This window comes from Mycobacterium neumannii (assembly GCF_002245615.1).
Classification (GTDB): Bacteria; Actinomycetota; Actinomycetes; order Mycobacteriales; family Mycobacteriaceae; genus Mycobacterium; species Mycobacterium neumannii_A.
The window spans coordinates 1-112613 of sequence record NZ_NKCO01000008.1 but is presented as its reverse complement, the minus strand read 5'-3'; the positions used below and the strand labels follow the sequence as shown (position 1 = coordinate 112613).

At 67.3% G+C, this 112613-nt stretch carries 117 protein-coding genes, 3 pseudogenes and 1 riboswitch (1 of these 121 running past the window's edge); of the genes and pseudogenes, 54 read left to right on the top strand and 66 right to left on the bottom strand.

Annotated elements, in window-relative coordinates:
* The 9 genes from CEX88_RS11985 to gcvP all read left to right on the top strand — a co-directional run.
* On the top strand, positions 1-460 hold the 3' portion of the coding sequence (locus tag CEX88_RS11985; RefSeq protein WP_066843958.1) for a DUF881 domain-containing protein. The gene continues 458 nt to the left of window position 1, outside the view; only the last 460 of its 918 coding nucleotides appear in the window; its start codon lies off the left edge, out of view; it ends in the stop codon at positions 458-460.
* A 21-nt stretch (positions 461-481) separates the two neighbouring features.
* Positions 482-814: a small basic family protein gene (locus tag CEX88_RS11980; RefSeq protein ID WP_066843955.1), complete on the top strand. Its 333-nt coding sequence runs from the start codon at positions 482-484 to the stop codon at positions 812-814.
* Between the two features lie 15 nt (positions 815-829).
* Complete coding sequence (locus CEX88_RS11975) at positions 830-1681, top strand: DUF881 domain-containing protein (protein WP_066843952.1); 852 nt, start codon at positions 830-832, stop codon at positions 1679-1681.
* Positions 1682-1728: 47 nt separating this feature from the next.
* Positions 1729-2124 (top strand): glycine cleavage system protein GcvH, encoded by a 396-nt coding sequence (gene gcvH, locus CEX88_RS11970; RefSeq protein ID WP_064393703.1) that lies wholly within the window; start codon positions 1729-1731, stop codon positions 2122-2124.
* A 132-nt stretch (positions 2125-2256) separates the two neighbouring features.
* A complete protein-coding gene (gene garA / locus CEX88_RS11965; protein ID WP_064393704.1) occupies positions 2257-2736 on the top strand; it encodes a glycogen accumulation regulator GarA in 480 nt (159 codons plus the stop codon).
* Positions 2737-2767: 31 nt separating this feature from the next.
* Positions 2768-3517, top strand: coding sequence for a transcriptional regulator FtsR (gene ftsR / locus CEX88_RS11960; protein WP_066843949.1), 750 nt, complete (start codon positions 2768-2770; stop codon positions 3515-3517).
* 60 nt (positions 3518-3577) lie between these two features.
* On the top strand, positions 3578-4072 hold the full coding sequence (locus tag CEX88_RS11955; protein ID WP_059098552.1) for a bifunctional nuclease family protein: 495 nt from the start codon (positions 3578-3580) through the stop codon (positions 4070-4072).
* Positions 4073-4296: 224 nt separating this feature from the next.
* Positions 4297-4932, top strand: coding sequence for a MerR family transcriptional regulator (locus CEX88_RS11950; protein ID WP_064418507.1), 636 nt, complete (start codon positions 4297-4299; stop codon positions 4930-4932).
* Between the two features lie 66 nt (positions 4933-4998).
* Positions 4999-5097: riboswitch (glycine riboswitch) on the top strand.
* 181 nt (positions 5098-5278) lie between these two features.
* A complete protein-coding gene (gene gcvP / locus CEX88_RS11945; protein WP_094293649.1) occupies positions 5279-8125 on the top strand; it encodes an aminomethyl-transferring glycine dehydrogenase in 2847 nt (948 codons plus the stop codon).
* Positions 8126-8241: 116 nt separating this feature from the next.
* On the opposite strand, the gene CEX88_RS11940 is transcribed toward gcvP, so the two are convergent.
* The 9 genes from CEX88_RS11940 to CEX88_RS11900 form a co-directional block, all read right to left on the bottom strand.
* The gene (locus CEX88_RS11940; protein WP_094293648.1) at positions 8242-10290 is read right to left on the bottom strand and encodes a substrate-binding domain-containing protein; all 2049 of its coding nucleotides are present in this window, start codon (positions 10288-10290) and stop codon (positions 8242-8244) included.
* A gap of 37 nt (positions 10291-10327) precedes the next feature.
* Positions 10328-12568, bottom strand: a complete 2241-nt coding sequence (locus tag CEX88_RS11935; protein ID WP_066844180.1) for a malate synthase G — start codon at positions 12566-12568, stop codon at positions 10328-10330.
* A gap of 65 nt (positions 12569-12633) precedes the next feature.
* Positions 12634-13527, bottom strand: a complete 894-nt coding sequence (locus CEX88_RS11930) for a 3-methyladenine DNA glycosylase (protein WP_094293647.1) — start codon at positions 13525-13527, stop codon at positions 12634-12636.
* The gene (locus CEX88_RS11925; RefSeq protein WP_068201754.1) at positions 13520-14572 is read right to left on the bottom strand and encodes a hemolysin family protein; all 1053 of its coding nucleotides are present in this window, start codon (positions 14570-14572) and stop codon (positions 13520-13522) included. Before CEX88_RS11925 ends, CEX88_RS11930 begins: the two co-directional genes overlap by 8 nt.
* Positions 14565-15935: a hemolysin family protein gene (locus CEX88_RS11920; RefSeq protein ID WP_094293646.1), complete on the bottom strand. Its 1371-nt coding sequence runs from the start codon at positions 15933-15935 to the stop codon at positions 14565-14567. The genes CEX88_RS11925 and CEX88_RS11920 overlap by 8 nt, the downstream gene beginning before the upstream one ends.
* Positions 15936-16131: 196 nt before the next feature.
* Positions 16132-17568 carry a GuaB1 family IMP dehydrogenase-related protein gene (locus CEX88_RS11915; RefSeq protein ID WP_094293645.1) on the bottom strand — a complete coding sequence of 479 codons (1437 nt, stop codon included), beginning with the start codon at positions 17566-17568 and terminating at the stop codon, positions 16132-16134.
* A 52-nt stretch (positions 17569-17620) separates the two neighbouring features.
* Complete coding sequence (gene gndA / locus CEX88_RS11910) at positions 17621-19087, bottom strand: NADP-dependent phosphogluconate dehydrogenase (protein ID WP_094293644.1); 1467 nt, start codon at positions 19085-19087, stop codon at positions 17621-17623.
* A gap of 55 nt (positions 19088-19142) precedes the next feature.
* Complete coding sequence (locus CEX88_RS11905) at positions 19143-20084, bottom strand: M56 family metallopeptidase (RefSeq protein ID WP_094293643.1); 942 nt, start codon at positions 20082-20084, stop codon at positions 19143-19145.
* Between the two features lie 14 nt (positions 20085-20098).
* On the bottom strand, positions 20099-20515 hold the full coding sequence (locus CEX88_RS11900; RefSeq protein WP_066843927.1) for a BlaI/MecI/CopY family transcriptional regulator: 417 nt from the start codon (positions 20513-20515) through the stop codon (positions 20099-20101).
* Between the two features lie 219 nt (positions 20516-20734).
* On the opposite strand from CEX88_RS11900, the gene CEX88_RS11895 reads away from it, so the two are divergent.
* Positions 20735-21511: an iron reductase gene (locus CEX88_RS11895; RefSeq protein WP_094293642.1), complete on the top strand. Its 777-nt coding sequence runs from the start codon at positions 20735-20737 to the stop codon at positions 21509-21511.
* Positions 21512-21666: 155 nt separating this feature from the next.
* Here CEX88_RS11895 and CEX88_RS11890 read toward each other — a convergent pair whose 3' ends face one another.
* Entirely contained in the window at positions 21667-22059 is a 393-nt protein-coding gene (locus CEX88_RS11890; RefSeq protein ID WP_066843923.1) for a rhodanese-like domain-containing protein, read from the bottom strand.
* A 63-nt stretch (positions 22060-22122) separates the two neighbouring features.
* Between CEX88_RS11890 and CEX88_RS11885 the strand changes: the two genes are divergently transcribed.
* The 7 genes from CEX88_RS11885 to CEX88_RS11855 are packed head-to-tail and all read left to right on the top strand — an operon-like array spanning position 22123 to position 26942.
* Positions 22123-22527: a PaaI family thioesterase gene (locus CEX88_RS11885; protein WP_066843921.1), complete on the top strand. Its 405-nt coding sequence runs from the start codon at positions 22123-22125 to the stop codon at positions 22525-22527.
* Between the two features lie 50 nt (positions 22528-22577).
* A complete protein-coding gene (locus tag CEX88_RS11880) occupies positions 22578-22880 on the top strand; it encodes an urease subunit gamma (RefSeq protein ID WP_064393718.1) in 303 nt (100 codons plus the stop codon).
* Between the two features lie 8 nt (positions 22881-22888).
* Positions 22889-23218, top strand: coding sequence for an urease subunit beta (locus tag CEX88_RS11875; RefSeq protein ID WP_202931471.1), 330 nt, complete (start codon positions 22889-22891; stop codon positions 23216-23218).
* A 28-nt stretch (positions 23219-23246) separates the two neighbouring features.
* Positions 23247-24980: an urease subunit alpha gene (locus CEX88_RS11870; RefSeq protein ID WP_094293640.1), complete on the top strand. Its 1734-nt coding sequence runs from the start codon at positions 23247-23249 to the stop codon at positions 24978-24980.
* A 5-nt stretch (positions 24981-24985) separates the two neighbouring features.
* A complete protein-coding gene (locus CEX88_RS11865; protein ID WP_068201734.1) occupies positions 24986-25621 on the top strand; it encodes an urease accessory protein UreF in 636 nt (211 codons plus the stop codon).
* Positions 25622-25641: 20 nt separating this feature from the next.
* Positions 25642-26316 carry an urease accessory protein UreG gene (gene ureG / locus CEX88_RS11860; protein ID WP_094293639.1) on the top strand — a complete coding sequence of 225 codons (675 nt, stop codon included), beginning with the start codon at positions 25642-25644 and terminating at the stop codon, positions 26314-26316.
* A complete protein-coding gene (locus CEX88_RS11855; protein ID WP_094293638.1) occupies positions 26316-26942 on the top strand; it encodes an urease accessory protein UreD in 627 nt (208 codons plus the stop codon). Before ureG ends, CEX88_RS11855 begins: the two co-directional genes overlap by 1 nt.
* On the opposite strand, the gene CEX88_RS11850 is transcribed toward CEX88_RS11855, so the two are convergent.
* The 3 genes from CEX88_RS11850 to CEX88_RS11840 form a co-directional block, all read right to left on the bottom strand.
* Positions 26939-28312: an NAD(P)/FAD-dependent oxidoreductase gene (locus tag CEX88_RS11850; RefSeq protein ID WP_094293637.1), complete on the bottom strand. Its 1374-nt coding sequence runs from the start codon at positions 28310-28312 to the stop codon at positions 26939-26941. The genes CEX88_RS11855 and CEX88_RS11850 overlap by 4 nt on opposite strands.
* A gap of 112 nt (positions 28313-28424) precedes the next feature.
* Positions 28425-29354, bottom strand: a complete 930-nt coding sequence (locus CEX88_RS11845) for an LLM class F420-dependent oxidoreductase (protein ID WP_094293636.1) — start codon at positions 29352-29354, stop codon at positions 28425-28427.
* Between the two features lie 66 nt (positions 29355-29420).
* The gene (locus CEX88_RS11840) at positions 29421-30092 is read right to left on the bottom strand and encodes an SDR family oxidoreductase (RefSeq protein ID WP_066843899.1); all 672 of its coding nucleotides are present in this window, start codon (positions 30090-30092) and stop codon (positions 29421-29423) included.
* 138 nt (positions 30093-30230) lie between these two features.
* Here CEX88_RS11840 and CEX88_RS11835 point away from each other — a divergent pair, with 138 nt between their 5' ends.
* The 3 genes from CEX88_RS11835 to CEX88_RS11825 all read left to right on the top strand — a co-directional run bounded on the left by CEX88_RS11835 (position 30231) and on the right by CEX88_RS11825 (position 33390).
* On the top strand, positions 30231-31034 hold the full coding sequence (locus CEX88_RS11835) for an ABC transporter permease (protein ID WP_238382054.1): 804 nt from the start codon (positions 30231-30233) through the stop codon (positions 31032-31034).
* Positions 31031-32083, top strand: a complete 1053-nt coding sequence (locus CEX88_RS26600) for a sulfate/molybdate ABC transporter ATP-binding protein (protein WP_202931466.1) — start codon at positions 31031-31033, stop codon at positions 32081-32083. Before CEX88_RS11835 ends, CEX88_RS26600 begins: the two co-directional genes overlap by 4 nt.
* A 209-nt stretch (positions 32084-32292) precedes the next feature.
* Positions 32293-33390: an APA family fibronectin-binding glycoprotein gene (locus CEX88_RS11825; RefSeq protein WP_094293633.1), complete on the top strand. Its 1098-nt coding sequence runs from the start codon at positions 32293-32295 to the stop codon at positions 33388-33390.
* A 74-nt stretch (positions 33391-33464) separates the two neighbouring features.
* On the opposite strand, the gene CEX88_RS11820 is transcribed toward CEX88_RS11825, so the two are convergent.
* Positions 33465-33710 (bottom strand): CDGP domain-containing protein, encoded by a 246-nt coding sequence (locus CEX88_RS11820; RefSeq protein ID WP_064394143.1) that lies wholly within the window; start codon positions 33708-33710, stop codon positions 33465-33467.
* Positions 33711-33982: 272 nt separating this feature from the next.
* Between CEX88_RS11820 and CEX88_RS11815 the strand changes: the two genes are divergently transcribed.
* Positions 33983-34999, top strand: a complete 1017-nt coding sequence (locus CEX88_RS11815) for a zinc-binding alcohol dehydrogenase family protein (protein ID WP_094293701.1) — start codon at positions 33983-33985, stop codon at positions 34997-34999.
* Here the strand turns inward: CEX88_RS11815 and CEX88_RS11810 are convergent.
* Positions 34996-35382: a hypothetical protein gene (locus CEX88_RS11810; RefSeq protein ID WP_238382053.1), complete on the bottom strand. Its 387-nt coding sequence runs from the start codon at positions 35380-35382 to the stop codon at positions 34996-34998. The two genes, CEX88_RS11815 and CEX88_RS11810, sit on opposite strands and share 4 nt — an antisense overlap.
* Before the next feature lie 194 nt (positions 35383-35576).
* Between CEX88_RS11810 and CEX88_RS11805 the strand changes: the two genes are divergently transcribed.
* Positions 35577-36155, top strand: a complete 579-nt coding sequence (locus CEX88_RS11805) for a CGNR zinc finger domain-containing protein (protein WP_094293631.1) — start codon at positions 35577-35579, stop codon at positions 36153-36155.
* 2 nt (positions 36156-36157) lie between these two features.
* Here CEX88_RS11805 and CEX88_RS11800 read toward each other — a convergent pair whose 3' ends face one another.
* Both CEX88_RS11800 and CEX88_RS11795 read right to left on the bottom strand, forming a co-directional pair.
* Positions 36158-36919, bottom strand: coding sequence for a CPBP family intramembrane glutamic endopeptidase (locus CEX88_RS11800; protein WP_094293630.1), 762 nt, complete (start codon positions 36917-36919; stop codon positions 36158-36160).
* A gap of 11 nt (positions 36920-36930) precedes the next feature.
* Positions 36931-39348, bottom strand: coding sequence for a phosphoketolase family protein (locus tag CEX88_RS11795; protein WP_094293629.1), 2418 nt, complete (start codon positions 39346-39348; stop codon positions 36931-36933).
* Positions 39349-39432: 84 nt separating this feature from the next.
* On the opposite strand from CEX88_RS11795, the gene CEX88_RS11790 reads away from it, so the two are divergent.
* Genes CEX88_RS11790 through CEX88_RS11780 form a run of 3 tightly spaced genes read left to right on the top strand, consistent with a single transcriptional unit; the run spans position 39433 to position 44080 of the window.
* Entirely contained in the window at positions 39433-40308 is an 876-nt protein-coding gene (locus tag CEX88_RS11790) for a TIGR03619 family F420-dependent LLM class oxidoreductase (protein ID WP_202931465.1), read from the top strand.
* Positions 40305-42611 carry a CaiB/BaiF CoA-transferase family protein gene (locus tag CEX88_RS11785; RefSeq protein ID WP_094293627.1) on the top strand — a complete coding sequence of 769 codons (2307 nt, stop codon included), beginning with the start codon at positions 40305-40307 and terminating at the stop codon, positions 42609-42611. Before CEX88_RS11790 ends, CEX88_RS11785 begins: the two co-directional genes overlap by 4 nt.
* Positions 42611-44080 (top strand): acetyl-CoA acetyltransferase, encoded by a 1470-nt coding sequence (locus CEX88_RS11780; protein WP_094293626.1) that lies wholly within the window; start codon positions 42611-42613, stop codon positions 44078-44080. The genes CEX88_RS11785 and CEX88_RS11780 overlap by 1 nt, the downstream gene beginning before the upstream one ends.
* A gap of 23 nt (positions 44081-44103) precedes the next feature.
* Here the strand turns inward: CEX88_RS11780 and CEX88_RS11775 are convergent, their stop codons facing one another.
* The 8 genes from CEX88_RS11775 to CEX88_RS11740 all read right to left on the bottom strand — a co-directional run bounded on the left by CEX88_RS11775 (position 44104) and on the right by CEX88_RS11740 (position 52308).
* The gene (locus CEX88_RS11775; RefSeq protein ID WP_094293625.1) at positions 44104-44901 is read right to left on the bottom strand and encodes an SDR family NAD(P)-dependent oxidoreductase; all 798 of its coding nucleotides are present in this window, start codon (positions 44899-44901) and stop codon (positions 44104-44106) included.
* Between the two features lie 21 nt (positions 44902-44922).
* Entirely contained in the window at positions 44923-45492 is a 570-nt protein-coding gene (locus CEX88_RS11770) for a hypothetical protein (RefSeq protein ID WP_238382052.1), read from the bottom strand.
* Positions 45493-45565: 73 nt separating this feature from the next.
* Positions 45566-46294 carry a DUF72 domain-containing protein gene (locus tag CEX88_RS11765; RefSeq protein WP_094293623.1) on the bottom strand — a complete coding sequence of 243 codons (729 nt, stop codon included), beginning with the start codon at positions 46292-46294 and terminating at the stop codon, positions 45566-45568.
* 4 nt (positions 46295-46298) lie between these two features.
* Positions 46299-46991, bottom strand: coding sequence for an HhH-GDP family DNA glycosylase (locus tag CEX88_RS11760; protein ID WP_202931464.1), 693 nt, complete (start codon positions 46989-46991; stop codon positions 46299-46301).
* The gene (locus CEX88_RS11755) at positions 46927-47298 is read right to left on the bottom strand and encodes a TfoX/Sxy family protein (RefSeq protein ID WP_094293621.1); all 372 of its coding nucleotides are present in this window, start codon (positions 47296-47298) and stop codon (positions 46927-46929) included. Before CEX88_RS11755 ends, CEX88_RS11760 begins: the two co-directional genes overlap by 65 nt.
* A gap of 65 nt (positions 47299-47363) precedes the next feature.
* The gene (gene lon / locus CEX88_RS11750; protein ID WP_094293620.1) at positions 47364-49685 is read right to left on the bottom strand and encodes an endopeptidase La; all 2322 of its coding nucleotides are present in this window, start codon (positions 49683-49685) and stop codon (positions 47364-47366) included.
* Positions 49686-49853: 168 nt separating this feature from the next.
* Complete coding sequence (locus tag CEX88_RS11745; RefSeq protein ID WP_066843850.1) at positions 49854-50858, bottom strand: esterase family protein; 1005 nt, start codon at positions 50856-50858, stop codon at positions 49854-49856.
* A gap of 193 nt (positions 50859-51051) precedes the next feature.
* Positions 51052-52308: an alpha-hydroxy acid oxidase gene (locus CEX88_RS11740; RefSeq protein ID WP_094293700.1), complete on the bottom strand. Its 1257-nt coding sequence runs from the start codon at positions 52306-52308 to the stop codon at positions 51052-51054.
* A 76-nt stretch (positions 52309-52384) separates the two neighbouring features.
* Here CEX88_RS11740 and CEX88_RS11735 point away from each other — a divergent pair, with 76 nt between their 5' ends.
* Entirely contained in the window at positions 52385-52846 is a 462-nt protein-coding gene (locus tag CEX88_RS11735) for a DUF1810 domain-containing protein (protein ID WP_094293619.1), read from the top strand.
* Here the strand turns inward: CEX88_RS11735 and CEX88_RS11730 are convergent.
* The 3 genes from CEX88_RS11730 to CEX88_RS11720 are packed head-to-tail and all read right to left on the bottom strand — an operon-like array spanning position 52830 to position 56310.
* Positions 52830-54134 carry an alpha-amylase family protein gene (locus CEX88_RS11730; RefSeq protein ID WP_094293618.1) on the bottom strand — a complete coding sequence of 435 codons (1305 nt, stop codon included), beginning with the start codon at positions 54132-54134 and terminating at the stop codon, positions 52830-52832. The two genes, CEX88_RS11735 and CEX88_RS11730, sit on opposite strands and share 17 nt — an antisense overlap.
* Entirely contained in the window at positions 54131-54610 is a 480-nt protein-coding gene (locus CEX88_RS11725; protein ID WP_094293617.1) for a nucleoside deaminase, read from the bottom strand. The genes CEX88_RS11730 and CEX88_RS11725 overlap by 4 nt, the downstream gene beginning before the upstream one ends.
* A gap of 17 nt (positions 54611-54627) precedes the next feature.
* Entirely contained in the window at positions 54628-56310 is a 1683-nt protein-coding gene (locus CEX88_RS11720; RefSeq protein ID WP_094293616.1) for a tetratricopeptide repeat protein, read from the bottom strand.
* A 107-nt stretch (positions 56311-56417) separates the two neighbouring features.
* Here CEX88_RS11720 and CEX88_RS11715 point away from each other — a divergent pair, with 107 nt between their 5' ends.
* Complete coding sequence (locus CEX88_RS11715) at positions 56418-57044, top strand: PaaI family thioesterase (RefSeq protein ID WP_094293615.1); 627 nt, start codon at positions 56418-56420, stop codon at positions 57042-57044.
* On the opposite strand, the gene CEX88_RS11710 is transcribed toward CEX88_RS11715, so the two are convergent.
* On the bottom strand, positions 57016-58962 hold the full coding sequence (locus CEX88_RS11710; RefSeq protein WP_094293614.1) for an FUSC family protein: 1947 nt from the start codon (positions 58960-58962) through the stop codon (positions 57016-57018). The two genes, CEX88_RS11715 and CEX88_RS11710, sit on opposite strands and share 29 nt — an antisense overlap.
* Positions 58963-59387: 425 nt before the next feature.
* On the opposite strand from CEX88_RS11710, the gene CEX88_RS11705 reads away from it, so the two are divergent.
* The 6 genes from CEX88_RS11705 to CEX88_RS11680 are packed head-to-tail and all read left to right on the top strand — an operon-like array spanning position 59388 to position 63269.
* A complete protein-coding gene (locus tag CEX88_RS11705; RefSeq protein WP_094293613.1) occupies positions 59388-60224 on the top strand; it encodes an SH3-like domain-containing protein in 837 nt (278 codons plus the stop codon).
* On the top strand, positions 60221-60928 hold the full coding sequence (gene scnC / locus CEX88_RS11700; RefSeq protein WP_094293612.1) for a thiocyanate hydrolase subunit gamma: 708 nt from the start codon (positions 60221-60223) through the stop codon (positions 60926-60928). Before CEX88_RS11705 ends, scnC begins: the two co-directional genes overlap by 4 nt.
* Positions 60925-61293 carry a thiocyanate hydrolase gene (locus CEX88_RS11695; RefSeq protein WP_094293611.1) on the top strand — a complete coding sequence of 123 codons (369 nt, stop codon included), beginning with the start codon at positions 60925-60927 and terminating at the stop codon, positions 61291-61293. The genes scnC and CEX88_RS11695 overlap by 4 nt, the downstream gene beginning before the upstream one ends.
* Before the next feature lie 26 nt (positions 61294-61319).
* Positions 61320-62045 (top strand): EthD domain-containing protein, encoded by a 726-nt coding sequence (locus CEX88_RS11690; RefSeq protein ID WP_066843830.1) that lies wholly within the window; start codon positions 61320-61322, stop codon positions 62043-62045.
* Entirely contained in the window at positions 62042-62485 is a 444-nt protein-coding gene (locus CEX88_RS11685) for a TIGR03618 family F420-dependent PPOX class oxidoreductase (RefSeq protein ID WP_094293610.1), read from the top strand. The genes CEX88_RS11690 and CEX88_RS11685 overlap by 4 nt, the downstream gene beginning before the upstream one ends.
* Before the next feature lie 16 nt (positions 62486-62501).
* Positions 62502-63269 carry an enoyl-CoA hydratase/isomerase family protein gene (locus CEX88_RS11680; protein ID WP_094293609.1) on the top strand — a complete coding sequence of 256 codons (768 nt, stop codon included), beginning with the start codon at positions 62502-62504 and terminating at the stop codon, positions 63267-63269.
* 7 nt (positions 63270-63276) lie between these two features.
* On the opposite strand, the gene CEX88_RS11675 is transcribed toward CEX88_RS11680, so the two are convergent.
* Positions 63277-63474, bottom strand: a complete 198-nt coding sequence (locus CEX88_RS11675; protein ID WP_064393752.1) for a (2Fe-2S)-binding protein — start codon at positions 63472-63474, stop codon at positions 63277-63279.
* A gap of 8 nt (positions 63475-63482) precedes the next feature.
* A complete protein-coding gene (locus CEX88_RS11670; RefSeq protein WP_066843816.1) occupies positions 63483-64115 on the bottom strand; it encodes a fatty-acid--CoA ligase in 633 nt (210 codons plus the stop codon).
* Positions 64116-64356: 241 nt separating this feature from the next.
* Here CEX88_RS11670 and bfr point away from each other — a divergent pair, with 241 nt between their 5' ends.
* From bfr to CEX88_RS11655, 3 genes are all read left to right on the top strand, one after another.
* Positions 64357-64842 carry a bacterioferritin gene (gene bfr, locus CEX88_RS11665; RefSeq protein ID WP_064418619.1) on the top strand — a complete coding sequence of 162 codons (486 nt, stop codon included), beginning with the start codon at positions 64357-64359 and terminating at the stop codon, positions 64840-64842.
* A 203-nt stretch (positions 64843-65045) separates the two neighbouring features.
* A complete protein-coding gene (locus tag CEX88_RS11660) occupies positions 65046-67097 on the top strand; it encodes an MDR family MFS transporter (RefSeq protein ID WP_094293608.1) in 2052 nt (683 codons plus the stop codon).
* Positions 67098-67158: 61 nt separating this feature from the next.
* Entirely contained in the window at positions 67159-67641 is a 483-nt protein-coding gene (locus CEX88_RS11655; RefSeq protein ID WP_094293607.1) for a carboxymuconolactone decarboxylase family protein, read from the top strand.
* A 42-nt stretch (positions 67642-67683) separates the two neighbouring features.
* Here the strand turns inward: CEX88_RS11655 and CEX88_RS11650 are convergent, their stop codons facing one another.
* Positions 67684-68100, bottom strand: a complete 417-nt coding sequence (locus CEX88_RS11650; RefSeq protein ID WP_202931463.1) for a nuclear transport factor 2 family protein — start codon at positions 68098-68100, stop codon at positions 67684-67686.
* A 16-nt stretch (positions 68101-68116) separates the two neighbouring features.
* The gene (locus CEX88_RS11645; RefSeq protein WP_094293605.1) at positions 68117-69937 is read right to left on the bottom strand and encodes an N-acyl-D-amino-acid deacylase family protein; all 1821 of its coding nucleotides are present in this window, start codon (positions 69935-69937) and stop codon (positions 68117-68119) included.
* Between the two features lie 126 nt (positions 69938-70063).
* On the opposite strand from CEX88_RS11645, the gene CEX88_RS11640 reads away from it, so the two are divergent.
* From CEX88_RS11640 to CEX88_RS11625, 4 genes are all read left to right on the top strand, one after another.
* On the top strand, positions 70064-70975 hold the full coding sequence (locus tag CEX88_RS11640; protein WP_094293604.1) for a dienelactone hydrolase family protein: 912 nt from the start codon (positions 70064-70066) through the stop codon (positions 70973-70975).
* A gap of 449 nt (positions 70976-71424) precedes the next feature.
* Positions 71425-71823, top strand: coding sequence for a hypothetical protein (locus tag CEX88_RS11635; protein ID WP_064394150.1), 399 nt, complete (start codon positions 71425-71427; stop codon positions 71821-71823).
* A gap of 254 nt (positions 71824-72077) precedes the next feature.
* Positions 72078-72536, top strand: coding sequence for a hypothetical protein (locus CEX88_RS11630; RefSeq protein WP_094293603.1), 459 nt, complete (start codon positions 72078-72080; stop codon positions 72534-72536).
* Positions 72533-73231 (top strand): HAD family hydrolase, encoded by a 699-nt coding sequence (locus CEX88_RS11625; RefSeq protein ID WP_066843789.1) that lies wholly within the window; start codon positions 72533-72535, stop codon positions 73229-73231. Before CEX88_RS11630 ends, CEX88_RS11625 begins: the two co-directional genes overlap by 4 nt.
* Before the next feature lie 13 nt (positions 73232-73244).
* On the opposite strand, the gene CEX88_RS11620 is transcribed toward CEX88_RS11625, so the two are convergent.
* The 4 genes from CEX88_RS11620 to CEX88_RS11600 all read right to left on the bottom strand — a co-directional run bounded on the left by CEX88_RS11620 (position 73245) and on the right by CEX88_RS11600 (position 77030).
* Positions 73245-74345 (bottom strand): Rv2629 family ribosome hibernation factor, encoded by a 1101-nt coding sequence (locus CEX88_RS11620; protein ID WP_094293602.1) that lies wholly within the window; start codon positions 74343-74345, stop codon positions 73245-73247.
* 95 nt (positions 74346-74440) lie between these two features.
* Positions 74441-75715 (bottom strand): cytochrome P450, encoded by a 1275-nt coding sequence (locus tag CEX88_RS11615; protein WP_094293699.1) that lies wholly within the window; start codon positions 75713-75715, stop codon positions 74441-74443.
* Positions 75716-75813: 98 nt separating this feature from the next.
* Positions 75814-76317 carry a Cif family virulence factor gene (locus CEX88_RS11610; RefSeq protein ID WP_066843785.1) on the bottom strand — a complete coding sequence of 168 codons (504 nt, stop codon included), beginning with the start codon at positions 76315-76317 and terminating at the stop codon, positions 75814-75816.
* 248 nt (positions 76318-76565) lie between these two features.
* The gene (locus CEX88_RS11600; RefSeq protein ID WP_066843783.1) at positions 76566-77030 is read right to left on the bottom strand and encodes an SRPBCC family protein; all 465 of its coding nucleotides are present in this window, start codon (positions 77028-77030) and stop codon (positions 76566-76568) included.
* A gap of 94 nt (positions 77031-77124) precedes the next feature.
* Between CEX88_RS11600 and CEX88_RS11595 the strand changes: the two genes are divergently transcribed.
* Complete coding sequence (locus CEX88_RS11595; protein WP_094293698.1) at positions 77125-78006, top strand: TIGR03854 family LLM class F420-dependent oxidoreductase; 882 nt, start codon at positions 77125-77127, stop codon at positions 78004-78006.
* Between the two features lie 3 nt (positions 78007-78009).
* Here CEX88_RS11595 and CEX88_RS26050 read toward each other — a convergent pair whose 3' ends face one another.
* From CEX88_RS26050 to CEX88_RS11585, 3 genes are all read right to left on the bottom strand, one after another.
* Positions 78010-78150 carry a hypothetical protein gene (locus CEX88_RS26050; protein ID WP_202931462.1) on the bottom strand — a complete coding sequence of 47 codons (141 nt, stop codon included), beginning with the start codon at positions 78148-78150 and terminating at the stop codon, positions 78010-78012.
* Between the two features lie 51 nt (positions 78151-78201).
* Positions 78202-78546, bottom strand: coding sequence for a hypothetical protein (locus CEX88_RS11590; protein ID WP_066843780.1), 345 nt, complete (start codon positions 78544-78546; stop codon positions 78202-78204).
* A gap of 67 nt (positions 78547-78613) precedes the next feature.
* On the bottom strand, positions 78614-78823 hold the full coding sequence (locus CEX88_RS11585; RefSeq protein ID WP_066843777.1) for a hypothetical protein: 210 nt from the start codon (positions 78821-78823) through the stop codon (positions 78614-78616).
* Between the two features lie 198 nt (positions 78824-79021).
* Between CEX88_RS11585 and CEX88_RS11580 the strand changes: the two genes are divergently transcribed.
* A complete protein-coding gene (locus tag CEX88_RS11580) occupies positions 79022-79909 on the top strand; it encodes a cyclopropane mycolic acid synthase family methyltransferase (protein WP_094293601.1) in 888 nt (295 codons plus the stop codon).
* On the opposite strand, the gene CEX88_RS11575 is transcribed toward CEX88_RS11580, so the two are convergent.
* From CEX88_RS11575 to CEX88_RS11560, 3 genes are all read right to left on the bottom strand, one after another.
* Complete coding sequence (locus CEX88_RS11575) at positions 79906-80085, bottom strand: hypothetical protein (protein WP_231744846.1); 180 nt, start codon at positions 80083-80085, stop codon at positions 79906-79908. The genes CEX88_RS11580 and CEX88_RS11575 overlap by 4 nt on opposite strands.
* Before the next feature lie 56 nt (positions 80086-80141).
* Positions 80142-81977, bottom strand: coding sequence for an MFS transporter (locus tag CEX88_RS11570; protein WP_066843770.1), 1836 nt, complete (start codon positions 81975-81977; stop codon positions 80142-80144).
* A 215-nt stretch (positions 81978-82192) separates the two neighbouring features.
* A complete protein-coding gene (locus CEX88_RS11560) occupies positions 82193-82570 on the bottom strand; it encodes a thiol-disulfide oxidoreductase DCC family protein (RefSeq protein ID WP_094293599.1) in 378 nt (125 codons plus the stop codon).
* A 44-nt stretch (positions 82571-82614) separates the two neighbouring features.
* On the opposite strand from CEX88_RS11560, the gene CEX88_RS11555 reads away from it, so the two are divergent.
* Positions 82615-83565, top strand: coding sequence for a threonine ammonia-lyase (locus tag CEX88_RS11555; RefSeq protein WP_094293598.1), 951 nt, complete (start codon positions 82615-82617; stop codon positions 83563-83565).
* A 19-nt stretch (positions 83566-83584) separates the two neighbouring features.
* Here CEX88_RS11555 and CEX88_RS11550 read toward each other — a convergent pair whose 3' ends face one another.
* Positions 83585-85051, bottom strand: a complete 1467-nt coding sequence (locus tag CEX88_RS11550; RefSeq protein ID WP_066843761.1) for a peptide MFS transporter — start codon at positions 85049-85051, stop codon at positions 83585-83587.
* Positions 85052-85272: 221 nt separating this feature from the next.
* Between CEX88_RS11550 and CEX88_RS11545 the strand changes: the two genes are divergently transcribed.
* The gene (locus CEX88_RS11545) at positions 85273-86631 is read left to right on the top strand and encodes a DUF7159 family protein (RefSeq protein ID WP_202931461.1); all 1359 of its coding nucleotides are present in this window, start codon (positions 85273-85275) and stop codon (positions 86629-86631) included.
* Between the two features lie 326 nt (positions 86632-86957).
* Positions 86958-87689 carry a L,D-transpeptidase gene (locus CEX88_RS11540; protein WP_064418635.1) on the top strand — a complete coding sequence of 244 codons (732 nt, stop codon included), beginning with the start codon at positions 86958-86960 and terminating at the stop codon, positions 87687-87689.
* On the opposite strand, the gene CEX88_RS11535 is transcribed toward CEX88_RS11540, so the two are convergent.
* The 6 genes and pseudogenes from CEX88_RS11535 to CEX88_RS11510 form a co-directional block, all read right to left on the bottom strand.
* Positions 87686-88375 (bottom strand): sterol desaturase family protein, encoded by a 690-nt coding sequence (locus CEX88_RS11535; protein ID WP_094293597.1) that lies wholly within the window; start codon positions 88373-88375, stop codon positions 87686-87688. The genes CEX88_RS11540 and CEX88_RS11535 overlap by 4 nt on opposite strands.
* A complete protein-coding gene (locus tag CEX88_RS11530) occupies positions 88372-89094 on the bottom strand; it encodes a FadR/GntR family transcriptional regulator (protein ID WP_066843749.1) in 723 nt (240 codons plus the stop codon). The genes CEX88_RS11535 and CEX88_RS11530 overlap by 4 nt, the downstream gene beginning before the upstream one ends.
* Before the next feature lie 52 nt (positions 89095-89146).
* The gene (locus CEX88_RS11525; protein ID WP_064418638.1) at positions 89147-89518 is read right to left on the bottom strand and encodes a nuclear transport factor 2 family protein; all 372 of its coding nucleotides are present in this window, start codon (positions 89516-89518) and stop codon (positions 89147-89149) included.
* 11 nt (positions 89519-89529) lie between these two features.
* Positions 89530-89949, bottom strand: a complete 420-nt coding sequence (locus tag CEX88_RS11520; protein ID WP_064418639.1) for a lipoprotein LpqH — start codon at positions 89947-89949, stop codon at positions 89530-89532.
* A 75-nt stretch (positions 89950-90024) separates the two neighbouring features.
* Positions 90025-90141: pseudogene (locus CEX88_RS11515) on the bottom strand (peroxidase-related enzyme); the annotation flags it as partial.
* Between the two features lie 8 nt (positions 90142-90149).
* Positions 90150-90926 carry a helix-turn-helix transcriptional regulator gene (locus CEX88_RS11510; RefSeq protein ID WP_094293596.1) on the bottom strand — a complete coding sequence of 259 codons (777 nt, stop codon included), beginning with the start codon at positions 90924-90926 and terminating at the stop codon, positions 90150-90152.
* A gap of 148 nt (positions 90927-91074) precedes the next feature.
* On the opposite strand from CEX88_RS11510, the gene CEX88_RS11505 reads away from it, so the two are divergent.
* Complete coding sequence (locus CEX88_RS11505) at positions 91075-91326, top strand: hypothetical protein (protein ID WP_420799213.1); 252 nt, start codon at positions 91075-91077, stop codon at positions 91324-91326.
* A 203-nt stretch (positions 91327-91529) separates the two neighbouring features.
* Here CEX88_RS11505 and CEX88_RS26045 read toward each other — a convergent pair whose 3' ends face one another.
* Complete coding sequence (locus tag CEX88_RS26045) at positions 91530-91751, bottom strand: hypothetical protein (RefSeq protein ID WP_202931472.1); 222 nt, start codon at positions 91749-91751, stop codon at positions 91530-91532.
* Between the two features lie 3 nt (positions 91752-91754).
* Here CEX88_RS26045 and CEX88_RS11500 point away from each other — a divergent pair.
* Positions 91755-92107 (top strand): annotated as a pseudogene (locus CEX88_RS11500) (integrase core domain-containing protein); the annotation flags it as partial.
* 644 nt (positions 92108-92751) lie between these two features.
* Here CEX88_RS11500 and CEX88_RS26595 read toward each other — a convergent pair.
* The 3 genes and pseudogenes from CEX88_RS26595 to CEX88_RS11485 all read right to left on the bottom strand — a co-directional run.
* Positions 92752-92862 (bottom strand): annotated as a pseudogene (locus tag CEX88_RS26595) (zinc finger domain-containing protein); the annotation flags it as partial.
* A 422-nt stretch (positions 92863-93284) separates the two neighbouring features.
* On the bottom strand, positions 93285-95618 hold the full coding sequence (locus CEX88_RS11490) for a beta strand repeat-containing protein (protein WP_126315861.1): 2334 nt from the start codon (positions 95616-95618) through the stop codon (positions 93285-93287).
* 809 nt (positions 95619-96427) lie between these two features.
* Positions 96428-97717 (bottom strand): cytochrome P450, encoded by a 1290-nt coding sequence (locus tag CEX88_RS11485; RefSeq protein ID WP_094293593.1) that lies wholly within the window; start codon positions 97715-97717, stop codon positions 96428-96430.
* A gap of 249 nt (positions 97718-97966) precedes the next feature.
* Here CEX88_RS11485 and CEX88_RS11480 point away from each other — a divergent pair, with 249 nt between their 5' ends.
* Positions 97967-98548 (top strand): hypothetical protein, encoded by a 582-nt coding sequence (locus tag CEX88_RS11480; protein WP_238382051.1) that lies wholly within the window; start codon positions 97967-97969, stop codon positions 98546-98548.
* Here the strand turns inward: CEX88_RS11480 and CEX88_RS11475 are convergent.
* Together CEX88_RS11475 and CEX88_RS11470 are read right to left on the bottom strand one after the other, a co-directional pair.
* Positions 98458-99024 (bottom strand): hypothetical protein, encoded by a 567-nt coding sequence (locus tag CEX88_RS11475; protein WP_202931460.1) that lies wholly within the window; start codon positions 99022-99024, stop codon positions 98458-98460. The genes CEX88_RS11480 and CEX88_RS11475 overlap by 91 nt on opposite strands.
* Complete coding sequence (locus CEX88_RS11470; RefSeq protein ID WP_094293592.1) at positions 99021-99638, bottom strand: DUF2867 domain-containing protein; 618 nt, start codon at positions 99636-99638, stop codon at positions 99021-99023. The genes CEX88_RS11475 and CEX88_RS11470 overlap by 4 nt, the downstream gene beginning before the upstream one ends.
* A 57-nt stretch (positions 99639-99695) precedes the next feature.
* On the opposite strand from CEX88_RS11470, the gene CEX88_RS11465 reads away from it, so the two are divergent.
* A complete protein-coding gene (locus CEX88_RS11465; RefSeq protein ID WP_094293591.1) occupies positions 99696-100247 on the top strand; it encodes a TetR/AcrR family transcriptional regulator in 552 nt (183 codons plus the stop codon).
* Positions 100248-100292: 45 nt separating this feature from the next.
* Here CEX88_RS11465 and CEX88_RS11460 read toward each other — a convergent pair whose 3' ends face one another.
* The 4 genes from CEX88_RS11460 to CEX88_RS11445 form a co-directional block, all read right to left on the bottom strand.
* Positions 100293-101426: a nitronate monooxygenase gene (locus CEX88_RS11460; RefSeq protein ID WP_094293590.1), complete on the bottom strand. Its 1134-nt coding sequence runs from the start codon at positions 101424-101426 to the stop codon at positions 100293-100295.
* A gap of 44 nt (positions 101427-101470) precedes the next feature.
* A complete protein-coding gene (locus CEX88_RS11455) occupies positions 101471-101827 on the bottom strand; it encodes a VOC family protein (protein WP_231987752.1) in 357 nt (118 codons plus the stop codon).
* Positions 101828-101909: 82 nt separating this feature from the next.
* The gene (locus CEX88_RS11450; protein WP_066843720.1) at positions 101910-102686 is read right to left on the bottom strand and encodes an HAD family hydrolase; all 777 of its coding nucleotides are present in this window, start codon (positions 102684-102686) and stop codon (positions 101910-101912) included.
* 12 nt (positions 102687-102698) lie between these two features.
* Complete coding sequence (locus tag CEX88_RS11445; RefSeq protein WP_094293589.1) at positions 102699-103775, bottom strand: NAD(P)H-dependent amine dehydrogenase family protein; 1077 nt, start codon at positions 103773-103775, stop codon at positions 102699-102701.
* A 77-nt stretch (positions 103776-103852) separates the two neighbouring features.
* On the opposite strand from CEX88_RS11445, the gene CEX88_RS11440 reads away from it, so the two are divergent.
* Positions 103853-104587 (top strand): glucose 1-dehydrogenase, encoded by a 735-nt coding sequence (locus CEX88_RS11440; protein ID WP_094293588.1) that lies wholly within the window; start codon positions 103853-103855, stop codon positions 104585-104587.
* Between the two features lie 233 nt (positions 104588-104820).
* Here CEX88_RS11440 and CEX88_RS11435 read toward each other — a convergent pair whose 3' ends face one another.
* A complete protein-coding gene (locus CEX88_RS11435; RefSeq protein WP_068199741.1) occupies positions 104821-105207 on the bottom strand; it encodes a PaaI family thioesterase in 387 nt (128 codons plus the stop codon).
* Positions 105208-105265: 58 nt separating this feature from the next.
* Here CEX88_RS11435 and CEX88_RS11430 point away from each other — a divergent pair, with 58 nt between their 5' ends.
* Together CEX88_RS11430 and CEX88_RS11425 are read left to right on the top strand one after the other, a co-directional pair.
* Positions 105266-106525 carry a competence/damage-inducible protein A gene (locus CEX88_RS11430; protein WP_094293695.1) on the top strand — a complete coding sequence of 420 codons (1260 nt, stop codon included), beginning with the start codon at positions 105266-105268 and terminating at the stop codon, positions 106523-106525.
* A 78-nt stretch (positions 106526-106603) separates the two neighbouring features.
* Positions 106604-106825 carry a hypothetical protein gene (locus CEX88_RS11425; RefSeq protein WP_064393793.1) on the top strand — a complete coding sequence of 74 codons (222 nt, stop codon included), beginning with the start codon at positions 106604-106606 and terminating at the stop codon, positions 106823-106825.
* Between the two features lie 9 nt (positions 106826-106834).
* Here CEX88_RS11425 and CEX88_RS11420 read toward each other — a convergent pair whose 3' ends face one another.
* The 4 genes from CEX88_RS11420 to CEX88_RS11405 are packed head-to-tail and all read right to left on the bottom strand — an operon-like array spanning position 106835 to position 109338.
* Entirely contained in the window at positions 106835-107758 is a 924-nt protein-coding gene (locus tag CEX88_RS11420) for an alpha/beta fold hydrolase (RefSeq protein WP_094293587.1), read from the bottom strand.
* A 38-nt stretch (positions 107759-107796) separates the two neighbouring features.
* The gene (locus CEX88_RS11415) at positions 107797-108645 is read right to left on the bottom strand and encodes a hypothetical protein (protein ID WP_066843707.1); all 849 of its coding nucleotides are present in this window, start codon (positions 108643-108645) and stop codon (positions 107797-107799) included.
* Between the two features lie 34 nt (positions 108646-108679).
* Positions 108680-108919 carry a hypothetical protein gene (locus CEX88_RS11410; RefSeq protein WP_068199745.1) on the bottom strand — a complete coding sequence of 80 codons (240 nt, stop codon included), beginning with the start codon at positions 108917-108919 and terminating at the stop codon, positions 108680-108682.
* A 41-nt stretch (positions 108920-108960) separates the two neighbouring features.
* Entirely contained in the window at positions 108961-109338 is a 378-nt protein-coding gene (locus tag CEX88_RS11405; protein ID WP_202931459.1) for a hypothetical protein, read from the bottom strand.
* Positions 109339-109435: 97 nt separating this feature from the next.
* On the opposite strand from CEX88_RS11405, the gene CEX88_RS11400 reads away from it, so the two are divergent.
* Together CEX88_RS11400 and CEX88_RS11395 are read left to right on the top strand one after the other, a co-directional pair.
* The gene (locus CEX88_RS11400; RefSeq protein ID WP_094293694.1) at positions 109436-111067 is read left to right on the top strand and encodes a fatty acid--CoA ligase; all 1632 of its coding nucleotides are present in this window, start codon (positions 109436-109438) and stop codon (positions 111065-111067) included.
* Between the two features lie 96 nt (positions 111068-111163).
* Positions 111164-111673 (top strand): hypothetical protein, encoded by a 510-nt coding sequence (locus CEX88_RS11395; protein ID WP_082962187.1) that lies wholly within the window; start codon positions 111164-111166, stop codon positions 111671-111673.
* An 11-nt stretch (positions 111674-111684) separates the two neighbouring features.
* Here the strand turns inward: CEX88_RS11395 and yaaA are convergent, their stop codons facing one another.
* Positions 111685-112431: a peroxide stress protein YaaA gene (gene yaaA, locus CEX88_RS11390; RefSeq protein WP_066843701.1), complete on the bottom strand. Its 747-nt coding sequence runs from the start codon at positions 112429-112431 to the stop codon at positions 111685-111687.
* Positions 112432-112613: the final 182 nt, after the last annotated feature.

Here is a 112613-nt window from a genome sequence, read left to right as displayed (position 1 = left end):
CGCCGCGGCCACGCCCGTGATCGGGCCCGGGCTGACGATCACCGTCACCGACCCGGGCGCGTCGTCGGCCAACCTGAGCGACGTGTCCAAAGAACGGGTCCCGGGCAGTAGGCAGGTGATTCTCGACCGCGACCTGCAACTGGTCGTCAACTCGTTGTGGGTCAGCGGCGCCGAAGCGCTGTCGGTCGGCGGTGTGCGGATCGGCCCCAATGTCACTATCCGACAGGCGGGCGGCGGCATCCTGGTCGACAATCAACCGATCAACAGCCCTTATGTCGTCCTCGCGATCGGACCGCCGCACGCGATGCAGGAGGTGTTCGATCGCAGCCCGGGCCTGCAGCGGCTGCGGCTGCTGGAGGCCTCCTACGGTGTCGGGGTGAGCGTGAGCACCGGCGACGGGCTGCAGCTGCCCGCAGGCTCGGTCCGAGAATTGAACTTCGCCAAGCAGATTGGGCAATGACACGAACATGGAGTCAGACACATGATCGGAATCGCCGCACTGATCGTGGGCGTGGTGCTCGGCCTGGTGTTTCGCCCCGACGTGCCCGAGTTCGTCCAGCCCTACCTGCCGATCGCGGTCGTCGCCGCGCTCGACGCAGTCTTCGGCGGCCTGCGCGCGTACCTGGAGCGCATCTTCGACTCGAAGGTGTTCGTGGTGTCGTTCGTGTTCAACGTGTTGGTCGCCGCGCTGATCGTCTACCTCGGCGACCAGTTGGGGGTCGGCACGCAGTTGTCGACGGCGATCATCGTCGTGCTCGGAATCCGGATCTTCGGCAACGCAGCCGCTTTGCGCCGCAGGTTGTTCGGCGCGTGATGACGAGGAGTGCCCATGAATGAGCACACACCGCAGCATTCCCTACCCGATGACAACGACGACCGTCGCGCCGGCGGCGGCCGCCACGAACTGCCACCCGACGAGCCGTCTCAGGACATCGGCGATCTGCGCGCGGGCGGAATCGCCGGGGTGATGCGGAGGGGCCGCTCCCAGGTGGTGTTCGGGGCGCTGGCCGTGGTGCTGTGCGTACTGCTCGGTGTGGCGATCGTGACCCAGGTTCGACAGAACGAGTCCGGTGACTCGCTCGAGACCGCCCGGCCCGCTGACCTGTTGGTGCTGCTCGACTCGCTGCAACAGCGGGAGGCTGCGCTGAACACCGAGGTGAACGATCTGCAGCGCACCCTGGCGCAATTGCAGGCCTCCGGCAGCAGCGACCAGGCCGCCATCGAGAACGCCCAGGCCCGGCTCGCCGCGCTGTCCATCCTGATCGGCACCGTGCCCGCGACCGGCCCCGGTGTGACGTTGACCATCACCGACACCGCGCCCGGGGTGCCCGCCGAAACGCTGCTCGACGTGATCAACGAACTGCGCAACGCCGGCGCCGAGGCAATGGAGATCCGCGGAGGGGGAGCCGACGCGCAGACCGCGGTGCGCGTCGGCGTCGACACCTGGGTCGTCGGCAACCCGGGCGCCCTGGTGATCGACGACGTCACCATGAGCCCCCCGTATTCGGTTCTGGCCATTGGCGATCCGCCCACCCTGGCCGCGGCCATGACCATTCCCGGCGGCGCCATGGACAGCGTCGAACGGGTCGGCGGCAGCATGGCTGTGCAGCAGTCCGACCGCGTCGACGTGACCGCCTTGCGACAACCGAAACAGCGCCAATACGCTCAGCCAGTCAAATAAGGGTCAGTTGCCAACCCGGGCCGAACCGCTGAACAACGAGGAGCGCCGTGAGCGAAATCCCAGCCGACCTGCACTACACCGAAGAACACGAGTGGGTGTTGCGCACCGGCGACGACACCGTGCGCGTCGGTATCACTGATTACGCCCAGTCGGCACTCGGTGACGTGGTGTTCGTCCAGCTGCCCGACGTCGGTGCCGAGGTGACTGCCGGCGAGTCGTTCGGCGAGGTGGAGTCCACCAAGTCGGTGTCGGACCTCTACGCCCCCGTCACCGCGAAAGTCGTTGCGGTCAACGGTGATCTCGAGGGAAGTCCGCAGCTCGTTAACTCCGATCCCTATGGGGAGGGTTGGCTGGTCGAGCTGCAGGCCGACCCCGCCGCCCTGGAGCAGGGGCTGGGCACACTGCTGGACGCCGACGGCTACCGCAGCACAGTGAGCGAGTGACGGGTTGTTAGGGTTTTGCAGACCGGACGCCAACTAGGGCGGATCCGGCGGTGGTGGGCACAATCGCGCTCGCCGCGCGGTACGGTCGACATCAGACGCGGTATCGCCACAGCAGCCAGTTAGGAGCAGCGGGTGACGGAAAACGACCAGAACTCTGGGACCGACCAGACGTCTGACGAAGTCACCGTGGAGACGACGTCCGTCTTCCGCGCCGACTTCCTCAACGAACTGGACGCCCCGGCCACGGCTGGCACCGAGGGCGCCGTTTCGGGCGTCGAAGGTCTGCCCGCCGGATCGGCGCTGCTGGTCGTCAAGCGCGGGCCGAACGCGGGATCGCGGTTCCTGCTCGACCAGCCCACCACGTCGGCCGGTCGGCATCCCGACAGCGACATCTTCCTCGACGACGTCACGGTGAGCCGCAGACATGCCGAGTTCCGCCTCGAAAGCGGTGAGTTCCAGGTGGTCGACGTCGGCAGCCTCAACGGCACCTACGTCAACCGCGAACCGGTGGACTCGGCGGTGCTGGCCAACGGCGACGAGGTGCAGATCGGGAAGTTCCGCCTGGTGTTCCTCACCGGCCCGAAGAACGACGACAGCGGTCAGGCCGGCTAGTGGTCGACCAACGCATGCGCGAAGAGTAACCATGGGCGCACCCGACACTCCCGCGCTCACTGGGATGTCGATCGGAGCGGTCCTCGATCTGCTACGACCGGACTTCCCGGACGTGACCATTTCCAAGATCCGATTCCTGGAGGCCGAAGGCCTGGTCACCCCCGAGCGCACCGCGTCGGGTTACCGGCGGTTCACTGCGTACGACTGCGCACGTCTGCGGTTCATCCTCACCGCCCAGCGCGACCAGTACCTGCCGCTGAAGGTGATCAAGGCACAGCTCGACGCACAGCCCAACGGCGAGCTGCCCCAGAACGGATCGGCATACGGCGTACCGCGTTTGGTTCCGGTGTCCTCAGACGGCACAGACGGCGCCGACGCTCCCGGTGGTGCGGCGGCGGTGGCCCCGACGCAGGTGCGCCTGTCGCGGGAGGATCTGCTGGCCCGCTCGGGCGTCGGAGAAGAACTGCTGGGCGCGCTCGTCAAGGCCGGCATCATCACGCCCGGACGAGGCGGATTCTTCGACGAGCATTCCGTGGTGATCGCCCAGTGCGCCCGCGCTCTGGAGGACTACGGCGTCGAGCCCCGGCACCTGCGGGCGTTCCGGTCGGCGGCCGATCGGCAGTCCGATCTGATCGCCCAGATCGCGGGGCCGATCGTCAAGGCCAACAAGGCAGGCGCCCGCGACCGGGCCGACGACCTGGCACGTGAAGTGGCGGCCTTGGCGATCACATTGCACACATCGTTGATCAAGTCGGCTGTGCGCGACGTACTGGATCGCTGAGGATTAGACTCGAAGCGATGGCTATGAAGCTCGCTTCTTCGGTGCGGAGGGCAGACACAGATGGGTGAGGTTCGTGTGGTCGGCATTCGCGTGGAGCAGCCGCAGAACCAGCCGGTCCTGCTGCTGAGGGAGTCCAACGGCGACCGGTATCTGCCCATCTGGATCGGCCAGTCGGAGGCCGCCGCGATCGCGCTCGAACAGCAGGGCGTCGAGCCGGCCCGGCCGCTGACACACGATCTGATTCGAGATGTCATTGCCGCGCTTGGTCATTCGCTCAAAGAGGTGCGCATCGTCGACCTGCAGGAGGGCACCTTCTACGCCGACCTGATCTTCGACCGCGACATCAAGGTCTCGGCGCGTCCGTCGGATTCCGTGGCGATCGCGCTGCGGGTCGGGGTGCCAATCTACGTCGAGGAAGCGGTGCTGGCGGAGGCCGGGCTGATCATTCCCGACGAGAACGACGACGAAGCGGCGGGCGCGGTGCGCGAGGACGAGGTCGAGAAGTTCAAGGAGTTCCTCGACAGCGTCTCACCGGACGACTTCAAGGCCACCTAGAGGCGGCCGACGTCCTGCGGGTTTGTCACGGAAACGTCTCGTCGCTTCGACACGCGGCGCAGGGTTTCCCCATCGGCGAATCGGGCAGCCATACTTTGGGGGCCGGACCACTGATGGGCAGTCCGCGGACGGCGAGAAGCGTATGCTCGACACACTCGGGCTTGGCAGATGTGTGCCCCACGCAGGTCACAGAGGCGGGTTCGATCGGCGAGAGGAATCTGGAAGTGGGAGACACGCCACGTCAGGAGCAGCTGGACCTCACCGCTGCCAGCGGCCCCGCGGATTCGGAACTGACCACCACCCCGGAGCCGGCCGGAGAACCCGTCCAGGCCGGGCTGTTCCCCGACAACTCCGTTCCCGACGAGCTCGTCGGCTACCGCGGCCCCAGCGCCTGCCAGATCGCCGGCATCACCTACCGCCAGCTCGACTACTGGGCTCGGACGTCGCTGGTCGTACCGTCCATCCGCAGCGCGGCAGGCTCGGGCAGCCAGCGGCTGTACTCGTTCAAGGACATCCTGGTCCTCAAGATCGTCAAACGCCTGCTCGATACCGGTATCTCGCTGCACAACATCCGCGTCGCCGTCGACCACCTGCGCCAGCGCGGGGTTCGCGATCTGGCCAACATCACGCTGTTCTCCGACGGCACCACGGTCTACGAGTGCACGTCGGCCGAAGAGGTCGTCGACCTGCTGCAGGGCGGCCAAGGCGTGTTCGGCATCGCGGTTTCGGGTGCGATGCGGGAGTTGACCGGCGCTATCGCCGATTTCCCCGGTGAGCGCGCCGACGGCGGCGAGTCGATCGCGGCGCCCGAGGACGAGTTGGCCTCGCGGCGTAAGCACCGCGACCGCAAGATCGGCTGAGATTCCGGGCCACGCACCCGCACGCTGTCGAGGTCAGCGCCTCTGACGGTAAACTCGTCAGCGCATCGCGCTTGTGCGGGAGAGTTTCGTGGCGGCCAGTCACGGACGCCGAAGGAGCAACACCTCTCCGTCAACCTCTCAGGCACCCAGGACCGCAGGAGACCCCGATGCCTCTGGAAAGCGGTGAGCTCCGGTCGGGTCCGCCCGGCCGCCCTCGCCCGCCCATGGGGAAAGGCGCTTCTCGCACCGTCGTGATCGCCGAATCTCTCAGGCGCCCGCAGCGGGTCGACGACAGAGGGGGAGGAACCCAGCGGTCCTCTGCCTGCACGCGTCTGGAGTAGCCCGAGTGTTCGATCACCATCAGCCCGATTTCGCCGACCGCCACATCGGACCGGATGCCGACGCCGTCGCCAGCATGCTCGAGACGATCGGAGTCTCCTCGCTCGACGAACTAGCCGAGAAGGCGCTGCCGTCGGGCATCCTCGACGCGCTGTCGGCCGACGATTTGGCCCCGGGGCTCGACCGGCTGCCCGCGGCCGCCTCCGAGGACGAGGCGCTGACCGAACTGCGCGCGCTCGCCGACGTGAACACCGTGGCCGTGTCGATGATCGGCCAGGGCTACTACGACACGCTGACCCCGCCGGTGTTGCGCCGCAACATCCTTGAAAACCCCGCCTGGTACACCGCCTACACCCCGTATCAGCCGGAGATCAGCCAGGGCCGCCTCGAGGCGCTGCTCAACTTCCAGACCATGGTGACCGATCTGACCGGGCTCGAGGTCGCCAACGCGTCCATGCTCGACGAGGGCACGGCGGCCGCCGAGGCGATGACGCTGATGCACCGCGCAGTGCGCGGGCCGTCGAACCGGCTGGCCGTCGACGCCGACCTGTTCCGCCAGAGCGCCGCGGTGCTGGCCACCCGCGCCGAACCGCTCGGCATCGAGATCGTCACCGCCGATCTGACCCAGGGACTGCCAGACGGCGACTTCTTCGGCGTCATCGCTCAACTGCCGGGAGCCAGTGGCGCCGTCGTGAACTGGAGCGAGCTCGTCGCCCAAGCCCATGACCGCGACGCTTTGGTCGCGATCGGTGCGGACCTGCTGGCGTTGACGCTGCTCACCCCGCCCGGTGAGATCGGCGCCGATGTCGCGTTCGGAAGCACCCAGAGATTCGGTGTGCCAATGGGTTTCGGTGGACCCCATGCGGGATATCTGGCCGTGCACGCCAAGCACGCGCGCCAGCTGCCGGGCCGCCTTGTCGGGGTGTCGCTCGATGCCGACGGCGCGCCGGCGTACCGGTTGGCGTTGCAGACCCGCGAACAGCACATCCGCCGCGACAAGGCCACCAGCAACATCTGCACCGCGCAGGTGCTGCTGGCGGTGATGGCCGCGATGTACGTCAGCTACCACGGCGCCGACGGCCTGACCGGGATCGCCCGCCGGGTGTACCAGCGGGCGCGTGCGGTGGCGGCCGGGTTGACGGCAGCCGGGGTCGAGGTCGTGCACCGCGAGTTCTTCGACACCGTTCTGGCCAAGGTGCCCGGCCGGGCAGCGGCGGTGCGCGAGGCCGCCAAGACACGCGGCATCAACGTCTGGCTGGTCGACGACGACCACGTCTCGGTGTCCAGTGACGAGGCGACCACCGCTGCGCATGTCGAGGCGGTGCTGTCGGCCTTCTCGGCGACGCCGGTCGATTCGGAGTTCGACGGCCCCGGCATCGCGACACGCACCTCGGAGTTCCTCACCCATCCGGCGTTCACGCGGTACCGCACCGAAACCGAGATGATGCGCTACCTGCGGTCGCTGGCCGACAAGGACATCGCCTTGGACCGCAGCATGATTCCGCTCGGATCGTGCACGATGAAGCTCAACGCGGCCGCCGAGATGGAGCCGATCACCTGGCCGGAGTTCGCGCGCCAGCATCCGTTCGCACCCGCATCCGACACCCCGGGGCTGCGGAAGCTGATCGCCGACCTGGAGCAGTGGCTGATCGACATCACCGGATACGACGCGGTGTCGCTGCAGCCCAACGCGGGCTCGCAGGGCGAGTACGCCGGCCTGCTGGCGATCCAGGCGTATCACGCCGAGCGCGGTGAGCCCGACCGGAACGTCTGCCTCATCCCGTCGAGCGCGCACGGCACCAATGCGGCCTCGGCGGCGCTGGCGGGCATGCGTGTCGTGGTGGTGGCGTGCCGACCCAACGGCGACGTCGACCTCGACGACCTGCGCGCGAAGGTGAGCGAGCACGCGGATCGACTGTCGGCGTTGATGATCACCTACCCGTCGACGCACGGGGTGTACGAGCACGACATCGCCGACATCTGCGCGGCGGTCCACGACGCGGGCGGTCAAGTGTACGTCGACGGTGCCAACCTCAACGCGCTCGTCGGCCTGGCCCGGCCCGGCCGGTTCGGCGGCGACGTGAGCCACCTCAACCTGCACAAGACGTTCTGCATCCCGCACGGCGGCGGCGGCCCCGGTGTGGGCCCGGTCGCGGTGCGCGCGCACCTGGCGCGGTACCTGCCCGGCCATCCGCTCGCCGAGGAGCTACCGGACACCTACACGGTGTCGGCGGCGCCGTACGGGTCGGCGTCGATCCTGCCGATCAGTTGGGCCTACATCCGGATGATGGGCCCAGGCGGGTTGCGCGCCGCCTCGCTGACCGCCATCGCGTCGGCCAACTACATCGCGCGCCGCCTCGACGAGTACTATCCGGTGCTCTACACCGGCGAGAACCGCATGGTCGCCCACGAGTGCATCCTCGACCTGCGCACCATCACCAAGCAGACCGGCGTGACCGTCGACGATGTGGCAAAGCGGTTGGCGGACTACGGTTTCCACGCACCCACTATGAGTTTCCCGGTGGCGGGCACGCTGATGGTCGAGCCCACCGAGAGCGAAAGCCTCGCCGAGGTCGACGCGTTCTGCGAGGCGATGATCGCGATTCGCGCTGAGATCGACAAGGTCGGCGACGGCACCTGGCCCGCCGAGGACAACCCGCTGCGCAACGCACCGCACACCGCGGAGTCCCTGCTGATCGACGATTGGAAGCACGCCTACACCCGCGAGGAGGCGGCCTATCCGCTGAGCAAGAACTACCGCCCGAAGGTGTGGCCGCCGGTGCGTCGCATCGACGGTGCGTACGGCGACCGCAACCTGGTCTGCTCGTGCCCGCCCGTCGAGGCCTTCGCGTAACCACCCAACTGCCCGCCGAACGTGGGTTACCCGCACGCCCAACGCGAGAAAAGTGTGCCGGTAACCCACGTTCGGCGACTAGGGGCGCGGCGTGTGAGCCGGGTGTTCGCCGGCCGCTAACCGAGGAAGTTCGCGATCGCCGCCGTCAGTTCAGGGGAGTCGGAGCTGGCGAGGTTCTGGTAGCTGCCGCCGCTAATCTCGGCAACGGCCTCCCAGGTCGCGCGATCGGAGTCCGACCCGAAGTCGATGACGTTGACCGCCACCGGCTTGGCATCGTCGAATGCGCCGCGGATATACTGCTGCAACCCTTCTCCGTTGAGGGTCTGGTCGGTGTGCGGCCCGGTGGTGATCACCAGGACCGAATTCTCCTGTCCTTCGCGGAAGTTCGCCATCGCTTCGGTGTAGACCAGCCGCAGTGTGGTGAACGAGACCGCACCCCCTCCGGAGGCGGACTGTTCGTCCAGTGCTGACGTCAACGCCGCCGAGCGGGGCTGGCCGTCGACTTGGTCGCTCAGCGGTCCGGTGCTCACCTCCGAACGGCCCGCGGTTCCGTCGAACGTCCACAGGCCCACCGCCGACGAGGCCGGCAACGCCTGCAACCGGGCGTTCAGCGCGGCAACGACGTTCTGCAGCCGAGACCGTCCGCCTTCGTCGGTGGGCATCGACTGGTCGAGCATGATCGTCACCGCCGGGTTGGCCGCCGGGGCGGTCAGCGCGTTGGCCAGTTGCGCGCGTATCTGGTCGTCGCCCACCGACATTGGAGCAGGCACCGGCCCGAAGTCCACGACGTCGCTGTCGGGCAGCGTTCCGCCTTCGGTGCGGAAACCGGCCTTGGCCAACTCCGCGAGCTGTTCGGGTTTGCGCATGAACCGGGCGAATTCGCTGGCAGCGCTCTTCTGTTCCTGCGACAGCCAATCGCCCGACACCAACACGGCCGGGTAATCGGCCACCGCCGCGGGACCGGGCGGCAGCCATCCCGAGACCACGCCGGCGGCATTGGGCAGACCGGCGCTGCGCCGATACAGCTGCTGTTCGGTGATGGCGACGGCGTGCACGGGAGCCGCCGCCGGATCGGATGCCTTGACCAGCGCGTCGAACGCCGTCGAGGTCTTCTTGTCCGGCAGCTGCGGCTGACCCGCCACGACGGTGTTCACCGCGCGTATGCCCTCACTGGCCGGCGCACCGGCGGGCACCGACGCGGCCGCGATCGCCTCCGCGGCGAGATACGACGCATCGCTGTCGCCGCTCAGTGGCAGCACCAGCCGCAGCGCGCCCCAGCCGGCCAGATTCAGCCCGTCCAATGACGACGGATTGCTCTGTAATGCCGGAATGGTCGACCAGTTCTGTTGCGCCAGAGCGTTCTTCAACTCCGGCCGAACGGCCAGCACCACCGGCGACGTGGCCAGTGACCGGCTGTCGATGATCGCCTGCGCGCCCGACGAGGCCTCGAGCCGCGCCGCCGACACCGAGCTGCCCGGCACCCACAGCGCGGGACGATCGCCCAACTCTTGAGGCCACGCCTCGGTGAAACCGTTGACCACCTGGTCGGATCCGGCCGGTTTGACGCCGACCTTCACGCATTTGTCGGCCACCGGGGCGGCGGTCTCGTTGTACCGGTTGGCCAGCGACTGGATCGGCTCGGCGATGTTCGGGTCGACCACCACCGCGACGGACAGCTCACCGTCGACGCACCGCGCGGCGGCCTGATCGGTGCGGTCGGACAAGGCGTCACCGAAGAATCGCCACAGGATGACCGCGCCGACGAGCACCACGACCGCGACCAGGGCGGCGATGACGCCGACGCTGACACCACGCCTGCCCGGGGTGACCGCGCGATGGCTACCGGTCCACTCACCGCCCTCCCACTCACCGCTGTGCGCCGGGCCCGAGCGCGGCGGGACTCCCGGCGGGGGAGCCGATGCGCCGGTCTCGGGCTCCGAATAGTCGCGTTCGAAATCCGAGTAACCGGGGTCTTCCGGACCATCCGCATAATCGGGACGGTCGACGTCGCCGTACTCGGAGCCGTAGCCTGCGTCATAGCCTCCGGGTCCCGGTTCCGGGCGGTCGCCGAGATAGCCGAAGCGTTCGGTCTCCGACTCGTCGTGACGGTCGCCGAAATCCCCGCCTGCCGAATCTTCGGGATCCGGTTTACTGTGCCTGCCCACTTCCGCCCTCTACTTGCGACGCCGACCGGTCACCGGATCACGCACCGCCGTGTTCGGCCTTGTACTCGCGGCGGCGGCGATGCAGGATCGGCTCGGTGTAGCCGTTGGGTTGTTCGGCGCCCGAGAGGATCAATTCCTGCGCGGCCTGAAATGCGATGTTGTGGTCCGGATCCGTTGCCATCGGCTTGAATTCGGGATCCTGCTCATTCTGCTTGTCGACGATTGCGGCCATCCGCTTGAGGCTGGCCACCACATCGTCGGGCGTGATGACGCCGTGGCGCAGCCAGTTCGCCAGCAGCTGACTCGAAATGCGCAGCGTCGCACGGTCTTCCATCAGCGCGACGTTGTGGATGTCGGGCACCTTGGAGCAGCCGACACCCGCGTCGATCCAGCGCACCACGTATCCGAGGATGGACTGGCAGTTGTTGTCGACCTCTTCGCGGATCTCCTCGGGCGCCCACGCGAGCTCCTTGGCCAGCGGCACGGCCAGCAGTTGCTCGACGCTGGTGCGCTTCTCGCCTTCCAGCTCCTTGTGCACCGCGTAGACGTCGACCTCGTGGTAGTGCATGGCATGCAGCGTGGCCGCGGTCGGCGACGGCACCCACGCGGTGGTGGCGCCGGCCTTGGGCTGGCCGACCTTCTGCTCGACCATGTCGGCCATCAGGTCGGTCATCGCCCACATGCCCTTGCCGATCTGGGCCTTGCCGGAGAAACCGGTCGCCAGCCCGATGTCGACGTTCTGGTCCTCGTAGGCCTGGATCCACTGGGTGCTCTTCATCGCGCCCTTGCGGATCATCGGGCCGGCTTCCATCGAGGTGTGGATCTCGTCGCCGGTGCGGTCGAGGAAGCCGGTGTTGATGAACACCACCCGGTCGGCGGCGGCCTTGATGCAGGCCTTCAGGTTGACGGTGGTGCGGCGCTCCTCATCCATGATGCCGACCTTGAGGGTGTTGGCGGGCAACCCGAGCACATCCTCGACGCGGCCGAACAACTCAACGGTGTAGGCCACCTCGTCGGGGCCGTGCATCTTGGGCTTGACGATGTACACCGAGCCGGTGCGGCTGTTGACCAGCGGGCCGTTGCCGTCCCCGGACTTCAGGCCGTGGATCGCGACGAGGCTGGTGAACAGCGCGTCCTGGATGCCTTCGAAGACCTCGACCTCTTGGCCGTCGCCGTCCGTCCGCACGATCGCGTCGTTGGTCATCAGGTGTCCGACGTTGCGCACGAACAACAGGCTGCGTCCGGGCAGCGTCAGCTCGCCCTCGCCGTCCGGGGTGGTGTAGGTGCGGTCCTCGTTGAGCTTGCGGGTGAAGGTCTTACCGCCCTTGCTCACCTCTTCGGTGAGGTCACCGCGGTTGAGGCCCAGCCAGTTCCGGTACCCGAGCACCTTGTCCTCGGCGTCGACGGCGGCGACCGAATCCTCGAAGTCCATGATCGTGGTGACCGCGGATTCCAGGACGACGTCCTTGATGCCCGCGGCATCGGTCGAACCGATGGGCGATTCCGGGTCGACGAGAATCTCGACGTGTAATCCGTTGTTGCGCAACAGCACCGACCACTGCGGCGAGCCGAGGTCTCCGGTGTAGCCGACGAACTGCTCGGGTGCCGCGAGCCCGACCGACGAGCGCTCGCGCGAGGAGTCAGCAGCCGAAGCGTTGTCGTCGCCCAGGTCGACGAGCAGCTGGCCGTCGTCGATGCGCAGACCGGTGGCCTCGCTCCAGTTGCCGGAGGCCAGCGGCGCAGCGCCGTCGAGGAATCGGCGGGCGTAGGCGATGACCTTGTCGCCGCGAACCTTGTTGTAGCTGGAACCCTTGTCGGCGCCGTCGTCCTCGGAGATCACGTCGGTGCCGTAGAGGGCGTCATAGAGCGAGCCCCAGCGGGCGTTCGCGGCGTTCAGCGCGAAGCGGGCGTTGAGGATGGGCACCACCAGCTGAGGTCCGGCGGTCGTGGTGATCTCGTCGTCGACGCCCGCGGTGGTGATCGTGAAGTCGTCGGGCTCGGGGAGCAGGTAGCCGATCTCGGTGAGGAACGCCTTGTACGCGTCATGGTCGAGCGGCTCGATGACCCGCTGCCGGTGCCACTTGTCGATGCGGGCCTGCAGATCGTCGCGTCTGGCCAGCAGTTCTTCGTTCTTGGGCGTCAGATCGGCGACGACCTTGTCCACGCCGGACCAGAAGGTGTCGGGGTCGATGTCGGTGCCGGGCAACGCCTCGTTGTTGACGAAGTCGTACAGCACCCGGGCCACGCGCAGGTTTCCCACCGTCACGCGATCGGTCATCATTCCTCCTCGAACTGTCGTCCCAGCTTACCCAGCGGTAATACGGCTTATCCTCAACCGGCTGGTCAGCCGTCCCGGGCTGCTGCGGTCAGAAGCCGTTCGCACCGATCGGCGAGGTCGTCCCGCAGCGGGGCCGCCCGCTCCGCGATGGTTTGCTGGATCCGCACGTATTTGGCTCGACCGGCCGGTGTCTCGATCGCGATCGGCTCGAATCCGTATTCGCGGAGATCATAGGGGCTGGCCCGCATGTCGAGTTCGCGGGCTTCGGCGGCCAGCTCGAGGCAGTCCATCACGAACTCCGAGTTGATAAGCGGGCCGAGCTTGAACGACCACTTGTACAAATCCATCGCGGCGTGCAGACAGCCAGGTTGTTCGGTGGCAACCTGACTCTGCCGGGTCAGCTGTTCGGCGTTGCGTCCGGCGGCCGGTTCGGTGAAGAAGCGGAACGCGTCGAAGTGACTGCAGCGCAAAGGCATCGACTCGACGACCGCGTCGGTGCCCGCCGCGCCGAGCCGTAACGGCACCCGGTCGTGGCGCACCGTCGACGACCGGTAGACCATCGCCCACTCGTGCAACCCGAAACAATTCAGCCGGGCCGGGCGCGCCGCCGTCGAACGCAACAGCCGGACGACGAACCGCACGGTGTCGATCCGCGCCACCAGGTACTCCGGGCTCACGACCACCCCGGAGTGGTCACTCGCGTACCCCGTCCGGCTCAGGAAGCGCTGTGCGCCGCCGGCCAAAGCGAGACCGAAGCCGGGGTGCCACATTCGCAACTTGGCGGGCCGCAAGCTGTAATAGGTGAACAGGAAGTCCCAGACCGGGTGCTTCTCGCCGCGACGGGCGCGACGACGGTGCGGTGCGCAGAACGCGTCGGCCCGGCGCTGATGGGCCCGCTCTCGGGTGCTCCAGTCCGACTCGTCGAGCACGGAAGCGCCGCGCACGGCGACGTCAGACACGATGGGTCCCGTCGCGCACGGTGCCCACCAAGTCCTCGACGAGGTCCTCGAGCGCGACCATCGCCTCCACGCTGCCGTCGGGTGCGGTCACCAGCGCCAGGTGGCTGTTGGTGCGCCGCAGCCGCGACAACGCCTCGGGCAACGGCAGCGACGACGGAACCACCGGCAGCGGGCGCACCATGGACAGGTCCAGCACGGCATCGGGGTCGTTGACGAAGGCCAGCACGTCCTTGATGTGCAGGTATCCCAGGTAGGTGCCGGAGGCGTCGGTGATCGGGAAGCGCGAGTAACCGGTCTCGGCCAGCGCCTCTTCGACGGCGCCGACGGTTGGCCCCGCCCCCTCGCGCGCCACCGACACCGTCCGAATGTCGCGCAGCGGGAACGCGACGTCCTTGACCGCGCGATCGCGAATCTGCAGGGCGCGGGTGAGCCTGCTGTGTTCCTCGGGGTCGAGCAGCCCCTCGGACAGCGATTCGGCGATCATCTCCGACAGTTCGACCGTGGACACCGTGACGTCGAGTTCGTCCTTGGGCTCCACCCCGAACACTCGCAGGGTCACGTTGGCACACCAGTTGTAGAACGCGATCAAGGGACGTGCCATGCGGATCCACACCAGGTAGGTAGGTATCAGCAGCATGGCCGCCGACTCCGGGCCGGCGATCGCGATGTTCTTCGGCACCATCTCACCGAGCAGCACGTGCAGGACGACCACGATGGCCAGTGCGACGACGAAGGACACCGAGTGCAGCACCGCGTCGGGCACACCCACGGCGTCGAACGGCTTCTCCAGCAGATGCGCGACGGCGGGTTCGCCGACGCGACCGAGCAGGATCGAACAAATCGTGATACCCAGCTGAGCGCCCGCGAGCATCAGCGACAGGTGTTCACCGGCGCGGATCACGGTGACGGCGCTCTTCTTGCCCTGTTCGGCCAGCGCCTCGAGCCGATCGCGCCGCGCGGAGATCAAGGCGAACTCCGAGGCGACGAAGAACGCGTTGACGGCCAGCAGCAGCACCGTCAGCAGCACACCGAAGAGGTCACCCATCGGTGCTTCTCCCGTCGGCCTCGCCGGTGCGGCCCAGTTCGGTGAGTTCGAGCAGGTCGATTCGGCGGCCGTCCATGCGCAGCACGGTGGCCAGCCAGCGATTCGGACTCTCGAGCGGACCGTCCGGGTCGAACGCCTCGAGCTCGACCGACTCACCTTCGTCGGGGATGTGCCCGAGCTTCTCGAGAACCAGGCCGCCGATCGTCTCGTAGTCGCCCTCGGGGGCGCGGAACGCCGTGGCGCTTGCGACCTCGTCGATGCGCAGCAGGCCCGATATCTGCCAGCCGCGGCCCGCGGGCACCACATCGGGGGCCTCGTCGTCGTGCTCGTCGCGGACGTCGCCGACGATCTCCTCGATCAGGTCCTCCACGGTGACCATGCCCGCGGTGCCGCCGTATTCGTCGACCACCAGCGCGGTCTGGAGGCCGTTGGCGCGGATCTGGGTCATCACTGTGTCGCCGTCCAGAGTCGATGGCACCTTGGCGACCGGCAGCGCCAGCGACGCCAGCCGGGTGGTCGCGCGTTCGTCGATCGGCACCTCGAACACCTGCTTGACGTGCGCGATCCCGATCGTCTCGTCGAGGTCTCCGCGGATGATCGGGAAGCGCGAGTATCCCGTCCTGATCGCGGCGGTGACCAGCTCGGCGACCGTCGCGTCGGCGTCGAGGGCCTCGATCTTCTGCCGGGGGGTCATGAGCTCCTCGGCGGAGCGATCGCCGAACCGCAGCGACCGGTCGACCAGCACCGCGGTGACGGGATCCAGTGCGCCGCTGCGGGCCGAACTGCGCACCAGCGACACCAGTTCCTGTGGGGAGCGCGCCGAGCGCAGCTCCTCGGCCGGTTCGATGCCGAGGCGACGCAGGATCATGTTGGCCGTGCCGTTGGTCAGCCGGATCAGCGGGGTGAACAGCGCCGAGAACAGCAGTTGCGGTCCGGCGGACCAGCGCGCCGTCGGCACGGGCCGGGCGACCGCGAGGTTCTTCGGCACCAGCTCGCCGAACACCATCGAGATCGAGGTGGCGATCGCGATGGCCAGCACCAGCGCCAATCCGCCGGTGTAGGCCGGGGGTATGCCGATCGCGTCCAGGCCGGGGTGGATCAACCGCGCGACGACGGGTTCGGCCAGGTAACCGGTCGCCAGCGTGGTGATCGAGATGCCCACCTGGGCGCCGGACAGCTGGAACGACAGCGTGCGGTGCGCCCGCTGGACCATCTTGTCGCGCCGGTGGCCGCTGCGTGCGTTGGCGTCCACGGTGATGCGCTCGAGCGCGGTCAGCGAGAACTCGGCGGCGACGAACACCGCGGTGCCCGCCGTCAGCAGCACGATCGCCAGCAGAGACAGCACCGTCGAAGCGACGCTCATCGGGGTGCCCTCGCGCAGATGCCGGACCTGTTGCCCGGCCGTCTAGAGGAAGGCTCGGCGTCGGGAGGCTCGGGCCGCTCGGCCCGGTTGGCCCCCTCTGCAACCCGGGCCTCGACGGGTGCCTGCGGCACGGGATCCCTTTCGCGTAGAGGACTGAAGGAAACCCATGGTAACGGGTGATCTTGCGGGGGAGGGATCACCAACCCGTGGGCAGTGGATGCCCCTCGGCGAAGCCGGCCGCCGACTGCACGCCGAGCACCACCTTTTCGTGCAGTTCGCCCAAATTCGCCGCGCCGACGTAGGTGCAGGTGCTGCGCACCCCGGACGTGATGTGGTCGAGCAGGTCCTCGACGCCTCCGCGGGACGGATCCAGGCCCATCCTCGACGTCGAAATGCCCTCCTCGAACAGCGCCTTGCGGGCTCGGTCGAACGACCCGTCACCGGCGGTGCGGGCGGCCACCGCGCGTTTGGACGCCATTCCGTAGCTCTCCTTGAAGGGCTGATTGTCGCGGTCGCGCATCAGGTCGCCGGGGGACTCGTAGGTGCCCGCGAACCACGAGCCGATCATCACGTTGGATGCGCCCGCAGCCAATGCCAGTGCGACATCACGCGGGTGCCGGATACCGCCGTCGGCCCACACGTGCGCGCCCAATTGCCGTGCCGCAGCAGCACATTCAACGACCGCGGAGAACTGGGGTCGCCCGACGCCGGTCATCATGCGCGTGGTGCACATCGCGCCCGGTCCGACACCGACCTTCACGATCGATGCGCCCGCGCTGAGCAGGTCCCTGGTGCCCTCGGCGGAGACCACGTTGCCCGCGGCCAGCGGCAGCCCGAGGTCCAACGACGAGACCGCCTTGATCGCATCGAGCATCTTGACCTGGTGTCCGTGGGCGGTGTCGATCACCAGCAGGTCCACCCCGACCTCGGCCAGGCTGCGCGCCTTTGCGCCGACATCGCCGTTGATCCCGGCCGCCGCAGCGATCCGCAGGCGGCCGCTGTCGTCGACCGCGGGTGTGTAGATCCCCGCCCGGACCGCACCGGTACGCGTCAGCACGCCTGCCAGCGTCCCGTCGCTCTCGGTGAGCACCGCCACGTCGACCGGGGCGTGCTCGAGCAGGTCGAACACCTTGCGCGGCTCGGTGCCCACCGGCGCGGTGACGAAGTCGGAGACCGCGACGTCGCGCACGCGGGTGAACCGGTCGACGCCCTCGCAGTTCGCCTCGGTGACCAGGCCGATCGGCCTGCCCTCGAAGGCGACGACCGCGACGCCGTGGGCACGTTTGTGGATCAGCGCGGTCGCATCGGACACCGAGTCATCGGGGGAGAGCACCACCGGAGTGTCGACGACGAGGTCGCGGCTCTTGACGAAGTCGACGGTCTCTTTCACCGCGGAGATCGGCAAGTCCTGCGGCAGCACGACGATGCCGCCGCGACGGGCCACCGTCTCGGCCATCCGCCGGCCGGCGACGGCGGTCATGTTCGCCACAACGACCGGGATCGTGGTGCCCGAGCCGTCGGCGGTCGACAGGTCGACGTCCATCCGGGATTGGACATCCGAGCGTCCGGGGACGATGAAGACGTCGTTGTAGGTCAGGTCGTATGCGGGCCGGTGGCCCTCCAGAAATCGCATGTCGGTCCAAGTCTAGTGGCCCGACGACGCCCGGTTCCCTGCCGAGAGAACGCTAGGCCTCGACCTCGCTGAGGTCCCCGCTCCACAGCGTGTGGAACCGCTTGGCGGGGTCGGTGTCGATGCGGCCGTAGGTGTGCGCGCCGAAATAGTCCCGCAGGCCCTGCGTGAGGGCAGCGGGCAGGCGCTCCTGGCGCAATCCGTCGTAGTAGGACAGTGCCGAGGAGAAACCGGGGATCGGGATGCCCAGTTCGGTGGCGGTGATGACGACGCGGCGCCAGCTGTCGATCGCCGCCTCGATCGCGCTGCGGAAGTACGGCGCGACGATCAGCGTCGGCAGGTCGGGGTTCTCGTCGAAGGCCTCTTTGATCCGGTTGAGGAACTTGGCCCGGATGATGCAGCCGCCGCGCCAGATGGTGGCCATGTCGCCGAGGGTGATGCCCCAGTCGTATTCGGCGCTGCCGGCCTGGATCTGGTTGAAGCCCTGCGCGTAGGCGATGATCTTCGACGCGTACAGGGCTTGGCGGATGTCCTCGACGAACTTCTCGGCGTCACTGGGCTTTTCACCGAGGTCACCGGAGGCCAGGCCGGTGGTGGCCTTGCGCTGGGTCACCGATCCCGACAAAGCGCGCGCGAACACGGCCTCGGCGATACCGGTCACTGGGACGCCGAGGTCGAGTGCTGATTTCACCGTCCAACGTCCGGTGCCCTTCTGCTCGGCCTCGTCGAGGATGACGTCGACGAGCGGCTTACCGGTCTTGGCGTCGGTCTGGCGCAACACCTTGGCGGTGATCTCGACCAGAAAGCTGTCCAGGTCGCCGGAATTCCATTCGTCGAAGACGTCGGCGATCTCGCCGGCCGACTTGCCCAGCCCGTCGCGCAGCAGTTGGTAGGCCTCGCCGATCAGCTGCATGTCGGAGTACTCGATGCCGTTGTGCACCATCTTCACGAAGTGGCCCGCACCGTCAGGCCCGATATGGGTGCAGCAGGGGACACCGTCGACATGCGCCGAGATCTCCTCGAGCAGCGGACCCAGCGATTTGTAGGACTCGGCCGGGCCGCCGGGCATGATCGACGGCCCGTTCAGCGCACCCTCCTCGCCGCCGGAGATGCCGGCGCCGACGAAGTGCAGCCCGCGCTCGCGCATCGCCTTCTCGCGGCGGATCGTGTCGGTATAGAGGGCGTTACCACCGTCGATGATGATGTCGCCTTCCTCCATCGCATCGGCGAGTTCGTTGATCACCGCGTCGGTGGGGCCCCCGGCCTTGACCATGATCAGCACCCGTCGCGGCTTTTCCAGAGTGTCGAGGAATTCGGCGATGGTCTCGCTGCGCACGAACTTGCCTTCCGACCCGTGCTGGTCGAGCAGCGCGTCGGTCTTGGCGATCGAGCGGTTGTGCAGCGCGACGGTGTACCCGTGCCGGGCGAAGTTGCGCGCGATGTTGGATCCCATGACGGCAAGCCCGGTCACCCCGATCTGAGCGGTACCGGTGGTCGCGGAAGCGGATACGTCAGAGCTCATGCGGGCAGCCTTTCGTTGTTTTGTTGTGTGAACGCCTCGTTCGCGCCGCTTGCCCCTAAGCGGTGAACAGCCGCTGCAGTTCGGTCAGCCACGGAAGCACCACCGCGAAGGTGGGCACCACGAGCACCGCGGCCGCGGTCGTGTACGCGCCTGCGGCCAGCACCCGGCTGTTGGGCCGGCCTCCGAGCCGACGTACCCGTAGCAGGGTGGTGGGTCCGCCCGCCGCCAGCGCACCTGACGGCGTACGACCGGCCGCGCACGCGACGAGCGCGCGGGCCAGGGGAGTGGGACCGGCCTTGCGCACCGCCGCGTCGTCGGCCAGCATCTCGACCAGAAGTCGGACCGCGTCCAGCGCGCTTCCGCTGCGGACGAAGCGCGGGAACGCCGCGTTCACCGCGGTGAACATCTCCAGCACGAGATCGTGCCGGGCGCGCAGGTGCGCGCGTTCGTGGCTGAGGATCGCCGAGATCTCGTTGTCCGCCAACGTCGTCAGCGTGCCCTCGCTGACCACGACGCGGCTGCGCACGCCCGGCAGGCAGTACGCCAGCGGCTGGTCCACGTTCAGGATGCGCAACCCGTCACCGGCGTGGGCGTGGGCCCACTTCTGCGACTTGCCCACGAGGTCGACGACCATCCGGTGGTGGGCGCGACGGCGCCGCGTCGCGATGGCCACCTGCAACACCGCCACGATCAGCCGCGCACCGATCACCAGTGTCAGCGCGAAGACCACGACGTAGGCGATCCACACCGGCCAGCCCATGACGGCGATCTCGCTGATGATGGTGGCGGTCGGCCGACCGTCGGGACCCGGCGCGAAAAGCCTGCTCGCAATGGCGATTCCGGCCGAGAAGGCCGACAGGACGGCGGCCAGCGCGATCGCCTGCCACAACACAATGGCCGCTCGCGGTGCGCGGAACGGCCACGACGCGCGCGCCAGGACGGCGGGCACCGGTCCCGACAGGACCAGCGCCAGGACGGTGAAGGCCAGCGCGGACACGCCGTCAGTCTCTCTCAGCCGGTGCCCGAATTACCAGCGGGCGGCGAAACGCGAACCTTGCTCTCCAGTTCGGTCAGTGCGCGACGCAACGCCGCGGCTTCGTCGGCGCCGACGCGCTCGACAAAATGCACCAGCGCGGCTTCCCGGCTGCCCGAGTCGGCGGCCTGGTCGAGCGCGTCGACCATCAGGCCCGCGACGAGTTCATCGCGGCCGTGGGTTGGTGCGTATCGGTGGGCGCGGTCATCGCGGTGCTGCACGACGAGGTTCTTCTTCGCCAGCCGCTGCAGCACGGTCATGATCGTGGTGTACGCCAAGTCGCGTTGGGCGGCGAGCGCCTCGTGAACTTGGCGCACGGTTTGGGGTTCGCGAGAGGACCACAAGTGATCCATCACCGCGCGTTCCAGTTCCCCCAGACGCGTCAACTTCGCCATGGTCCGTTCATCTCCTAGAGGCTATTGATCCAGCGTACTACGTCTTACTACGGTGCGTCGTATTTCGCCTGGTGGACAAGGGCCCACCGTCGCCCGGCTCGAACCTCCGCCCGTGGTCACCGCCCATCCGAAGGGTGGTGTGAAAGCAGTCACAGGGTCTGGTCGTCGTGACGCGCGTAGCTATAGTAAGCCTTACCTAACTTGAATACGGGAGGACCTATGACGGTATTGGTCGACGATCCACTCATTGCGAGCATGGCGATCCACAGGACGTTGCCGCTGCATGAGTCGAGTCGACGACTCCGTGAGCTCTATCCCGAGTGTCCGCGGGTCTACGGCGTCGCGGTGATGCGGGACCTGTCCCGGCGACGGTGGTGGCCGCTGGCCGACGCGCTGAGCACCGACCGCCTGCAAACGATGTTCGATCTGGCCGCCGAGGAGACCGACAGCCGCGCCGCGGTGGCACACCAGTTGGCGGCCACCCTCGCCCACGTGGTCGTCGGGCGCGTCGTGCCGCTGGTCGTACTCGAAGGCCGCGCATGGGACACCGGCCTGGAGAACCTGTGGGTGCACGTGGATTCCGAAGGTGCGATCGATTGGGTCGGCGTCGTCGACCCGACGCTGCGGGCCCTTCCCGACGATCCGTACTTCGACCACAGGTCCAACCGCGCCGGAAACTCGACGCGCGACGGCATCGTGGCCCTGCCCAGCGAGGCGGCGTTGACGACATGGGTCGCGCACCGCAGCCACCGCGCGCTGGCGCCGCTGTTCGCCAAGCTGGTCGAGATCAGCGGGGGAGCGATGTCGGTCGCCTCGATGTGGCACGTCGTGGGCGGGGCGGTCGTCAGCGCCGCCACGCAGGTGCCGCTGCTCGCCGGCTCCAGCGAGTGGACGAGCATGCGGCGCGGGCAGGCCGTGCTCGACGCGCTCGTCGGCTTCGGACTTCCGGTCCGGGGCACCTCACGACCAATCACGGGGAAAGTCTTGCTTAATTAGGCAAGCCTTGCCTATGCTTTGAACAGAGATCGACACGAACCACCGGACCGCGCCGGAGTCCTGAGGGCTGCAGAGACCCCCGGTCCACACGGAGGACGAGCCCCGCACCATTGGTGCGGGGCTCGTCCGCATGTGCACCCCGAATACCGTGTGCGTCAGGCGTTTTCGCCGCCAGCCTTTTCGACGGCGCCACCGCTGTCGGCCCAGTCGCCGAACGCACCGAGGTTGTACACGTCCTGATAACCGAGCTCTTTGAGCGCCTGCCCCGAGAGCGCCGAGCGCCCACCGGAGGCGCAGTACACGATCACGGGCTTGTCCTTGGCGAAGTTCTGGTCGTGATACGGCGACTCGGGATCGGCACGGAACTCGAGCATGCCCCGGGGAACGTGCACGGCGCCGGCCACCTTGCCGCTCTTCTCCAGTTCGGGGGCGTCGCGGACGTCGACGACCAACGCACCCTTGTCGATCATTTCCTTCGCCTCGGCGTGGGAGATCTTGGGCACCACAGCGTTGGCGGCTTCAACGAGGTCTTTCGCGGTCTTGGCCATGGCTGACCCTAACTCCGCGCACCCGGCGCGGTCATGGTGTTCGACAGCGTGTAGACACGATCCGTGACTTCCGACCTGCCTTCCGACCTGGGTAAGGGCTTCGACACCGAACTCGGCCTGACCTATCTCGAACTCGGTCCCGACGGCGGCCGCGCACAGCTGACAGTCACGGACAAGCTGCTTCAGCCCTACGGCATCGTGCACGGCGGCGTGTACTGCTCGATCGTCGAGAGCCTGGCGAGCGTGTCGGCCGCGGTCTGGCTCGCCGACAACGGCGGCGGCAACGTCGTCGGTGTCAACAACAACACCGACTTCTTGCGGGCCATCTCCTCGGGAACCGTCACCGCGGTGTCCACCCCGATCCACCGCGGCCGGCGTCAGCAGCTGTGGCAGATCACCATCACCGCCGACGACGACAAGCTCGTCGCGCGCGGACAGGTGCGGCTGCAGAACATGCCGGCGGCGTAAGACATCGCGTGCGCTGCTGATCGCCGCGCTCCGTGGCAATATCGCCCACTATGCGTTTATCCCCGCATGAGCAGGACCGCCTGCTGATCTCCTACGCGGCCGAGCTCGCCCGGCGCCGACAGGGTCGTGGCCTGAAGCTCAACCACCCCGAAGCGGTCGCGCTGATCACCGACCATCTCCTCGAAGGCGCCCGCGACGGCCGCACGGTGGCCGAGCTGATGGCCAGCGGCCGCGAGGTTCTGCGCCGCGACGACGTCATGGAGGGCGTGCCCGAGATGCTCGAGGACGTCCAGGTCGAGGCGACGTTCCCCGACGGCACCAAGCTCGTCACCGTCCACCACCCGATCCCATGACCGAACCGATGGTGCCCGGCGAAATCCTGTACGGGGACGGCGACATCGAGATCAACGCGGGCGCCGAGCGGCTCGCGATGGAGATCGTCAACACCGGAGACCGGCCGGTGCAGGTCGGCAGCCACGTCCACCTGCCGCAGGCCAATGCCGCGCTGTCCTTCGACCGCGCAGCCGCGCACGGCCACCGGCTCGACATCCCCGCGGGGACCGCAGTGCGGTTCGAACCCGGTGTCGCCCAGACCGTCTCGCTCGTCGCGCTCGGAGGCTCGCGCGAGGTGCACGGGCTGAACCTGGACCCGCCCGGTCGGCTGCACCCGCCCGGCCGTCTGAACCGATGAGCACGTCCGCCGAGAGCAGAGGAGCCCGATGACCCGGTTGTCACGCGCCAGGTACGGCGCCCTCTTCGGGCCGACCACCGGCGACCGGATCCGACTGGCCGACACCGACCTGTTCATCGAGATCACCGAGGACCGCAGCGGCGGGCCCGAACTCGCCGGAAACGAGGCCGTCTTCGGCGGGGGCAAGGTGCTGCGCGAATCCATGGGGCAGGGACGCGCAACACGTGCCGAGGGGGCTCCCGACACCGTCATCACCGGAGTGGTGATCCTCGATTACTGGGGGATCATCAAGGCGGACATCGGCATTCGTGACGGCCGCATCACCGCGATCGGCAAGGCCGGCAACCCCGACATCATGTCGGGCGTCCATCCCGACCTCGTGGTCGGGCCGTCGACGGAGATCATCGGGGGCAACGGCCGCATCGTCACCGCGGGCGGCATCGACTGCCATGTGCACCTGATCTGCCCGCAGACGATGGCCGAAGCGCTCGGCGGTGGCATCACCACCATGATCGGGGGCGGAACCGGCCCGGCGGAAGGCAGCAAGGCCACCACGGTCACCCCCGGGGCATGGCATCTGGCCCGCATGCTCGAGTCGCTGGACTCCTGGCCGATGAACATCGCGCTGCTCGGCAAGGGCAACACGGTCAGCGCCGAGGCCATGTGGGAGCAGTTACGCGGCGGCGCAGCGGGATTCAAACTTCACGAGGACTGGGGTAGCACCCCAGCCGCGATCGACGCCTGCCTGACCGTTGCCGACGCGTCGGGCGTACAGGTCGCACTGCATTCGGACACCCTCAACGAGGCCGGCTTCGTGGAGGACACCGTCGGCGCGATCGCGGGCCGGTCGATCCACGCCTACCACACCGAGGGAGCAGGTGGCGGACACGCTCCCGACATCATCACCGTCGCCGCGCAACCGCACGTGCTGCCCAGCTCGACCAATCCGACGCGCCCGCACACGGTCAACACGCTCGACGAGCACCTCGACATGTTGATGGTGTGCCACCACCTCAACCCCAGCGTCCCCGAGGATCTCGCGTTCGCCGAGAGCCGCATCCGGCCGTCGACCATCGCCGCCGAGGACCTGCTGCACGACATCGGTGCGATCTCGATGATCGGCAGCGACGCCCAGGCGATGGGCCGCATCGGCGAGGTGGTCATCCGCACCTGGCAGACCGCCCACGTCATGAAACGCAGGCGCGGTGCGCTGGACGGTGACGGCTCGGGGGCGAGGGAAGCCGACAACCACCGCGCGCGACGCTATGTCGCCAAGTACACGATCTGCCCGGCGATCGCGCACGGCCTCGACGCCGAGATCGGATCGATCGAGGTGGGCAAGCTCGCCGATCTCGTGCTGTGGGAGCCCGCGTTCTTCGGTGTGCGCCCGCACGCGGTGCTCAAGGGCGGCATGATCGCCTGGGCCGCAATGGGAGACGCCAACGCGTCGATCCCGACACCGCAACCGGTGCTGCCGCGCCCGATGTTCGGTGCGGCGCCGTCGGCCGCCGCCGCCACGTCGGTGCACTTCGTCTCGCAGCAGGCCGTCGACGACGGACTGGGCGACCGGATCGACGTGAAACGGCGCCTCGTGCCGGTCAAAGACGTCCGCGGCGTCGGCAAGGCCGATATGCCGCTCAACGACGCGCTGCCACGCATCGAGGTCGATCCCGACACCTTCACGGTCCGCATCGACGGAGATGTCTGGCAGGAACAACCGGCGGCCGAACTGCCGATGGCACAACGGTATTTCCTCTTCTGAAGCTGATGACGAACCTGACCACGCTTCTCGCACTGGCCGATTCGCGGTTGCCAACCGGCGGGCACGTGCACTCCGGCGGCATCGAGGAAGCGATCACCAGCGGGCTGGTGGCCGACGTGACCACGCTGCGGGCATACCTGCGACGACGCATCCGCACCCAGGGCCTGGTGACCGCCTCGCTGGCCGCGGCCGTGCACACGGGAACACTCGCGCCCGCGCAGGCCGACCACGAAACCGACGCCCGCACACCGGCGCCCGCCGCCCGCCAGGCATCGCGCGCACAGGGTCGCGGCCTCGTGCGGCTGGCCCGCCGGGTGTGGCCCGACGACGACTGGGACGCGCTCGACGCCACCCCACACCTGTCGGTCGCGGCGGGATGGGCCGGACGCGCGGCGGGGCTGAGCGCTGAGCAGACCGCCCTCTCGATGGTCTACACCACGATGACCGGTTCGGCGACCGCCGCGCAGCGCCTGCTCGCGCTCGACCCCGCCGACGTCGCCGCGCTCACGTTCGAGCTGTCGGCGCTCTGTGACCAGACCGCGGCCACCGCGGCAAAGGAACTGGCCGACCTGTCCGATCCGTTGCTCGACGTGCTGGCCCAGCGCCACAGCAGGCGTGAGCGCCCCCTCTTCGTCTCGTAGTCCGCCCCGAAAGGATCGTCATGCCACCGCATTTCACCGACGGCGAGCCACACCACCATCTCGAGCGACCCAAGCGCACGCGCCGACCGGGGGAGCCGTTGCGTATCGGCGTCGGCGGTCCGGTGGGTTCGGGGAAGACCGCACTGGTCGCGGCGTTGTGCCGACAGCTGCGCGACGTGGTGTCACTGGCCGTACTGACCAACGACATCTACACCACCGAAGACGCGGACTTCCTGCGACGCCACGCCGTGCTGCCCGACGAACGGATCGCCGCGGTGCAGACCGGCGGCTGCCCGCACACCGCGATCCGCGACGACATCACCGCCAACCTCGACGCGATCGACGACCTCATCGCCGCAAACGACCGGCTGGACCTCATTCTCGTCGAGTCCGGCGGGGACAATCTGACGGCGACGTTCTCGTCGGGGCTGGTCGACGTGCAGATCTTCGTCGTCGATGTCGCAGGCGGCGACAAGGTTCCCCGTAAGGGCGGTCCCGGCGTGACTTACTCAGACCTGATGGTGATCAACAAAACCGACCTCGCCCCGCTGGTCGGAGCCGACCTCGACGTGATGCGGCGCGACGCGGCGGCCGTGCGCGGTGAGCGCCCGTTCGTGATGATCTCGCTCACCGAGGACCCCACGGCCGCCGCGGTGCTGGACTGGGTGCGCGCCCAACTCCGGGTGCCCGTCTAGTGCGGTCCGAGGTGCTGATCGTCGCACGGCGGGACCGCCGGCCGCGTATCGAGTGCGTGGGCGGTCTCGCCGCCCGGCTCACCGGGCCCGACACCGTCCATCTGGTGTCGGCGGCGGCGACCCCGCTGGGTGGCGACGTCCTCCACTTCCGCGTCGTCGTCGAACCGGACGCTCGGCTGCGGATACGCACCGCCGCCGCGACGGTGGCCCTCCCAGGGGCGAAAACCCTTGATTCTCACGCGATCTGGGAGCTCGACGTCGACGGAGAGCTGGACCTCGACCCCGAACCCACGATCGTGGCAGCCGACTCACGTCACCACACCTCGGTCCGCCTGGATGTCGGCGTACATGGACGTGTCAGGCTCCGCGAGCGGGTGCAGATCGGCAGATTCGATGAGCATTACGGGTTCTGGTCAGGGTCGCTGCACGCCGACGTCGACGGCACTGCACTGTTGCGGCATCGCATCGAGTTGGGCAGGGGTTCGGTCACCGACGACGAGATCGGCGCACCGATGGCCGCGATCAGTGAACTGAGCTACCCGGACGCCGACGTCGACGCGGCGGGTGAACCGCTGGCGCTTGCCGCGGGCGGCTGCCTGGCGACCTGGCAGGGCGCGCGGCTCTAGCCTGCGACCTTCTCGGTGTCGCGCACGCCCGCGGCGATCTCCTGAAGCTCCTCTATCCGGGTGCGGGCGTAGGCCTGCTGCTCGGTGATCGTCAGGTTGCCGCGCTGCGTCGACAGGAACGTCACGGTCCACGACACCAGCGTGGTGAGCTTGCGGCGGAAGCCGACCAGATACACCAGGTGCAGCACCAACCAGGCCAGCCAGGCGATGAAGCCGCCGAACTCCAGCGGGCCGATCTTGGCCACGGCGGAGAACCGCGACACCGTGGCCATCGAACCCTTGTCGAAGTACTGGAACGGTTCGCGCTGTGTGGGATCGGCGCCCTTGAGCTCGGCCCGGATCGCGTTGGCGGCATACCGTCCGCCCTGAATGGCGCCCTGCGCCTGCCCGGGCACGCCCTCGACATGGGCCATATCGCCGACCACGAACACGTTCGGATGGCCGGGCAGCGTCAGGTCAGGGTTCACGAGCACGCGCCCGGCCCGGTCGACCTCACCTTCGGACTGCTCTGCGAGGTCCCGGCCCAGCGGGCTGGCCTGCACACCGGCCGACCACACCTTCGTCGCGGACTCGATACGCCGGATCGTGCCGTCGGAGTCCTTGACGGTGATGCCGTTGCGGTCGACGTCGGTGACCATGGCGCCGAGCTGGATGTCCACGCCCATCTTCTCGAGCCGGTCCTGCGCCTTCTTGCCCAGCTTCTCGCCCATCGGGGGCAGGACGGCGGGTGCGGCGTCGAGCAGGATCACCCGTGCGGTGGTCGAATCGATATGGCGGAACGCACCTTTGAGGGTGTGGTCGGCCAGTTCGGCGATCTGTCCGGCCATCTCGACGCCGGTCGGACCCGCGCCCACCACGGTGAACGTCAGCAGCTTCTCGCGTCGCGCCGGGTCACTGGACCGCTCCGCCTGCTCGAACGCGCTGAGAATGCGCGCCCGCAGCTCCAACGCATCGTCGATGGACTTCATGCCCGGCGCCCACTCCGCGAAATGGTCGTTTCCGAAGTAGGACTGGCCGGCCCCTGCGGCGACGATGAGCGAGTCGTACGGGGTCACGTAGGTGTGGCCCAGCAACTCGGAGGTGACCGTCTGGTTGGCCAGGTCGATGTGGGTGACATCGCCGAGGACCACCTGGCAGTTCTTCTGCTTGCGCAGGATCATCCGCGTCGGCGGCGCGATCTCGCCGGACGGGATGATGCCGGTCGCCACCTGGTACAGCAGCGGCTGGAACAGGTGGTGGGTGGTCTTGGCGATCAGCTTGACATCGACGTCGGCTCTCTTGAGCCTCTTGGCAGCGGTCAGCCCGCCGAACCCTGACCCGATGATGACGACCTTGTGCCGATCAGATGCAGTGGCTCCGGGATGGCTCATATTGGGCTCCTCGACGGTGCTTCCACGTGCAGTTCACTACCCGTAACGGTAGTCGCCTGAACACCCGATCAGTGAACGGGTTCGTTGTGTTATATCCCACCCGGCGCCCGGATCACCCGCCAAGCAGCGGCCGGAGGGCTTCGCCGACCGCGGTGACCCGGCCGGGGTGGTACCCGTCGAGGCTCGTCACGGGGCTCAAGATCACCCCGTCGACACCGGCGTCGAGGACCTTGGTCTTGATCTGCTCGGCGATCTGATCGGCACTGCCGAACACCGCTTGCTGTTTGTAGTCGTCGGGGATGATGTCGCCGGTGACGTTCTCGTCGATGATCGCGACGACGAGCATGCTGGTTTCCAGCGTCGCGGGGTCGCGGCCGATCTCCTCGCAGCGCTCCTTGACCACCTGCACCTTGCGCGGCAGCTCGTCGAAGCCGGCGATGATGTTGAGGTGGTCGAAGTGCCGGGCCGCCAGCGGAATCGTCTTCTTCTCGCCGCTGCCGCCGATCATCAGCGGGATGTGGTCCCGGAACCGCGGTTCGGCCATCGCGTCTTTGGCGCGGTAGTACTTGCCGTCGAACGTCGGGCGCTCGCCGCGCAGCATCGGGAGGATGATCTCCAACGCCTCGCCGAGCTTGTTGAAGCGGTCGGTGAAGGTGCCGAACTCGTAGCCGAGGCTGTCGTGTTCGAGCTCGTACCAGCCGGTGCCGATGCCAAGGATGGCGCGTCCCTGGCTCATCACATCCAGCGTGGTGATCGCCTTGGCCAGCAGCGTCGGGTTGCGGTAGGTGTTGCCGGTCACCAGGGTGCCGAGCGGGACCCGCTCGGTGGCCGTGGCCAGACCGCCCAGCGCGGTGTACGCCTCGAGCATGGGCTGGTCCGGCGTGCCGAGCCCGGGCAGTTGATAGAAGTGGTCCATCACGAAGACCGAGTCGAAACCGGCGGCCTCGGCCTCCTGCGCCTGTGCGATGACAGTGGGGAAGATTTCGGCGACGCCCGTGCCGTACGAGAAGTTCGGGATCTGGAGTCCGAGTCTGATGGTCATGAGAGCACGAAACCACACCTAAGCGGAGCGGTCATCCCGTTTAGCTCCATGCGAACAGCGGAATAGTCAGCCGAAGTTTGCGAGCGCGCCCTTGCTGACGTGCAGCACCTGGCCGGTGATGTGCCGCGCCGCCGGTGTGGTGAGGAAAAGGGCGAGGCGCGCGATCTCGTCGGCGACCGGCGGCGGCGTCCGCGACAGGCCTTCGTAGCCGGGCTCGGCGTTCCGTCCCGAGGCCACCGCGTTGACGGTGATGCCTCGAGTGCCGAAGTGCTCGGCCTGACCAGCGGTCCAGTCCGCGAGCGCGGCCTTGATCGCCGCGTCCGCGCTGCCGACGGCCGGGTTTTCGGCGACCACGTTGACGATCGAACCGCCCGAGCGCAGATGGTCACCGAGGATCTGCACCGTCAGCACCGCGGAGACGACGGTCGAGTCAAGTGCCGCACGCCATGCCCGAGCCAGGTCCGACAGCGAATAGGTGCGCGGATCGCCGCCGTCCCACCCGGGGGCGGGCACGTTGACGATCGTGTCGAGGTGATGCGGGAACTGCTGTCGCGCCGCTTCCAGGCTGTCGGGATCGGTGTTGTCGAGCACGATGGCGTCGACATCGAGTTCCTTCGCGGCGACCTCGAGTTCGTCGCGGCGGGCGCCCACGATCACAACGCGGTGACCGGCGTCGCGGAAACCTTCGGCGATCGTGCGGCCCAGATCGGTGTCACCTGCGGTGACGAGCACCTCCATCGCGAAGACCTCCCTGTCATGTTCGACGCTGCACGCAGCGATCCTCCGAAATGTTACTGGACAGTAGCTACAGCACGAAACCGGCGCGCAGGCGCGAGTCCCATAGGGTTTGGCCTGTGGAGTGCGAGGCGGGACGGGTTGAGTAACCCGGCTGGTCTGCCGCGCTGGCTGTATCTGCCCGCCGCGGTCGGCGCGCTGTTCGTCGCGCTGCCGCTCGTGGCGATCGCGGCCAGGGTGGACTGGCCGAACATCGTGCAGCTGATCAGCAGCGAGTCCTCCGTCAACGCCCTGTTGCTGAGCCTGCGCACGGCGACCGCCAGCACGTTGCTGTGCCTGCTGGTCGGCGTTCCGATGGCGCTGGTCCTCGCGCGCAGCGACAGTCGACTCGTCCGAACCGCACGACCCCTCATCCTGCTTCCGCTCGTGCTGCCTCCGGTGGTCGGCGGGATCGCGTTGCTGTACGCATTCGGCCGGCTCGGACTGCTCGGCCAGTATCTGGAGGCCGCGGATGTCCAAATCGCATTCACGACGACGGCGGTCGTGCTCGCGCAGACGTTCGTGTCGCTGCCCTTCCTGGTCATCGCGCTCGAAGGGGCCGTCCGTACGGCCGGAACCGGGTACGAAACCGTGGCCGCCACGCTGGGCGCCCGTCCGTCCCGGGTGTGGTGGCGCGTCACGCTTCCGCTGCTGACGCCCGGCCTGGTCTCGGGCGCGGTGCTGGCGTTCGCCCGGTCCCTCGGCGAGTTCGGCGCGACGCTCACGTTCGCCGGCTCCCGCGAGGGCGTCACCCGGACGCTGCCGCTGGAGATCTATCTGCAGCGGGAGAGTGACCCCGATGCCGCGGTGGCGTTGTCGCTGCTGCTCGTGGTGGTGGCAGCCGTGGTGGTGCTGGGGTTGGGGAGTCGACGGCTGCGCGGTGACAGTGCGTGGAGCGCGGCGTGACCGGTGTCAGCGTGCGTGCGGTCGTCGAGCAGCGCGGCGTCGATGTCGCGTTCGACGTCGACGGCGGTGAGGTGCTGGCCGTGCTGGGCCCCAACGGCGCGGGCAAGTCGACGATTTTGCACGTCGTCGCGGGGCTGGTCCGGCCCGATGACGGTGTCGTACGGGTGGGCCGGCGCGTGCTCACCGATACCGCATCGGGTGTCCATGTGGCGACCCACGACCGCCGCGTCGGACTTCTGATGCAGGATCCGCTGCTGTTTCCGCATCTCGACGTGGCCGCCAACGTCGCCTTTCCGCCCGGCAGCACGCGCCCCGAGCATTGGCTCGCCCACGTCGACGCGATCGAACTGGCCGACCGCAGGCCGCGTCAGCTGTCCGGGGGACAGGCGCAACGGGTCGCACTGGCGCGCGCATTGGCGGCCGAACCCGACGTGCTGCTGCTCGACGAGCCGTTGGCCGGGCTCGACGTCGCGGCCGCCGCTGCGATGCGCAAGGTGCTGCGCGACGTGCTCACACGCGACGGGCGGTCCGCGGTGTTGGTGACCCACGATGTGCTCGACGTGGTCGCCCTCGCCGATCGGGTGCTGGTGCTCGAATCCGGCAGCATCGTCGAAAGAGGCTCTGCCGCAACGGTACTGGCGACTCCGCGGAGCGATTTCGGTGCCCGGCTGGCCGGGGTCAACCTGGTTCGCGGGATGGCGGACGGCCACGGCGTCCTGACCACCCGGTGGGGCGCGGCCTGGTACGGCAGCCCGGCGTCGGATATCGCGACCGCAGGACCGGCGGTCGCCCTGTTTCATCCCGCGGCGGTCGCGGTGTACCGCGACCGGCCGCGCGGCAGCCCGCGTAACACCGTCGAAGTCATCATCGCCGAACTCGACGGTCGCGGCCCCGCGATCCGGGTGCGGGCCGAGGAGCAGCCTGACGGCAGCCCGGGGCTCGCCGCTGACATCACCGCCGAGTCCGCGACCGAACTGAGGCTTGCCCCTGGCGAGCGCGTGTTCTTCGCGGTGAAGGCGCAGGAGGTCACGCTGCATCCCGCCCAGTAACGGGAACCGGAGCAGGCGCGAAGAACAAGCGAGTCACCGGTCATCGACTGCGGTCGGCCACCCCGCGCCACGCGCGGGTACTGTGCTGCGTCAGCAAATCATGGCGCTACTGCTATCAGTGCTTATCGTCTTCTCAGCTATGTCTTATTTATCCTCATTTTGAGCAATTCACACTTGCGTCACGGCGGTAACACGGTAGTTTCTTTCCCATGGATCAGCCGGACGCGATTTCAGCCCCGCGCAGGGGGCTCTCGAGGACATTGGCGGTCGCGGCGGTGACCGGGGCAACTGCCATAGCGCTCGCGCTCCCGACGGTGGCCCAGGCGCAGCCCGAGCCCACGCCAGCGCCGCCCCCACCGCCGCCGACGGGGAACACCTTCCTGCAAGGGCCTCCGCCGCCTCCGGCACCAGGGGCGCCCGCACCCCCTCCGGCACCAGGGGCACCCGCGCCCGGCGCGCCACCTCCCGCACCCGGCGTACCGCCGCCACCTCCGGCGCCGGGGGCACCTGCACCGGCACCCGGTGCTCCGGCACCCGCACCCGCCGATCCGAACGCGCCGCCCCCGGCGCCCGGCGATCCGGGCCGCGTCGACTCGGCCGCGGGTGGCCTCAGCTATGTCGTGCCCGCCGGATGGAAAGTGGCGGATTCGACGCAGCTTTCCTACGGCCAGGTGTTGCTGACCAAGGACGCCCCCGAAGGCGCCGAGCCGCCCAACGACACCAGCATTTTGCTCGGCCGGCTCGACCTGAAGCTCTTCGCGGGCGCCGAGACGGACAACACGAAGGCTGCGCAGCGGTTGGCCTCCGACATGGGCGAGTTCTTCATGCCGTTCCCCGGCACCCGGGTCAACCAGGAGACCGTCGAGCTCAATGCCGATGGCATGCCGGGCGTCGCGTCGTACTACGAGGTGAAGTTCACCGACACGAACAAGCCGAACGGACAGATCTGGGCCGGCGTGGTGGGCAACCCGGTCGAACCGGGTACGCCGCGCGGTCAGCGCACCCCCGAGCGGTGGTTCGTGGTCTGGCTCGGGACCGCGAACAACCCTGTGCCGAAGGAAGAAGCGGTGACGCTGGCCAATTCGATCCGGCCGTACACCCCACCCGCGGCGCCTGAGGCCCCGCCCGCCGATCCGAACGCACCGGCGCCACCGCCGGCCGATCCCAACGCGCCGCCTCCGCCGCCCGCGGATCCCAACGCGCCGCCTCCGCCGGCCGATCCCAACGCGCCTGCCCCGCGGCCCGCGGTCGGCGTGCCGGTTCCGGTCGCGCCGGAGAACGCGCCCGGGATGACGCCACCGGCCTGACGTAGCGCGAAAGCTTCCTCCACGGCATCAAGCCGTGGAGGAAGCTTTTGAGTTCTCCTGCGCTAGTGCGATTGTCAGGGGCCGACCCGCGGCGGGTTGGCGTTCGAGACGTTCACGATGAAGCAATTCGTGCCGCCGAATCCCATGGCGCCCGCGGTCTGACACCGCTCGAAGTTGCCGTCGGCGCCGACCGGTCCGTCACAGATCGTGCCGCCGCCCCACGGCGTCCAGCCACCCTGGCATCCGGCATTGGCCGGAGCGGCCAAGGCGATGCCGCTGGCCGCCAGCGCTCCAACCGCCAGTGCAACAAGTGTTTTCATCTCTTCCACCCTCTCCTTCGCGGTACCGGGCTTCGCGCCCGGTACTGAGCCTTCGCCGTAGCCGTACGGCGGTTCGTCGTTATCTACAGGTTATGCCGTTGTTATCACCGAGGAATCAGGATTTCCCCTACAAGTGTTCGGGCCGGCGTACAGGGATGACCTGCCGCACACCAGATCTGTCCGGTTCGCCGCCGCCGTCGTTAGCGTTGTTCGCTGACAGTGAAGACGCCCGAGGGTGGTGCCCGGGGCCGCCGCGGGGCGACCATGTGGTGATGAGCGTCTCAACCATGACCGCCTGGCAGATTCGACGGCCGGGACCGATGGCCACCCGGCCCATGGAACGCGTGCGAATCGAGGTTCCCCGCCCGGGACCCGGCGAGCTTGCGGTGGCGGTCCGCGCATGTGGCGTGTGCCGCACCGATCTTCACGTCGCCGAAGGCGATCTGCCCGTGCGCCGGCCCCGGGTCGTGCCGGGCCACGAGGTGGTCGGCGAGGTCGTCGAGGTGGGGGAGAGCGCGGGCGCGGAGTTCTCCGTCGGCGACCGCGTCGGCATCGCGTGGCTGCGACATACGTGTGGGCGATGCCCGTACTGCCTCAGAGGCGACGAGAACCTGTGCCCACAATCGCGTTACACGGGTTGGGATGCCGACGGTGGGTACGCCGAGTTCGCCACGGTGCCAGCGGCATACGCGCATCCGCTACCAGCGGGCTACTCCGACACCGAGCTGGCGCCGCTGTTGTGCGCCGGGATCATCGGCTATCGGGCACTGCTGCGCGCGGACCTCCCACCAGGTGGCCGGTTGGGCATATACGGATTCGGCGGTAGCGCGCACCTGACCACCCAGGTGGCCGTCGCGCAGGGCGCCGAAGTTCACGTGATGACGCGCGGGGAAGCCGCGCGCGAGCTGGCCCTGAGTCTGGGGGCGGCGTCGGCTCAAGGCGCCGACGAGCGTCCGCCCGTCGGCCTCGATGCTGCGATCCTGTTCGCGCCCGTCGGTGAGCTCGTCCCACCGGGACTCGAAGCACTCGATCGTGGTGGCACGCTTGCGATCGCGGGTATTCACCTCTCCGACATCCCGACGTTGAACTACCAGCGTCACCTCTTCCAAGAGCGTCAGGTCAGATCGGTCACCGCCAACACTCGCGGCGACGCACGGGCCTTTCTGACTTTCGCCGGTGAACACCACATCAAGGTGACCAGCCCGCCATACCCGCTCGACCGGGCCGACGCCGCGCTGAGCGATCTGGCCTCCGGCCGGGTCTCCGGGGCCGCGGTGTTGGTCGTTTAGAGCTCGGCCATCGCGGCGCGGAGCCGGCCCACGAGATCCCCACGGCCGTACCGGTAAACGGGACCGGTCCCGTCGGCCAGCAGGATACGTAGCCGCGCCATGCCCCGCGCTCCGACCATCCGAGGAGAGTGCAGCCGCAGCGTTACCTCGTCGATCACGTCCTCCGCGGTGGCGATGTTCGGTACGTGCAACGGCACCCGCGAAGACATCAGCGGGCCGTGCCCGCGGGCATCCCGGACGATCCGTCGCAGTGCCCTGGCCACCGCCTCGCGCTCGGCGGTCGACGTCAGCCGGGCGCAGTGCGCGGCGTACGCGCCGCTGTCGGGTGCGACGCCGCCGACGGCCGCCATCCGGTCGAACTTGCTGGCCCTCAGCCGCGCCACCACCCACGCGCGTAGAGAGGGGGCAGCCGCCCCGCTCGCTGCCGCCGCAAACGGCGACACAAGGGTTGGTGGATTCGGATTGTCCGACATATCGATCCTCGTTAGCGACGGATGTGTGACCACTGACAACTGTATAACGGTCATGCATGACCGGTCAAATTGAATTAGCAGTCACGCAAAGCTAGGCTTGGCATATGACTCGCATGCGGTGGCTGGGGGACCAGGAGACGAAACCGGCACCGCCGCGTCTCGCCCTGGTTCAGAGCCTGGTCAACACGGCGGAGTTGCCGTCCGGCCCCGACCGTTTGGCCGATCCGGACGACGCGCGGCCGTGGCTGCAGAACAAGGGATTGCTGGATCCCGGTGACGGCATCGACGAGGGCGACCTCGATCTGCTGCGTGGTTTGCGCGAGGCCCTGCGCGCGATGCTGGTCCACAACGCCGGTGGTCCGCCGCCGACTGCGGCGGCGTTGGCGCCGCTGCGGGCCGCGGCCGGTGGCGCCGCACGGGCCGAGGTCGAAGACTCGGGGCGGATACGGCTTTCGGCGGTGGGCACCTCGCTGCACGACCGCCTCACCGAACTGCTACTGGCGATCCACGATGCGCAGCGCGACGGCTCCTGGTCGCTGTTGAAGGCATGTGCCAACGAGGAGTGCCAGTGGGCCTTCTACGACCGCTCGCGTAACCACCGTGGCACCTGGTGCAGCATGGCGACTTGCGGTAACAAGCTCAAGAACCGTGAGTTCCGCGCCCGCAAGCGCGCCTCGCACTGACGTCAGCTCAGATGCCACACGAACGCGGCCGCCAGCGCGCCGAGTCCGTTCAGCGACCAGTGCAGCGCGATCGGCGCGATCAGGCTGCCGCTGCGGCGCCGCAACCAGGTGAAGACGAAGCCCGCGATGCCGGTGGCGACCACCGCCAGCGTCACGCCTGCAACGGTGCCCATCACCCCTCCGCCGAAGATCCGGGTGAAGCCGACGTTGCTACTGGTCAGGCCCAGCGAGGTGGCGATGTGCCAGAGTCCGAACAACAGCGAACCGGCCGCGGCGACACCACGCCAGCCCCAGGCGCGGTCGAGCGCTCCGTGCAGCACGCCGCGGAACGCCAGTTCCTCGGGGATCACGGTCTGCAGGGGGATGATGACCATCGACGCAATGAGCGCGCCCGAGATCGTGGCGTAGTTGTTGTTCATGAACATCGGCCGCGTCCACGGCAGCAGCGCACCGATCGCGATGACCGACAACACCATCGCGACGGCGCCCAGCGCGTAGCCGGTTCCGGACTTCAAGTGTTCGCGGCTCAGGCCGAGTTCGGCCCACCCGAGGCCGCGGGAGCGGACCAGCGCCACCAGAAGCAGCGCCGCCGCAGGCACCGTCGCCACGCTGGCCCACGGCGTGGTGAAGTGCGCGATCAGGTTCGTCAGCGCCAACACCACCACGACCACTGCGATGTCGACGTAGGTGCGGAAGTGGTGCAGCGCGGAGAGCTGTTCGACCAGCGGATGCGGGCGCTCGGCGAGGGCGGCTTGGTCGGACACGAAAATCCAGTCTAGCGGTCGTGTTCGCTGAGGGTGTCCTGCGACAGCGACGGCGCTTGGTAATCCGGGTCCCACGTCCACCCCGAGATCGCCGGATCGTCCTCGCCGTGTTCCCGGGTGTAGCGCCGGGCCGCCAAGCGCGCGTCGGCCATCTCCTGGCGCAGCCCGGCCACGCTGCTGCCCAGATAGGCGACGCGGTCGATCACGTCCATGACCAGATGGAACCGGTCGAGGTCGTTGAGCATCACCATGTCGAACGGGGTCGTCGTGGTGCCGCGTTCCTTGAAGCCGCGCACATGCAACTGGGCATGGTTGGCGTGCCGGTAGGTCAGTCGGTGAATCAGCCAGGGATAGCCGTGATAGGCGAAGATGATCGGCTTGTCCTTGGTGAAGATCGAGTCGAATTCGCGATCGGACAGGCCGTGCGGGTGCTCGGACTCCGGTTGCAGCCGCATGATGTCGACGACGTTGACCACCCGCACCTTGAGCTCGGGCAGCCGCCGACGCAGGATGTCGGCGGCCGCCACCGTTTCCAGGGTCGGGATGTCTCCGGCGCATGCGAGCACCACGTCGGGCTCCCCGGTCGTGTTGCTCGCCCACTCCCAGATCCCCAGACCGCGCGTGCAGTGCGCGATCGCCGAATCCATGTCCAGGTAGTTCAGCGCCGGTTGCTTTCCGGCGACGATCACGTTGACGTAGTGGCGGCTGCGCAGGCAGTGGTCGGCCACCGACAGCAAGGTGTTGGCATCGGGCGGCAGGTACACCCGCACGACCTCGGGGCGCTTGTTGGCGACGTGGTCGATGAAGCCGGGATCCTGGTGCGACGCGCCGTTGTGGTCCTGGCGCCAGACATGCGATGTCAGAAGGTAATTCAGCGATGCGATCGGCGCCCGCCAGGGCATCTCCCGACTGCTGTTGAGCCACTTGGCGTGCTGGTTGAGCATGGAGTCGATGATGTGGATGAACGCCTCGTAGCAGTTGAACAGCCCGTGTCTGCCCGTCAGCAGATATCCCTCGAGCCAGCCCTGGCAGAGGTGTTCGGACAGCACCTCCATCACCCGGCCCTCCGAACCGAGGTTCTCGTCGTCGGGGGTGACCTCGGCCAGCCACGCCTTGTCGGTCACCTCGAGGGTCGCCGACAGCCGGTTGGACGCGGTCTCGTCGGGTCCCATCAACCGGAATCGGTCGGCGTTACGCGCGATGACGTCACGAAGAAACGTCCCGAGCACCCGGGTCGCCTCGGTCGATTCGGAGGCGGGGTCGTCAACTGGCACCGCGTAATCGGTGAAGCGCGGCAGGTCCAGATCCTTGAGCAGGAACCCGCCATTGGCGTGCGGGTTGGCGCTCATCCGCCGCTGTCCGCGCGGGGCGAACGCGCGTAACTCGGGCAGTAGCGCGCCGTCCTCGTCGAACAGTTCTTCGGGCCGATAGCTGCGCATCCACTCCTCGAGCTGGGCGCGGTGTTCGGGGTTGGTGTGGGTGCCCGACAACGGAACCTGATGGGACCGCCACGTGCCCTCGACCTTCTTTCCGTCGACCTTCTGCGGGCCCGTCCAGCCCTTCGGTGTCCTCAACACGAGCATCGGCCACAGCGGCCGGCCCCGTTCGCCGTCGAGGCGAGCGGCGCGCTGGATCGCGGCGATCTGGTCGAAGGCCTCGTCGAGCGCCGTCGCCAGCTGCTGATGCACGTTGGCCGGATCGTCACCGGCCACGGTGATGGGCCGGTAGCCATAGCCGAACATCAGCGACTCGAGTTCCTCCTGCGGAATGCGCGCGAGGACGGTGGGGTTGGCGATCTTGTAGCTGTTGAGGTGCAGGATGGGCAGGACCGCACCGTCGGTGACCGGGTTGAGGAATTTGTTCGAATGCCAACTGGTCGCCAGCGGGCCGGTCTCGGCTTCGCCGTCACCGATGACACAGGCGACCACCAGGTCGGGGTTGTCGAACGCCGCGCCGTAGGCGTGCACCAGCGCGTAGCCCAACTCCCCGCCTTCGTGGATGGACCCGGGGGTCTCCGCGGCGACGTGGCTGGGGATGCCACCGGGGAAAGAGAACTGGCGGAACAGCTTTCGCATTCCCTCGGTGTCTTCGGAGATACCCGAGTACACCTCGCTGTAGGTGCCCTCGAGATACGCGTTGGCCACCAAGCCGGGACCGCCGTGTCCCGGGCCGGTGATGTAGATGACGTTAACGTCGCGGTCGCAGATGACGCGGTTCAGGTGCGCGTAGACGAGATTGAGGCCCGGTGTTGTGCCCCAGTGGCCGAGCAACCGGGGCTTGACGTGCTCGGGCGCCAGCGGCTCGCGCAGCAGTGGATTGTCCAGAAGATAGATCTGGCCGACGGACAGATAGTTGGCGGCGCGCCAGTAGGCGTCGATCAGGTCGAGTTCATCGGCGGACAGCGTGGGGGACAGGGCCTCGGCAGTCATCTGACTCATCATCATCGAAACGGGTGAACGGGTGTGCCACTCCTGTACCCGATGCGCGTGAAGCTACCCATTAGCCTGTCTGGCGTGTTGGGATTCGCAGTGCCGCAGTTCGGGGCGTCGGCCCGAGCGGACCTCGCGCGCTACGCGGCCAGCGCCGAAAGCCTCGGTGCGGACAGCCTCTGGGTGGGCGACCGCTTGTTGACCGCGGTGCACCCCAGTGTCGGCTACGCAGGTCAAGACACCATTCCCGAACAGTTCCGCGCCGGCCTGGACCCGTTCATCACGTTGGCGGTGGTGGCCGCCGCCACGTCGCGCGTCCGGTTGGGTAGCAGCGTGTTCGTCGCACCGTGGTACCCGCCGGTGCAGCTGTGCCGCCAGCTGACCGCCATCGATGTGGTCAGCGGAGGCAGGCTCGTTCCCGGTTTCGGGATCGGGTGGTCGCCGGAGGAGTTCCTCGCCGCCGGCGCCCCGTTCCGCGCCCGCGGCGCCCAACTGGACGAGGTGCTCGATGCCATCGAGCAGCTGTGGACGACGAATCCGGTGGAACACGAAGGCAAGCGGTGGTCGATCCCGTTGTCGTGGGTGGACCTCAAACCGGTCCAGCAACCTCGTCCGCCGATCTATCTCGGCGGGTTCACTCCGGCGAGCCTGCGGCGCATCGGGACGCGCGGCGACGGGTGGCTCCCCGCCGTGCTGGTGCCCGGAGGTGTCATGCCCGAGTTCCTTGCGACGCAGCGCCGCACCATCGACGACGCCGCCCGCGAGGCCGGCCGGGATCCGTCGGCCATACACACCTGTGTGCGCATCAACGTCGCCGGCGGCACACCGATCGATGCGGTCGCCGAGGCGGTGCGGACGCTGGCCGACGCCGGTTATCCGGACGTCTTCGTCGACCTGATGTACGTCGCCACCGACACCGACGACCACCTGCGGTGGGTCGAAAGTCTCCTGGCGGCATGAGCGAACCACTGCTGGCATCCGTGCGGGTGCTCGACCTCGGCGGCGCCGAATCCGACGGAGTGAGCCGGCTCTACGCCGACCTCGGAGCCGATGTCCTGAAGATCGAGCCGCCCGGTGGGCGGTCCGACCGGCAGGCGCTCCCGGCGGTGGCCGGAGCGAGTATTCCGTTCCGCTTGCACAACGCGAACAAGCGGTGCGCGGTTCTGGACCCCGCCAGCCCCGACGGCCGCGGGGCACTGCGGGATTTGGCGGGCACCGCCGATATCGTCGTCGACGGCGGAAGACCCGGCGGGGCAGTCCAATTCGGAACATCGTGCGCCGCCCTGGCTCAACAGTTCGGCCACCTCGTCGTGTTATCGGTCACGGACTTCGGCGCCGACGGGCCGTATGCCTCGTGGCGGGCCACCGACCCCGTGTTGTACGCGTTGTCGACGGCACTGTCGCGTACCGGGCCGACGGCCGGCACCCCGGTGCTTCCCCCGGTCGGACTGGCATCGGGAACCGCTGCGACACAGGCGGCATGGGCAGCGCTGGCCGCCTACTACCACCGGTTACGGACTGGGACAGGCGATTACATCGACTTCTCCCGGTTCGAGGCGGTGCTCCAGTCGCTGGATCCGCCGTTCGGATCAGAAGGTCAGGCGGCCGTCGGCGTCAAGAAGACCACCGAAATCTGGCGCGGCAGACCACGCAACCAGAACATCTATCCGATCTTCGCTTGCAAGGACGGACATGTACGGATCTGCCTGCTGTCCCCGCGCCAGTGGCAGGGCATGCGCGCCTGGCTGGGTGAACCCGAACAGTTCGCCGACCCCAAGTTCGACACGATCGCGGCGCGGTATGGGGCATCTCGCGAACTCAACGCCTTGATCGGCGATTTCGTCGCAAACCAGACCATGGAGGCTCTGGTCACCGAGGGACAAGAGCGGGGCGTTCCCATCGCGGCCGTGCTCACCCCCACGGAGACACTGGCCTCCGAGCACTTCCGCGCGGTCGGTGCGCTGACCACCGCCGAGTTCGCCCCGGGCGCCGATGTCGTCGCCCCGGTGGGACCGTTCGTCGTCGACGGCCATCATCGCGGCCTGAGGTGGTTGGCCCCCGCTCCCGGCGCTGACGAACCCGCCTGGGCCACACCGTCATCGGTGACAGCATCGCAGGGTACGGTCGCGCCGCAGCGTCCTTTCGAGGGGATGCGCATCCTCGACCTCGGCGTCATCGTCGCCGGGGGCGAGCTGGGCAGGTTGTTCGCCGACCTCGGCGCCGAGGTGGTCAAGATCGAGAGCGCCGCCTATCCCGACGGGCTGCGCCAGGCCCCGCCCGGTCAGGTGATGAGCAGGTCCTGGGCGCTGACCCACCGCAACGAGCAGAGCCTGGGGCTCGACCTGCGTACGCCCGCGGGCGCCGACCTGTTTGCTCGCCTGGTCACAGGCGCCGACGCCGTGTTCGCCAACTTCAAGCCGGGAACGCTTGCATCGCTGGGGTTCTCCTATGACCGTCTGCGGGAGCTGAATCCGCGCATCGTGCTCGGGGAGAGCAGCGCCTTCGGCGTGGCCGGTCCGTGGAGCTCGCGCATGGGGTACGGGCCGCTGGTGCGGGCCACCACCGGGGTCACCGCGTTGTGGGCGTCTGCCGACGGCGGCTTCTACGATGCGACGACGATCTTCCCGGACCACGTGTCGGCGCGGCTCACCGCGATCGCCGCACTGGCCGCGCTGATCCGGCGCGAGCGAACCGGACAGCCCGCACACGTACACGTCTCGCAGGCCGAGGCCGCGGTCAGCCAACTGGCAACCCGCTACGTCACCGAGTCCGCGGGTGCGGCAGGCCTGCCCGTCGTCGACGACACAGCGGCGCACGGTGTGTACCCGTGCGCCGGTGACGACGAGTGGTGCGTGATCTCGCTGCGCTGCGAGATCGACCACGCCGCACTGGGATCGGTCACCGGCGGCGTCGACACCGCGGAATGGACCCGCACCCGCGACAAGACCGTGGTGGCGCGCACTTTGCAGGACGCCGGGATCGCCGCCGCGCCGATGAACCGTGCCGTCGATGTGCCTGCCGACCCGCAGGTGCGGCACCGAAAGCTGTACTCCGACATGGAGCATCCGCTTTTCGACGCGCCCATACTCACCGAAACGGGGCCGGCGCCGTACACGAACATCCCTCCCGCCCTGCTGAGGCCCGCGCCCATGCCGGGGGAGCAGACCCGTGAGATCTGCCGGCAGATCCTCGACATCCCCGCCGAGGAGACCGATCGGCTCATCGCCGACGGCACGCTCTTCGCATACCGAGAAAGGCCGTGATGGAAGCCAGGACGCCGGTGTTGGTCGGCTACGGACAAGTCAACCAGCGCGACGAGAACCCCGACGTGTCGCCGATCGACCTGATGGTCGCGGCCGCACGCCAAGCAGCGGACCCCAGGGTCCTTGAGGCAGCCGACTCGGTTCGGGTGGTCAATCTCCTTTCGTGGCGGTACCGCGATCCCGGATTGCTTCTCGCGCAACGCCTCCACGCCGACAACGCCGCGACCCGCTATACAGGGGTCGGCGGTAATACGCCGCAGTCGCTGGTCAACGAGGCGTGCCGAGACATCCAGAACGGTCGGGCCGAGGTGGTTCTGATCGCGGGCGGTGAAGCCTGGCGCACCCGAAGCCGGCTGCGCGCCAAGGGCGTGCGGCCGGACTGGCCGCGCCAGGACGAGTCCGTCCCGATGGCCGAGGGCGCCGACGAAGGGGTCCCGATGGCCGGGCCCGCCGAAATCAAGATCAGCCTGGACCGGCCTGCCTATGTCTACCCGATGTTCGAGCAAGCCCTGCGTATCGCCGCGGGCGAGTCCGACGAGGAGCACCGACGCCGGATCGGTGAGCTGTGGGCACAATTCAGTGCGGTCGCCGCGGACAACCCCCACGCGTGGGTCCGAGACGCGGTGCCGGCCGAGCAGATCTGGCAGGCCGGACCGGGCAACCGGATGATCAGCTGGCCCTATCCGAAGCTGATGAACTCCAACAACATGGTCGACCAGGCTGCGGTGCTGGTGCTCACCTCGGCAGACAAGGCCACGCATCTGCAGATCCCCAGGGACCGTTGGGTGTTCCCGTACTCGGGCACCGACGCGCACGATACCTATGCGATCGGCGAGCGCGCGGAGTTCTCCACGTCTCCTGCGATTCGGATCGGGGGGCGGCGGGCCTTGGAACTGGCCGAGGTCGGCATCGACGATGTCGGGCTCGTCGACGTCTACTCGTGCTTCCCTTCGGCGGTTCAGGTGGCCGCCAACGAGCTCGGCCTCCCGATCGCAGACCCCGCCAGACCGCTGACGGTGACCGGCGGGCTGACCTTCGCGGGCGGGCCGTGGAACAACTACGTCACTCACTCGATCGCGACCATGGCCGAACGACTCCTCGCCGCCCCCGGCCAGCTCGGGTTGATCACCGCCAACGGCGGATACCTCACCAAGCACAGCTTCGGCATTTACGGCACCGAACCGCCGCCACACGAGTTTCGTTGGGAAGACGTGCAATCGGAGGTCGACCGCGAGCCGACCCGAACGGCGCTCGTGGACTGGGCCGGGGTGGGCACCGTGGAGACGTGGACGACACCGTTCGACCGCGAGGGCTCACCGGAGAAGGCATTCCTCGCGGTTCGGACCCCCGACGACGAGCGGGTGCTGGCGGTCATCTCAGACGCGGCGGGGGCGGCGGCGACGGTTGAGGAGGACATCTCGGGCGCGAAGGTCCAGGTCAATCCGGACGGTACGGCCGCATTGAGGTAGCCGGATCGGCCGCGTTGCGGTAGTCAGTCGAGGTCTGCCAACAGCGCGTCGAGGCGCTGGCGGGCCGCCTCCGCCGCGCCCGGACCGACGACGGCATGGACCCGACCGGCCTCCACCGCGGCGATCGCGGCATCGGCGACCACGGCGGGGCTGATCGCACCACGCATCGCGTCATCGTTCCGGTCGTTGGGGACGCTGACCGCCCCCGGCGGGGTAAGACTCGCCGAGTTGGGTCCCAGCGGCGTGTCCACCAGTCCGGGGCACAACACGGTCGCACCCATATCGCTTGAGACGGAGCGCAGTTCGATGTCGAGCGTCTCCGTCAATCCGACGACGGCGTGCATGGTCGCGTTGTACGGCCCGAGGTTGGGCAGCGGGATGAGCCCGCCCGCGGACGCGGTGTTGAGGAAGTGCCCGGAGCGTTGCGCGACGAACAGCGGAGTGAAGGTCTTCACCCCGTGTACGACACCCATCAGCTTGACGTCGATGACCCACCGCCACGTCTCGATCCGCTGCTCCCACCCCGGCGTATGTTCGCACACCACCCCGGCGTTGTTGCACACCAGATCGACGCGTCCGAAGCGGTCCAAAGTGTGCGCCGCCAGCGCATCGACATCGACCGCGTCACGCACGTCGACGCGTACCCCGGTCACTGCCCCCTCGTGACCGGACAGTGCGTCGACCGCCGCGGGTATCGCATCCTCACGGATGTCGGCGATCACCACGTCGACGCCGCGACCCACCAGATGCGTGGCGAGCGCCAAACCGATTCCACTGGTTCCGCCGGTGACGACGGCGACCTTTCCGGGCTCGATCCTCATGCGGGCCTGCCTTTCTCGTCGCTACGGTGCGTTCGCGGGCACCTCGGTGTATCGCGGCTGAAAACCCTCGGGGGCGAAGGTGAATCCCTTGCCGGTCACCTCGCTCATGCACGAGACGCCCGCGTCCTGCACATTGCAACGGAACCCGGCGACAGCCAGGATCCGGTTGAATTCCAGCACCTTCGCGTCGTCGAGGACGAACTGCGCCTGCTCCAATGCCGCGAAGCGGGGTTCACCCTCGCGCTCGACGATGATCGCGTTCGGCGCGACCTGTTCACGGGCGCCGTTGTCCACCGTGTCCGGTTCGCCGGTGATGTTCATGCTGGACAGCGGGGAGGCGGCCGACTGGCAGCCCGCCTTGTCACGCGGTATGACGGCGCACGCCCAGCGTCCACTCGGCGTGGTGAAGAAGTAGACGGCCGACCCGGCTGGATGCGCGACGTAGTCGAATGCGTCGACCAGGTGCGCGCTGTTCGGCGGCGGGGCAGGCGCTTCGGAGGTCGTGGAGGTCGGCGACGCCACGAACGGTTCGTCGGTGGTGACGATCCGCTCGGCCGAGCACCCCGCGACCAGGATCGCGACGGCCGACATCAGACATAGGACACGCATCTCGGCTCTTAAGCGTGCCGGAACCGGTTTTCGTCCGCGCAGCGGGGGTGGCCGATCAGCCGGCCAGCATCGCTTTGAGCTTCTGCGCGTTCCAGACCGCGTGCCCACCCAGGTCGTTGTTGAAATAGACCAGCGTCCGTCTGCCTTCGTTCTCCCACGCCGAGATCCGGTCGGCCCAACGCCGCAACGCATCGTCGGGGTAGGAGCCCGCGTACATCGAATCCTGGTCCGGGCCGTGCATCCGGATGTACACCAGCTCACTGGTCGCCCGCGGGACACAGCGCAGACCCGCACCGCTCATCACCACGTAGGCGGCGCCGTGGCGCTCCAGCAATGCGTAGACCGCCGCGTCGTCCCAGGACGGATGCCGCAACTCCATCGCCACCGGAATGTGATCGGGCATGAGCTTGAGGAAGTGCTCCAAACGGGCGTCGTCGCGCTCGAGTTCCGGGTGCAGTTGCACGAGCAACGCCTCGCTGCGGTCACCGAGCAATTCCCAGCACCGGTCGAAGCGCTCGACCCAGGGCGCCGGCTCCCGTAACCGGCGGTAGTGCGTGAGTCCGCGTTGGGCCTTCACCGACATCGTGAACCCGTCGGGCAGCCGCTGTCGCCAACCGGCGAACGCGCTGTCCTTCGGCCAACGGTAGAAGCTGGCGTTCAGTTCGACGGTGTCGAACTCCTCGACGTAGCGGGCCAGCCGTTTGGCCGTCGGCAGCCCCGCCGGGTACAGGACGTCCTTCCAATGGTCATACGACCACCCCGAGGTGCCGATCCGGATCACCATCGCGTCATTCCCGCGCCATGACGGCGTCAGGCAGGTCGTTGTCGAGCGACACCTTGACCAAGGCGCCGGCGAGCTTTGCACACTTGCGCGGCGCCAGCGCGGCGAGCTCGTCGCTGCCACTTGGCAGTCCGAGCTTGCGCGCGGTACTGCTGGCGCGCGCGTCGAAGTAGGGGCGGATCCATGTCCAGGTGTCCTGGACCTCCCGCAGGAAGATGTCGGCGCCGGTGTCGCCGATACCCTTGAATCCCTTGAGTGAACGCCTCAGCGCGGTCGCGTCGTGATCCTCGGTCCCATCGAGATTGCGTAAATCCCCGCCGTATTCGTCGACAACGCTCTTGGAAATATCGGTGAGCCTGGTCGCCGAGCTTTCGTCGTACCGAACGTAGTGAGCACGGCCGAAGGCGCGAATCATTTCGGCGCGGTCGGCGTCGAGGACGGCCTTGGGGGTGCGCAGACCCGCGCGGAACAACTCCCGCGCGGCTTCGACCGCGATCGAGGCATCGATCGGTTTGCTCGACAGCATGCACAGGGTCAGCAGCTGAAAGAGCGGCATCGGCTTGTCCGCCAACCGGATACCGGCGTCTTCGGCGTAGGCCGTGCCCGCCTGCTCGAGGAGGCGCTTGACCAGCTTCTTACGTGCTGCGGCGTCCACGTCGGCTGGCGTACCCGCGCTCTTTCGGGGGCAAACTCTTGGCATAGTTGGTCCCGCGGATGACCCACGGTCGCAGTTGCCGCTTGGTGACCAGCCCTGCGCCGTCCACGCGCAGCCATCCGCGCATCTCTCTGCCCGCCATCACCATCGGTGCGACGTGTTCGCGCGACAACAGCTTCGCGGTGTCGTCGGGCGGCACCCGCACCATCAGGCCGCCTTGACCGCTGGCGGCCAACGCCATGTTGCCGCCGATCAAGAAGGCCAACCCACCGAACATGGCCTTCTCCTCGACTCCTTGTTCGCCGCTGAGCAGTTCGCGAATGCGGTGAGCCAGGTCCTCGTCGTACGCCATACGACGACGGTATCGCTCAGGGTCGTGACCTGCGATCGATCACGACCCCGAGCGCGGTCCTGCGGTCAGGCGGCCGCGGTGGCCGCTACCTCTGCGGGCTGCAGAGCCTGCGCGACGATGTCGGCAACGTCGGTCATCGGCTTGACCTCCAGCGCGTCAAGCACGTCGGCCGGGACGTCATCCAGGTCGGGCTCGTTACGCTGCGGGATGAAAACCGTTGACAGCCCGGCCCGTTGCGCCGCGAGCAGCTTCTGCTTGACGCCGCCGATGGGCAACACTCGACCGTTCAGCGTGACCTCGCCGGTCATCCCGACGTCCGCACGGACCTGACGACCGGTGGCCATCGACACCAGCGCGGTGACCATCGTCACGCCCGCCGACGGACCGTCCTTCGGCACGGCGCCCGCGGGCACGTGCACGTGGATGCGACGGTCCAGAAGCTTGGGGTCGACGCCCAACTGCTCGGCATGCGAGCGCACGTAGGACAGCGCAATCTGCGCGGACTCCTTCATGACCTCGCCCAGCTGCCCGGTCAGTTGCAACCCGGGCTCACCGTCGGTCGCCCCGGCCTCGATGTAGAGCACATCGCCGCCGAGGCCGGTGACCGCCAACCCGGTGGCCACCCCCGGCACCGCCGTGCGCTCGGCAGATTCCGGCAGGAAGCGCGGACGCCCCAGGTACTCAACGAGATCCGGCTCGTCGACGGTCAGGCTGGTGATGTCGCCGGCAGCCAGCTTCGTCGTCACCTTGCGCAGCGCCTTGGCCAGCAGCCGCTCGAACTGGCGCACCCCCGGCTCGCGGGTGTAGTCCGCGGCGATCTTGCGCAGCGCCGCCTCGGTGACGATCACCTCGTCCTCGGTCAGCGCCGCCCGCTCGCGCTGCCGGGGCAGCAGGAAGTCGCGGGCGATGGCGACCTTGTCGTCCTCGGTGTAGCCGTCGATCTGCACCAGTTCCATGCGGTCCAGCAGGGCCGACGGGATGTTCTCGATGACGTTGGCCGTCGCCAGGAACACCACGTCCGACAGGTCCAGATCCAGGTCCAGGTAGTGGTCGCGGAACGTGTGGTTCTGCGCCGGGTCCAGGACCTCCAGCAGCGCCGCCGCGGGGTCCCCGCGGAAGTCGGAGCCGACCTTGTCGATCTCGTCGAGCAGCACCACAGGGTTCATCGAACCGGCCTCGCCGATGGCACGCACGATGCGACCGGGCAGCGCACCGACGTAGGTGCGCCGGTGGCCGCGGATCTCGGCCTCGTCGCGCACGCCACCGAGGGCAACGCGAACGAACTTGCGGCCCAACGCGCGTGCGACGCTCTCACCCAGCGAGGTCTTGCCGACACCGGGGGGACCGGCCAGCACCATCACCGCGCCAGAACCGCGGCCGCCGACGACCTGCAACCCGCGCTGGGCGCGGCGCGCCCGCACAGCCAGGTACTCGACGATGCGGTCCTTGACGTCCTCGAGGCCGTGGTGATCGGCGTCCAGGATCTCCCGCGCCGTCCTCAAATCGGCGGAGTCCTCGGTGTGGACGTTCCACGGCAGGTCGAGCACGGTGTCCAGCCAGGTGCGGATCCAACCGCTCTCCGGGCTCTGATCACTTGCGCGCTCGAGCTTGCCGACCTCGCGCAGCGCGGCCTCGCGCACCTTCTCTGGCAGGTCCGCGGCCTCGATGCGGCCGCGATAGTCGTCGGAGCCGTCGGGTTCGTCCTCGCCGAGCTCCTTGCGGATGGCGTTGAGCTGCTGGCGCAGCAAAAATTCCTTCTGCGTCTTCTCCATGCCCTCACGGACGTCTTCGGCGATCTTCTCGTTGACCTCGACCTCGGCCAACTGAGCACCCGTCCACTCGATCAGCGCACGCAACCGCTCAACCACGTCCGGCGTCTCGAGCAGCTGACGCTTCTGAACCTGGGTCAGGTACGACGCGTAGCCCGCGGTGTCGGCCAGCGCCGACGGATCGGAGAGCTGGTTGACGAAATCGATGATCTGCCAGGCTTCACGCCGCTGCAGCATCGCCAGCAGCAGCTTCTTGTACTCGGCCGCGAGCTTGAAGGCCTCCTCGGTGACCTCGGATTCGTCGACCACGGTCACCTCGACCCACAGCGCCGCGCCGGGTCCGGTGGCGCCGGCGCCGATGTGGGCACGGCTCTCGCCCCGCACCACCGCGGCGGGTCCACCGACCATGCGCCCAATCTGCACGATCGAAGCCAGCACCCCGTGCGAGGGATAACGGTCCTCGAGGCGGGGAGCGATCAGCAGTTCTCCGGACTCGCTCGCGCGGGCGGCGTCGACCGCGGCGCGCGCGGCCTCGTCGAGCTCGATCGGCACCACCATCCCGGGCAGCACGATCGACTCGCTCAGGAACAAGACCGGAACAGTCTTGGCTTCAGCCATCAATCCTCCAAAGTTTGAGTCTGTTGCGCTCAACCTTGGGGTGACCTGGTTTGTTCCCTCACCCGTCGCGCGGTGTACGCGCACCGCGAAACACCCCCGAGACGGCAGGAAGCCTGCCGTTCGGGGTAAACGGCAGGCTCCCTGTGTGGGTGGATCTACGCGGTGCGGTTACGCACTGGCCTGTGCACCCAGCACCCGCTGGATGTCAGGCTTCATCATCTCCAGCTGCTGACCCCAGTAGCCCCAGCTGTGAGTCCCCTGTGCCGGGAAGTTGAACACCCCGTTGGTGCCACCCGCCGCGACATAGTTGTCCTTGAAGGTGACGTTGGTCCGCAACGTGAAGCCTTCGAGGAACTGGGCCGCCATCAGGTTCTGGCCGGCCGCGCCGCCATCGAGATCCGACGGCGTACCGGTGCCGCAGTAGATCCAGATGCGGGTGTTGTTGGCCACCAACTGGTTGATGTTGATCATCGGGTCGTTGCGCTTCCACGCCGGATCCGATGACGGACCCCACATGCTCTCGGCGTTGTACCCACCCGCGTCTTGCATGGCGAGACCGATCAGCATCGGCCACCAGCCCTCGGACGGGTTGAGGAAGCCCGACAGCGAAGCGGCGTAGATGAACTTCTGCGGGTGATAGATCGCGTACGTCAGCGCGCTGCTGCCGGCCATCGAAATACCCACCACGGCATTGCCGTTCTGCGACACGCCCCTGTTGGCTTCCAGCCACGCCGGGAGTTCCTGGGTCAGGAACGTCTCCCATTTGTAGGTGTAGTCCTGGCCGTTACCCCGCGACGGCTGGTACCAGTCGGTGTAGAAGCTCGACTGTCCGCCGACCGGCATGACGACCGAGAGCCCGGACTGGTAGTACCACTCGAAGGCCGGGGTGTTGATGTCCCAACCGTTGAAGTCGTCCTGGGCGCGCAGGCCGTCGAGCAGGTACACCGCATGCGGCCCACCGCCCTGGAACTGGACCTTGATATTGCGGTTCATCGCGGGGGAGAACACGTCGAGATACTCGACGGGCAACCCGGGCCGCGAGAACGCTCCGGCAGTGGCCGAACCCCCGGCGAAGCCGATCAGCCCGGGCAGCGCCGCCACGGCGAACGCCGCCACCGCCATTCGGCGAAACAGTTTTGTACCGGTACCCCGGCACCTCTCCAGAATCTTCATAACGGCAACCAACCCACCTTTCATCGCTTCCACAAGCAATTGCCGTTTGCTGTGCGTGGGTAATGAAACACGTACTCGCGCCGCCAATGTCGACCCGACATGCGGTTGCCACATCGCGGTTGGCTAACGATTACGACTCAGCGGGGACTCACGAACACCGAAAACCGGCTGTGACCTGTGTGGTCAGAGTGACTCAGGCGAAGTCGCGCGGCGGGTCCGCCACGCCGGGCCGCAGCCGATGCAGCTGCGTGACGTGCCGCGGCCCCAGCTCGCTCAGCGACCTCACCCCGAGTAGCTGCATTGTCCGCCTGACCTGCTGCGTAAGGATCTCGACGGCCCGGTCGACACCCGCTTCGCCGCCGGCCATGAGCCCGTAGAGGTAGGCACGACCCACCAGCACGAAGCGCGCACCGAGCGCAATGGCAGCGACGATGTCGGCGCCGGACATCACCCCGGTGTCCAGCAGAATCTCGGTCGTGTCGCCGAGCTCGGCGGCGACGCTGGGCAGCAGATGGAATGGCACCGGCGCGCGGTCGAGTTGGCGGCCACCGTGATTGGACAGCACGATGCCGTCCACTCCCAGTTCGGCGACGGCCCTGGCGTCGTCGAGCGTCTGGATTCCCTTGACCACCAACTTGTTCGGCCACTGCTTCTTGATCCACACCAGATCGTCGAAGTTCACCGTGGGGTCGAACATGGTGTCGAGATACTCGGCCACAGTGCCCGGCCATCGGTCCAGCGACGCGAAAGACAACGGTTCTGTGGTGAGCAGGTCGAACCACCAGCGCGGGTGGGGAATGGCGTCGAGCACCGTTCGCAGCGTCAGCGTCGGCGGGATCGACATGCCGTTGCGGGTGTCGCGGTGGCGCGCCCCGGCGACCGGCACGTCGACGGTGGCGAGCAGCGTGTCGTACCCTGCGGCGGCGGCCCGTTCGACGAGGGCCATCGACCGCTCCCGGTCCTTCCACATGTACAGCTGAAACCAGTTGCGTCCGTGCGGGTTAGCCTGTTTGACGTCTTCGATCGATGCGGTGCCCAGCGTCGAGAGCGCAAACGGGATGCCGGCCCGCGCGGCGGCACGGGCGCCTGCGGTCTCGCCCGCGGTGTGCATCAGCCGGGTGAAGCCGGTGGGCGCGATGCCGAACGGTTGCGCGACGGGACCGCCGAGCACCGTCGCGCTGGTGTCGACGCTCGACACGTCACGAAGGATGGTGGGGTGAAACTCGATGTCGCGGAAAGCTTGTCGCGCACGAGCCAGTGACAGCTCGTCCTCGGCGGCGCCGTCGGTGTAATCGAACGCCGCCTTCGGAGTCCGTCGCTTGGCGATGCGGCGCAGGTCCTCGATCGTCAGCGCCGACGCCAGCCTGCGGTGCGTCGCGTTCAGCTGGGGCTTCTTGAACTGCAGCAGCGGCGCCAGGTCCCGCGGATGTGGGACGCGACGGCGCGTCATCTTGGCGCCTCGGTCGGCGTGCCGCTCATAGTCGTCATTGAATCGCACAGGTTAGCTTGTCAGACTGGCCGATGACATGGCGAAAGACAGATCGGCATCCGGCGACCCGTTCGACCTGCAGCGCTTCGTGGACGCCCAGGAACGCGTGTACGCCACGGTGCTCGACGAACTGCGCGCCGGCCGCAAACGCAGCCATTGGATCTGGTTCGTGTTCCCCCAATTGCGCGGGCTGGGTAGGAGCCCGACCGCGCAGCGGTACGGGATCGGGTCCCTCGCCGAAGCTCGGGCGTACCTCGCCCATGACGTGCTCGGTCCGCGCCTGCGGGAGTGCGCGGGCCTGGTCGCCCGCAGTGACCAACCGTCGGCCGACGGCTTGTTCGGGTGGCCGGACAACCTCAAGGTCCGCTCGTCGATGACGTTGTTCAGCCGCGCCGCCGAGGACCCCGATGACGAGGCGCTCTTCAGCCGCGTGTTGACGAAGTACTACGACGGCGAACCCGATCCGCTGACCGTCGAACTGCTCAGCGAGGAGCGATGACCAGCCAGCCGTGCGGCCCGACCTCGTAGGTGGTGACGACCTCGGACGGCGGTGCGCCCGAGCCCGCGAGGACTTCCGCCCGATCGAATCCCAGGTCGGGCAGCGAGATCGCCAGCGGTTCGTCGCCGATGTTGAGCGCGACGATCAGCGACTCGGCTCCGGCGCGGCTCTGGTACACGTACTGGCGGTTGGTCAACAGCAGCGGCGAGGTGCGCGCCGTGTGCAGCCACGCGTGGCGTCGGCGCAACCCGATCAGGAACTTGTGCAACCGGAAGACGTCGGCGCCGTGTTCGTCGACGTCGAGCGGGGGAGTCGCGAATTCGGGGCGCACCGCGTCGTCGCCGCCGAACCGTTCCTCTTTGATCCCCTGGAACGCGAACTCGTCCCCGGCGTAGATACTCGGCGTACCACCGGTCGTCATCTGCAGCACCAAGGCGTGGTCGAGGTGGCGGATGTCGTCGAGTTGGCTGGCGATCCGGGTGACATCGTGGTTGCCGATGAAGGTCGTGGGCACGAAGGTGTCCAGAAACTCATTGTGCCGCACCAGCGCCCAGTCCAGCTCGTGAAAGTTGCCGTCGTTGAGCGCGCTCCACGCGGCCTTCCACAGTTCGTACTGGGTCACCGAGTCGAAGCCGGATTCACGCACCCGGTGCGCGTAGTCGCCGTGGATGATTTCGGCGAGGAAGTACGCGTCGGGGAACTGTTCGCGAACGCGTGGGAGCACTCCGGCCCAGAACTGGTCGGGGACCGCGTAGGCCGCGTCGAGGCGCCATCCGTCGGCGCCGCGCCGCAGCCAGTGCGTCATCACGTCGACGACGTAGTCAGTCACCGCCGGGTTGTCGTGGTCCAGCGCCACGAGGTCGCCGTGTCCCTCGAACACGTCGACACCGTCGCCTCGCGTGCGCAGCCACTCGGTGTGGGCGAAATCGGTTCCGACATGGTTGAAGACGCCGTCGAGCAGGATCCGAAGTCCGCGGCGGCGTGCCTCTTCGACCACCGTGTCGAAGTCGTCGTCGCCGCCGAGTCGCGGGTCGATGTGGAGGTGGTCGGTGGTGTCGTAGCCGTGTGTTCGTGAGGAGAAGATCGGCCCCAGCGCGAGCCCGGAGGCGCCGAGTTCGATCGCGTGGTCAAGCCAGTCGAGGATGCGCAGCAGCCGATGCTCGTCCGGCCCCGGCGGCGGGTCGGCGGGATGCGCGCCGACGAAGCCGAGCGGGTAGACATGCCACCAGATCACGTGCTCGACCCAGCCCGGTTCGGAGACGGCCGCGGAGTGCGAGAAATCCGTCATGGCTTGAACTTCGCTTCGTAGAGGGTCTTCATCGCCTCGCTGAACTGCTCGGCGGGCCCGTCCACCTCGATGTCGGGGGCGATCGTGGTGATCGGTAGCGACACCACCGGCGGTGGCGGCGCCCCCCATTCGCCCAGCCATCTTGTCAACTGCTCCGACGAAGCGGCGTACACGATGCGGCCGAGCCCGACCCAGGCGTGGGCCGCCGCGCACATCGGGCAGTGCTCGCCGGAGGTGTAGACGGTGGCGGCGGCCCGCTCCTGCGGTGTCAGGTTGGCCGCCGCCCAGCGCGCGATCGCGAACTCCGGATGGCGCGTGCGGTCCCCGTCCTTGACGCGGTTGCGGTCCTCGAACAGTGTGCGTCCTGCGTCGTCGACGAGAAGGGAGCCGAACGGCTCGTCGCCGCCTTCCAGCGCTTCACGCGCCAGCTCTACGCAGCGGCCGAGGCGGGCGAGATCGTCATCGCTGATGGCCACACGTCGGAGTCTACGGATCAGTCGCAGCAGGCCGGGGGCACGTCCAGCCGACAGGCGCAGGACGCGCGGACAACGACGTCGGCGCGCGCCGCTGCGAGGGTGAGCTGTTGACCGATGATCGCCGCCTCGGCGTCTCGGCCCAGCCGCTGCAGGCATTCGTGATAGCCGTGCAGGCTCCACACGTTGTTCGGATGCTGGCACGGCCGGGGCAGCGTGGGATCGAGTCCGAGGTCGGCGGCATAGACCGCGGCGGCCTCCTCGACGCGACCCTGTTCGAGCAGGAGCGCACCGTAGGCGTGGCGGGTCGGCTGCATCCAGCCCCAGGGTTCGTCGTACGGCAGCGCGTCGTCGAGTTCGATCGCCCGCCGCAGATGCGCGAATGCGGTCTCGTAATCTTCGGCGCGGTAAGCGATCTCACCGTCAAGCATCTTGGCGGCGATCGCCAGGATGTCGATCACGGTGTTGTTGAACAGGTATCGGCTCTCGGGTATGCGGTCGTAGGCTTCGGCGAACGCCTCGCGTTCGGCGCGGGCTTGTTCCAGGTTGCCCGTGGCGGCGTGCGCGACGCCGCGTCCGTAGTGGATGGTTGCGACGGTGCTGCAGTACAGCTGCGCGTCCTCGGGCAGGGGTTGGGCTATCAGGTCGGCCCAGCGGCCGAACCTCACCATCACATGGGTGCGCAACGGCACGAACGCTTCGAGCCAGTCGGCCATCGGCGGAGACTCGATCGCCAGCAGTTCGGGGCTGAGCTGGGCGGCCAGCTCATCGGCGGCGGCGAACGCGGCGCGTGAATTGCCTTCGAACATCGCCGAATACACCACGAAGTGCAGGTTGTGCGCCCGGTACAGGGAGTAGAAGTTCAGTGGCCCCTCGTGTTCGACGAACCTTCGGTCCACGTGTATGGCCGCCTGATTGGCCACCACCGAGTCGCGGTAGTTGCCGCACAGCACGTCGATGTGGCTGGGCATGTGCTGCAGGTGGCCGGCGTCGGGCACCAGATCGCGCAGCAGGTCCGCGGCGGGCAGCGCATCCTGCGGGGCCGCCGACATCTCCATCGTGTGTACATAGAGGTGCAAGACGCCAGGATGGCTACGGCCCGCCGCGGTGGCCAACGCGCCGTCGAGGATCCGTTTGGCCGCCACCACACGCGAGCCCGGCGCGGGCTCACCGGTTCTGGTGTCCCACAACGCCCATGCCGTCACGTTCACCAGTGCGTCGGCAGCCAGTGCCTGCACATCGACGTCGTCGGGGTGGGCCTGCGCCAGCGCCGCCATCGAGTCGGCGTACTGTGCGCCACCGGCTTCGAGCGCCTGGGTGTCGTCGGGGTCGTCGGTGGGGAAACGGGTCTGCAGCGCGGCGATCAGCCCGCGCTCGACCGGTGATGCGCGATGGTCGCCGGCCAGTCGCAACTCCATCCTCGCGCGTGCCAGGGACGCGGCCGCATCGACGGGATCGAAGGCATCCCAACCCTTGTTGTAGTTCGGCCCTACCGCGTACGCGATGCCCCAGCGGGCGATCCCCAACCCCGGGTCCAGTGCGAGTGCCCGCTCGAAGCAGCGGATCGCTTCCTCGTGGTTGAACGCGTAACTCCATACCATTCCGCGGTCGAACCACACCTGCGCCTGCGGCGACGGGGTGTCAATCGGCCGGTGATACGACCCGAGGTCGTAGTAGGTCTCGTCGCCGAGCGCGATGCTCATGAACGGCACGATAATTCACCCGCGCAGCTCCCGAGCATCTTCTGCGGCTCCAGCGCAAGGCGACGAGTGATTCGACAACCCGCACTGCAACGTGTTCTAGTTCTTGCGTGGTGGAGTTCACCGACATCGGCGACGTGTCCGCAGCGGAGATCGACCGGCTGCGTGGTGTCTACGGCCCGCTCGCCGAATCGGTCCGACAGTTGATCGACGCGACGATCCGCACCGAAATGGACGCCGACACGGTCGCGGCGATCCGCGAGAAGATCGACGGCGCGACAGCTGCTCTGCGATCACGGCAGATCGACGGACCCTTCGGCGTGCGCTTCACCACCGGCGGAGACCGGCTGCCGTGGGGGAACCCGGTGATTGGACTGCGCAACCCGATCGCACCACCGTTGACCATCGAGCACGCTGAGGACGGAACCGTGTACGCCGACTTCGAACTCGGCGCCGCCTACGAGGGCCCGCCGGGACATGTGCACGGCGGGATCTCGGCGCTGATCCTCGACCACATCCTCGGCGAGGTCGCCGCCAACTCGATCAACCCCCGGTTCACCGGAACCATCACCCTGCGGTATCTGCGCCCGACGCGCCTCGGGCGGTTGCACGCCGAGGCGACGACCACGAGGTCCGAAGGCATCAAGTCCTATGCGACGGGCTATCTCGCCGACGACGAGGGTGTGACAGTGGAAGCCGAGGGTGTGTTCATCGAGCCGAAGTGGGCTCGCGGATAGCGGCGATCCCCGACAAGGCACGGGTGATCGCGCCGATCTCGGCGACCAGCACGCGGGCGGCCCCGTTGTCACCGGGTAGCCCCTCGGCCTTCTCGCGGACCTGCTGATAGGCGGCCGTCACGGCCGCGATGTCCACCGTCCACGGTGTCCCCGGATTGGGCGGCGCCCCTCGCAGCGCATCGACGAAATCGTCGACAGCGGCGACGAACTCAGGAGTCAACGTGGGTGGCGGCCGGTTCGGCAGGTTGGCCTCCAGCGCGGTGCACGAAATGGTGACGGCGTTCAGCGCGGTGCGGTACGACCGCAGCCACCGGCGCAGCTCGCGGGACTCCATCCGGGTCGCACCCGACGCGGCTTCGAAGCCGGCGCGGGCGCGGTACGCGTGTTGCCACGCCGATGACACCGCGTCGGCCGGACGATCGAGGGGATGGACATAAGCCCTGACCACCGTTGCGGCGTAATCGATTTCGGTTTTGAGGAGCTCCCCGGCGCGGTGATGCAGCCGGGTCAGCGCGTGGTCGGGCAACGCGACGTGCGCCAGGACCGCGAGCCCGCCGCCGACGACGATCGAGAACAACCGGTCCTCGAGCGTCGCACCGGAGGTGATGGCGTCGATTTCGAGGAAGAACACGACAGAAGCAGCCACGGCCGCGCTGGTGGCGATGTATCCCGTCCTGGTCGCGGCATACGTCGCGGCGAGGCCCAGCGTGGCAAGTGCGGCGGCGACCAGACCGGTGGGATGGGCCACCATCACGATCACCGACGCGACGACGACCCCCGTCGCTATGCCCGCAAGCCGACCGATGCAGCGCGTATAGGTGTGAGCGGTCTCCGGGCGCAGCACCATGAGCACAGTCAGCGCGATCCAGTAGCCGTGCGCCACGGGAGCGAGTCGGTCCGCGCCCGCGGCGAGCGCGACCGCCGAGGACAGCCGGACGGCGTGACGGAACAGCGGTGACGTCAAGCTCATGTGGGAACGGACGGAGGTCAGCGCCCCGCGCGCGGGGCTGATCAGGTCGGGCCGATACAGATCGGGAAACCGCAACTCCGCCGCTTCATGCAGTTGCTGGGAAAGCCGTTTTACCTCAGGGCTTTCCGGCTCGTCCAGTGCGGCCGCCGCGGCGTCCAGCCGGACCAGACCGTGCTCGGCGTTACGCCGCGCGACGTGGGTGTGATCGGCGATCGCGTCGAGGACCTCGGCCGCTGCCGCCAGCACCCGGGAGACGTCGTCGCGGTCGCCGACCGGGGTGCCGCGCAGCATGCGCAGCGTCGCCATGATCCGTTCGGGCAACCGGTGCCCACCTCGGTACGCCTCGGGTCGTCGGCCCGCCTGGGTGTCGATGAACGCATCGCGCAACGACGGCTTCAGCGTCGCACCGGCAGGTGTCTCCGCATCGTGGGCGAGCTGACGCGCATCCGTGGCCAACGCGTCGTATGCGTCGGCGAGCGCCTCGCGTTGAGTGCGCCATCGCTGCGGCGGCCAGAGCGCGATCAACCCCGCCTGCAGGGCACCGGCGACGATCGTCAGGGCGGTCGGGACGAGGACGGACGACACCGACGGAGACAGCGGCGGCGCGATCACGAACAGCGCTCCGCCCGCGGCCGCCACCATGCCCGCGTTGTTCCCGACGGCCCACTGCAGACCGGCCCCGAAGCACCACAGCGCCAGCACGACGATGAACACGACGTCGAACGAGGAGAGCAAGGACCCGAAGAAAACGGCCGCGCCCATTTGCACGGCGACGATGAGCACTCGGGCGATCCGCCCGCCGGGACTGTCCTGCAGGGCCACGGCGCCGGCGACCGCACCCGCGCCGGCGGCCCAGACCGCGGTGGCCCCGGAGTCCCACAGCAGCGCGATCGAGGCCATCGCCAACACCCCGAGCAGGCTTCTGACCACCGCCCACGGTTCGGGCATGGTCGGACGGAGGGCATCGATGACCCTGCTGCGGGTGCTCACGTACTCATTCTGACGCTTCCGCGCGGCATCGCAGGGACATCACACGCGTCAATTTATCGATGTTGCGGGGATGTAACCGGCCACCGCCGGGCAGCCCGGCACCGCGAGCTCAAACCTCATGTGCCACAGCACAAACCCGTTACCGGCGAGACGTGGTCGGTGTCGTCGATTCGCCTGCGCCGACGCGGGTGGGGCGTTAGAGTCAGCCGACGGGGTGGGGCGACAGCATCGGAGGTGCCGGTGGCGCATACCGCTGTCGCGCGCGAATCGACAACCGATGCCGGCCCGCCGTTCCGTATTACGAGCACCCCGTCTCATGAGAACCACCGAGTTGATCCGTGCACGTCGACGGTGGCTCGGCCAGGGCAACGAAGGGAATCGTCATGAGCACCGCGGCCGAGCGAGCAGCACAACTCGATCTGGTGGCCCGGTTGAAATCGGCCTATCCCGAACTACCGGATGCGCCGACGCCGGATCTGCTCGATCACAACCGGATCACCGCATATCTGAAACCCGTCCACGATGTCGGCGGGGAACCGGATGCGCCCATGAAGTACGAGAACAAGCAGTACGAACTCTGGGAGCACATGACCTATGTCATCTGCGAAGTGCTGGCCTGGCGCGGCATCTGGCTTTCCGAGGAGCGCCGCCGTATCGGCAACGTCGATGTGGGCCGAGCCGAGTATCTGGGGCTGCCGTACTACGGCCGCTGGCTGTTGGCCGTCGCCCGCGTGCTCGTCGAGAAGCACCACATCGGCCTGACCGAGTTAAGTGAGCGGATGGCAGAGGTCAAGGCCCGCTACGAGGGTGGGCTGGCGGGCAAGAAGTTGGAAGCCAAGCCGAAGTTCGAAGGCGACGGAGCAGACGTCAAGCGCAATGCCCACCATAAACACGCGGTGGGCAAAGGCGACCCGCAGGTCTATGCCGGGCAGGCCGATGAACCCAAGTTCAAGGTCGGCGATGCGGTGGTCGTGCGTGAATTACCGGTGATCTTCTACACCCGCACACCCGAATACGTACGCGGCGCACGCGGTGAGATCGCGACCGTCGCCTACGAAAGTCCGGCGGCCGAGGACGAAACCTGGGACCGCCCTGCCCAACCGGAATGGTTCTACGTCGTGCGGTTCAACATGTCGGAGTTGTGGCACGGCTACACCGGCACCGGCGACGACGTCATACAGACCGAGATCCCCGAGCACTGGCTGGAGGCCGCTTCATGACACACCACGATCACGATCACGATCGCACCGTGGCGCCGATGGTCGACGAGATCACCGACTTCGAGGTCCTCGAGATCGCGTTGCGCGAACTGTGCATCGAGAAGGGCATCTTCACCGCCGAGGAGCATCGCCGCTTCACCGAGTTCGCCGAACAGATCGGCCCGACGCCCGCGGCTACGCTCGTCGCCAGGGCGTGGCTGGATCCCGAGTTCAAAGCGCTCGCGCTGGCCGAACCCATGACCGCCAGCAAGGAGGTCGGAGTGGACTGGATGGAGCCGACCGGGTTCGGAACACCCAGCGACTTCACGGCTTTCGAGATCCTCGCCGACACACCCGACGTGCACAACGTGATCGTGTGCGCGCTGTGCTCCTGCTATCCGCGCCCGATCCTGGGCAACTCACCGGAGTGGTACCGCACACCCAACTACCGCAGACGGATGGTGCGCTGGCCGCGTCAGGTGCTGGCGGAGTTCGGTTTGTATCTGCCCGACGAGGTGACCGTTCGCGTGCAGGATTCCAATCAGAAGCACCGCTTCATGGTGATGCCCATGCGTCCAGAGGGCACCGAGGATTGGACCGGGGAGCAACTCGCCGAAATCGTCACGCGGGACTGTCTGATCGGCGTCGCCCTGCCCAAGCCGGGCGTCACCACCAACGTCATCACGGACACCCGGCCGGCCGTCCACCCGGCCTCGGAAGCATGAGCGGCACACCGGATCCCGGTATCGAACAGACCACGGTCGCACCGCTCGAAGAGATCGTCGAACGCAATCAGGTCTGGTCCCGGATGGCGGCGAAGTACGGGGTGGAAAACCCTGTGCCGCCGTGGAAGACCAGCCTGGACGGGCTCTGCGACGCGCTCGACCGGGCCGCATGCGAGGCCGACATTCCCGACTTCAAAGCGCGCCGAGACGAAGAGGACGTCTTGACGGCGACGCGCTACGCCCAGTTGCCCTATCCCGAGAACCAACTGGTGGCGCTGGCGCACTCGCTGGTCGCCCGAGGTGTTATCGACGAGAACGAGCTCAGGCAGCGACTGACCCGCATCCGCGAACGGTTGGAAGCCTGACGGCTGAGACGCGGTAGGTTCCCGTCGTGGAGAAAGTCGTCATCACGCTGCGCCGGGCCAACGCCGACGACGCCTGGTGTGCGCGTCTGCACGGCCAGGTCGTCCCGGATCTGCTGAGCCTTGACCCTCCGGGTCTGACGCTGAACGTGCGCGACGGGGTGGTCCGCGACTCGCTGATGACCCTCACCACGCTGGATCCACCGGTGGTCGGCTTCGTCAGCCTCTGGGCCCAGCAGCATTACGGCGATCAGGTCACCGCAGCCCTGGCCAGACTCCGGCAGGAGGTCGAGGACGTGGCGGCTTACCTGGTCACCGAATCGGTCCCGATAGCCCCGCCGGACAGCGCGCCGGGGGAGCGGACGGAGGGATTCGCCAACGTCGCGCTGCTGCGCAGGCCCGCCGACCTGGACGAGGCGACCTGGTTGACCCGCTGGCACATCGACCACACACCCGTGGCCATCGAAACCCAGTCCACGTTCGGCTATACGCAGAACGCCGTCGTGCGGGCCCTCACGCCGGGCGCACCGCCGGTCTCGGCGATCGTCGAGGAGCTGTTCCCCTCCGCCGCGCTATCCGATCTGCACGCGTTCTTCGGCGCGGACGATGACGACGAGTTGCGCAGACGCATGGAGCGCATGGTGGCCAGCACGTCGGCATTCGGCGCGAACCGCGACGTCGACACGGTCCCGACCAGCCGCTACGTGTACCGGACGCCCTTCGCGAACTCCTCTACGGTGCAAGGAGAGTCATGACCACACTCGACGATGCCATCGCGCTGGCCGCGGCCGAGAGTGGGCTGGCCGTGGTGTCGACGTTGCGCGCCGACGCCACCATTCAGGCCTCACTCGTCAACGTCGGCAAGCTGACACATCCGGACACCGGGGCACCGGTGCTCGGCTTCGTCACCTACGGCAAGGTCAAGCTGGCCAACCTTCGTGCGCGCCCGCAACTGGCGGTGACCTTCCGCCGCGGGTGGCAGTGGGCGACCGTCGAGGGCGACGCCGAGCTCGCCGGTCCCGACGATCCTCAACCGTGGCTCACCGGCCCCGACAGGTTGCGGCTGCTACTGCGGGAGGTGTTCCAAGCCGCGGGCGGAACCCACGACGACTGGGCGGAATACGACCGCGTGATGGCAGAGCAGCGCCGCACCGTGGTACTCGTCGCACCCACCCGGGTCTACAGCAACGGCTAACGCTTAATCTGCTGCGGTGGCTGAAACGACCCTGCGGATTGCCGACGACAACCGGATTCGCACGCTTACCCTGAACCGGCCGGACGTGCTCAACGCGTTCAACGAGGAGTTGTACCTCGCGACCGCGACCGCGCTGAGGGAGGCGGCCGCCGACGACGAGGTCGCGGTCGTCCTGCTGACCGGGGAGGGACGCGCGTTCAGCGCGGGCAACGATCTCAACGAGATGCAAAGGCGCATCACCGATCCCGCGTTCAACGAACAGGGCAGCCACTTCACCACGATGATCGACGCGCTCGCCGATTTCCCCAAACCGCTGATCTGTGCCGTCAACGGCGTCGGCGTCGGCATCGGGGCGACGATCCTCGGCTACGCCGACTTGGTCTTCATGTCGGCCGACGCGCGGCTCAAGACGCCGTTCACGAGCCTGGGTGTGGCGCCCGAGGCGGCGTCGTCGTATTTGTTGCCGCGGCTGATCGGTCGGCAGAACGCCGCATGGCTGCTGATGTCGTCGGAATGGGTGGACGCGGCCGAGGCGCACCGGATGGGTCTGGCCTGGAAGGTGTGTCCACCCGAGGAGTTGTTGGCCGAGGCACGCAGGCACGCCGAAGTCCTCGCTTCGCGGCCCATCGCCAGCCTCATGGCGGTCAAGCAGACGATGACGGCGCCAACCCGCGAGGGAATCGACGCCGCGACGGCAAGAGAGAACGAACATTTCGCGGTGTTGATGGGCGCGGCGGCGAACGCGAGTGCGCTGGCCGACTTCACCGGCAAACGCGACCAGTGACGCGAGGCTAGTGATTCACCGCTCTGGGCGCCGCGTCGTCGGCTTCGCAGTGCGCCGCGATGATCGCCCGCAGGGTGCGCCGGCACCTCCCGCAGTCGCCGCCGGCGCCGCAGGCCTCGGCGACCTGCTTCGACGTCCGTGCGCCGTTGGCCACGCATTCGGTTACGTCGTGGCTGGTGATTCCCATACACAGGCAGACAAACATCGCGCCCGTCACCCCTGCCCGTCGATGCTCATCAGGTGGGCGAACCGACCGATGAAGTGGCTCGGATACGGACCCAGTCCCGAGTTGGTCATCCACTCCGCGGCCGCGTCCGGGTGATCGATCCACTGCCGCGCGGCGGCTTCATCCTCGATCTCCTGCAGGATCATGACTTCCTGCCCGTCGTCGAGGGCACGGTAGACCCAGATCTTGCGCACCCCGCCGCGCTTGAAGCGCTCGACGCCGTCGTGGATCTTGACCATCAGGGCCGACACGTCCTCGACCGACGACATGACGCCCACGACCACCCGGCCGACGTGATCGGCGGGCGAGGGCGGGTAGAGGTCGATCTTTTCGACCACTTCGCCACCGAAGATCGGCGGGATGTCATCGACGCCGGCGATGTCGAACCACTCGAAAACCGCCGATGACCGAAGAACGTCACGAATTGATCGCGCATTGCGGATTCCAATTGTCACCAGGACGCGGTTGGGCTCCCAGATCGACTCGTATACGACGACATGATGGGCGCCGATTGACTGCAGATTATCGCGACGCTTTTTGAGCCATTTCCACATTCGCTCGACATCAGCGACGCGAAAATCGCACGCCAAAATCAATGAGTGCAGATCGATCTGACCCATCGATTCTTCCCGTCTCGCTCGTACCCTCGCCAATGGTTAGCGCAGTCTAACCTTACTTAGCCTAGGCAGTCCAGACTAGGCCCCGGATCTGCGCCTCGAGTCGCCGGAGCGGTTGAGAATCCACGGAAAAACACGCGTTGCGCAGGTTTTAAAGCGCGCTTGCGCGGCGTAACTGCACTAGCGTTGAAGGTGCACGACCGACAGCGAGTCTTGACCAGCCCTCAAGTGCCTAGGAGCGATCATGCAAGGCGATCCGGACGTCCTCAAACTGCTCAATGAGCAATTGACGAGCGAACTGACGGCCATTAACCAGTATTTCCTGCATTCCAAGATGCAGGCGAATTGGGGCTTCACCGAACTCGCCGAATACACGCGCAAAGAGTCCTTCGAAGAAATGAATCACGCGGAGGACATAACCAACCGAATTCTCCTCCTCGACGGGCTGCCCAACTATCAGCGACTGTTCTCGCTGCGGATCGGCCAGACCCTGCGCGAGCAGTTCGAGGCCGATCTCGCGATCGAGTATGAGGTGCTCGAGCGCCTGCGCCCGGGCATCATCATGTGCCGCGAGAAGGGCGACGCGATCTCGGCGACGCTGCTCGAGAAGATCCTCTCCAACGAGGAGGAGCACATCGACTACCTCGAGACCCAACTGCAACTGATGGACAAGCTGGGCGACGAGCTCTACGCGGCCCAGTGTGTGTCGCGCCCGCCGACCGCCTTGTAGCGCACCCGCCCACTCCCGCGCACTGTCCTCCATGTGGCCCTCCATGTGGCCCCTCCATGTGGCGCGAACGTGCGCGTCTGCACAGGACACACCGCGCTTTTGCAGCGTTTTGTGCACGCTCGCGGCGGCAACCCTCACCCGGTGCGTAACTTTCATAGCCTTCCTAACGATATGGCTGAAGGATTCGCATCGGAAGGGAAGCAGTGACGAGGCACGCCACGACAACGGCCGCCGATCCCGCCGCCGGCGGCACGGAGATCGGCCCGCGGCGCCGCAACGCCATCTTCGTCGCGGTGCTGCTCGGGATGCTGCTGGCCGCACTGGACCAGACGATCGTGGCGACCGCACTGCCGACCGTGGTCGCCGACCTCGGCGGCGCGGGCCACCAGTCGTGGGTGGTGACGAGCTACCTGCTGGCGTCCACCATCGTCACGGCCGTCGTCGGCAAGCTCGGCGACCTGTTCGGCCGCAAGAACGTCTTCGGCGTCGCCGTGCTGTTCTTCTTGGCCGGTTCAGTGCTGTGCGGGATGGCCGGTTCGATGACCATGCTCGTCGCCTCCCGGGCGCTGCAGGGCGTCGGCGGTGGAGCCATCATGGTCACCGCGATGGCGTTGATCGGCGAGGTCATCCCGCTGCGCGATCGCGGTCGCTACCAGGGTGCCCTCGGCGCGGTGTTCGGTGTCACCACCGTGATCGGGCCGCTGCTCGGCGGGTTCTTCACCGACCACCTCACCTGGCGGTGGGCGTTCTGGATCAACGTGCCGGTCGCGCTCGTGGTGCTCGCTGTCGCGGCGGTGGCAATCCCGCCGCTGGCCAAATCCGGGAAGGCCGTCATCGACTATGCGGGCATCGTGTTCGTCGGACTGGGCGCCTCCGGGTTGACGTTGGCCACGAGTTGGGGCGGCAGCACGTATCCGTGGTCCTCGACGCCCATCATCGCGTTGTTCGTTGGCTCCTTCGCGGCCCTGGCCGTCTTTGTGTGGGTCGAACTTCACACCGCCGAACCGATCCTGCCGATCCGGTTGTTCGCCAGCCCGGTCTTCACCGTGTGCTGCATCCTCGGGTTCATCGTCGGGTTCGCGATGCTGGGCGCGTTGACGTTCCTGCCGACCTTCATGCAGTTCGTCAACGGCGTCTCGGCGACGACGTCGGGTCTGCGCACGCTGCCGATGGTCGCCGGCATGCTGATCACCTCCATCGGAAGCGGCCAGATCGTCGGGCGCACCGGCAGATACCGGATCTTCCCGATCGCTGGCACCGCGACCATGGCGGTGGCGTTCCTGTTGCTCTCCGGTATGGATGCGGCGACACCGACCTGGCAGCAGTCGCTGTATCTGTTCATCCTCGGCACCGGGATCGGCCTGTGCATGCAGGTGCTCGTCCTCGTCGTGCAGAACACCTCGAGCTTCAGCGACCTTGGCGTGGCCACCTCTGGGGTCACCTTCTTCCGGACCATCGGAAGTTCGTTCGGCGCAGCGATTTTCGGCAGCTTGTTCGCCAACTTCCTCGCCGACCGGATCGGACCGGCGCTGGCCACCAGCGGTGCGCCGGCGCGCGCAGCGGAGTCACCACAGCTGCTTCACACGCTGAGCCCGCAGATGGCCGCGCCGATCGTCGAGGCCTACGCCGACTCGCTGGGCCGCGTGTTCCTGTTCGCGGTACCCGTGGCAGTTGTCGGCTTCGTCGTCTCGCTGTTCCTCAAAGAGGTGCAGCTGCGTGAGGTCGAGACGGTGTCGGCCTCGGATCTGGGTGAGGGGTTCGGGATGCCGAGCACCGAATCGCCCGAGAAGATCCTCGAAGTGGCCGTCGGCCGGTTGTTCCGCGACTCGCCGGAGATCCGGCTGCGCAGCCTGGCCCGGGAACCCGGATGCAACCTCGACGTCAGCCAGATGTGGGCGCTCCTTCAGATCTACCGGCAAAACCAGGTATTCGGCTCGGCGACGCTGACCGACATCGCCGAACGGCTCCGGGTGCCGCACGAGATCATCGAGCCGACGTTCGACGATCTCGTGCGACGCGGTCTGGCGCTTCGCACCGACGAACGACTCTGGCTGACGCAGAACGGGATCCGGCAGGTCGACGCCATCTCGACGGCGATCGTCGGCCGCATCGTCGAGAAGTTGGGCACCTCGCCGTCCTTCGAGGGGCGTCCGGACCGGTTCCAGGTCGAGGCCGCATTGGAGCGCATTGCGCACCGAATGCTTCTGCAGCGCGACTGGACCGACGACCGCGCCCAATTGGTCACCACCGGCTGACTCTGCGGGTCCAAAACTAGAACGCGTTCCAATTCGACGGCGGCGAGCGTACGATGCGGCCATGAGTCGAATTGGGGATTTCGCCGACGATGACGCTGCCGCCTGGGTGACGATGTCGCCGGATATCGGCATCGCGATGGCCGGCTTCACCAATGCGGTTTACACGAAGAACCGGCTGCCGATGCGGGTTCGCGAACTCGCGCGCATGGTCATCGCTCTGGACAACGAATGCGTGGTGTGCCAGAACACCCGCGACTCCGAAGGTCTGGCGGCAGGCGTCGACGAGGACCTCTACAACCACGCCGCCGAATGGCGAACCTGGCCGGGCTACACCGCGGAGGAGCGGATCGCCGCAGAGTTCGCCGAACGGTTCGCCAGCGACCACACCGGCCTGCGCGACGACGAGGACTTCTGGCAGCGCTGCCGCGAGCACTTCTCTGAAGAGTTGCTCACCGATCTGGCGCTGTCGTGCGCGATGTGGCTGGGCATGGGCCGCATGCTGCGCACGCTCGACATCGGCCAAAGCTGCAAGATCACGCTGTAGGTCCAAGCGGGGCGCGCTATTGTGCGCAGCCGTGGGCTTGCGTCAGACGAGTCCGGTCGCGTCGAACACCCATGACATGTCGGCGTTGGCGAAGTCTTCCATCCACGTGGCCGGCGCGTTGTTGGCCAGCGCGCCCATGTCCCAGTAGTCCTTCCACAGCGTGATCTTGCCGTCCTCGACCCGATGCACACTGACGAATTTCAGTACGGCTGATTCACCTGTGGCCCAATGCCATTCCTCGGAATGCTCGTACATCACGTCCGCGCCGTTGTCGACCAGCAACCCCGTGAAGTTCTCGTAGGAGGCCAACGGCTCCAAGCCGATCTTGAGCCGCTTGACGATGTCCTCCGGCCCACGCGCCGCGGCCGCCGGACCTACGGGCACGTCGAGGTAGATGCAGTCGCCGGACAGAAAGGTCTTGACCGCCTCCCAGTCACGCGCCGACAGCGCCTTCCACATGCCGAGAACCGTATCCTCAACCGACACTGGCCAATTCCCCTTCCTGCTCGACGAGCGCGGGCGCCTTGTGCGCTGCGCGCAGGAACCGTCCGGTCCGCCGTTTGCCGACGAGGTCGGTCGGCTTGCCGTCGAGGAAGACCGCGCGGCCGCCGACGAAGACACCCGATACAGTGTCGTCGTTGCGGTTGACCATTCGCGACAGCCCGCCGTAATGGTCAACGCGCTCTTCGGCGTAGCGGTCCAGCGAGTCGTCGAGGTGCGCGGGGTCGACGATCACGATGTCGGCGCGGTCGCCGATACGCAGGTGCCCGGCGTCCAGGCGATACCAGTCGGCGAGCTCACCGGTGAGCCGGTGCACCGCGTGTTCGACCGTCATGAACGGCCTCCCGGCGCGTTCGGCGCTGTACACGTGGCGCAGCAACCGCAGACCCATGTTGTAGAACGCCATGTTGCGCAGGTGCGCACCGGCATCCGAGAAGCCCATCTGGATGCCGGAATCGGCGGCGAGCTTCCTGAGCACCTCGGGACGATGGTTGGAAATCGTGGTGCGCCAACGCAGCGCCGTGCCGTGTTCGAGCACCAGGTCGAGGAAGGCGTCGACGGGATGCACGCCGCCGCGCTCTTGACCGACCTGTCCGAACGACTTGCCGACGATCGATGCGTCCGGGGACGCGACGATCTCGGCGTCGAAGAAGTCGCGCTGCCACACCCGGATACCGAGCTTGCTCTTGTACTCCTTGCGGAACCGGCGCCGGTAGGCCGCATCACGCATGAGCTCGTTGCGCTCGACCTCGTCGCGCAGATGCAGCGCCGCCGCGCCCGCGCCGAATTCCTCGAAGACCACCAGATCGATGCCGTCGGCGTAGACCTCGAAAGGGACCGGCAGATGCTGCCAACGGAAGTTGCCGCCGAGCCTATTGACCAGCCGCGCGGCCGGACCGAGCGCGTGAATGCTGTACGGGTTCGATTTCACGTCCGCGGCCGACAACAAGCTGGTTTTGAGCGGATTGCGGATGAGGCCCAGCGACTGCGCCAGCTGCGACCCGAGGTTGAGCGGGTTCTCGATGTCGGGGCCGGACTGCAGAACCCGGCCTGCGCGTCGCAGCAACGCCTTCAACCTACGCAGCTCGCGTGGTTTGGCGTAGGTCGACGGCAGGGTCCTCGACCGGCACACGTCACCGTCGAGCTTGTCGAAAAGCAGCTGCTGCGAGGACATTCCGACGAATCCGGCTTCCAGCGCCTCGGACAGCCAACGCTCCATCTGAGCTTGTTCGGCCTTGGTGGGGCGCTGGTCCTTACGCGTGGCGCGGTCGAGTCCCATGGTCGCCGCGCGCATGTCGGAGTGACCGATGAATGCCGCGATGTTGGGGCCGAGCGGCCGGGATTCCAGCGCCTGGATGTATTGCTCGCAGTTCGACCAGGTCTTGTGCTCTTCGACCGCGGCGATCACGTTCTCGCGGGGAATCGCCTCGACCCGACCGAAGATGTCACCGGCGTCGCTGGCGTCGACGTGCACCGTCGACAGCGAGCAGGACCCGAGCATCACCGTGGTCACACCGTGCCGCAGCGACTCGGCGAGGGCGGGACCGTTGAGCACTTCGACGTCGTAGTGGGTGTGGATGTCGAGCATGCCGGGCAGGACCCACTTACCCGTCGCGTCGATGACTTGCGGGCACCCGGTCGCGTCGAGATCGTCTTCGCTGACCGCCACCACACGACCCGCGCGGATACCGAGGTGGCGGATCGCCGACGGAGCGCCAGTGCCGTCGAACCAGCGGCCGTTGCGGATGATCGTGTCGTAGGTCACCCCGCCATAGAACAGCCCAGCGGTTGCCATGTCAACGAAATGTGTGAACAGATTCGTGAATTTGTCTACTACGCTTGCTGACGTGCATGTATTCGACGATGTTGCGGCCCCGTGCGAGGGTTCCGGCGGTGTCCATATCGGGGCATACTCGCTGGGATGACCCCCATCCAGCGGTACATCGCCGAAGAGATCGCCACCGACCACGTCGACGGTCTGCTGTCCCGGCGGGAGGCGCTGCGCCGGCTGGCGCTGCTCGGCGTCGGCACCGCGGGCGCCACCGCGTTGTTCGCCGCATGCGGCCAGAACCGGGAGCCGACGGCCGACGCCCCGGCCACGTCGAGCGGCGCCGCCACGGCCAGCGCCCCGCCGCCCGGCAGCGAGACAGCGGTGGCGACCACACCGGTGACTTGGGCCGGGCCTCGCGGTGAATTGCAGGCCGCTTGGGCCCAGGCGCCGGATGTCCGCGGCGGCGTGCTCGTCATCCACGAGAACAAGGGACTCAACGACTACATCCGTTCGGTGGCGGGTCGCTTCGCCGGAATCGGCTACTCAGCGCTGGCGATCGACCTGCTCTCGGCGCAGGGCGGGACATCGACGTTCGCCGATCCCGCAGAGGCGACCGCGGCGCTGGGCAAGATCCCGCCAGACGAAGGGGTCGCGGATCTGAAATCGGGCATCGACGAACTGCAACGCCGAGTGCCCGGGAAAAGGGTCGCGGCCGTCGGCTTCTGCATGGGCGGCGGGTATGTGTGGCGGCTGCTGGCCTCCGGCGAGCCCAGGCTGTCGGCAGCGGTCCCGTTCTACGGACCCACACCCGACAACCCCGATTTCTCCGGGTCGAAAGACGTTGCCGTGCTGGGGATCTACGCGGCTCAGGATCAGCGAGTGAACGCCACCGAACCCGTCGCACGGGCGGCACTCGAAAAAGCCGGTCTGGTGTTCGAGTTGGTCACTGAACCCGACTCCAACCACGCGTTCTTCAACGACACCGGCGAGCGTTACAACGCGACCGCCGCTGCCGACGCGTGGCGTCGTGTGCAGGACTGGTTCACCCGCTACGTCGCCTGATCCCATTCCCGCGACCGTGCGCGTCTGCACACGACACGCCGCGGAAAAGCAGCCGTTTGCGCACCGTCGCCGGCCGACGAGTGTGCGCAAACCCCGCCACCGTCCGCACATTCACCGGTAGTTCGTCTGCCCGCCAACGACTCGTCAACGCCAGCACACGGCCCACGGTCACATTCAGCGCATGCGCGACGTGCAGATCGCCAATTCCTACGGTCCGCGCTCGGGTGGCATGCGCACACCGGTCGATCACCTCGGCGCCGAGTACCGCACGCTCGTCGGCCCGCGACGGTGCACAAAGTGCGGACCGAACGCGGCGTGTCGTGTGCAGACCCGCACGCGCGCGCATGAGTGGGTAAGTGGGTAGGTGGGTAGGTGGGTAAGGCAAGAGGATGGTGCACGCTCGCCGAAAGGGGGCACGCGAACGTGTGGCCTTGGCCTACGATCCGGAGATGATCAGGTCGCTGATGGTCGGGGTCTTCACCGTCGCCCTGAGCTGTGCGTCGGTCACCGCGACGGCAGCCGCGGACCCGGACGAGCCGCCCTGCTCCTTCACCCTTTCCGCCCCGCACGTCGTCCACGTGTCAGGAACGGACATGGTGGCGGTGACGATGTCGCCGTCGAACTGCGATGGCGGCACCCCGTATCAGTCGATCGCCTGCGTCGAGCTCCAAGGCAATGCGGGGCCGGAGAACTGTGTGCAGAACAACGGGCTGTTGACAGCGCGAGCGTACTACTCGCCGTATCAACCGGGCGCGACGTACGTGGCGACGGGTCGGGGTTGCTCGACGTCGGGCAATCCGCCCGAGCCGGTCTGCGAGCCGTCCGGACCGTTGACCGCGACGCTCTAGCATCGCCTAACGGGAATCCTGAGTTCCGCTCCGCAACAACGCCTTTCGTTGCCCGAACGGGTGGATTCGTCGGCCGACGAGGCCGAATTTCCTGCAGGACATCCGCGACCGCGCCGACATCGAATCAGCAAGCGCTCCTTTCATGGCCGCCCCTAACTGACTGACCATCGGCCGTTTAGCCGGATGGCTGCCCGGGCACACGCAGAATTAGCGGGTTCGTCAACGAGCCGGCTCGACAGACCAGAGGAGCCGACATGGATAACAACGCCATCGTGTGGATCATCGTCGCCATCGTTCTGATCGCCGCGATCGTGGCGGTGGCGCTCCTGGCGCGCAACGCGCGCAACAAGCGACGCCGCATGGAAGCCGATCGGCTCCGCACGGAGGTCGACGAAAAGTCGCATCATCTCCGCAAGCGCGAGACCGTCGCGCAGGAAACCGAGGCACGCGCCCGTGCCGCACAAGCCGAAGCAGAGGCGAAAGCCGCCGAGGCGGCCCGGCTGCAGGATGCTGCCCACACGCACCGCAATGCGGTCAACACCAAGCGCGAAGAACTCGACGAACAACGCGCCCGCGCCGACGCCCTGGACCCGGAGACGCGAACGTCCGACTCGGTCGCCGATCCGTCGACCACCAAGACCGATGGTGTGCGAGACGATCGAACCACGCGTCCCGACCCGAACCGGGCCCCCGAGCAGCACCACCGCTCGTGACCGAAGAAGCCAAGACCGCATCGGCCGTCCTCTTCGATATCGACGGGACGCTGGTCGACTCGAACTACCTGCACGTGCACGCCTGGTATCGGGCGTTCGAGGAGGTCGGTCACCCGGTCGAGGCCTGGCGCATCCACCGCTCCATCGGGATGGATGGCACGACGCTGGTCAACACGCTGGGAGCAGAGGCTGACGAGGAGACCCGTAGCCAGGCCGAGGATTTGCATTCGCGCTACTACAAGGAGTTGGCGCCGCACCTGAGGCAACTGCCGGGCGCACGCGGACTGCTCGAAGCGGTGCACAAGCTCGACATCCGGGTCGTGTTGGCGACCTCGGCACCGGAAGAGGAGCTGTCCGTGCTGCGCGAGGTGCTCGACAGCGACCACCTCGTATATGCAGTGACCTCCTCGGAGGATGTGGACACCGCCAAACCCGAGCCCGACATCGTCGAGGTCGCTCTCGAACGCGCAGGGGTGCCGGCCTCGCATGCCGTCTTCGTCGGCGACACCATTTGGGACGTGGAAGCCTGTAAACGCGCAGGTGTCGACAGCATCGCGGTGCTCAGCGGGGGAGTCTCCCGCAGTGAGCTCGAAAAGGCCGGAGCGCAGCGGGTTTTCGGGCACGCGCTGGAGCTCTGCCAACATCTCGACGACACACCGATCGCCGCGCTGGCCAACATCGTCGGCGCCCGCTGAGCCTCGCCCGGCGTCAGCGGGGCAGCGCGTAGCGCAAGATCGCGGCGACGCCGTCGGCCGGATCGATGCGCTCGTCGGTGCGGATCAACGCAGCTCCGGTGTTGATCGCCGCCATCGGCAGCGCCTCGTCGACCCGCAGGGTCTGGCTCGGGGCCGTGCCGAGCTCGGAGAGGACGTTGGCGTTCGGCGCGATCGTGGTCAGGTCATCGCCGGCCACGACGGTCGCGTCGCCGACGTCACCGATGATCAGGGTGTCGACCGCGCCCGCCCGCAAGGCCGCCGTCACGCCGTCCAGCCCTTCGGTCGCCATGCCCTCGCCGCGCCCGAGCTCGGCGGTGAAGCGTTGTGCGGCGTCGTCGATTGCTGCCACGCGGCGACGCTGAAACTCCTGGTCGATCTCGTGCTGCAGGTCGGCGTCGTCGAAACCGCTGTGCCGCGCCCCGACGCCCACGTCGACCACCAGCGAAGCGGCCCGCTCGGGTAGTTCCGCGATCAGGTCGGTGCGCGACTGGACCTCGCCGACGACGAATACGATTTCGGGTCTGGCGTCGTCGACCAGCGTGGTCAGCTGGCTTGCGACCGCCCGGATGTTCTGTTGGCGCGCCTCATCGCTGGTCCGCTGCGGATCGCCATAACCCGGTGTGTCGGCGCCCGAAGCCTTGTGCACCGGGTAGGCGTGCCCGTCGACGGTGTCCGAGACCGCGGTGCCCTCGCGATACAGCGTGATGTCGCCGCCCTCGTAGTCCACGATCACCACGGCGTACGTCGGCCGGTCGAGGCCGTGCTCGACGACCGGGACGATGTAGGGCAGTGCCGACACCCGGACGACAGGCTCGATGGGCCGAATGAGGTGTTCGTTGACCAGGACACCGTCGGCGCTGGCCACGACCGCGCGACCGCTGGGCCCGACGGGGGGAGCCGCATCCGTGATGGCCTGCTCGATGCTCTCCGTCACCGCCGGATCAGCGCCCTGCTCCTCGAGCTGTTCACGCAGCGCCCGCCACTTCAGGTCCATCTGGGCCGCCGCGTCGGCGGTGTTGTGGGAATCGTCGAAATACACCGACGCATACGGGCCGTTCGAAGTCAGCAGGGTACGAAAGTGTTCGGGATGCATAGCCGTTGGTTACCCATGGAGCGCCTGACGACACAAGCGATCGGCCAACCCGCGAACCATGTCACCGCCTGCGGCGCGACCCAGCCGTGACGAGCTCAGCGAGGCGGTGTCCAGGACACCGGCAGGCGCTTGATGCCGTGGATGAACGGCGACAGTAACCGCGCCGGTTCCTCGGTGGCGGAGATGTCGGGTATCTGCCGGTGCAGTTCCTCGAAGACGACGCTGATCTCGCGCCGGGCGAGGTTGGCGCCTAGACAGAAATGCGCTCCACCGCCGCCGAATCCGGCGTGCGGATTGGGGCTTCGTGTCACGTCGAACGTCCAGGGGTCGGCGAACTTGTCCTCGTCGCGGTTCGCCGAGCAGTACCACAGCGTGGCCTTGTCTCCGGCAGACATCGTGACGCCGCTGAGTTCGCAGTCTTCGGTCAGGGTGCGGCGCATGTAGTTCACCGGGAACGCCCACCGAACGATCTCCTCGACGGCGGTGGGGGCGACGGTCTCGTAGTCCGCCCACCACCGCTCGCGTTCGCGCGGGTAGCGGGTGAGCGCGAGCACGCCGTGGCTGATCGCGTTGCGGGTGGTCTCGTTGCCGGCCACCACCAACAGGATGAAGAACGATGCGATCTCGGCCGATGTCAAACATTCCCCGTCGACTTCGGCTTCGACCAGCGCGGTCGTCAGATCCTCCTGCGGGTGGGCGCGACGATCTTCGGCATGTGCGGTCGCGTAGGCGCCGATGTCCATCGCGACCTTGACGAACTCCTCGTAGTCCTGCGCGATGTCTTTGTCCCCGAAGCCGAGAATCACGTTGGTCCAGTGGAAGATCTGCTGATGGTCGTCCTCGGGGAGGCCCATCATGTCGCAGATCACCTGGAGCGGCAGCGGTCCGGCCAACTCCGCGACGACCTCACCGTGGCCGTCGGGATGTTCGGCGATCATCTCTTCGACGAGGCGCCGGGCGCGGTCTCTGACCGAGGCCTCGGTGCGTGCGACCACCCTGGGCGTGAAAGCCCGGCTGACGATGTTGCGCAGCCGAAGATGACGCGGATCGTCCGTCACGATCATCGAGCCGAAATACTCGGACAACTCCGGGTTCGCGTCGTTGATGGTGATGCTCGGACTCGAGCTGAAGATATGCGGATGTCTGCTGGCGTACCAGACGTCGTCGAACTTGGTGATCGCCCAGTGGCCGGGACCTTCGGCCACACCGGGGGTTTCCAGCGGTGCGTGAAACGAGACCGGGGCTTCGCGGCGCAGCGTGGCGAAAGCGCCGTCACGGAAGTCGTCGGGTTGCACCCAGAACTTCCAGGAACCCAGGTCGACCTCGGACAACGGCACCTCGGGCGGCGGGGTGCCGTTGGCCCTGATCATGTTCGCGCCAAACGTGGGCGGTGTCGCGGTGTCCACTCGTCCGAGGGTAGGCCGATATTCGCCCGGGGAAGGCCGATCTGCCCGCGTGGCCAAATTGATTACGACAACTGCCAGTTCATGTTCTTGGCGAACACGCGGGCCTCGTCGGAGATGGTGCCCAGCTCGTGACAGCGCTGGATGTAGCCCTGCACCATCACCAGGAAGTTCATCGGGTTGTAGGCGTCTTCCTCGTAACTCCACTTCCCGTCACCGGCGTACCTGAGCACCGTGATGACCGGTGTGCCGTGCACGCTGCCGTCGCCCGGATCCTTCATCGTGTTGACGTTGCGGTTGATCACCCAGCCCTTGTCGACGTCGATCGAATACCACTCGACCGGATAGAAGGGCATCTCGCTGCCGGGGAATGTGTTCATCGTCGAGACGATCCAGTCGCGGATGCTCTCTCGGCCGGACATGTCGCCCAGGGCGTGCTCGATGTAGGTCGCGTCCTCGGTGAAGTGATCGGCATAGCTCGACCAGTTCCACGTCTTCCCGATGTCGACGACCGCGTCTTGATAGGCGCGGAACGCCTCGTCGATCTCCTCACGTGACCACTGACCCATTGCAGGCTCCTCGGCTCGCGGCGTACCTGGCATGTGTTCTATCAAAGGTGTCGGCCCCACCGGGGCGGATTGACACACGGTGCGGCCCGTCTGGCCGACGCAGGAGTGCCCACCGAACTGCATGTGTACCCGGGTTGCCCCCACGCGTTCGAGGCCCTGGCCAGAAACGCCGGCGTCTCGCAGCGGGCGATCAGCGATCGCGTCCGGCGCCTGCGCAGCCTGTAATCCGCTGGCGGACAACGTTTCTGTCAGCTGCCCTCGGGCGTCTCGACCACCGCCTTGATGCGCTCGAGCGTCTTGCGCATGTCGCGGATGTTGCGCCTGCGCCGAAGCTGGCCTCCGAACACTGAGAACAGCTTCATCAGCAGCGAGTCATTGAGCCGGAAAGACTCGGTGACATCAGTACCGCCGTCGACGGGGGTGAGCCGGTAATGCCAGTTGTTTACGGGCTTGTCTCCGATGAGCACCGCGAAGCCGAATTCCCTGTTCGGTTCGCAGGCCGTCACCTCACACGTCGTCCAGTAGACGGGCCCGATCTCGTTGCGTTTGACGTGGCCCCGGAACCGGGCGCCCAGCGCGGGACCGGTGGCACCACCGAGCCACTCGGCCTCCATGACTTCGGGGGAGAACTTGCCGGTGTTTCGCACATCGGCGATCAGGTCCCAGATCCGCTCCGCCGGCGCCGCCATCGACACCGTCACCGCTCCGTCCACCGTTTCCTCGCTCTCTGGCAAGCGTTTTCGAGAACCCTAGCGCCCCGTGGACCGAAGCCGCCCCGAAAGCACGAGTAAGTACGATGGCGGCGACGTGAAAATTCGATTCGGGATCGGGCTCGGCGCTGACATCGGGCCGCAACAGCTGCCGGACATCGTCGACCAGCTGGAAGACACCGGCGTCGACTCGCTGTGGTTTTCCGAACTCGTGTACTCCGAGGCCGTCGATCCGTTCGTCGGAATGGCTTTCGCTCTGGCCCGCACCCGCAGCTTGAAGGTCGGTACGTCGGTCGCGGTGCTACCGGGACGGCACCCGGTGCTCGTCGCCAAGCAGCTGGCCTCACTCGCGGCGTTGGCGCCCAAACGGGTGCTCCCGGTCTTCGGGTTGCGGTCGGCGATCGCCGCAGAGCGCGAGATCTTCGTGGTGCCCGACGGGGCGCGCGCCGCGGTGTTCGACGAGGCGCTGCGGCTGCTTCGTGCGGTGCTCGAACACGACGATGTCTCGTTCGACGGCGACTATTACACGGTCTCCTCGGCGGCGGTGGCGCCGCGGCCCGTCAAGCCGCTCGACATCTGGCTGGGCGGGTCCGCCCCCGCCGCGTTCGGGCGTATCGGCCGCCTGGGCGACGGCTGGCTCGGCAGCTTCGTCACTCCCGCCGAGGCGCGTCGAGCCCGCGAGGCGATCCAGCGCGCGGCCGAGGACGCCGGGCGAGAGGTCGAGCCGGACCACTTCGGCATCAATCTGGCCGTCGCCGACGGCGCAGCGTCGCCGCAGATGCTGGCGGCGATCAGCCGGCGCCGGCCCGATGTCGACCCCTCCGAGCTGATCGCCGGCGGCTGGCCGCAGCTGCACCGGCAACTCGACGCCTATCTGGACGCCGGCCTGACCAAATTCGTCATCCGTCCAGCGGGGCGCATCGCGATGGCCGAATTCGTCGACCAGTTCGTCGTTGAGCTGCTCCCACGGCAGAACTGACCGTCAGCCGTTCGTCTCGCCGCGATCGTCGTCCCCTTCGGCCTGATCGGGCTGCCGCATCGCCTTGTGCTCTTTCATCTCGGGGTCGGCGTCGGAGTCCTGGTCGGCGCGGTAGTCGCTACCGCCGGCTGCATCTGTGCTCATGGCGCGGGCGTACCCGACGCCGAACCGCCGAAACGGTCGCCGCGCACCGCCTCATCGCGACGAGATGTCGCCGTACAGGTCGGGCCAGGGCGGCCGTCGCACCATCGCCACCCCGGCGAGCGCTGAGGTCACCAGTCCGACCAGGATCCCGGCCAGGGTGATGCGGGTCGCGTCGACCGCTGGTCGCCATACCGCGTCGCCGTCCTTGATGACGAACACACCGGCCGGCCTGCTCGTCACCTTGACGTTCGGCTCACCGCCGCGCCGGGCTCGGCCGCGGACTTCGGCGACGGGGATGACGGTGGTGCCGTCCGCCGTCGCGTAGGGCTCTCCGAAGACGCGCGAGGCGTCGGGATCGAAGTCGAGGCCCTCGAGCAGTTCCGCACGTAGATCCATGGCGTCATGCTTACTACCCGCAGCCGAGCGGGGCAGCGGATCTCGTGACGAGGCGCGACGCGGTGGGTTACTCCAGCGGCAGGTCGTCGTCGGGGATCGGCACCTCGATCGCCTGGTCGACCAGATCGGCCTCGTTGGCGTCCCACGTGCGTTCGCGGGAGATCGCCGAGGTGTCCTGCCAGGTGTCCTGGTCGTCGGGGTACACCGGGGTGCGCTGGTCCGCCACGTCGGCTTCGGGAATGGCATCGCCGAACGCGAGGCCGTCAGGTGTGCTCATGATCGGTCTCCGTTCTCGTTGAGGGTTACCCGTATGGGGTCCAACTTTAGTGCGGGCGGCAGCCGTGCGGCGATACACACGCTTGACCAGGGCAATGACGGCTGCACCCAGGCGTTGTGCGTAAACTGCCTGCGACGGGGGAGGCTCTCGAACCGTGCGGAGCTTCGACCTGACCCAATTCGACGCCAGGGGCTGACCGTGCCAGAAAAAACCACCGATACCGCCCAGGACCTCACGCCGCATTTCGAGGATGTGCAGTCGCATTACGACTTGTCCGACGAGTTCTACCGGCTGTTCCTGGACCCGACGCAGACCTACAGTTGTGCCTTCTTCGAGCGCGACGACATGACCCTCGAGGAAGCCCAGCTCGCCAAGATCGATCTATCGCTGGGCAAGCTTGGCCTGCAGCCGGGTATGACGCTGCTCGACATCGGATGCGGTTGGGGCGGGACGATCAAGCGGGCGTTGGAGCGCTACGACGTCAACGTGGTGGGCCTGACGCTCAGCAAGAACCAGCAGGCCCACGTCCAGAAGGTGCTCGACGGCATCGACAGCCCCCGCAGCAAGCGGGTCCTGCTCCAGGGTTGGGAGCAGTTCCACGAACCGGTCGATCGCATCGTGTCGATCGGCGCGTTCGAGCACTTCGGCCGCGACCGCTACCCCGAGTTCTTCAAGATGGCATACGACGCGCTGCCCGCCGACGGAGTGATGATGCTGCACACCATCGTCAAGCCCGACGATGAGGAGTTCGCGGAGCGCGGTCTGCCGCTGACCATGACCAAGCTCCGGTTCTTCAAATTCATCATGGACGAGATCTTCCCCGGCGGGGATCTGCCCCAGCCCGTCGCGGTCAAGAAGCACGCGACCCAAGCAGGGTTCAAGGTGGGCCTGGTCCAGCCGTTGCGGTTGCACTACGCCCGTACCTTGGATTCCTGGAGCGCCGCGCTCGAGGCCCACAAGGACGAGGCGATCGCGATCCAGTCCGAAGAGGTGTACGACCGGTACATGAAGTACCTGACCGGCTGCGCCGACCTTTTCCGCGAGGGCTACACCGACGTCTGTCAGTTCACCCTGACCAAGAGCTAACGCCGACGCAGGGCTCGCCACAGCCGCAACGGCAACAGGCCGAGTAGAGGCGCGCGCTTCCCGAGGTCGTCGGTATCGCGTTTGTTGAACGCTTTGGCGTATCTGCGCGCGTCTTCGGCGGTGGCGTATTCCTTGGCGCCCTGCGCCTCGCCACACCGCTCGCACTTCCACCGCATGATGCGGCCATCAGCGTGGAACGTCGGATTATGCCCGAATATGCTGCAGCCCAACGTCATTGCTGTGGTGTTCCCAGTGGCATACCGACCTTGCCACGGGGGTGTCGGGCGATTCGGTTCTCCGCCAACGCCGCCCGCATCGCCTTGCGGAACTCGCCGGGTCCCCAGTACCGCGCACCGACCGCCCTGTGCAGTTCACGTACGGACATCGGTTCGTGCTCGCTCACCGCGCGCGCGATGGTTTCGATCTCGTGGTCGAGCGCCGACTCGGGCACACCGGGCGTCGGCGGCTCACGCCATGCCCCGTACCAGCCCGCCGCCGGGCCGGGCCGATAGCGCCGCGCTTGGCTGGCTGCCCGCGCACGTTCGGTGCGCTCGGCGATGCGCGCCTGGCGGGCCGCGCGTTCCTCGTCACGCTCCGAAGGCGCTTCGGACTTCTCCTGGTCTTCGTCGGCGGTCGTCAGCGGCATGGCCAGATCTTCGAGTTTCTGGCCCTCGGCCTTCACACCGAACATCAGCTCGACGACGCCCCCGACGGCCATCACCGCCGCCCCGATCAGGAAGCTGACCGCGACGAGCCCGCGATCGCCGGATTCGATGAGTTGGCCGAACAGTAGTGGTCCGGTGATACCGCCGATGGCCGTGCCGACCGCGTAGAAGAACGCGATCGCCAAAGCCCGCGTCTCCATGGGGAAAATCTCGCTGACGGTGAGATATGCGGCGCTGGCTCCGGAAGAGGCAAGGAAGAAGCACACACCGAGCACGGTCATGAAGACCCACACGCCGCCCGACTGCGATACGAACAGCACGGTCAGCGCCACCGCCACGGCCGCCGAACCCAGATATGCGAACGCGATCATCGGTTTTCGGCCGATCGTGTCGAAGAACCGGCCGAGCAGGATCGGGCCGGCGAAGTTGCTCAACGCCCACAGCGCGTAGAAGATCGGGACGGTGCCCGACGCAACATCGTAGAAGCCACTCAGCAGCGTGCCCAGGTTGAACGTGAAAGCGTTGTAGAGGAACGCCTGCCCGATGAACAGCGCGAGGCCGAGCACGGCCCGGCGGGGATACTTCGTGAACGCCACGTGGGCGATCTCCCGGAACGGAATCGCCTTGCGCTGACGCACGGTCAGCGTGCCCTCTGGTTCTTCAAGGGTCTGCCCGGTCTCGCGTTCGACCTCGCGCTCGATCTCGCCGACGATCCGTTCGGCTTCATCCTCGCGACCGTGAATGAACAACCACCGCGGGCTTTCCGGGACGTTGCGCCGCACGACGAGAATCACGAGACCGAAGACGGCGCCGATACCGAACGCGATACGCCAACCGATGTCGGCCGGGAAGATCGCGGTGTTCAACAGCACCAGTGCGCCTGCCGCACCGCCGGCCGCGCCGAGCCAGTAGGAACCGTTGATGATCAGGTCGACGCGGCCACGGACACGCGCGGGGATCAACTCGTCGATCGCGGAGTTGATCGCGGCGTATTCACCGCCGATACCTGCGCCGGTGAAGAATCGCGCTATGTAGAAGTACCACGGCGCGAACGCGAAAGCCGTTGCCACCGTGGCGGCGAGGTAGACCGCGAGGGTGAGCAGGAACAGCTTTTTGCGGCCGAGCCGGTCGGTGAGCTGTCCGAAGAACAAGGCACCCAGGCACGCGCCGGTGATGTAAATCGCCGCGGCGATGCCGATTTCACCTGCGGTCAACTCGATCCCGCTGCCGCTCTCCGTCAACCGAGAGGCGACGTTGCCGACCATGGTGACCTCGAGGCCGTCGAGGATCCACACCGCGCCGAGTCCGATGACGACGCGCCAGTGGAATCGCGACCAGGGCAACCGATCCAACCGGCTCGGAACCTGCGTGGTGATCGTGCCGGTTTGCACCCCAGAACTCATCGGCAGCCTCCTCGACCGTGGCCCAATCGGCTAGGGAGTACCCAACTTGTCGAAAAACATCCGGAGGCGGCCGAAGTCCGCCTCAGTCGAGGAGGCTTCGCTGAAGGAGCAGCGTGTCAAGCCATCGGTCGTGCTTGAATCCGACCGCGGTGAGCCGGCCGGCCTCGAGGAAGCCGCGGCCCCGGTGCAACGCGGCCGAGGCGGCCGCCACAGGGTCAACAGCCGACGGGATGAGATTCGCAGTACGGCGTCGTACCCGGGAAGCGGTGGCGATGACTGGCGACATAGCGGTACACCGCGTCCTGCAACGCACGGATTCCGGGGATCCGGTACACGAGGAGCGGGATCCGGGTTCCCAGCGCGGCCGCCAGCGCGGCGTTGACCGCCTGTGCGCCGTCGTACACATCGCCGGACTGGTCGTGCCATCGCGCGACGTCGAGGATGCGTGATTGGGGGATGCCCAACCGCTCGGCGACGCCCTCGCCCTGCAGCGGCGCGGTTCGCAGACTACCGGTTCGGTTCATCTTCAGGACGAAGTAGACGGCGCGGGTGCACATCCCGCAGTTGCCGTCGAAGAACAAGGTTCCGGCCATATCGCCATTGTGTCTCCGGTTTCCCTGCGGTGCACACTGGTGGGGTGGAATTGGTGACGCTCGACGGCATCGAACAGGCGGCCGCGCGGATCCGGGCCTTCGTGCTGCGCACACCGCTGCTTCCCGCCCCGTGGGCCGGTGACGACGACCGGCCGTTGTGGGTCAAGCCCGAGAGCCTGCAGTCGATCGGGGCTTTCAAGGTGCGGGGTGCGTTCAATGCGATCGGCCACCTCGACGAATCCGTACGCACCAGGGGAGTGGTGGCATATTCGAGCGGAAACCACGCGCAGGCGGTGGCCTACGCGGCGGCGGTGTACGCCATACCCGCCCACATCGTGATGCCGCAGGAGACGCCGGATGTGAAGGTGGCGGCCACTCGAAGCCATGGGGCGACGGTGGTGTTGTGCGGTGCGGGACAACGGGAACGGGTCGCCGCCGAGGTCGTCGAGGAGACCGGCGGTGTCCTGATACCGCCGTTCGACCACCCCGACATCATCGCCGGCCAGGGCACGATCGGGTTGGAGATCGCCGAGGATATGCCGAGCGTCGACACGGTCCTGATACCCGTCAGCGGCGGCGGCCTCGCCTCGGGGATCGGTACGGCGATCAAGGCGATGTGCCCGAATGCCAAGGTGATCGGGGTCGAACCGGAACTGGCCGCCGACACCGCCCAGAGCCTGAGCGTCGGACATCGCGTCGACTGGTCCATCGAGGACCGCAACCGCACCATCGCCGACGGGTTGCGCTCGCAACCTTCCGAATTGACGTTCGCCCACCTGCAACGGGTGCTCGATGACGTCGTCACCGTGACCGAAGACGAAATTCGTTCGGCGGTACGCGAACTCGCTCACCGTGCACACCTGGTGAGCGAACCCAGCGGGGCGGTCGCCCTGGCCGCCTACCGTAAAGGCCCGAGCCCGGCGGGCCGAACGGTCGTCGTCCTCTCCGGCGGCAACATCGAACCCGCCCTGCTGCAGGAGATTCTGGCCGGCTAGGCGTGTGAGGAGGCCGCGATCAATGCACTCCCTCCATATGGCGGCTGATCCACGGCGCGAGCGCGAACACCACCACACCGGCGGCTACCGCGACCGCACCGATGATCCCGAAGTAAGCGAACTCGTGCGTCGCCTTGTAGTAACCGGCCAACACACCGGACATCGCCGTTCCGATACCGACCGAGAAGAAGTACAGCGCCATCATCTGGGCCCGGAACGCCTCGGGCGCAAGCTTTGTGGTCGCCGACAATCCAATCGGTGACAGCATCAGCTCGCTGATCGCGAACACCGCCATCACACCGACGATGTACAGCGCGGGCACCGCGCGGCCGGTCGTGCCCGCCATCGGCAGAAACAGCAGGAACGCCACACCCATTCCGATCACGCCGTACGCGAACTTGCGCGGGGTGGTCGGGGCGCGGTTGCCGAGCCTGGTCCACATCGCCGCGAACAGCGGTGACAGCGTGATGATCCACACCGGTTCGATGGAGCCGATCCAGTTCGACGGCGCGGTCCACCCGAAGATCGACCAGTTCATCCGCTCGTCGGAGTACACGGCGAGCACGGTGAAGATCTGCTGAAACAGCGACCAGAACACGGCGTTCGCCACGAACAGCGGGATGAACGCGCGCACCCTGACGCGTTCGACGGTCGTGACGTTGGCGCTTCTCAGCATCACGACGAAATAAGTCACCGATGCCGCAACCAGGACACCGGTGGTGACATGCGACAGGTTCGCCAGCGTCACCACGCCCGTCGCGAACACCACTCCGATGACCACAGCCCCCGCCAGCGCAATGGCCACCAGCCGACCGATTGCGCTGCGTGGCAGGGGATTCGGTACGTGACGTCCGTGGTCGCCGAGATTGCGACGGAAGACGACGTACTGTGTCAGGCCGAGGGCCATTCCGATTGCTGCGGCGCCGAATCCGTAGTGGAAGCCGACGTGGGTCTGCAGCAATCCGGTGATGAGCGGACCGACGAAGGCGCCGAGGTTGATACCGAGATAGAACAACGTGAATCCGCCGTCGCAGCGCGGGTCGCCCTTGGCGTAGAGCGTGCCGAGTAGGGACGACGCGTTGGCCTTCAGCGCTCCCGAACCGAGAGCGACGAGCACCAGCCCCACGGTCACACCCGCCAGGTCGGGGATGACGGCCAGGGCGATGTGGCCGAACATCACCACGACGCCGCCGTAGAAGACGGTGCGCTCCATGCCCAACACCCGGTCGGCGATCCAACCGCCGAGCACGGTCGACAGGTAGACCAGTCCGCCGTACGCGCCGACGATGCCGGTCGCGGTGCTCTGCGGGAGCCCGAGACCGCCCTCGGTGACCGAGTAATAGAGGTAGTAGCCGAGGATCGTCAGCATCCCGTAGAAGGAGAACCGCTCCCACAGCTCCACGCCGAACAGGTTCGCCAAACCGATCGGGTGACCGAGCACCGTGCGACCGCTTGGCCCGCCCTCCGTCTGCTGGACTCCTGCCATGGGTCTTCACATTGCCACGGCGACGCGTGCGCCGCGCCCGATGGCGAACAATCGACCCGGCAAAGCTGTTCGGCCTTCTCTTACAGGAGGTTCAGCGGCACAGCACATTTCGATTCCGGCCCGTGGCAGCAGCTTTCACCGCAGCGCCCACTCCCCGGGGAGGCGGCGGTGCGTCGTACTGTTACGGTCACCCCGGTAAGTGGACGTCCGAAGGGGTATGAGTGGACGCCGTACTCGGCTTGTCGGTGACACCGTCGGCCGTCGGTCTTGTCCTCGTCGAAGGGCAGGACGCCGACGGCGCAACCGTCGACCGCGAAGCCATTGAGATCCTGCCGACCCGCCGGTCGTCTCCGCGACACGCCTCCGACGAGGCCGCAGCCGCGGTGCTGCGCACCGAAGCGCTTGCCGCCAGCCGCGGTCACCGGTTGCACACCATCGGTGTGACGTGGAGCGACGACGCCCAAGCCGAAGCGTCGCTGCTCCTTCGATCGCTGCGCGAATGCGGATTCGACAACGCGGTGGCGGTGCAACTGCCCGAGGCGTCGGAGGCCTTGGCGTGGGGTGTGGCCGAGTTGATCGGCAACGAGGTCACCGCGGTGTGCGTGATCGAGTACGACGCGGTCGTTGCGCTGGTCGTCAACACCCGCGAGGGGGCCGTGCAGACCGCGGTCAGCCACTCGATCGACAGCGAAGAATCGTTGATCCGCTGGTTGAACACGGTGTTCACCAGGGTCGACTGGCGGCCCGAGGCGTTGGTGCTGGTGGGGTCGGGCGCGGATCTGGACGCGATCATGCCCCGGCTGGAGACCGTGTTGTCGGTGCCGGTGTTCGCGCCCGCCGAAGCCGAGTTGGCCTTGGCGCGCGGCGCTGCGCTCGCGGCGGCCGACAGCGGTCCGTCGGTGTTCGACGCCGAGCAGCCGTTCGAGCGCGCAGGCAGGCGGCCTCGACGACAGCCCGCCCATACCGGGCCGTTGGCCATGCTGGCCGCGGGGACGGTCACTTTCGTCGTATCGGTCTCGGCGGCGATCAGCATGCAGCTGGCGCCGGGCAAGGACACCACGCCCGCCGAGCCGAGCCCGGCTGCCAAATCGTCGCCCGATATCGCGGCAGCACCCGCGCCCCGCCCGGCCGTTACGCCTGTGCCCGCGGCACCCCCCGCACCGCCACCGGCCGCGATTCCGGCGCCGCCGGAGGAACCGTCCGTGGCCGTCGTCGACGTCCCCGCAGCGGTGGAGGATCCGCTGCCCGCCGCACCGCCACCTCAAGCACCCGTCGCGCCGGTGCCGGGGCCGCCCGCGCTGCCGCCGGAGTCGATGGCTCCCGGTCTGGTGCCTGCAGAGCCCACTCCGGTGCCCGAGCGCCGAGGCTGGTTGCAGCGCATCAGGGACCGGTTCTCCGACGTCGGCGGCGACGACCCCGCGCTCCAACAGGCACCGGCACCACCGCCCGTCGATCCCGCGCTGGCTCCACCGCCGGGGGCGCCGCTGCCTCCGCCGCCGCCCGAGGCGGCCGTCACGCCACCGCACGTGGACGTCGCACCCCCGGCCTCCGAACCCGCGCCGCTGCCGCCCCCTGGGTGACTCGCCGACCGCCTGCGGCACAATCCGGGACGCGACCCGCATAGCCCGATCGCAGCGCAGTACTGCCCGCGCCGGTTGGGCGAATCGCGAACCGATGGTGTGCTGGGGGCACTGGGCCCGTCGTCGGCGGGGATTTGCCAGCCGCCAACCGAATCACGACCTCGTCTGAGGCCGATCCGGTGTGAAACGTTCTGAGCAGCGCGTTCGATAAGCGTGGGGAGTGGGTATCCGCCCGTGCTGCGACATGCGCGCGCGAGCCCGCCTTGCGATTGCCCGGGGAACTCCACGAGACGAATTAGGATAAAAGTGTGCTGAAGCTACGAAATATGCTCGCGGTGGCGAGCCTCGCGGTGCTCACCGTGGTCTCCGCCCCGACTAGTTCAGCGGGCATCGCAACATCGAACGCAGTAGCCAGCATTCAGCCTGCCGGCCAGACGGTCGGTGTGGCGCACCCGATTACGGTGACGTTCAAGCAGCCCATCGACGACCGGGCGGCCGCCGAGCGCACGTTCGGCGTCTCCGCGCCTGCGATGCCGCCCGGTACCCAGAAGGGAACCTTCGCCTGGCTCGATGACCGTGTGCTGCAGTGGACTCCGGAGGAGTTCTTCCCGGCGCATTCCACCATCACCGTGATGGCAGGCGATGCCAAGGCCAACTTTCAGACCGGCTCGGAGGTGCTCGCGGTCGCCGACATCGACGCCCATACCTTCACCGTCAGCGTCGACGGCGAAACCATGCGTGAGATGCCCGCATCGATGGGCAAGCCGGGCTTCGCGACACCCAAGGGATCGTTCACGGTGCTCGAGAAGCAGAGCCCGGTGATCATGGATTCCCGCACCATCGGCATTCCGCTGGACGATCCCGAAGGCTACAAGCTCACCGTCTACTACGCCGTCCGCATCAACTGGGGCGGCGTGTACGTGCACTCGGCACCCTGGTCGACGGGATCGCAGGGATACGAGAACGTGAGCCACGGCTGCATCAACCTCAGTCCGGACAACGCGGCGTGGTACTACGACATGGTGAGCATCGGCGACCCGGTCATCGTCCAGGCTTAGTCGCCGGGCGCGCCGACCGGTTGCGCATCGGCATGCAGGTTCTTCACCGTCGGTGAGTTCTGCACCTCGGCCGGGTCGGGATAGGTGCCGAGCACCCTGTCGGCAGTTCCCGAACTGGTCACGGTGAACCAGTAGTGCTCGTTCTTGAAGTGATGATGCCGGTGGTTGCGCCAGATCGCCCGATACAGAGCGGTTTTCGGTTTGTAGTCGCTGTGGATCAGGTAGTGCGTCCACTCGTAGACCAGCCCGAGCGTTCCGATACAGACGAGGTATGTAAGCCCCATACCCAACCGCGGGAACGCCAAGAGGCCGACCGCGACCGTCAACGGCAACACCCACGTGGCCAACGACTTCCATGGGATGAAGATCAACGGGACGTCGCGCGGATCGCTGTGGTGCGCGCGGTGCTCTCGCGCCAGCAGAGGGTCGACCGTCAACGGGCCCAGCCGTTTCGGCTTCCAGTGCAGAACGAAGACGTGGATGATCCACTCGAAGAACGGAAACAGCGCGAGCATCACCACCGGTACCATCGCATCGGTGGGCTGCCAGTCGCCGACAGCGATACGGGCTATCACCGCGGCGACGAGGGTGGCGCCGATCATCCAGGGGGAGGGGTGTTTCCAGAATTGGCGCAGCGCATCGGTGAGCGTGAAGTCCTTGCGTGCGCGCCGTGCGGTCGTGGTCATCGTTGATCCTTCAGATTGTCGAGAGCGTCCAGTAGCGCTGCGGTCGCCGGTTCGAGGAGGTCCTGGGCGGCCCGCCGGGCGCGCGCCGGATCGTGTGCGGTGATCGCGTCGGCCAACTCGCGGTATGCGTGTGGCCTTCCAACTTCTGCGGCCATCACGGTGGCCAGGGCGGGAAGCGCGGGTTCGTAGGTGGCTCGCAGCGTGTTGTACATCAGCCGGAACGCGATCGAGTCGGCCCCGTCGACGATGTGGTCCCAGAATGCCAGGGCATGGCGTTGCTGCGCGACGGGATCGTCCTCGGTGTCCAGATCTCGCAGAGTCTGATCGAGCGCTTCGGCCAGAGCGGGACCGCTGCGTTCGGCGGCCAGTTCGGCGACCTTGGGCCCGTTGTGCAACCGCGTCTCCAGGATGCTCCTGACGACGGACAGGTCGAGTTCGCCGGCCCGGATGAGCAGCCGCGGAAGGAGATCCAGACCCGCGTGGCGCCGAAAGTCGCGCACGGTGGTCGCATCACCCTGCCGCACCTCGACCAGGCCTGCTGCGGTGAGTCGCTTGAGCGCCTCCCGAACCGCGGGCCGGGAGACGCCGAGGACCTCGGCCAGTCTGCGCTCGCTGGGCAGGTGCTCGCCGGGTTGCATCTGCCCGCTGAGCACCTCGGACACGATCTGTTCGAACACGTCCTCGGGCACGGAGCGCCGATTAACCGGTTGCAGGGCCATGTGGTTAGCGTGCCACCGGACAGGCCAGAGGTCAAGTGGTCAGACCAGTGGATCAGGCTCCCGCCAGCCGCTCCTTCATGGTCTCGGCCAGGCTCAGCGTCGCCGATAACGGGCGCACCATCACGGTGAGCTCGCTGATGGCCCCGTCCTCATCGGTTCGAACGAAGTCGCATCCTTCGATGTCCTTGTCGCCGACTTTCGCCTGGAACACCAGCGCGTGGTCCCGGGCGTCGGCCGCTCCGATCTCACGGACGTAACGGAAGTCCTCGAAGACCTCCATCACCGCCGCGAGGATCGTTCGCAGCGCGTCGCGCCCCTCGTATGGGGTGAAGACGACGGGGCTGCGGAACACGATGTCGTCGCGGCACAGCGCGATGACGGCATCGAGATCCCCGGACTCGACCGCCCGACGAAACTCATGCACGACGCAGACCCTCAGCAGTGGGCTTCGATGCGGAAGGTGGCCGTCACCGCGTTACTCGGGTTGTCGGTGAACGAACCATCCGCCGACCCGGTGATGGTGAACGTGCCGCCGTCGCCCTCGACCTCGGCCTCGCCGATGTTCCCCTGCCAGAAGTTGCCGGTGAAGCCGCCGAAGTCGTGGAAGGCCACCGATTCGACGGTGACCTTGTCTCCGGTGCCGACGCTGGCCGTGAAGCCCTTGTTCTCGTCGGGTGTCTCGATCGTCCACAGCCACCCGGACTGGGTGCACGACACGGCGTGCGGTCCACCGGTGCTCTCGCCGTTGATGGTTACCTTCGCGGTCGTCCCACCGAGTGCCGCGGGCGGTGTGGAGCAGCCCGCGACCCCGGCACCGAGAATGACCGCGGCCGCCGCAACGAGTCGGATGTCCATGACGCCAGACTCTATTGGTGTTTGCGGCCGCATATGCGTGGTTCGGTCGACTACCGGTGCGGCGTGTTCCGGCGGTCAGCGGCCGGGGATACCCGTGTACTCGGGATTGGGTGGGACCGACAGCTCGATGCCGATCCGGTTGGTCGCGCCGATGAACCCGGCGATCGAGATGCCCTCCAGGATCCGATGATCGCCGGCTCTCACCGCAAGGCGGCGGCGGTGGCGTCGTCGGCGGGCAGGAACGCCTCGATCGAGAGCTCGGCGGCGGTGAGGTCGAGCGCGGTGCCGAACGTCGTCACGGTGGACAGGAAGGTCAGCAGGCGCCCGTCGGGTGTGGCGAGCTCGAGCGGTACCGCCACGCTGCCCAGATCCGATGAGCCGTCGGAACCGCCGGGGTAGGAGTCGATTTCGGCCAAGAGCGACGACAGCACATCGGAGCCGCTCACGGCGACCTCACGCCGGAGGCGCTCGATGAGGTGGTGCCGCCACTGCGCGAGGTTTCTGATCCTCGGCGCCAGACCGTTGGGATGCAAGGCGATGCGCAGCGCGTTCGGGCGTTCGAGCAGTTCTGGTGCGACACCGTCCATCAGCACGCCGGCACCCTCGTTGGCCCGCACGATCTGCCATCCGCGGTCCACCGCGACACACGGAAAAGGGTTGTAGGCGAACAGGACTCGATCGATTCCGGCGCGGACTGCAGCCATGTCCGGGTCATCAAGGGACCGCTCGGGGTGCACCGGCGCCAAACCTGCCGCCATCAACAGCTGGTTCTGCTCACGACGCGGCACGTCGAGCACCTCGGCCAGCCGCAGCACCATCGTCCGGCTCGGGGTGGATCGTCCGGTCTCGATGAAGCTGACGTGCCGGGGCGACACATCGGCGGCGACGGCGAGATCGAGCTGGCTGAGCCGACGGCGGCCACGCCACTGTTTCAACAGCACGCCGAATGTCTGGGTCTGCACAGCCGCGAAGGTCATGTTGCCAGTGTGGCCGCCCACGAGCGCCCGGGCCACTACCTGGCAGGTAATTGCGCTGGTTACCTCAGGAGGGCAGCGTTGTCAGTGCCATCGAACAGAAGGAGGCAATCATGGGGGCGATACCCGCGACGCGCCGATCCCCCGGTGGCTGCGTTTCGTGCTGATCTCCGACCGCGCCGGGTCGGCGTGGTACATCGGTGCCGGCTTCTTCTTCGCGCCCGCGCTGGCGATGCTGTCGCCGTGGCCGGCCGTCACCACCGCGCTCTGGATCGTCATCGGCGTCTTCGGGTTATGGCTGGGCCTGCTCGGCATCGCGATGGCGACCGGTCTGGCCATGGTGCTGAAGTCGAACAGTGAGATACCGGAGGATTATTGGCTCTCACTGCTCAACTCCCGATAGCGGTTGACCTGCCCCCAACCCACGCGCTCAACGAGAGACTGCCGATGCCTGACACCGAAGACACAGGCGACAACCGGCCCACCCCGGCGGGCGCCAATCGAAAATAACCTATGGATTCGACCGGCTACTACGTGAGCAGGCGACAAGCCGAAGGGTTAGTTCAGCTTCATCGCGAACTATGAGTTCCCTGAAAGTTGGGCTGCTCAGGGCCGCTCGTGAAGCTGAGCGTCGAAATGGGCGGCGGCGTGCTTTAACAACAGCACTGCGTCGGCCGTGGTGGTGCGCACGTCATCGTTGAGGGCGTCGAGTTCCGGCCAGTCCATTGCGTCGGGCGGAATTGGCCAGCCGCACAAGTAGTAGTTCCAGCCGATCGATCTGCTGTTGCACCGCGTAAGGCTGCCCGGTGTGCCAGTAACCGGCCGCACTACACCTGCGCGGCATTTCTCCGTCGCGCCGCCGCGGGTACTTCCACCAGCATGGCATCACCCGCATCGAGCGAGTGAGGACCGATAACGCCTAGGCCTACCGCTGGTCAATCCGCGAAGTCTGTCACGAGTTGGGCGCCCGACAAGTGTTCATCAAACCGCACTGCACCTGGCAGAACGGAAAGGCAGAGCGACTAAACCGCACCCTGCAAACCGAGTGGGCATACCGCCAGATATTCACCAGTAACGCCGAGCGAGCCGCAGCCCTTGCACCCGGGATCGAGAACTACAACACTCAACGACGCCACAGTGCACTCGGCGGTCTAGCACCGATCAGCCGACTGCTACCAACCTGACGGCTGGGTACATCGGCGGGTCAACGATGGCAGTCACCTCGAGCAGCTTGCTGCACAAGTCCCTACAGGCTTGCCCTAGACGCTGCGCATTCGCCACGAGGCAGTTAACGCAATCCATCTCTACCCACCACAGCCCGGTCTCGGGATCCTCGCACTCCTCGTCGCGCACCTCCCGGCGCGCGGCGTAACCCCATCGTCGCCGTACCGGCTGTCATCCACTCTGTTCCGGAAGGGTCCCGGTCGAACGGCGTCGTGTCGCCGCATATCGCCGTCACGTAGCGTTCCCCGGCTCCAAGCTATTGCGCGTCCTCCACCACGTAAGCGTGCCGGAGGTAGGGGCTGCGCGGGGGACGTTGACTTCCCGGTAGGTGCGACGGTCGGCATCCCAAGGCCAACCCTTCGGCACTTCGCCTCCAAGTGCCACGCGTTTGCAATTCCCTTCCTAATCGCGCTACGGGTCATCGCCACGCGTGCGTCGTGATCTCTCCCCACGCCTCACACTCAGATCGCCGACGTCTCGATGCCAGTCCGGTCGCCCAGTAGCCGCGTCGCTTCGGCGCGACCTTCACGGTTCGACATTGCCGCACTGGCAGCACAGTGCCTGGTAGGTGGGCCGATGCTGGTGCCATCAGTCAACAACCAGCTCAAATCGACGCGAGCGTGGCCAGTCGTAGTCGACCCCTGTTTTGGGTTCGGCATGGTTGGCCCTCGGATGCGCCACAGAACGGACACGGATGGTCCAGGGGCCGGGTGCGGGTTGGCGGCCGTGGTCATGGCTGTCTCCCTCGATGGAGCGGGAGTCAGCTCAGCCGAAGATACCAATGGCAAAGAGTATGACGCTGACCTTGTTTTTGCAGGTCACGTACAGCGTTGAGCGACTCATACCGGAGAAGTACTGACGCTCGATCATCGAGCACTAGCCACTACTGGTTGTTCCACCTGTTGCTTGTGCAAGTGAAATAGACGACGATGCCGACCAAATGGTCGGAGATTACCGACCATCTTTTCGCGGTTGACACGAATCACGACCAAATCCGGCGGCCGCCAAGTGCCGTCACAGCCGCCGGTCAAGCTCGGCCAGCGAACTACCACGTAGGAGCTGTGACCTCGAACCTCTGACCTAGCGGCGGTTTCGTAGTGGTGGACGTACGTGGCCGAGTTCGGGTGGTATTCGCGACTACGGGTGGATGATGATCTGTCCGTCGGTTGCTTCGACCTCGACGCTGTCGTTGCCATCGCTGTTACTGCCTGCTTCGGCAGTAGTAGTGGTCCCGCCAACGGCGTTGGTTGCGATGGCGATGTTATCGGTGTTGTCGTCTCCGAACGAGCCGGCGATGGCATTGAGTAGGGCGTCGAGGCCGTTGTTGGTGGCGGTGGCGTTGTTGTCACTGTTGTTGTTTCCGAACCAACCGGCTTCGGCGAAGATGCTGGAACCATCCGCGAAGTTCGAGGCGTCCGCGTTATTGACACTATTGTTGTGGCCCGAGGTGCCGGCTAAGGCAGAAGCAACGCTGTCGTTGCCGCTGTTGGACGCGGTGGCGCTGTTGGCAGCGTTGCTGTCGCCGACAGAGCCGGCGCCAGCCGACGCGACGCCGTTGTCGCCGCTGTTGGCTGCGGTGGCGGTGTTGTCGGTGTTGTTGTCGCCCGTGACACCGGCCTGGGCGTAGGTGATGTAATCGCTGTTGTGCGGGACCTCTCCGCTGTTAGTAGCGGTGGCGGTGTTGCCGGAGTTGTTGTTGCCAGTCGTGGTGCCAAAGATATTTTGCGTTCCGCCGCCGGCCCAGGCTTCGGCGTTTCCACCCTCCGCGGCGGCGGTGTTGTCGGTGTTGTTGTCGCCGAAGGAGCCCGCCCCGGCGGTGCTGTCGGTGCCGATGACGGTGGCGGTGTTGTTGCTGTTGCCGGAGCCGAGAGAGCCGGCGTAGGCGCTCCCGCTCCCGGTGCCGATACCGGTTCCGTCCCAGTTGCCCGTGATGGTGGCGGTGTTGTTGCTGTTGTCATCACCGCCAGACCCAGCAATGGCGGCGAGGAAGCTGTCTAGGCCGGTGTTGGTGGCAGTGGCGGTGTTGTTGTCGTTGTTGTTGCCCTTCACGCCGGCGCTGGCGGCAAAAGTCCCACCATCGCTGCCGGTGTTAGTGACGGTGGCGGTGTTTTGGTCGTTGTCATCGCCCACAACGCCGGCGGCGACGATGACCACGCTATCGCTGCCGGTGTTGGTGGCGGTGGCCCTGTTGCCAGTGCTGTTACTGCCGGGTCCGCCGCCCAGAACGTCCGGCGTGGTGCCGCCGCCAGCCCACGCTTGGGTGTTATCGCCCTCAACCGAGGCGATGTTGGTCGCGTTGTGATCGCCGAAAGAGCCTGCGCCGGCGGTGCTGTCGTTCCCGGTGACGGTGGCGGCGTTGCTGTTGTTGCCGGAGCCGAGAGAGCCGGCGTAGGCGATGCCGGTGCTGGTGTCGGTACTCGTGATGGTGGCGACGTTGTCGCTGTTGTCGTCGCCAGACGAGCCGGCGATGGCGGCGATGAAGCTGTCGAGGCCGCTGTTGAAGGCAGTGGCGGTGTTACCGGTGTTGTTGTTGCCACCAGAGCCGGCCCCGCTCTCCGTCTCGGCGTTGTCTCCACTGTTTGAGGATGCGGTGGTGTTACCGGTGTTGTTGTTGCCAGCTGAGCCGGCCAAGCTTTCTGTCACGGCGTTGTCACCGCTATTCGTAGCGGTGGCAGAGTTGTCGCTGTTATCAATACCCTTGGCTCCAGCTGCAGCTCCGACGAAGGCGTTGCCGGCGCCGTTGTTTGTGGCGGTGGCGGCGTTGTTGTCGTTATTGTCCCCAACGACGCCGGCGTAGGCGTAGACCTCGCTATCACTGCCCGTGTTGGTGGCAATCGCCGTGTTGCCGGAACTGTTGCTACCTGGTCCGCCGTCCGGGAATGGGAGTTCTGGCCCTGTGCCCCCGCCGGCCCAGGCTTGGGCGTTGTCGCCCTCAACGGTGGCAGTGTTGTAGGTGTTGTTGCCACCGAACGAGCCCGCCCCGGCGGCGCTGTCATTCCCGGTGACGGTGGCGGTGTTGTTGCTGTTGCCGGAGCCGCCGTAGCCCGCGTACGCAGCGCTGTTGTCGCCCCGCACCGAGGCAGTGTTGCTGTTGCTGTCGTTGCCATCTGAACCGGCGCGGGCGGTGCTGTTATCGCCTTTGACGGTGGCACGGTTGTTGACGCCGCCGGCCGCGGTGGCAGTGGCATTAGTGCCCGTGGCGCTGGCCCTACTGTTGTTGCCGCTAGTCACGTTCGCTGTGGCACCATCGCCTTTGGCCTTAGACTTGGTGCCGGTGCTGCCTTCTGGGGTAGAGGCACTCGCGGTGCCTCTTTGCTTCTTGACCACCCCATTCTTCGAGACAGCGACACTCTTTTCCGGCTTCTGGGCTTTAGGCGCCTTGGGTGCCTTCGCGTTTGATGAATCGGACTCGGTTGACGAGGCCGTGTCGTCGGACGGCTTGGCTGATACCACCCACGGCGTCGAGACCAATCCGACTCCGATGCCTAGTGCGACGGCTAGCGCCCCGACTCGCCCGATGCAGCTCGTGTTTTGCATGATGGTCCCCTGTGCACGACGTGGTGTGCGATATTTCCGCTGTTCTGGATTCATGGGCTGAGGGCGCACGCGACAGCGTGCGAAGTGGGTGTATGGCAGATGCATGTCAGCGCCCCCGATGGCCCCGCCTTAGCCCGTTGACGGGCCTTTCTCTGAGTTGGTTCTCAGCTAGCTCACAACGGGCGTGCGAGTGACGGTAGCGCGGTCACTTCGCTGAAACTGTCACTTCCGCAAAATTTTGTTGACCAAGGTTCACGCCAAGGCAATTTCATGCGCAAGATGATTCTCTCTAGGTAACTGTTGCAAAGTCGGACTGCTAGCCAAGCAGTTGCCGCATCCGCGGTGACATAACCGGTCAGGGCATTGACCTAGCGTTCCGAGGCACCTCGCGGCCCAACGGTCTACTACTGGGCCTTCACGGCCTGGCACGCCGCCCACCTCGCAGGTCAAGCACAGCGTTGAGCCTTCAACACCAGAGGAGTACTGGCGCTCGATCATCGACTACTGATACGCGGTGGGGCCCGGACGGGACAGACCGTGGGGTAAGGCGTGCCCCCGATGGACAACTCACGGTCCGGTCTTGCGAACAAGACCCGGCTTGGTAGTCGATCCCGTCCGGGTGGAACCAGACACCCGTCTCTTTCAGGTGCCGAAGTGACGGTATCGATGCGCTGCCACCCGGCGCGTCCGCCGATCGGACCCTTCCCCGGTGGAAAGGTGTGTCCGCCGATCGGGGGACGCCGTCACGGCGCGGGCTCGCTGCGGGCGCCCACCGGCGCCCGACCACCGACGGCCGTGTCGGCGCCGACGTAGTCAACCTGCCAGTGTTTGATGCCGTTGAGCCAGCCGGACCGGAGCCGTTCGGGCGGGCTCAGCGGCCGCAGGTTCGGCATCTCGTCGGCGATCGCGTTGAAGATGAGGTCGATCGTCATACGGGCCAGGTTCGCGCCGATGCAGTAGTGCGCACCCGTGCCGCCGAATCCGACGTGCGGGTTGGGATCTCGCAGGATGTTGAAGGTGTAGGGGTCGTCGAAGACCTCTTCGTCGAAATTGGCCGACCGGTAGAACATGACGACCCGGTCGCCTTTCTTGATCCTCACACCGGACAGCTCGGTGTCCTCGAGTGCGGTGCGCTGAAACGACGTGACGGGGGTGGCCCAGCGCACGATCTCGTCGGCCGCGGTGACGGGCCGTTCCCGCTTGAAAAGCTCCCACTGGTCGGGGAATTCGGTGAACGCCATCATGCCCTGGGTGATCGAGTTCCGCGTCGTCTCGTTGCCCGCCACCGCCAGCAGGATGACGAAGAAGCCGAACTCGTCGTCGGTGAGTTTGTGCCCCTCGACGTCGGCCTGCACGAGCTTGGTGACCAGATCCTCGCCCGGGTTCTTGCTGCGCTCCGCGGCCATTTGCATGCCGTACATGATCAGCTCGACCGAGGCGGCGGTGGGGTCGTTGCGGGTGTACTCCGGATCCTGATCGCCCACCATCTGATTCGACCAGTGGAACAGCTTCATCCGATCTTCCTGCGGCACACCCATCAGCCCCGCGATCGCCTGCAGCGGAAGTTCGGCCGACACCTGCTCGACGAAGTCGCCGGAGCCCTCGGCGGCGGCCGCCTTGACGATCTTGGCCGCGCGCTCGCGCAGTTCGGCGCGCAGGGATTCGACCGCGCGCGGGGTGAACGCACGCGAGACGATCTTGCGCAGATGCGTATGGTGCGGGGCGTCCTGATTGAGCAGGACCACCTTGCCGCCCTCGAGCGATTCGGGATCGGCCTCGTCGCGATAGCGGGGAAGCGCGGTCTTCTTGTTGCTGGAGAAGACGTCGCTGCGTCGCGAGATCTCCTTGACGTCCTTGTGCTTGGTGACCACCCAGAAACCGTCGTCGCCGAAGGCCAGGTTCCCTTTCGTCTGTTCGTTCCACCAGATCGGCGCCACCTTGCGCAGCTCGGCGAGTTCGTCGACCGGCAGGCGTTCGGCATAGATATCTGGATCGGTGAAATCGAATCCGGGCGGAAGGTTCGGAGTCGGCATGGCTGCATTCCTCTATGACGTCGTCTAGTGCCCTCACCGCCTTGCTACACCACGGTCAGGGGCTGGTGAGGCGGGTTCGGGAAAGTCCGACGAAAAGAGAAGTGGAACGTGTTCTCTCCGGCGCGGTAATTGACCTCTTCGTCACGACGAGCACTCCTGTAACAATTCTGCGAAACTGTTCGAACCAACAGTGACGCCGTCGAAGGCCGCGCTCCGGTCTTTCGGCGGTAACCCGGAAAGGGGGCAGCGGTGAGGATCGTCATCAACCCGAAGAAGCTTTCGCTGCTTGGCGCGGGATTGGCAGCGGCACTCATGGCCGCTGCGCCGCAGACCCTCGCCGAACCTGCCGCGCCGGTTCCTTCGCCAGCGCCGCCCGCGGCGCCCAGCAGCGCGCCGGTTCTGGAAGCCGCTGCGCCGGCGCCCGCCCCGCCACCGGCAGCCGCCCCGGATCCGTTGGCGTTGATGCGCCCGGCGCCCGCGGCGCCGCCGCCCGCGCCTGAAGAAGCCGAAACGCCGGCCACCCCGCCCGAGCCCGTCCCGCACCTCGCGAGCCCGGAGACGCTGCCGCCGGGGACCGTGCTGGACCCGACCGGCCGAGGAAACGAGAGTCCAAACGTCAGCTACCTGAAGGACTTGTGGCACGCCGTCCAGAGGCAGGAGATCAGCGGTAAGGAAGCGTTGATCATGGGTCTCGCACAGCGCGGCATGAACACGCCGATTCCGGAGCAGAAGCCCGGACCCTACGTGCCGAACGCGCCGGCAGCTCCCGCGCCGGTGGCGCCGGCCCCACCCGCGCCGCCCGTGCCCGCGCCTTCGGCGCCGACGCCGTAGCCGCGGACTCGCTCCAGCAGCGATCGCACCGTTTGTACGTGCGAATCCTCGATCGTCGACCACAGCTTGCGCGCGATCGGGTTGTCCTGACGGACGAACGTCGCGAACAGTAACCCGCCGTCCCGGCGGCGCAACAACAGCTCCCCGGGCATCCCGACACGTGAGTGTGCACCGAGCAGTACGGAATCGGCGACGGTGGCGCGGATGGGCCACCCGAGGATCGTCCGACTCGACCCGGGGGGCCGCAGCTTGAGTCCGATCGCCGACCACGCCGAGAGCAGACGGATGCGCATGTGAACCGGTGCCCCTTCCAATATCGTGCGCATCCAATCTTCGGCGCTGCAGTCGAGCGGATGCTCGATGCCGACCTCGAAGGCGTCGGCGTAGTCAATGCGCCCGAGCGCGCTCGTGGTGAGCAACGCTTCGGGTGGACGGATCTGCTGAACACGGCGATCGGAGGCGGGGGTTCTTGTCATGGCTGCCTGCTTTCGTGTCGTGTTGCACCCGGCCTGCTTCGCCACAGTCGGCCGATGTCGCGCAGCATCAGCGGATAGACGATCAGGTGACGGAAGGGGGCGATCGCTGTCAGATACATCCGGCCCATCGCGCCGTTGGGCCGGACAAGAACCGCCATCTGCCCGCGGTGAGCGCCGGAGGTACCGGCCACCCAGCCGACATGCAGGACCCCGTGCACGGTTCGGTTGGCGATCTCCACCGCGAATTCGTCGTCGGTGAGGTACAGGGGTTCAAAGTGATCGTGTTCGATGCCGAGTTGTGATGCCGTAGACCGCAATTCCGGCGCGAGCCGGTCCCGCAGCGTCGCGACGCGTACGCCCAGTCCTTCTTTCGGCGTGTCGAGCGCGAGCCACCTTCCGAGCGCCCAACGGACAGCGAACAGCGCGCGTACGACGGGGGAGGTTCTGCCGGGGTCGAACGCGCGCCAGAGTCCGACGAGGTCGCCGAAATCGTCGCGGCCGCCGGCCGTGGGAAGCGCCCAGACGTCGAGAACTTCGAACTCGCCCGCGATTTCGTGGATGCGCCAAGGCCGGGCCAGGTGCTCGGCGCCGGCGAGTCGCTCACCACCAAACATACATAACTGTATGCTTGAATCCGTCACGCCGTCAAGGCCTTAGCACGGGGGTTCCCGATGGTTGCTCAGATCCGCACACCACGGAACGGGTGGATCGACGCCGGACTCGAGGCGTTGGCAGCTGGTGGGCCGGATGCCGTTCGGGTGGATCTACTCGCCAAAGCGTTGGGCGTCACGCGTGGCGGGTTCTACTGGCACTTCACCAATCGACAGGACTTCCTCGACGCCCTGTTGGAGTCGTGGGAGCAGCGGAGCACCGACGACGTGCTCGCACGTGTCGAGTCCGAGGGTGGAGACGCCAGGGCAAAGGTCCGCAAGGCCGGCCTGCTCACGTTCTCGAAGGAACTTCTCCCGGTCGACCTGGCGGTGCGTGACTGGGCCCGCCGCGATCGCGCGGTGGCTCGGCGCCTTCGTCGCGTCGACAACCGACGGATGGAGTATCTGCGTACTCTCATCGGCACTTTCGTCGACGACGCCGCCGACGTCGAGGCCCGCGCCATGCTCGCCTTCTCACTGGCGATCGGAGGTCACTTCATCGCCGCCGACCACGGCGCACTGACCAGACGCGAAGTGCTGGAACGGGCCACGCAGCGACTTCTCACCGAGTGATTTCGGTGTCGCTTGTCGCGCTCAGCGCAGCGAACCGCACCGAAATCAGACCGAGGCGGCCTCGTTGATCTCGTCGAGCCTGCCGGTCGCCTCGAGGTACTCCTGCACCCAGCGCTCGATTACCGTCGCGGTCTTCTCGACCTTGCTGAACTGCCCAACGACCTGACCGATCGGGTTGAACGCCACGTCGACGGACTCGTTCGGGTACTTGTGGGTGGCGGCCACCGCCATCCCGGAAACCATGTACTGCAACGGCATTCCGAGCGGCTTAGGGTTGTTGGGATCCTCCCACGCCTCGGTCCACTCGTTGCGCAGCATCCGGGCGGGCTTCCCGGTGAACGACCGGCTGCGCACGGTGTCCTTGCTGGTGGCCTTGACGTACGCGGCGTGCTGAACCGGGGTGTTCTCCGACTCTTCGACCATCACCCACTGCGAACCCGTCCAGGCACCTTGCGTCCCGAGCGCCAGCGCGGCAGCGATCTGCTCGCCGCTGCCGATGCCGCCGGCGGCCAGCACGGGCACCGGTGCGACCTCCTTGACGACCTGCGGCCACAGCACGATCGAGCCGATCTCGCCGCAGTGCCCGCCGGCTTCGCCGCCCTGGGCGATGATGATGTCCACCCCGGCGTCGGCGTGTTTGCGCGCCTGCGACGGCGACCCGCACAGCGCGGCGACCTTCCGGCCTTCGTCGTGGATGTGCTTGATCATGTCGGCGGGGGGAGTGCCGAGCGCATTGGCGATCAACGTGCACTTCGAATGCCGCAGCGCGACCTCGACCTGCGGGGTGGCGGTGGCCTCGGTCCAGCCGAGCAGTTGCAACGCGTCGTCGTCGCTGTGGTCGACCGGGACGCCGTGCTCGGAGAGGATCTTCTTGGCGAAGTCGATGTGCTCCTGCGGGACGAGATCGTTGAGCGTCTTCTTGAGCACCTCCGGGTCCATATCGGCGGAGTCCATGCCCTCGTACTTGTTCGGGATCACGATGTCCACGCCGTACGGGTGGTCTCCGATGTTCTCGTCGATCCACTTGAGCTCGATCTCGAGCTGTTCCGGGGTGTATCCGACGGCGCCGAGCACGCCGAATCCGCCGGCCTTGCTCACGGCGACCACCACGTCGCGGCAGTGGGTGAACGCGAAGATCGGGTACTCGATGCCGAGGTCGTTACAGATCGGGGTGCGCATGCCTGCTCCTTGGTGTCACCGCTCAAATTGAAACGTGTTCTAGTTTAGTACGCGCCGAGGTCTTGCACGAAAGAGACCTCGTTGCCGTCCGGGTCGGCGACGTCGAGGACCTTCACCAGGCCGGCGATCACGACGACCTCTCCGGTCTCGACACCCAGCTTCGCCAACTCGGCGGTCTGCGCGTCGAGGTCGTCGACACCGATCCGGACCGCCGATCGCCCGGCCCGTGCGTGGTCCTCCATGAGCTGCAGCCAGGCCGTCGCAGTGATCTGCCACTCGGCGACGCCCTCGATCGGCTCGAGGTCGGGGCCGCGCCCCATCACCTCGCAGTACCAGGACCGGGCGGCCACAAAGTCGCCGGTGGCGACGACGGCGGCGATGTCGTTGAACTTCCCAGCCACGGCCCCAATCCTTCGCCGAGATTCAGCGTTATGACGGGATTCGAGCGAAATCCGTCATAAACGACAGTCTCAACGCATGCGGTCAGTCGTAACCGATCAGCCTCCGGAACGACACCCGCCTGCGGTTGCTCGCCCCCTCGACGCGTAACACCGGCCATTCGCGCTCGGCCGCCATCGCGGCGAGCCCGGGCCGCGGGTTCACCGGCCGCGGATTGCCGACAAGAGCCATCAACACCGAGTCCTCGTCGCCGTCGGCGTAGAAGTAGCTGCGTTGCAGCTCAACATCATTGGCCTCGCAGAAACGCTGCACCGCGGTCGATTTGTTGGCTCCCCAGATGACGGGCTTGGCGATCCGGCCGGTGAGGAGGCCGGCTTCGTCGACCTCGAAGTGGTTGCACAACACGTGGTCGATCCCGGTGAACCGGGCGACGGGCTCGGCGTGGATGGTCAGCGCCGAGCTGCTGAGCACGACGGTGTGACCGCGCTGCTGGTGGGCTTGGACGATCTCGTGCATGTAGGGGAACACGCGCGCCGCCACCCGTTCGACGAAGAGCCGCTCGCCGAGCTCGTCGAGTTCGGCCAGGGACTCGCCGCGCAGATAACCGGCCGCGCGGGTGAGGAGTCGCTCGAATTGCATGCGGCCCAACCGGTATCGCAGCGACGCTTCGACCACACCGAGAACCTCGCCGATGCGCGCCTGTCTGCGACGGATGCGGTCGGCGGCGTGTGCCGTGGCCGTGAAGCCGTCGACCAGCGTGCCGTCAAGGTCGAAGAACGCTCCGACGCGGGGACCCTGCGGGCTCGCGGCGACTTCGGCTACCGCGTCCACGCGTTCGGGTATCGCCGGCTGCAGGCTCATAACCTCGTCAGCCTACTGAGCCGAGTACAGTCCCTTGCCCGTCACGAGCGGCATGTCCAAAGTGGTCCGGATCCCCGGCGCGGCCGCCACCACGTCCGGAATCGCGTTGACGATGCGGCCGGCCGCGGCCAGGATCGCCGCGTAGTTGTGGTCGCCGTTGCGACTGGTCGGGCAGATGTCCATGACATAGGACGGTTCGCCGGTGATCTCGACGCGGTACGAACCGCCCGGCTGTGCGGGTTGGGCCCAATCCGGTCGCAGGTCGCCGCGCAACCGGGTGACGTGCTCGACGACGATCGCCGGCCGGCCTTTGACCATGCCCTCGATCAAGAAGCGCACGGCGGCCACCGTGCCCTTCTTGATCGTGCCGACCGCGACGTCGAAGTCCTCGGGGGCAGGCTCCTGTTCGACGGAGTCTTTGATCTCGTCGACCTCGATGCCCAGACCCGCGGCGAGCTGCCGGATCGCGGTGCCCCAGGCAATGCTCAGCACCCCCGGTTGATACAGCATCGGGAGGTCACCGATCTCGTTGCCGAAACCCATCACGTCGAACATGACGGTGGCGCCGTCGTAGCTCGCGTAGTCGGCGATCTCCATCGTGCGGATCTGTTCGATGCTCTGACACGTTCCGGCGAGCGCGAAGGGGAGGAGGTCGGTCACGAAGCCCGGGTCGACGCCGGTCATGAAGACCGTCGAATTACCCTCTCGCGCAGCATCTTCGATGCGCTGGATGTACTTGTCGGGGATCACCTGCCACGGGTATTGCAACACGCCGAGACCGGAGCCGACGACGTCGATGCCCGCCGCGAGGATCTTGCGAACGTCGGCCATCGCGTCGGGCAGTCGGGTGTCGCCCATCGCGCAATACACGACGCACTGCGGTGCGCCGGTGATGATCGCGTCGAGATCGCCGACCGCGGTCACGCCGGTGGTGACGTCGAGGCCGGCCAACTCGCCGGCGTCCTTGCCCACCTTGGCCTCCGACGAGACCCAGACGCCGGTGAGATCGAACCGCGCATCGTCGATGAGTTGCTTCAGTGCGAGGCTGCCGCAGTTGCCGGTTCCGATGAGCGCCACACGAATAGCCATGGCCAGCAGTATGCGTGGTGGCCAGCCGAATTGGAACAGGTTCTAGTTCCGCGCGGGGTGCGGTAGCCTGACGCCCCATGGGACGTGTGGACGACAAGGTGGCTCTGATCAGTGGCGGAGCGCAGGGGATGGGCGCGGCCGATGCCCGTGCACTGATTGCCGAGGGCGCCAAGGTGGTGATCGGCGACATCCTCGATGAGAAGGGTAAGGCGCTGGCCGAGGAGATCGGTGACGCGGCGCGCTATGTCCACCTCGACGTCACCCAGGCCGACCAGTGGGAGGCCGCCGTCGCCACCGCCGTCAACGAGTTCGGCAAGCTCAACGTGTTGGTCAACAACGCGGGCACCGTGGCGCTGGGCATGATCGGCCAATTCGACATGGCCAAGTGGCAGAAGGTCATCGACGTCAACCTCACCGGCACCTTTCTCGGCATGCAGCATTCAGTCGAGGCGATGAAGGCCGCGGGCGGCGGGTCGATCATCAACATCTCGTCGATCGAGGGGTTGCGCGGCGCAGTGATGGTGCACCCGTACGTCGCCTCCAAATGGGCGGTGCGCGGGCTGACGAAGTCGGCGGCGCTGGAACTCGGCCCGCACAACATCCGCGTCAACTCGGTGCATCCCGGCTTCATCCGTACGCCGATGACCAAACACTTCCCGGACAACATGCTGCGGATACCGCTGGGCCGCCCCGGTCAGCCCGAGGAGGTCGCCACGTTCGTGGTGTTCCTGGCCAGCGACGAGTCCCGATACTCGACCGGCGCCGAGTACGTCATGGACGGCGGCCTGACCAACGACGTCCCGCACAAGTAGATCTGGCGCCGCCTCCTCCCGAGGGCACCGACCTCCTCCCGAGGGCGCCGACCTCCTCCCGAGGGCGCCGAACGTGGGTTACCCGCACGTCTTCCGCGCCGCGAGCGTGACATAACCCCACACTCGGCGAGGGGTCTACTCGGCCAGGGATCTAGTCGGCGAGGGGTCTACTCGGCGAGGGGTCTAGTCGGCGAGGGGTGGGTCGGCCGGCGGCGGGCGTGGTCCGGGTCAGGTCAGTCGACGGCGGCGAAGTTCACCGTCGCGGTCGCTCCGACTTCGTCGTCGTTGCCGCGGTAGATGTCGACCTGCACGACCGCCGAACGTTTACCGGTACGCAGGATCCGCGCGACCGCCCTCGCCGGCCCGATCTTGATGGGCCGTAGATAGCGGATGAACAGGTCCGTGGTGGCGATGGCGTGACCGAAAGGGGTGACTCGAGAGGCGAGTTGACCCGCCGTCACGTCGGCCATCGTCGCGATCAAGCCGCCCTGCAGACCGCCCGCGGTGTTGGTGGTCCGCTCGTCGACCGGCATCTCCATCGTCACGGTGCCCTCGGGCGACGGCACCTCCGTCAGGCCGAGTTGGTCGAACAACTCGCGAAGCGACTTGGGCGCGGTCATGGGTAACGACATTACCGCCGTGCGTCGCCGCTGTGTCGGGTGCGTAATGTCGTCAATCGTGAGCGCACGCGCGGGCATCGTCGTCACCGGTACGGAAGTCCTCACCGGCCGGATCCAAGACCTCAACGGACCCTGGCTGGCCGACCGGCTGCTGGAGTTGGGTGTCGAACTGGCACACATCACGATGTGCGGTGACCGGCGCGGCGACATCGAGGCCCAGCTGCGTTTCCTGGCCGACGAGGGGGTGGACCTCATCATCACCACCGGCGGCCTGGGGCCCACTGCCGACGATATGACCGTCGACACCGTGGCTCGGTTCAGCGGCCGAGAGTTGGTGTTGGACAACCGACTCGAGGAGAAGATCGCCGACATCGTGTCGCGGCTGATGGCACGCTTCCCGGACGTCGACGCCGAGGCGATTCGGGTGGCCAATCGCAAACAGGCCCTGATCCCCGAAGGCGCTGACGTCATCGATCCGGTGGGCACCGCGCCGGGTGTGGTCGTCCCCGGCACGCCGACGGTCGTCGTGCTGCCCGGCCCGCCGCGCGAGCTGCAGCCCATGTGGCCGCTGGCGTTGCAGACCGCCGCCGTGCAGAAGGCGATCGCGGGCCGCACGGTGTATCGCCAGGAGATGGTGCGGATGTTCGGGGTTCCGGAATCCGGTCTGGCCGATACGCTGCGCGACGCCGAACGCGAGGTCGACGGCTTCGGACGGCTCGAGATCACCACCTGCCTGCGGCGCGGTGAACTCGAGGTCGTCACCCGGTATGAGCCCGACGCCGCCGAGACCTACAGCGAGCTGATGGCGTTGCTGCGCGATCGTCATGGCGATGCGGTCTTCTCCGAGGACGGCTCGCGAATCGACGACCAGGTGGCCCGGCTGCTGACCGGGCGGCGCATCGCGACCGCGGAGTCGTGCACCGGCGGTCTGTTGGCCGCGCGGCTGACCGACCTCGCCGGTTCGTCGGCGTACGTCGCGGGCGCGGTGGTGGCTTATGCGAACGACGCCAAGTCCGGGTTGCTCGGCGTCGACCCCGCGCTGATCGAAAAGCATGGCGCTGTCTCCGAACCCGTCGCCGAAGCGATGGCCGACGGAGCGCTGAACCGGTTCGGCGCGGACACCGCGGTCGCGATCACCGGCATCGCCGGGCCGGGCGGCGGGACGAAGGAAAAACCGGTCGGCACCGTGTGTTTCAGCCTGAAGCTGGCGGACGGTACTGCGGTCACCAGATCGATGCGGATGCCCGGTGACCGGGCCGATATCCGCGAGCGGTCCACCACGGTGGCCATGCACTTGCTGCGCCGAGCGCTGAGCTGAGCGATGCGCGTTCGCGGCCTCCTGCAGCGGTGCCATGCGGATCGGCTAACGTACGGGTCCGACACAGGAGGAGTACCGATGGCGGAGAACGCGCGCGAGCAGATGTCTGAACGCGCCGTAGAGGTCGGATGGGACCGTAGGGAGGCGGACCGTACCGACTACTACACGCGTAGCCCGGTGCGTATCCACGTGATCTGGCAGGGAAACGACGCCATCAGCGGCGGTGCGCTGTACCACGACGACATCCTGATGGCCTACAGCCGGGACCTGTCCACGGTGTCCGGCTGGCTCAAACGCTGAGTTGAGCGGTCAGGGACGCTGGGGCTTCTGTTCGTCCCACACCTTCAACATCGTCTGCAGGATTTCCTCGGCGCGGCCGAGGCCGGCGAGGTGACTCTCGCCGGGCATCGTGTACAGCTCGGCGTCGCGGAGCTTCGAGACGACGTGCTCACCGTGACGGAACGGAACGATGTGGTCGGCGTCGCCGTGCCACCATCGGATCGGCACGGTGATCTCATCGAGCCGGAAGCCCCAGTCACGGGCGAAGACGACGATGTCGGAGAACGGGGCCGCCAACTGCTTGCGGCTGCCATTGAGCAGGTCGTCGAGGAACATCGCCTTGATCTCCGGCCGGGCCAGAAGCCGGCGATCGCCCTCGGGTGACACGCGACCGTAGAGGTCGGTGATGGGGGAGGCGACCGGCTTGATGAACCGGATCAGTGCCGAGGCCAGCAGCCCGACCGGGATTCCCGCGTACTGGAGCAGCGGTGCGACGCGTGTGCCGAGGTTGCCCATCAGCCCGCCGGGGATCGCGTCGGGGCCGACCGTGGGCGCGACGCCGCCGATGACGCCCGCCACAACCACGCGGTCCGGCATCGCGGCCGCGCATCCAAGCGTGTACGGGCCCCCACCGGACAGGCCGACCACGGCCATCTTGTCGATACCAAGCGTGTCGGCGATGGTGCGCAGGTCATCCGCGAAGTCGACGACCCGCTCGTACCGGTGCGGGGTCGAGGACCCGATCCCGGGCCGGTCGAGGCCGATCAGGCGGATGTTCGCCTTCTCCGCATAGATGCGCGCTTCCATCGGTATCTGACGGCGGGCACCCGGGGTGCCGTGCAGCCAGAAGATGGCGCGGCCTTGCGGGTCACCGAACTCGGCGAAGCCGATACGTCGATCCTCACCGACAGCGACGCTGCCCTCGAGCTTCGGGCGGGCGATTGCGACAACCATGGCGAGAGTGTCTCACGACGCCCGGCCGATCATTCCGATCAGGCCACCTGAAACACGTACGACGCGGCGGTGGTGACTCGGTCGTCGACGCCCTCGTCATGCATCAGCACCCGGACCGCGAACGTGTCGTCGGACCCGCGCAGCGCTTCGGTGTCCACCCGGAATGGGCCGGCCTTTCCGCGCGCCATGAACATCACATGGCAGGACACGCCGTGGAGACGGCCGGTTCCCGCGGCGGCGGCCGCGGCGTCGATGGCGGCGGTCTCGAGGATGACGAACTGCGGTCCGACGTGCAGGGCCGCATCGGGCGATGCGACCTCGACCGACAGTTCGGGCAGCCCCCAGCGGCCGTCTGGCCGGCGATGGCCGCCGAACACCTGCCACAGCGGCGGCAGGTCGGGGGAGTCGACGATCTCGAGGGGGTTGGCCTCCATTCGTTCCAGTCCCTCGGGCGGGATGCCGATGCTGACCCCCTGACCCTCGATCAGCGCGAGCACGCGGTCCGGCTTGTCGGCGTCGACGATCTTTGCGCGGCTGTAGCCCATCTGGCGGCCGACCCTCAGTTCCTCGGATACCACCTCGAAGCGTCGCACGCCCAGGCCCGGATCGAGGATCTGGCAGGAATGGATGACCGGGTTCGGCACCGCCTCCAGGTCGGACATGTGGCCACTCTCGGGTGCCGAGATGCCCAGCACGGCGAACAGCAGCCCACCGGCCGCGTCGCGCATATCGCGGCGCACGGTGACCGTGTTGTCCTCCTCGACGAGGTCCATCTGCGCGTAACTGCGGCCGATGTAGCGATAACTCAGCAGTCCGCCCCAGCGCCTGCGCAGTTCCTCGGCATACTCCTCGGGTGAATCGGACAACTCGCGGATATCGCGCAGCACGCGTACTCCCATCTGAGGTAACGCCGACGGCGGTCTACTGCAGTCGGCGCGGCGATACTTCCATCTGATAACCGGCGGGGAACGTCATCTCGATCACCCGCAGTTCGTCGTGGGCCTTCGACTCGAGTTCGAGGACGACACACCCCTCGCCGAGGTCCTTGGCCTCCAACACCGTGTAATGCTGACCGCCACCGTTGACATCGACGACAGGGTCACCTGAGCGCAGTGCCTCGACCGCTACCAGGCCGGGGGCTTTTGCCGGGTGTGTCTCCACGTGACCAACGGTAGGCCAAGTCACCGCGGCGCTCGAGGGTTTCAGCCGACCGCCAAGGTGTAGAAGAAGCCGCCGACGATGAGCGTGGCCAGGCAGAGCCCGAAGGTTCCCAGAGCGAACGGCCAGCCCCGCGCACGTCGCACCAGCTGCACGACCGTGACGATCAACCCGGCCACACCGATGGCAGCGGCGATCAACAGCGCGTTGATGATCGCGCCGACCGCGCCCGCCTCGCTACAACTTTCGGGAGGGCAGTGATCCAGGAACGCGAGAGAGAAGAGCCCGAACACCGCCCCGACGACGAGCATCGCGGCGGTCATCACCAGGGCGACTATCGAAGCCGCGATGTCCGCGCCGGACACCGGCCGCTTCGGGGGCCGCGGCATCGGGTAGGCGGGCGGATAGCTCGGTTCGACCATGACCGCAGATGCTAGCGACGCGATACCCGGTTTCCTGTCGAAACGCCAGGACATGGACCATCATGGCGCTATTGAGCCAGCCGCACGGGAGGTGCCGATGGACAGCACGATGCAGGACTTTCCACTGACTCTGACCACGATCCTGCGACACGGCACGGGGTGGCACTCCGGTCGCAAGGTGATCACCGCGACGCCCGACGGTTCGCGGGAGATCAGCTACGGCGAGCTCGGAAGGCGGGTGGCCCAGTTGGCCAACGGGCTGCGTGCGCTCGGAGTGACCGAGGGGCAACGGGTCGCCACGTTCATGTGGAACAACCAGGAACACCTCGAGGCCTACTTCGCCGCGCCGTGCATGGGCGCGGTGCTGCACACACTCAACATCCGCCTGGGCGGCGATCAGGTCGCGTTCATCGCCAACCAGGCCGAGGATTCCGTTGTGCTGGTGGATATGTCGCTCGTGGCGTTGTTCGCACCGATCCTGCCGCAGCTGGCGACCGTGCACACCGTGGTCGTGGTGGGGGAGGGCGACATCTCCGAACTCGCCGACGCGGGCCCCACGGTGATCCGGTACGACGACCTCATCACCGAGCAGCCGCTCGAGTACGACTGGCCGGAACTTGACGAAAAGAGTGCCGCCGCAATGTGTTACACCAGCGGCACGACCGGCAACCCGAAGGGCGTCGTCTACAGCCACCGGTCGACGTATCTGCACTCGATGGCCGTGTGCTCGGCCAACGGCATCGGTCTGGCCGACGGTGACCGCGTGTTGACGGTCGTTCCGATGTTTCACGCCAATGCGTGGGGTCAGCCGTATGCGTCGGTGATGGCCGGCGCGGATCTGCTGCTGCCCGACCGGTTTCTGCAGGCCGCCCCGCTGGTCGACATGATCGAGCGTCACCGCCCGACGGTGTCGGCGGCGGTGCCGACGATATGGAACGACGTGCTCAACTTCTTGCACGCCAACCCGGACAGGGACATCTCGTCGCTGCGCAACGTCTGCTGCGGCGGATCGGCGGTCCCACTGGCGATGATGAAGGAGTACCAGGAGCGCTTCGGCGTCGTCATCCGGCAAGGTTGGGGTATGACCGAAACCTCTCCGCTCGCGGCGATTGCGGTCCCGCCACCGGAAGTGACCGGCGAGGACCACTGGACGTTGCGGGCCGCGGCCGGCCGCGCATTGTGCGGTGTGGAGATCCGCATCGTCGACGACCAGGGCGCAGTCCTGCCCAGCGACGGGAAAGCCGTGGGCGAGATCGAGATTCGCGGCCCGTGGATCACCGGCTCGTACTACCTCAACGCCGACTCGAGCAAGTTCGACGAGGGGTGGTTGCGCACCGGTGACGTCGGAAAAATCGATCCTCAGGGCTTCATCACGTTGACCGACAGGGCCAAGGACGTAATCAAGTCCGGTGGGGAGTGGATCTCGTCGGTGGAGTTGGAGCTGCGCATCATGGACCACCCCGCCGTGTACGAGGCGGCGGTCGTCGCGGTGCCCGACGATCGTTGGCAGGAGCGGCCGTTGGCGGCGGTGGTCCTCGACGAGGACGCGTCCGTCACCCCCGACGAGTTGCGGAAACATCTGAGCGACAACGTGCCCCGATTCTGGTTGCCGGAGCGTTGGGCATTCGTCGAGGAGGTGCCCAAGACCAGCGTCGGAAAGTTCGACAAGAAGTTGATCAGGGCGCGGTACGCCGACGACGCCTACGACGTCGTCGAGTGCCGGGACTGATCGCCCAGGCGCCGAACACACGGCGAACCGTTCCGGCGCGGGTGGCGGGTGGTTTACGGTAGCGACGACGGTCAATCCGGTGGCTAGACACCGCGGATGAGGAACGGGGACGAAGACATGCGCCGATCGATCCGACTGATGGCCTCGGCCGCCGCGCTCACGACCGCGGCACCCCTGGGGTTGCTGACCGCCGGCATCGCGGCGGCCAATGACACCTTCGTCCCGATGAACCAGGTGTCGCGGCGTTGCGATTACAGCGAGACCGACTACAACGGCCCGACCGGCTATGGGCGGGGCACGAGCGTCATCAGGTCGAGCGGGTCGAATCTGTCCGCGGATGTCACGCTCGACGTGGCCGTACCCAACACGCGCTACGACGTCCGGCTCATTCAGGTTCCGCGGCCGTCGTCGGCACCGTGCCTCGGCAGCGATCCCGGTGTCGCCATGGCTCCGTTGCAGACCAACGGTGTCGGTCACGGCACCGTCAGCCTCCACGACAGCATCGAACCGGGAGCGACGGGGGCGTGGGTGTGGATCACGCGGCCCGACCCGTTCTCCCAGGACCCCAAGGAGTTCTACACCAGCGACATGATCGTCAAGATCTGACGGCGGTGCGCTCAGGCGGCGACGACGACGGTCAACTCGTCGCCGCGGCGTTCCACCCGCATACCCGCGCGCCGCGCCACGGCTGCGACCGCGGCCGCATCGGCGGGTTCGGATCGCGAGGCCGCCAGTACGCGCGCGAGTCGCCCCTTGTGCGCCTTGTTGAAGTGGGTCACCACGCTGCGGCGCCCGTCCGGATGCTCGGCGACCACGTCCACCCGTACCGCATTGGGCAACCGGCCGAGCGCCGCATACGAACCGGAGCGGAGGTCGACGACCAGGTCGTCGACGGCCCAGTCGGCCAGCACAGGTTCCAGCAGTGGGCGCCACCGCGTCGCCAACGACGGCCGGCCGGGTAGCTTCGACGTTGCCGAGAGCCGATAGGCCGGGACCGGATCGTCGGCGCGCAGCAGTCCGAACAAGGCAGAGCCGACGGCCAGCCGTGCCCTTGCCCGCGCTGCGGCGGCCCCGCGCAGCGATCCGACGTCCAGCGCGTCGTAGAGGACGCCGGTGTAGCGGCTCATCGCTGGCAACGTCGGCGCGACGTGCAACTCCGCGTTGCGCTCGATCTCGGCGTCCTGTGATGCGGAGAGCCCCAGGGCGCGCCGGCATGCGGGCCGGTCGGCGGCCAGTTTTACGAGCTCGTCGAGCAGTTCGGCGCGCAGGGGCCCGAGCTCAGGCGAACTGAGCGACTCCAGCTGCAGTGGGGGCCCGTCGCCTCCGACCCGTTTGGTCTCCGAGGGCGGAAGAAGCACGATCACGCCGCAGAGGCTATCCGGGCGCGGGTCACGCTCAGGCCGGAGGCATCGGAGCCGGCGGCGGCGGGGCGAACGGATCGCCCGGCGGCGGAGGCGGCGGCGGGGCGATCGGAGCGCCCGGCGGGGCGGGCTCGTGCCCGGCCATCATGACCACCGGCGCGGGCGGGGCGCCCGGGACCATCGGC

Excerpts from the sequence above, each read along its gene's own strand:
- CEX88_RS11980 (WP_066843955.1), top strand. The coding sequence starts at position 482 with ATGATCGGAATCGCCGCACTGATCGTGGGCGTGGTGCTCGGCCTGGTG.
- CEX88_RS11975 (WP_066843952.1), top strand. The coding sequence starts at position 830 with ATGAATGAGCACACACCGCAGCATTCCCTACCCGATGACAACGACGAC.
- ftsR (WP_066843949.1), top strand. The coding sequence starts at position 2,768 with ATGGGCGCACCCGACACTCCCGCGCTCACTGGGATGTCGATCGGAGCG.
- CEX88_RS11955 (WP_059098552.1), top strand. The coding sequence starts at position 3,578 with ATGGGTGAGGTTCGTGTGGTCGGCATTCGCGTGGAGCAGCCGCAGAAC.
- CEX88_RS11935 (WP_066844180.1), bottom strand. The coding sequence starts at position 12,568 with ATGACCGATCGCGTGACGGTGGGAAACCTGCGCGTGGCCCGGGTGCTG.
- CEX88_RS11925 (WP_068201754.1), bottom strand. The coding sequence starts at position 14,572 with ATGGGTGACCTCTTCGGTGTGCTGCTGACGGTGCTGCTGCTGGCCGTC.
- CEX88_RS11920 (WP_094293646.1), bottom strand. The coding sequence starts at position 15,935 with ATGAGCGTCGCTTCGACGGTGCTGTCTCTGCTGGCGATCGTGCTGCTG.
- CEX88_RS11915 (WP_094293645.1), bottom strand. The coding sequence starts at position 17,568 with ATGCGATTTCTGGAGGGCCACCGGCCCGCATACGACCTGACCTACAAC.
- gndA (WP_094293644.1), bottom strand. The coding sequence starts at position 19,087 with ATGAGCTCTGACGTATCCGCTTCCGCGACCACCGGTACCGCTCAGATC.
- CEX88_RS11900 (WP_066843927.1), bottom strand. The coding sequence starts at position 20,515 with ATGGCGAAGTTGACGCGTCTGGGGGAACTGGAACGCGCGGTGATGGAT.
- CEX88_RS11895 (WP_094293642.1), top strand. The coding sequence starts at position 20,735 with ATGACGGTATTGGTCGACGATCCACTCATTGCGAGCATGGCGATCCAC.
- CEX88_RS11890 (WP_066843923.1), bottom strand. The coding sequence starts at position 22,059 with ATGGCCAAGACCGCGAAAGACCTCGTTGAAGCCGCCAACGCTGTGGTG.
- CEX88_RS11880 (WP_064393718.1), top strand. The coding sequence starts at position 22,578 with ATGCGTTTATCCCCGCATGAGCAGGACCGCCTGCTGATCTCCTACGCG.
- CEX88_RS11875 (WP_202931471.1), top strand. The coding sequence starts at position 22,889 with ATGGTGCCCGGCGAAATCCTGTACGGGGACGGCGACATCGAGATCAAC.
- CEX88_RS11870 (WP_094293640.1), top strand. The coding sequence starts at position 23,247 with ATGACCCGGTTGTCACGCGCCAGGTACGGCGCCCTCTTCGGGCCGACC.
- CEX88_RS11865 (WP_068201734.1), top strand. The coding sequence starts at position 24,986 with ATGACGAACCTGACCACGCTTCTCGCACTGGCCGATTCGCGGTTGCCA.
- ureG (WP_094293639.1), top strand. The coding sequence starts at position 25,642 with ATGCCACCGCATTTCACCGACGGCGAGCCACACCACCATCTCGAGCGA.
- CEX88_RS11850 (WP_094293637.1), bottom strand. The coding sequence starts at position 28,312 with ATGAGCCATCCCGGAGCCACTGCATCTGATCGGCACAAGGTCGTCATC.
- CEX88_RS11845 (WP_094293636.1), bottom strand. The coding sequence starts at position 29,354 with ATGACCATCAGACTCGGACTCCAGATCCCGAACTTCTCGTACGGCACG.
- CEX88_RS11840 (WP_066843899.1), bottom strand. The coding sequence starts at position 30,092 with ATGGAGGTGCTCGTCACCGCAGGTGACACCGATCTGGGCCGCACGATC.
- CEX88_RS11825 (WP_094293633.1), top strand. The coding sequence starts at position 32,293 with ATGGATCAGCCGGACGCGATTTCAGCCCCGCGCAGGGGGCTCTCGAGG.
- CEX88_RS11820 (WP_064394143.1), bottom strand. The coding sequence starts at position 33,710 with ATGAAAACACTTGTTGCACTGGCGGTTGGAGCGCTGGCGGCCAGCGGC.
- CEX88_RS11815 (WP_094293701.1), top strand. The coding sequence starts at position 33,983 with ATGAGCGTCTCAACCATGACCGCCTGGCAGATTCGACGGCCGGGACCG.
- CEX88_RS11805 (WP_094293631.1), top strand. The coding sequence starts at position 35,577 with ATGACTCGCATGCGGTGGCTGGGGGACCAGGAGACGAAACCGGCACCG.
- CEX88_RS11795 (WP_094293629.1), bottom strand. The coding sequence starts at position 39,348 with ATGACTGCCGAGGCCCTGTCCCCCACGCTGTCCGCCGATGAACTCGAC.
- CEX88_RS11785 (WP_094293627.1), top strand. The coding sequence starts at position 40,305 with ATGAGCGAACCACTGCTGGCATCCGTGCGGGTGCTCGACCTCGGCGGC.
- CEX88_RS11780 (WP_094293626.1), top strand. The coding sequence starts at position 42,611 with ATGGAAGCCAGGACGCCGGTGTTGGTCGGCTACGGACAAGTCAACCAG.
- CEX88_RS11775 (WP_094293625.1), bottom strand. The coding sequence starts at position 44,901 with ATGAGGATCGAGCCCGGAAAGGTCGCCGTCGTCACCGGCGGAACCAGT.
- CEX88_RS11770 (WP_238382052.1), bottom strand. The coding sequence starts at position 45,492 with ATGTCGGCCGTCGCGATCCTGGTCGCGGGGTGCTCGGCCGAGCGGATC.
- CEX88_RS11765 (WP_094293623.1), bottom strand. The coding sequence starts at position 46,294 with ATGGTGATCCGGATCGGCACCTCGGGGTGGTCGTATGACCATTGGAAG.
- CEX88_RS11760 (WP_202931464.1), bottom strand. The coding sequence starts at position 46,991 with ATGCCAAGAGTTTGCCCCCGAAAGAGCGCGGGTACGCCAGCCGACGTG.
- CEX88_RS11755 (WP_094293621.1), bottom strand. The coding sequence starts at position 47,298 with ATGGCGTACGACGAGGACCTGGCTCACCGCATTCGCGAACTGCTCAGC.
- lon (WP_094293620.1), bottom strand. The coding sequence starts at position 49,685 with ATGGCTGAAGCCAAGACTGTTCCGGTCTTGTTCCTGAGCGAGTCGATC.
- CEX88_RS11745 (WP_066843850.1), bottom strand. The coding sequence starts at position 50,858 with ATGAAGATTCTGGAGAGGTGCCGGGGTACCGGTACAAAACTGTTTCGC.
- CEX88_RS11740 (WP_094293700.1), bottom strand. The coding sequence starts at position 52,308 with ATGACGCGCCGTCGCGTCCCACATCCGCGGGACCTGGCGCCGCTGCTG.
- CEX88_RS11735 (WP_094293619.1), top strand. The coding sequence starts at position 52,385 with ATGGCGAAAGACAGATCGGCATCCGGCGACCCGTTCGACCTGCAGCGC.
- CEX88_RS11730 (WP_094293618.1), bottom strand. The coding sequence starts at position 54,134 with ATGACGGATTTCTCGCACTCCGCGGCCGTCTCCGAACCGGGCTGGGTC.
- CEX88_RS11720 (WP_094293616.1), bottom strand. The coding sequence starts at position 56,310 with ATGAGCATCGCGCTCGGCGACGAGACCTACTACGACCTCGGGTCGTAT.
- CEX88_RS11710 (WP_094293614.1), bottom strand. The coding sequence starts at position 58,962 with ATGCCCGAACCGTGGGCGGTGGTCAGAAGCCTGCTCGGGGTGTTGGCG.
- CEX88_RS11705 (WP_094293613.1), top strand. The coding sequence starts at position 59,388 with ATGAGCACCGCGGCCGAGCGAGCAGCACAACTCGATCTGGTGGCCCGG.
- scnC (WP_094293612.1), top strand. The coding sequence starts at position 60,221 with ATGACACACCACGATCACGATCACGATCGCACCGTGGCGCCGATGGTC.
- CEX88_RS11695 (WP_094293611.1), top strand. The coding sequence starts at position 60,925 with ATGAGCGGCACACCGGATCCCGGTATCGAACAGACCACGGTCGCACCG.
- CEX88_RS11685 (WP_094293610.1), top strand. The coding sequence starts at position 62,042 with ATGACCACACTCGACGATGCCATCGCGCTGGCCGCGGCCGAGAGTGGG.
- CEX88_RS11675 (WP_064393752.1), bottom strand. The coding sequence starts at position 63,474 with ATGTTTGTCTGCCTGTGTATGGGAATCACCAGCCACGACGTAACCGAA.
- CEX88_RS11670 (WP_066843816.1), bottom strand. The coding sequence starts at position 64,115 with ATGGGTCAGATCGATCTGCACTCATTGATTTTGGCGTGCGATTTTCGC.
- bfr (WP_064418619.1), top strand. The coding sequence starts at position 64,357 with ATGCAAGGCGATCCGGACGTCCTCAAACTGCTCAATGAGCAATTGACG.
- CEX88_RS11655 (WP_094293607.1), top strand. The coding sequence starts at position 67,159 with ATGAGTCGAATTGGGGATTTCGCCGACGATGACGCTGCCGCCTGGGTG.
- CEX88_RS11650 (WP_202931463.1), bottom strand. The coding sequence starts at position 68,100 with ATGTGGAAGGCGCTGTCGGCGCGTGACTGGGAGGCGGTCAAGACCTTT.
- CEX88_RS11645 (WP_094293605.1), bottom strand. The coding sequence starts at position 69,937 with ATGGCAACCGCTGGGCTGTTCTATGGCGGGGTGACCTACGACACGATC.
- CEX88_RS11640 (WP_094293604.1), top strand. The coding sequence starts at position 70,064 with ATGACCCCCATCCAGCGGTACATCGCCGAAGAGATCGCCACCGACCAC.
- CEX88_RS11635 (WP_064394150.1), top strand. The coding sequence starts at position 71,425 with ATGATCAGGTCGCTGATGGTCGGGGTCTTCACCGTCGCCCTGAGCTGT.
- CEX88_RS11630 (WP_094293603.1), top strand. The coding sequence starts at position 72,078 with ATGGATAACAACGCCATCGTGTGGATCATCGTCGCCATCGTTCTGATC.
- CEX88_RS11620 (WP_094293602.1), bottom strand. The coding sequence starts at position 74,345 with ATGCATCCCGAACACTTTCGTACCCTGCTGACTTCGAACGGCCCGTAT.
- CEX88_RS11615 (WP_094293699.1), bottom strand. The coding sequence starts at position 75,715 with ATGATCAGGGCCAACGGCACCCCGCCGCCCGAGGTGCCGTTGTCCGAG.
- CEX88_RS11610 (WP_066843785.1), bottom strand. The coding sequence starts at position 76,317 with ATGGGTCAGTGGTCACGTGAGGAGATCGACGAGGCGTTCCGCGCCTAT.
- CEX88_RS26050 (WP_202931462.1), bottom strand. The coding sequence starts at position 78,150 with ATGAGCACAGATGCAGCCGGCGGTAGCGACTACCGCGCCGACCAGGAC.
- CEX88_RS11590 (WP_066843780.1), bottom strand. The coding sequence starts at position 78,546 with ATGGATCTACGTGCGGAACTGCTCGAGGGCCTCGACTTCGATCCCGAC.
- CEX88_RS11585 (WP_066843777.1), bottom strand. The coding sequence starts at position 78,823 with ATGAGCACACCTGACGGCCTCGCGTTCGGCGATGCCATTCCCGAAGCC.
- CEX88_RS11575 (WP_231744846.1), bottom strand. The coding sequence starts at position 80,085 with ATGCGGTGGAAGTGCGAGCGGTGTGGCGAGGCGCAGGGCGCCAAGGAA.
- CEX88_RS11570 (WP_066843770.1), bottom strand. The coding sequence starts at position 81,977 with ATGAGTTCTGGGGTGCAAACCGGCACGATCACCACGCAGGTTCCGAGC.
- CEX88_RS11560 (WP_094293599.1), bottom strand. The coding sequence starts at position 82,570 with ATGGCCGGAACCTTGTTCTTCGACGGCAACTGCGGGATGTGCACCCGC.
- CEX88_RS11550 (WP_066843761.1), bottom strand. The coding sequence starts at position 85,051 with ATGGCAGGAGTCCAGCAGACGGAGGGCGGGCCAAGCGGTCGCACGGTG.
- CEX88_RS11540 (WP_064418635.1), top strand. The coding sequence starts at position 86,958 with ATGCTCGCGGTGGCGAGCCTCGCGGTGCTCACCGTGGTCTCCGCCCCG.
- CEX88_RS11535 (WP_094293597.1), bottom strand. The coding sequence starts at position 88,375 with ATGACCACGACCGCACGGCGCGCACGCAAGGACTTCACGCTCACCGAT.
- CEX88_RS11530 (WP_066843749.1), bottom strand. The coding sequence starts at position 89,094 with ATGGCCCTGCAACCGGTTAATCGGCGCTCCGTGCCCGAGGACGTGTTC.
- CEX88_RS11520 (WP_064418639.1), bottom strand. The coding sequence starts at position 89,949 with ATGGACATCCGACTCGTTGCGGCGGCCGCGGTCATTCTCGGTGCCGGG.
- CEX88_RS11510 (WP_094293596.1), bottom strand. The coding sequence starts at position 90,926 with ATGACCTTCGCGGCTGTGCAGACCCAGACATTCGGCGTGCTGTTGAAA.
- CEX88_RS11485 (WP_094293593.1), bottom strand. The coding sequence starts at position 97,717 with ATGCCGACTCCGAACCTTCCGCCCGGATTCGATTTCACCGATCCAGAT.
- CEX88_RS11475 (WP_202931460.1), bottom strand. The coding sequence starts at position 99,024 with ATGACAAGAACCCCCGCCTCCGATCGCCGTGTTCAGCAGATCCGTCCA.
- CEX88_RS11470 (WP_094293592.1), bottom strand. The coding sequence starts at position 99,638 with ATGTTTGGTGGTGAGCGACTCGCCGGCGCCGAGCACCTGGCCCGGCCT.
- CEX88_RS11465 (WP_094293591.1), top strand. The coding sequence starts at position 99,696 with ATGGTTGCTCAGATCCGCACACCACGGAACGGGTGGATCGACGCCGGA.
- CEX88_RS11460 (WP_094293590.1), bottom strand. The coding sequence starts at position 101,426 with ATGCGCACCCCGATCTGTAACGACCTCGGCATCGAGTACCCGATCTTC.
- CEX88_RS11450 (WP_066843720.1), bottom strand. The coding sequence starts at position 102,686 with ATGAGCCTGCAGCCGGCGATACCCGAACGCGTGGACGCGGTAGCCGAA.
- CEX88_RS11445 (WP_094293589.1), bottom strand. The coding sequence starts at position 103,775 with ATGGCTATTCGTGTGGCGCTCATCGGAACCGGCAACTGCGGCAGCCTC.
- CEX88_RS11440 (WP_094293588.1), top strand. The coding sequence starts at position 103,853 with ATGGGACGTGTGGACGACAAGGTGGCTCTGATCAGTGGCGGAGCGCAG.
- CEX88_RS11435 (WP_068199741.1), bottom strand. The coding sequence starts at position 105,207 with ATGACCGCGCCCAAGTCGCTTCGCGAGTTGTTCGACCAACTCGGCCTG.
- CEX88_RS11425 (WP_064393793.1), top strand. The coding sequence starts at position 106,604 with ATGGCGGAGAACGCGCGCGAGCAGATGTCTGAACGCGCCGTAGAGGTC.
- CEX88_RS11420 (WP_094293587.1), bottom strand. The coding sequence starts at position 107,758 with ATGGTTGTCGCAATCGCCCGCCCGAAGCTCGAGGGCAGCGTCGCTGTC.
- CEX88_RS11405 (WP_202931459.1), bottom strand. The coding sequence starts at position 109,338 with ATGGTCGAACCGAGCTATCCGCCCGCCTACCCGATGCCGCGGCCCCCG.
- CEX88_RS11400 (WP_094293694.1), top strand. The coding sequence starts at position 109,436 with ATGGACAGCACGATGCAGGACTTTCCACTGACTCTGACCACGATCCTG.
- CEX88_RS11395 (WP_082962187.1), top strand. The coding sequence starts at position 111,164 with ATGAGGAACGGGGACGAAGACATGCGCCGATCGATCCGACTGATGGCC.